General features: G+C 50.5%; 97 protein-coding genes, 6 tRNA genes, 1 other RNA gene and 5 pseudogenes (2 of these 109 running past the window's edge). 55 read left to right on the top strand and 54 right to left on the bottom strand.

All coding sequences use genetic code 11. From position 1 onward, the window contains the following. The 3 genes from der to EB241_RS01980 form a co-directional block, all read left to right on the top strand. A protein-coding gene (gene der, locus EB241_RS01990) for a ribosome biogenesis GTPase Der (RefSeq protein ID WP_124231538.1) crosses the window boundary here: on the top strand, positions 1 to 342 show its end. It extends 1149 nt beyond the left edge of the window; only the last 342 of its 1491 coding nucleotides appear in the window; its start codon lies off the left edge, out of view; it ends in the stop codon at positions 340 to 342. A gap of 62 nt (positions 343 to 404) precedes the next feature. Continuing rightward, the gene (locus EB241_RS01985; RefSeq protein ID WP_124231537.1) at positions 405 to 623 is read left to right on the top strand and encodes a zinc ribbon domain-containing protein; all 219 of its coding nucleotides are present in this window, start codon (positions 405 to 407) and stop codon (positions 621 to 623) included. Positions 624 to 1004: 381 nt separating this feature from the next. Continuing rightward, positions 1005 to 3437, top strand: a complete 2433-nt coding sequence (locus EB241_RS01980) for a glucose/quinate/shikimate family membrane-bound PQQ-dependent dehydrogenase (RefSeq protein WP_124231536.1) — start codon at positions 1005 to 1007, stop codon at positions 3435 to 3437. A gap of 681 nt (positions 3438 to 4118) precedes the next feature. Here the strand turns inward: EB241_RS01980 and EB241_RS01975 are convergent. The 3 genes and pseudogenes from EB241_RS01975 to xseA all read right to left on the bottom strand — a co-directional run bounded on the left by EB241_RS01975 (position 4119) and on the right by xseA (position 6969). Continuing rightward, positions 4119 to 4451 (bottom strand): protealysin inhibitor emfourin, encoded by a 333-nt coding sequence (locus tag EB241_RS01975; protein WP_124231535.1) that lies wholly within the window; start codon positions 4449 to 4451, stop codon positions 4119 to 4121. Next, positions 4448 to 5461: pseudogene (locus tag EB241_RS01970) on the bottom strand (M4 family metallopeptidase). Before EB241_RS01970 ends, EB241_RS01975 begins: the two are co-directional and overlap by 4 nt. 149 nt (positions 5462 to 5610) lie before the next feature. Then, positions 5611 to 6969 (bottom strand): exodeoxyribonuclease VII large subunit, encoded by a 1359-nt coding sequence (gene xseA / locus EB241_RS01965; RefSeq protein ID WP_124231534.1) that lies wholly within the window; start codon positions 6967 to 6969, stop codon positions 5611 to 5613. Between the two features lie 169 nt (positions 6970 to 7138). Between xseA and guaB the strand changes: the two genes are divergently transcribed. Beyond that, positions 7139 to 8605, top strand: coding sequence for an IMP dehydrogenase (guaB, locus tag EB241_RS01955; protein WP_124231533.1), 1467 nt, complete (start codon positions 7139 to 7141; stop codon positions 8603 to 8605). A 79-nt stretch (positions 8606 to 8684) separates the two neighbouring features. Then, positions 8685 to 10265, top strand: a complete 1581-nt coding sequence (guaA, locus tag EB241_RS01950; RefSeq protein WP_124231532.1) for a glutamine-hydrolyzing GMP synthase — start codon at positions 8685 to 8687, stop codon at positions 10263 to 10265. A gap of 220 nt (positions 10266 to 10485) precedes the next feature. Here the strand turns inward: guaA and EB241_RS01945 are convergent, their stop codons facing one another. Next, positions 10486 to 11211: a hypothetical protein gene (locus EB241_RS01945; protein ID WP_124231531.1), complete on the bottom strand. Its 726-nt coding sequence runs from the start codon at positions 11209 to 11211 to the stop codon at positions 10486 to 10488. A 529-nt stretch (positions 11212 to 11740) separates the two neighbouring features. On the opposite strand from EB241_RS01945, the pseudogene EB241_RS01940 reads away from it, so the two are divergent. Both EB241_RS01940 and EB241_RS01935 read left to right on the top strand, forming a co-directional pair. Beyond that, positions 11741 to 12583, top strand: a pseudogene (locus EB241_RS01940) (DUF3289 family protein). After that, positions 12583 to 12975: a DUF943 family protein gene (locus tag EB241_RS01935; protein WP_124231530.1), complete on the top strand. Its 393-nt coding sequence runs from the start codon at positions 12583 to 12585 to the stop codon at positions 12973 to 12975. Before EB241_RS01940 ends, EB241_RS01935 begins: the two are co-directional and overlap by 1 nt. A 388-nt stretch (positions 12976 to 13363) precedes the next feature. On the opposite strand, the gene EB241_RS01930 is transcribed toward EB241_RS01935, so the two are convergent. The 3 genes from EB241_RS01930 to EB241_RS01920 all read right to left on the bottom strand — a co-directional run bounded on the left by EB241_RS01930 (position 13364) and on the right by EB241_RS01920 (position 21681). Continuing rightward, the gene (locus EB241_RS01930) at positions 13364 to 14992 is read right to left on the bottom strand and encodes an HNH endonuclease signature motif containing protein (RefSeq protein ID WP_158612365.1); all 1629 of its coding nucleotides are present in this window, start codon (positions 14990 to 14992) and stop codon (positions 13364 to 13366) included. A gap of 78 nt (positions 14993 to 15070) precedes the next feature. Further along, entirely contained in the window at positions 15071 to 18049 is a 2979-nt protein-coding gene (locus EB241_RS01925) for an MAC/perforin domain-containing protein (RefSeq protein WP_124231528.1), read from the bottom strand. Positions 18050 to 18204: 155 nt separating this feature from the next. After that, complete coding sequence (locus tag EB241_RS01920) at positions 18205 to 21681, bottom strand: autotransporter domain-containing protein (protein WP_124231527.1); 3477 nt, start codon at positions 21679 to 21681, stop codon at positions 18205 to 18207. 653 nt (positions 21682 to 22334) lie between these two features. Here EB241_RS01920 and EB241_RS01915 point away from each other — a divergent pair. Next, on the top strand, positions 22335 to 23324 hold the full coding sequence (locus EB241_RS01915) for a hypothetical protein (protein ID WP_124231526.1): 990 nt from the start codon (positions 22335 to 22337) through the stop codon (positions 23322 to 23324). Positions 23325 to 23769: 445 nt separating this feature from the next. Here the strand turns inward: EB241_RS01915 and EB241_RS01910 are convergent, their stop codons facing one another. The 9 genes from EB241_RS01910 to purM form a co-directional block, all read right to left on the bottom strand. Then, on the bottom strand, positions 23770 to 24846 hold the full coding sequence (locus tag EB241_RS01910) for a hypothetical protein (protein WP_124231525.1): 1077 nt from the start codon (positions 24844 to 24846) through the stop codon (positions 23770 to 23772). Between the two features lie 215 nt (positions 24847 to 25061). Then, positions 25062 to 26498, bottom strand: coding sequence for a magnesium transporter (gene mgtE, locus EB241_RS01905; protein ID WP_124231524.1), 1437 nt, complete (start codon positions 26496 to 26498; stop codon positions 25062 to 25064). 112 nt (positions 26499 to 26610) lie between these two features. Continuing rightward, positions 26611 to 26778, bottom strand: coding sequence for a YfgG family protein (locus EB241_RS21250; protein ID WP_124231523.1), 168 nt, complete (start codon positions 26776 to 26778; stop codon positions 26611 to 26613). 113 nt (positions 26779 to 26891) lie between these two features. Then, positions 26892 to 27023 carry a hypothetical protein gene (locus tag EB241_RS21725; RefSeq protein WP_267431835.1) on the bottom strand — a complete coding sequence of 44 codons (132 nt, stop codon included), beginning with the start codon at positions 27021 to 27023 and terminating at the stop codon, positions 26892 to 26894. Positions 27024 to 27074: 51 nt separating this feature from the next. Beyond that, positions 27075 to 27680: a tellurite resistance methyltransferase TehB gene (gene tehB, locus EB241_RS01895; RefSeq protein WP_124231522.1), complete on the bottom strand. Its 606-nt coding sequence runs from the start codon at positions 27678 to 27680 to the stop codon at positions 27075 to 27077. Then, positions 27677 to 29209: an exopolyphosphatase gene (gene ppx / locus EB241_RS01890; RefSeq protein WP_124231521.1), complete on the bottom strand. Its 1533-nt coding sequence runs from the start codon at positions 29207 to 29209 to the stop codon at positions 27677 to 27679. The genes tehB and ppx overlap by 4 nt, the downstream gene beginning before the upstream one ends. 6 nt (positions 29210 to 29215) lie before the next feature. Then, positions 29216 to 31276: a polyphosphate kinase 1 gene (ppk1, locus tag EB241_RS01885; protein ID WP_124231520.1), complete on the bottom strand. Its 2061-nt coding sequence runs from the start codon at positions 31274 to 31276 to the stop codon at positions 29216 to 29218. Positions 31277 to 31660: 384 nt separating this feature from the next. Beyond that, positions 31661 to 32299 (bottom strand): phosphoribosylglycinamide formyltransferase, encoded by a 639-nt coding sequence (purN, locus tag EB241_RS01880; RefSeq protein ID WP_124231519.1) that lies wholly within the window; start codon positions 32297 to 32299, stop codon positions 31661 to 31663. Continuing rightward, entirely contained in the window at positions 32296 to 33336 is a 1041-nt protein-coding gene (purM, locus tag EB241_RS01875; RefSeq protein ID WP_124231671.1) for a phosphoribosylformylglycinamidine cyclo-ligase, read from the bottom strand. Before purM ends, purN begins: the two co-directional genes overlap by 4 nt. 243 nt (positions 33337 to 33579) lie before the next feature. On the opposite strand from purM, the gene upp reads away from it, so the two are divergent. Both upp and uraA read left to right on the top strand, forming a co-directional pair. Further along, positions 33580 to 34206: a uracil phosphoribosyltransferase gene (upp, locus tag EB241_RS01870; protein WP_124231518.1), complete on the top strand. Its 627-nt coding sequence runs from the start codon at positions 33580 to 33582 to the stop codon at positions 34204 to 34206. A gap of 229 nt (positions 34207 to 34435) precedes the next feature. After that, complete coding sequence (uraA, locus tag EB241_RS01865) at positions 34436 to 35719, top strand: uracil permease (RefSeq protein ID WP_124231517.1); 1284 nt, start codon at positions 34436 to 34438, stop codon at positions 35717 to 35719. Positions 35720 to 35899: 180 nt separating this feature from the next. On the opposite strand, the gene EB241_RS01860 is transcribed toward uraA, so the two are convergent. Next, complete coding sequence (locus EB241_RS01860) at positions 35900 to 36928, bottom strand: DUF4062 domain-containing protein (RefSeq protein WP_124231516.1); 1029 nt, start codon at positions 36926 to 36928, stop codon at positions 35900 to 35902. Between the two features lie 200 nt (positions 36929 to 37128). On the opposite strand from EB241_RS01860, the gene hda reads away from it, so the two are divergent. Continuing rightward, positions 37129 to 37836, top strand: a complete 708-nt coding sequence (gene hda, locus EB241_RS01855; protein ID WP_124231670.1) for a DnaA inactivator Hda — start codon at positions 37129 to 37131, stop codon at positions 37834 to 37836. Between the two features lie 22 nt (positions 37837 to 37858). Here the strand turns inward: hda and arsC are convergent, their stop codons facing one another. Both arsC and bepA read right to left on the bottom strand, forming a co-directional pair. Beyond that, a complete protein-coding gene (gene arsC, locus EB241_RS01850) occupies positions 37859 to 38212 on the bottom strand; it encodes an arsenate reductase (glutaredoxin) (RefSeq protein ID WP_124231515.1) in 354 nt (117 codons plus the stop codon). Between the two features lie 14 nt (positions 38213 to 38226). Further along, positions 38227 to 39696, bottom strand: a complete 1470-nt coding sequence (bepA, locus tag EB241_RS01845) for a beta-barrel assembly-enhancing protease (RefSeq protein WP_124231514.1) — start codon at positions 39694 to 39696, stop codon at positions 38227 to 38229. 530 nt (positions 39697 to 40226) lie between these two features. On the opposite strand from bepA, the gene EB241_RS01840 reads away from it, so the two are divergent. After that, positions 40227 to 41828 carry a sensor domain-containing diguanylate cyclase gene (locus EB241_RS01840; protein ID WP_124231513.1) on the top strand — a complete coding sequence of 534 codons (1602 nt, stop codon included), beginning with the start codon at positions 40227 to 40229 and terminating at the stop codon, positions 41826 to 41828. A gap of 68 nt (positions 41829 to 41896) precedes the next feature. On the opposite strand, the gene bcp is transcribed toward EB241_RS01840, so the two are convergent. After that, positions 41897 to 42364, bottom strand: a complete 468-nt coding sequence (bcp, locus tag EB241_RS01835) for a thioredoxin-dependent thiol peroxidase (RefSeq protein WP_124231512.1) — start codon at positions 42362 to 42364, stop codon at positions 41897 to 41899. After that, positions 42342 to 42935 (bottom strand): glycine cleavage system transcriptional repressor, encoded by a 594-nt coding sequence (locus tag EB241_RS01830; protein WP_124231511.1) that lies wholly within the window; start codon positions 42933 to 42935, stop codon positions 42342 to 42344. Before EB241_RS01830 ends, bcp begins: the two co-directional genes overlap by 23 nt. Positions 42936 to 43092: 157 nt before the next feature. Here EB241_RS01830 and dapA point away from each other — a divergent pair, with 157 nt between their 5' ends. The 5 genes from dapA (at position 43093) to EB241_RS01805 (ending at position 48955) form a co-directional block, all read left to right on the top strand. After that, positions 43093 to 43971: a 4-hydroxy-tetrahydrodipicolinate synthase gene (gene dapA / locus EB241_RS01825; protein WP_124231510.1), complete on the top strand. Its 879-nt coding sequence runs from the start codon at positions 43093 to 43095 to the stop codon at positions 43969 to 43971. Positions 43972 to 43986: 15 nt separating this feature from the next. Then, positions 43987 to 45021 (top strand): outer membrane protein assembly factor BamC, encoded by a 1035-nt coding sequence (gene bamC, locus EB241_RS01820; RefSeq protein WP_124231509.1) that lies wholly within the window; start codon positions 43987 to 43989, stop codon positions 45019 to 45021. A gap of 122 nt (positions 45022 to 45143) precedes the next feature. Beyond that, positions 45144 to 45857: a phosphoribosylaminoimidazolesuccinocarboxamide synthase gene (purC, locus tag EB241_RS01815; RefSeq protein ID WP_124231508.1), complete on the top strand. Its 714-nt coding sequence runs from the start codon at positions 45144 to 45146 to the stop codon at positions 45855 to 45857. Between the two features lie 219 nt (positions 45858 to 46076). Beyond that, on the top strand, positions 46077 to 46943 hold the full coding sequence (gene ypfJ / locus EB241_RS01810) for a KPN_02809 family neutral zinc metallopeptidase (RefSeq protein WP_124231507.1): 867 nt from the start codon (positions 46077 to 46079) through the stop codon (positions 46941 to 46943). Then, positions 46943 to 48955, top strand: a complete 2013-nt coding sequence (locus tag EB241_RS01805) for a tRNA(Met) cytidine acetyltransferase TmcA (protein ID WP_124231506.1) — start codon at positions 46943 to 46945, stop codon at positions 48953 to 48955. Before ypfJ ends, EB241_RS01805 begins: the two co-directional genes overlap by 1 nt. A 245-nt stretch (positions 48956 to 49200) precedes the next feature. On the opposite strand, the gene EB241_RS01800 is transcribed toward EB241_RS01805, so the two are convergent. Genes EB241_RS01800 through EB241_RS01790 form a run of 3 tightly spaced genes read right to left on the bottom strand, consistent with a single transcriptional unit; the run spans position 49201 to position 50908 of the window. Next, a complete protein-coding gene (locus tag EB241_RS01800) occupies positions 49201 to 49386 on the bottom strand; it encodes a YpfN family protein (RefSeq protein ID WP_124231505.1) in 186 nt (61 codons plus the stop codon). Between the two features lie 8 nt (positions 49387 to 49394). Continuing rightward, complete coding sequence (gene dapE, locus EB241_RS01795; protein WP_124231504.1) at positions 49395 to 50522, bottom strand: succinyl-diaminopimelate desuccinylase; 1128 nt, start codon at positions 50520 to 50522, stop codon at positions 49395 to 49397. Between the two features lie 2 nt (positions 50523 to 50524). Then, positions 50525 to 50908, bottom strand: a complete 384-nt coding sequence (locus tag EB241_RS01790) for an ArsC family reductase (protein ID WP_124231503.1) — start codon at positions 50906 to 50908, stop codon at positions 50525 to 50527. 1486 nt (positions 50909 to 52394) lie between these two features. Between EB241_RS01790 and EB241_RS01785 the strand changes: the two genes are divergently transcribed. Together EB241_RS01785 and EB241_RS01780 are read left to right on the top strand one after the other, a co-directional pair. Beyond that, the gene (locus tag EB241_RS01785) at positions 52395 to 52724 is read left to right on the top strand and encodes a hypothetical protein (protein WP_124231502.1); all 330 of its coding nucleotides are present in this window, start codon (positions 52395 to 52397) and stop codon (positions 52722 to 52724) included. A 978-nt stretch (positions 52725 to 53702) separates the two neighbouring features. After that, positions 53703 to 53846 carry a hypothetical protein gene (locus tag EB241_RS01780; RefSeq protein ID WP_233592511.1) on the top strand — a complete coding sequence of 48 codons (144 nt, stop codon included), beginning with the start codon at positions 53703 to 53705 and terminating at the stop codon, positions 53844 to 53846. A 409-nt stretch (positions 53847 to 54255) separates the two neighbouring features. On the opposite strand, the gene acrD is transcribed toward EB241_RS01780, so the two are convergent. Next, positions 54256 to 57372 carry a multidrug efflux RND transporter permease AcrD gene (gene acrD, locus EB241_RS01775; RefSeq protein WP_124231501.1) on the bottom strand — a complete coding sequence of 1039 codons (3117 nt, stop codon included), beginning with the start codon at positions 57370 to 57372 and terminating at the stop codon, positions 54256 to 54258. A 504-nt stretch (positions 57373 to 57876) separates the two neighbouring features. Here acrD and EB241_RS01770 point away from each other — a divergent pair. The 5 genes from EB241_RS01770 (at position 57877) to EB241_RS01750 (ending at position 62918) form a co-directional block, all read left to right on the top strand. Then, positions 57877 to 58152 (top strand): YdgH/BhsA/McbA-like domain containing protein, encoded by a 276-nt coding sequence (locus EB241_RS01770; RefSeq protein WP_124231500.1) that lies wholly within the window; start codon positions 57877 to 57879, stop codon positions 58150 to 58152. Between the two features lie 303 nt (positions 58153 to 58455). Further along, positions 58456 to 59925 (top strand): L-asparagine permease, encoded by a 1470-nt coding sequence (ansP, locus tag EB241_RS01765; protein ID WP_124231499.1) that lies wholly within the window; start codon positions 58456 to 58458, stop codon positions 59923 to 59925. 202 nt (positions 59926 to 60127) lie between these two features. Continuing rightward, on the top strand, positions 60128 to 60709 hold the full coding sequence (gene nudK / locus EB241_RS01760) for a GDP-mannose pyrophosphatase NudK (RefSeq protein ID WP_124231498.1): 582 nt from the start codon (positions 60128 to 60130) through the stop codon (positions 60707 to 60709). Positions 60710 to 61408: 699 nt separating this feature from the next. Next, the gene (locus tag EB241_RS01755) at positions 61409 to 61645 is read left to right on the top strand and encodes a hypothetical protein (RefSeq protein ID WP_124231497.1); all 237 of its coding nucleotides are present in this window, start codon (positions 61409 to 61411) and stop codon (positions 61643 to 61645) included. A 184-nt stretch (positions 61646 to 61829) separates the two neighbouring features. After that, entirely contained in the window at positions 61830 to 62918 is a 1089-nt protein-coding gene (locus tag EB241_RS01750; protein WP_124231496.1) for a DUF1176 domain-containing protein, read from the top strand. A 234-nt stretch (positions 62919 to 63152) separates the two neighbouring features. On the opposite strand, the gene tkt is transcribed toward EB241_RS01750, so the two are convergent. The 4 genes from tkt to amiA all read right to left on the bottom strand — a co-directional run bounded on the left by tkt (position 63153) and on the right by amiA (position 69021). Continuing rightward, complete coding sequence (gene tkt / locus EB241_RS01745) at positions 63153 to 65153, bottom strand: transketolase (protein WP_124231495.1); 2001 nt, start codon at positions 65151 to 65153, stop codon at positions 63153 to 63155. A gap of 58 nt (positions 65154 to 65211) precedes the next feature. Next, entirely contained in the window at positions 65212 to 66162 is a 951-nt protein-coding gene (gene tal, locus EB241_RS01740) for a transaldolase (protein WP_124231494.1), read from the bottom strand. Between the two features lie 1033 nt (positions 66163 to 67195). After that, on the bottom strand, positions 67196 to 68104 hold the full coding sequence (gene hemF / locus EB241_RS01735; RefSeq protein WP_124231493.1) for an oxygen-dependent coproporphyrinogen oxidase: 909 nt from the start codon (positions 68102 to 68104) through the stop codon (positions 67196 to 67198). 50 nt (positions 68105 to 68154) lie between these two features. Beyond that, on the bottom strand, positions 68155 to 69021 hold the full coding sequence (gene amiA, locus EB241_RS01730; protein WP_124231492.1) for an N-acetylmuramoyl-L-alanine amidase AmiA: 867 nt from the start codon (positions 69019 to 69021) through the stop codon (positions 68155 to 68157). Positions 69022 to 69226: 205 nt separating this feature from the next. Here amiA and EB241_RS01725 point away from each other — a divergent pair, with 205 nt between their 5' ends. The 11 genes and pseudogenes from EB241_RS01725 (at position 69227) to EB241_RS01675 (ending at position 78794) form a co-directional block, all read left to right on the top strand. After that, a complete protein-coding gene (locus EB241_RS01725) occupies positions 69227 to 69652 on the top strand; it encodes a GNAT family acetyltransferase (RefSeq protein WP_124231491.1) in 426 nt (141 codons plus the stop codon). 47 nt (positions 69653 to 69699) lie between these two features. Beyond that, entirely contained in the window at positions 69700 to 70155 is a 456-nt protein-coding gene (locus EB241_RS01720; protein WP_124231490.1) for a DUF2919 domain-containing protein, read from the top strand. A 65-nt stretch (positions 70156 to 70220) separates the two neighbouring features. Continuing rightward, positions 70221 to 70820 (top strand): RpoE-regulated lipoprotein, encoded by a 600-nt coding sequence (locus EB241_RS01715; RefSeq protein ID WP_124231489.1) that lies wholly within the window; start codon positions 70221 to 70223, stop codon positions 70818 to 70820. A 200-nt stretch (positions 70821 to 71020) separates the two neighbouring features. After that, a complete protein-coding gene (locus tag EB241_RS01710; protein ID WP_124231488.1) occupies positions 71021 to 72037 on the top strand; it encodes a sulfate ABC transporter substrate-binding protein in 1017 nt (338 codons plus the stop codon). Then, on the top strand, positions 72037 to 72870 hold the full coding sequence (gene cysT / locus EB241_RS01705; protein ID WP_124231487.1) for a sulfate/thiosulfate ABC transporter permease CysT: 834 nt from the start codon (positions 72037 to 72039) through the stop codon (positions 72868 to 72870). Before EB241_RS01710 ends, cysT begins: the two co-directional genes overlap by 1 nt. Beyond that, positions 72870 to 73746: pseudogene (gene cysW, locus EB241_RS01700) on the top strand (sulfate/thiosulfate ABC transporter permease CysW). Before cysT ends, cysW begins: the two are co-directional and overlap by 1 nt. Continuing rightward, positions 73736 to 74824 (top strand): sulfate/thiosulfate ABC transporter ATP-binding protein CysA, encoded by a 1089-nt coding sequence (gene cysA, locus EB241_RS01695; RefSeq protein WP_124231485.1) that lies wholly within the window; start codon positions 73736 to 73738, stop codon positions 74822 to 74824. Before cysW ends, cysA begins: the two are co-directional and overlap by 11 nt. 66 nt (positions 74825 to 74890) lie before the next feature. Then, positions 74891 to 75769, top strand: a complete 879-nt coding sequence (cysM, locus tag EB241_RS01690) for a cysteine synthase CysM (protein ID WP_124231484.1) — start codon at positions 74891 to 74893, stop codon at positions 75767 to 75769. A 233-nt stretch (positions 75770 to 76002) separates the two neighbouring features. Then, on the top strand, positions 76003 to 76683 hold the full coding sequence (locus tag EB241_RS01685) for a response regulator transcription factor (RefSeq protein WP_124231483.1): 681 nt from the start codon (positions 76003 to 76005) through the stop codon (positions 76681 to 76683). Next, on the top strand, positions 76680 to 78029 hold the full coding sequence (locus tag EB241_RS01680) for an ATP-binding protein (RefSeq protein ID WP_124231482.1): 1350 nt from the start codon (positions 76680 to 76682) through the stop codon (positions 78027 to 78029). The genes EB241_RS01685 and EB241_RS01680 overlap by 4 nt, the downstream gene beginning before the upstream one ends. Before the next feature lie 63 nt (positions 78030 to 78092). Next, positions 78093 to 78794 carry a GntR family transcriptional regulator gene (locus EB241_RS01675; RefSeq protein ID WP_124231481.1) on the top strand — a complete coding sequence of 234 codons (702 nt, stop codon included), beginning with the start codon at positions 78093 to 78095 and terminating at the stop codon, positions 78792 to 78794. Positions 78795 to 78845: 51 nt separating this feature from the next. On the opposite strand, the gene crr is transcribed toward EB241_RS01675, so the two are convergent. From crr to cysZ, 5 genes are all read right to left on the bottom strand, one after another. After that, on the bottom strand, positions 78846 to 79349 hold the full coding sequence (gene crr / locus EB241_RS01670; protein WP_124231480.1) for a PTS glucose transporter subunit IIA: 504 nt from the start codon (positions 79347 to 79349) through the stop codon (positions 78846 to 78848). Positions 79350 to 79392: 43 nt separating this feature from the next. Beyond that, on the bottom strand, positions 79393 to 81120 hold the full coding sequence (gene ptsI / locus EB241_RS01665; protein WP_124231479.1) for a phosphoenolpyruvate-protein phosphotransferase PtsI: 1728 nt from the start codon (positions 81118 to 81120) through the stop codon (positions 79393 to 79395). Between the two features lie 215 nt (positions 81121 to 81335). Beyond that, positions 81336 to 81593: a phosphocarrier protein Hpr gene (gene ptsH, locus EB241_RS01660; RefSeq protein ID WP_034916267.1), complete on the bottom strand. Its 258-nt coding sequence runs from the start codon at positions 81591 to 81593 to the stop codon at positions 81336 to 81338. Positions 81594 to 81987: 394 nt separating this feature from the next. Further along, positions 81988 to 82959 carry a cysteine synthase A gene (cysK, locus tag EB241_RS01655; RefSeq protein ID WP_124231478.1) on the bottom strand — a complete coding sequence of 324 codons (972 nt, stop codon included), beginning with the start codon at positions 82957 to 82959 and terminating at the stop codon, positions 81988 to 81990. 128 nt (positions 82960 to 83087) lie between these two features. Next, positions 83088 to 83849, bottom strand: coding sequence for a sulfate transporter CysZ (gene cysZ, locus EB241_RS01650; protein WP_124231477.1), 762 nt, complete (start codon positions 83847 to 83849; stop codon positions 83088 to 83090). A gap of 217 nt (positions 83850 to 84066) precedes the next feature. Here cysZ and zipA point away from each other — a divergent pair, with 217 nt between their 5' ends. The 3 genes from zipA to EB241_RS01635 all read left to right on the top strand — a co-directional run bounded on the left by zipA (position 84067) and on the right by EB241_RS01635 (position 87350). Next, positions 84067 to 85023, top strand: coding sequence for a cell division protein ZipA (gene zipA / locus EB241_RS01645; RefSeq protein ID WP_124231476.1), 957 nt, complete (start codon positions 84067 to 84069; stop codon positions 85021 to 85023). 79 nt (positions 85024 to 85102) lie between these two features. Further along, complete coding sequence (ligA, locus tag EB241_RS01640) at positions 85103 to 87121, top strand: NAD-dependent DNA ligase LigA (RefSeq protein WP_124231475.1); 2019 nt, start codon at positions 85103 to 85105, stop codon at positions 87119 to 87121. A gap of 1 nt (position 87122) precedes the next feature. After that, on the top strand, positions 87123 to 87350 hold the full coding sequence (locus tag EB241_RS01635) for a DUF3820 family protein (RefSeq protein WP_124231474.1): 228 nt from the start codon (positions 87123 to 87125) through the stop codon (positions 87348 to 87350). 96 nt (positions 87351 to 87446) lie between these two features. On the opposite strand, the gene EB241_RS01630 is transcribed toward EB241_RS01635, so the two are convergent. Continuing rightward, positions 87447 to 88460, bottom strand: a complete 1014-nt coding sequence (locus EB241_RS01630) for a bile acid:sodium symporter family protein (RefSeq protein WP_124231473.1) — start codon at positions 88458 to 88460, stop codon at positions 87447 to 87449. A gap of 95 nt (positions 88461 to 88555) precedes the next feature. On the opposite strand from EB241_RS01630, the gene EB241_RS01625 reads away from it, so the two are divergent. Further along, a complete protein-coding gene (locus EB241_RS01625; RefSeq protein ID WP_124231472.1) occupies positions 88556 to 89476 on the top strand; it encodes a LysR family transcriptional regulator in 921 nt (306 codons plus the stop codon). Here the strand turns inward: EB241_RS01625 and EB241_RS01620 are convergent. From EB241_RS01620 to EB241_RS01595, 6 genes are all read right to left on the bottom strand, one after another. Next, positions 89473 to 89823: a FlxA-like family protein gene (locus tag EB241_RS01620; RefSeq protein WP_124231471.1), complete on the bottom strand. Its 351-nt coding sequence runs from the start codon at positions 89821 to 89823 to the stop codon at positions 89473 to 89475. The genes EB241_RS01625 and EB241_RS01620 overlap by 4 nt on opposite strands. Before the next feature lie 352 nt (positions 89824 to 90175). Further along, a non-coding RNA gene (locus tag EB241_RS01615) (RtT sRNA) lies at positions 90176 to 90299 on the bottom strand. A gap of 13 nt (positions 90300 to 90312) precedes the next feature. Beyond that, positions 90313 to 90388: transfer RNA gene (locus tag EB241_RS01610), tRNA-Lys, on the bottom strand. A 4-nt stretch (positions 90389 to 90392) separates the two neighbouring features. After that, positions 90393 to 90468, bottom strand: a tRNA-Val gene (locus EB241_RS01605). 32 nt (positions 90469 to 90500) lie between these two features. Further along, positions 90501 to 90576: transfer RNA gene (locus EB241_RS01600), tRNA-Val, on the bottom strand. 50 nt (positions 90577 to 90626) lie between these two features. Beyond that, positions 90627 to 90702: transfer RNA gene (locus EB241_RS01595), tRNA-Val, on the bottom strand. A 263-nt stretch (positions 90703 to 90965) separates the two neighbouring features. On the opposite strand from EB241_RS01595, the gene gltX reads away from it, so the two are divergent. Beyond that, positions 90966 to 92381, top strand: a complete 1416-nt coding sequence (gene gltX / locus EB241_RS01590) for a glutamate--tRNA ligase (protein ID WP_124231470.1) — start codon at positions 90966 to 90968, stop codon at positions 92379 to 92381. 165 nt (positions 92382 to 92546) lie between these two features. Here the strand turns inward: gltX and EB241_RS01585 are convergent, their stop codons facing one another. Then, positions 92547 to 92906: a YfeC-like transcriptional regulator gene (locus EB241_RS01585; RefSeq protein WP_124231469.1), complete on the bottom strand. Its 360-nt coding sequence runs from the start codon at positions 92904 to 92906 to the stop codon at positions 92547 to 92549. 784 nt (positions 92907 to 93690) lie between these two features. On the opposite strand from EB241_RS01585, the gene EB241_RS01580 reads away from it, so the two are divergent. Continuing rightward, positions 93691 to 93766 (top strand) — tRNA-Ala (locus EB241_RS01580). Positions 93767 to 93811: 45 nt separating this feature from the next. Further along, positions 93812 to 93887: transfer RNA gene (locus EB241_RS01575), tRNA-Ala, on the top strand. A 155-nt stretch (positions 93888 to 94042) separates the two neighbouring features. Here EB241_RS01575 and EB241_RS01570 read toward each other — a convergent pair. Continuing rightward, complete coding sequence (locus EB241_RS01570) at positions 94043 to 95227, bottom strand: NupC/NupG family nucleoside CNT transporter (RefSeq protein ID WP_124231468.1); 1185 nt, start codon at positions 95225 to 95227, stop codon at positions 94043 to 94045. 360 nt (positions 95228 to 95587) lie between these two features. Here EB241_RS01570 and EB241_RS01565 point away from each other — a divergent pair, with 360 nt between their 5' ends. Further along, entirely contained in the window at positions 95588 to 96820 is a 1233-nt protein-coding gene (locus EB241_RS01565; RefSeq protein ID WP_124231467.1) for an Nramp family divalent metal transporter, read from the top strand. A gap of 73 nt (positions 96821 to 96893) precedes the next feature. On the opposite strand, the gene EB241_RS01560 is transcribed toward EB241_RS01565, so the two are convergent. After that, complete coding sequence (locus EB241_RS01560) at positions 96894 to 97265, bottom strand: DUF2502 domain-containing protein (protein ID WP_124231466.1); 372 nt, start codon at positions 97263 to 97265, stop codon at positions 96894 to 96896. A 153-nt stretch (positions 97266 to 97418) separates the two neighbouring features. Continuing rightward, positions 97419 to 98408, bottom strand: coding sequence for an L-glyceraldehyde 3-phosphate reductase (gene mgrA, locus EB241_RS01555; RefSeq protein WP_124231465.1), 990 nt, complete (start codon positions 98406 to 98408; stop codon positions 97419 to 97421). A 107-nt stretch (positions 98409 to 98515) separates the two neighbouring features. Here mgrA and EB241_RS21720 point away from each other — a divergent pair, with 107 nt between their 5' ends. Further along, a complete protein-coding gene (locus tag EB241_RS21720) occupies positions 98516 to 98644 on the top strand; it encodes a hypothetical protein (RefSeq protein ID WP_267431826.1) in 129 nt (42 codons plus the stop codon). 371 nt (positions 98645 to 99015) lie between these two features. Here the strand turns inward: EB241_RS21720 and EB241_RS21245 are convergent. After that, positions 99016 to 99162: pseudogene (locus tag EB241_RS21245) on the bottom strand (IS110 family transposase); the annotation flags it as partial. A gap of 883 nt (positions 99163 to 100045) precedes the next feature. On the opposite strand from EB241_RS21245, the gene EB241_RS01545 reads away from it, so the two are divergent. From EB241_RS01545 to alaC, 3 genes are all read left to right on the top strand, one after another. Further along, positions 100046 to 100516 (top strand): VirK family protein, encoded by a 471-nt coding sequence (locus tag EB241_RS01545; RefSeq protein ID WP_124231464.1) that lies wholly within the window; start codon positions 100046 to 100048, stop codon positions 100514 to 100516. Between the two features lie 614 nt (positions 100517 to 101130). Then, the gene (gene glk, locus EB241_RS01540) at positions 101131 to 102096 is read left to right on the top strand and encodes a glucokinase (RefSeq protein WP_124231463.1); all 966 of its coding nucleotides are present in this window, start codon (positions 101131 to 101133) and stop codon (positions 102094 to 102096) included. Between the two features lie 779 nt (positions 102097 to 102875). Then, positions 102876 to 104111: an alanine transaminase gene (gene alaC / locus EB241_RS01535; RefSeq protein WP_124231462.1), complete on the top strand. Its 1236-nt coding sequence runs from the start codon at positions 102876 to 102878 to the stop codon at positions 104109 to 104111. A gap of 43 nt (positions 104112 to 104154) precedes the next feature. On the opposite strand, the gene ypdK is transcribed toward alaC, so the two are convergent. From ypdK to EB241_RS01520, 3 genes are all read right to left on the bottom strand, one after another. Then, positions 104155 to 104226 carry a membrane protein YpdK gene (gene ypdK / locus EB241_RS01530; RefSeq protein WP_124231669.1) on the bottom strand — a complete coding sequence of 24 codons (72 nt, stop codon included), beginning with the start codon at positions 104224 to 104226 and terminating at the stop codon, positions 104155 to 104157. Positions 104227 to 104390: 164 nt separating this feature from the next. Continuing rightward, positions 104391 to 105422, bottom strand: coding sequence for an HlyD family secretion protein (locus EB241_RS01525; RefSeq protein WP_124231461.1), 1032 nt, complete (start codon positions 105420 to 105422; stop codon positions 104391 to 104393). A 5-nt stretch (positions 105423 to 105427) separates the two neighbouring features. Next, the gene (locus tag EB241_RS01520) at positions 105428 to 107020 is read right to left on the bottom strand and encodes an MFS transporter (RefSeq protein WP_124231460.1); all 1593 of its coding nucleotides are present in this window, start codon (positions 107018 to 107020) and stop codon (positions 105428 to 105430) included. Positions 107021 to 107186: 166 nt separating this feature from the next. Between EB241_RS01520 and EB241_RS01515 the strand changes: the two genes are divergently transcribed. The 4 genes from EB241_RS01515 to EB241_RS01500 all read left to right on the top strand — a co-directional run bounded on the left by EB241_RS01515 (position 107187) and on the right by EB241_RS01500 (position 109831). Then, complete coding sequence (locus tag EB241_RS01515) at positions 107187 to 107969, top strand: IclR family transcriptional regulator (RefSeq protein ID WP_124231459.1); 783 nt, start codon at positions 107187 to 107189, stop codon at positions 107967 to 107969. Positions 107970 to 107982: 13 nt separating this feature from the next. After that, the gene (locus EB241_RS01510) at positions 107983 to 108435 is read left to right on the top strand and encodes a universal stress protein (RefSeq protein WP_124231458.1); all 453 of its coding nucleotides are present in this window, start codon (positions 107983 to 107985) and stop codon (positions 108433 to 108435) included. Positions 108436 to 108530: 95 nt separating this feature from the next. Next, positions 108531 to 109292, top strand: a complete 762-nt coding sequence (locus EB241_RS01505; RefSeq protein WP_233592510.1) for a hypothetical protein — start codon at positions 108531 to 108533, stop codon at positions 109290 to 109292. A 251-nt stretch (positions 109293 to 109543) separates the two neighbouring features. Next, positions 109544 to 109831, top strand: coding sequence for a hypothetical protein (locus tag EB241_RS01500; RefSeq protein ID WP_124231456.1), 288 nt, complete (start codon positions 109544 to 109546; stop codon positions 109829 to 109831). A gap of 104 nt (positions 109832 to 109935) precedes the next feature. Here EB241_RS01500 and EB241_RS21020 read toward each other — a convergent pair whose 3' ends face one another. Next, complete coding sequence (locus EB241_RS21020; RefSeq protein ID WP_199737286.1) at positions 109936 to 110109, bottom strand: hypothetical protein; 174 nt, start codon at positions 110107 to 110109, stop codon at positions 109936 to 109938. Positions 110110 to 110408: 299 nt separating this feature from the next. Between EB241_RS21020 and EB241_RS01495 the strand changes: the two genes are divergently transcribed. Beyond that, positions 110409 to 111302: an SMP-30/gluconolactonase/LRE family protein gene (locus EB241_RS01495; protein WP_124231455.1), complete on the top strand. Its 894-nt coding sequence runs from the start codon at positions 110409 to 110411 to the stop codon at positions 111300 to 111302. A gap of 33 nt (positions 111303 to 111335) precedes the next feature. Here EB241_RS01495 and EB241_RS01490 read toward each other — a convergent pair whose 3' ends face one another. The 3 genes from EB241_RS01490 to EB241_RS01480 all read right to left on the bottom strand — a co-directional run bounded on the left by EB241_RS01490 (position 111336) and on the right by EB241_RS01480 (position 113553). After that, positions 111336 to 112586: a mechanosensitive ion channel family protein gene (locus EB241_RS01490; RefSeq protein ID WP_124231454.1), complete on the bottom strand. Its 1251-nt coding sequence runs from the start codon at positions 112584 to 112586 to the stop codon at positions 111336 to 111338. A gap of 325 nt (positions 112587 to 112911) precedes the next feature. After that, positions 112912 to 113121: a hypothetical protein gene (locus EB241_RS01485; RefSeq protein ID WP_016190100.1), complete on the bottom strand. Its 210-nt coding sequence runs from the start codon at positions 113119 to 113121 to the stop codon at positions 112912 to 112914. 111 nt (positions 113122 to 113232) lie between these two features. Beyond that, entirely contained in the window at positions 113233 to 113553 is a 321-nt protein-coding gene (locus tag EB241_RS01480; RefSeq protein WP_124231453.1) for a hypothetical protein, read from the bottom strand. A gap of 140 nt (positions 113554 to 113693) precedes the next feature. Here EB241_RS01480 and EB241_RS01475 point away from each other — a divergent pair, with 140 nt between their 5' ends. Beyond that, positions 113694 to 113930, top strand: coding sequence for a putative hemolysin (locus EB241_RS01475; RefSeq protein ID WP_124231452.1), 237 nt, complete (start codon positions 113694 to 113696; stop codon positions 113928 to 113930). A 104-nt stretch (positions 113931 to 114034) separates the two neighbouring features. Here the strand turns inward: EB241_RS01475 and EB241_RS01470 are convergent, their stop codons facing one another. Then, complete coding sequence (locus tag EB241_RS01470) at positions 114035 to 114331, bottom strand: hypothetical protein (RefSeq protein ID WP_124231451.1); 297 nt, start codon at positions 114329 to 114331, stop codon at positions 114035 to 114037. Positions 114332 to 114720: 389 nt separating this feature from the next. On the opposite strand from EB241_RS01470, the gene EB241_RS01465 reads away from it, so the two are divergent. Both EB241_RS01465 and EB241_RS01460 read left to right on the top strand, forming a co-directional pair. Then, positions 114721 to 114990, top strand: a complete 270-nt coding sequence (locus EB241_RS01465; protein WP_124231450.1) for a cupin domain-containing protein — start codon at positions 114721 to 114723, stop codon at positions 114988 to 114990. Between the two features lie 238 nt (positions 114991 to 115228). Beyond that, positions 115229 to 115343, top strand: a pseudogene (locus EB241_RS01460) (antiterminator Q family protein) (its annotated part continues 128 nt past the right edge of the window); the annotation flags it as partial.

Genomic DNA, 115343 nt, shown 5'->3' with positions numbered 1-115343 from the left:
GTAAATACGTCAATGCTGACCCGAATCATGAATATGGCAGCCGATGACCACCAGCCACCGATGGTGCGCGGACGCCGTGTTAAACTGAAATATGCGCATGCCGGTGGCTATAACCCACCAATTGTGGTTATTCACGGCAATCAGGTAAAAGATTTGCCGGACTCTTACAAACGCTACCTGATGAACTATTTCCGCCGCTCTCTTAATGTGATGGGTACGCCTATCCGCATTCAGTTTAAGGAAGGCGAAAATCCGTTTGCCGGTAAACGTAACCTGCTGACACCAAACCAGCTGCGCAAGCGTAAACGTCTGATAAGCCATCTGAAAAAAAATAAACGCTGATCTGAAGGGGCCTTGTCTGGCCCCTTTGTTTTATCCGGCGTCCGCATAAAAAGGAAATGCCCGTGAGCGAATTATGTCCCTTTTGCCAGCACCTTCTCAGCACAAAGGATGGGCATTTTCATTGTGCAGACTGCGATCGTGCCTTCGGTGTTCAGCCTGTTTGTCCTGATTGTGCAACGCCGTTACAGGTACTGAAAGCCTGCGGTGCCGTGGATTATTTTTGTACCAGCGGGCACGGACTGATATCAAAAAAGCGGGTGAAATATATCCTGTTGCCGTGATTTATTGATTGTCAGCAAATGACAATGCGATGATTTTTTCTCCCGGTATTTAATCGCACGATGAATCATCAGGGACCTGCTAATAACTTTTTATTATTATTGGTACTCTGCATCTTTGCTTGTGCAAAACATATCTATAATTAGGCAGGCTGTCTTTGCGTATTGGCCTGATAGCCATTTTTTACTGCAAAAAAATTGGATATTTTTCTTCCTGAAATGTTCAGTGACGGTGTAATTTGCCCTGTTTGTTTCAGCAAATAATGCCATGAAGTAGATGGTTTGTTAATTTTGTGTTTATTGGATTTCGAACCGCGTGGCGCAATTTTTACCGTTATTGAAACATTTTGCTAAGCCTTATTCTTCTTAAGGAGTAATTTCGCTATGTCTCAAATAAATGCCCGGTCGTCGAAGTGGCTTGGCTTATGGTGCGTTGTGCTGGGCTTACTTTTCCTGACAACCGGCCTGTTTTTTGTCATTGGTGGTGGAAAACTGCTTTCACTGGGTGGTAGCGCCTATTTCGTTATTGCCGGTATTTTTACCATTATTTCCGCTATTCAGTTTTTCCGCCGCAAATCGTCGGCCGTGCTGATTTTCACGCTGGTATTTGTTGGTTCAGCCATTTGGGCTGTGCAGGACGCCGGATTTGATTTCTGGCCGCTGGTTTCCCGTCTGATGACCCTGGCCGGTTTCCTGCTGGTGGCGTGGCTAACGCTGCCAGCACTTCGCAGGCATGAAGGTAAATCTTCTGCTGCCGTTCCTGCTTATGTGGTTTCATTTCTGGTGCTGGTGGGCATGGCGGCAACCCTGGTACTGACCTTCCAGCCACATCCGACCGTGCAGAATGGCCAGGCGTTGCCATTAGTGCCGGTGGCGAAAGATAAGCAGCAGAAAAACTGGGACAATTACGGCAACACGACAGGCGGTAGCCGTTTTGTCGCGTTGGATCAGGTAAACCGCGACAATGTGAAAGACCTTAAAGTCGCATGGACCTTCCATACCGGAGATACCCCACTCAGCCCCGATGGTAACGGTGCGGAAGATCAGCAAACGCCGTTGCAGGTGGGGAATACCATTTTTCTCTGTACGCCACATAACAACGTGATTGCCGTGGCGGCCGACACCGGTAAGCAGATCTGGAAAGCGGAGATCAACGCAAAATCCTCCGTCTGGATGCGCTGTCGTGGCCTGGCATACTTTGATGCAACCAGGCCACTGACCCAGCCGACGGCACCGGATTCCATCCCGCCTGCACCTGTCAGCCTGACGGCGGACGCTGCCTGCCAGCGTCGTATTCTGATGAACACCATTGATGCGCGCCTGATGGCTATTGATGCAGATACCGGCAAGCTGTGTGCTGATTTTGGCAATAACGGCACGGTCAATCTGCGTGAAGGTATGGGCGATGCCAAAGACCCAAGCTACGTGCTGACTTCCGCGCCTACGCTGGCCGGAAGTACGGTAGTGGTGGGTGGACGCGTGGCAGATAACGTCAGCACCGATATGCCGGGCGGCGTGATGCGTGGTTTTGATGTGATCACTGGTAAAATGCGCTGGGCATTCGATCCGGGCAAAGACGATCCCAATGTGCAGTTGCCAGCGGGTGAGCACTACACCCGCAGTACGCCTAACTCATGGGCTCCGATGTCCTATGATGCGGATATGAACACCGTGTTCATTCCGATGGGAAGCCCATCGGTTGATCTGTGGGGGGTAAACCGCACCAGGCTGGACCATAAATATGGCGCTGCCGTGCTGGCGCTTGATGCCACAACCGGTAAAGAGAAGTGGGTTTATCAGACCGTGCATAACGATCTGTGGGACTTTGATCTGCCGATGCAGCCGAGCCTGGTCAGTTTTCCGATGAAGGATGGCAGCAGCAAACCTGCCGTGGTAATTGGTACGAAATCTGGTCAGATCTATGTGCTGGATCGCCAGACCGGACAGCCGCTGACCACCGTGGAAGAACAGCCGGTTCCTCTGGCGAATATTCCAGATGAACCGTATTCCCATACCCAGCCGCGTTCTGTCGGAATGCCGCAGATTGGTAATGAAACGCTGAAAGAATCGGATATGTGGGGTGCCACACCATTCGATCAACTGGCTTGCCGTATCAGCTTTAAATCGTTGCGTTACACCGGTTTGTATACGCCACCGGGCACCGACAAGTCGCTCAGTTTTCCTGGCTCTCTGGGCGGCATGAACTGGGGCAGCATGTCCACCGATCCAAACCATAACTATCTGTTTGTCAACGACATGCGTCTGGGGCTTTGGCAGCAAATGGTGCCAGCAGCACCGGCGAAAAATGGTGCGGTCAGTCGCGGTGGCGAAGCAGTTAATACCGGCATGGGCGTGGTTCCGATGAAAGGCACTCCTTATGCGGTAAACAAAAACCGTTTTATGTCTCCGCTGGGCATTCCCTGCCAGAAACCGCCGTTTGGCACCATGTCTGCGATTGATCTGAAAACGCAGAAAGTTGTCTGGCAGGTGCCACTGGGAACGGTGCAGGACACCGGACCATTTGGCATTAAAATGCGCGTCAGGATGCCGATTGGTATGCCATCTCTGGGCGGTTCGCTGGCAACGCAGGGTGGGCTGGTATTCATTGCCGGTACGCAGGATTACTATCTGCGCGCTTTTGATACTGCCACCGGCAAAGAAGTATGGCAAGCCCGTCTGCCTGTGGGTAGTCAGGGAGGTCCAATCAGCTATATTTCACCGCAAAACGGTAAACAGTATATTCTGATTTCCGCTGGTGGTGCCCGTCAGTCTCCCGATCGCGGCGACTACGTGATAGCCTTTGCGCTGGATAAATAAGTTCACGTTGACATCAGCGTGAGATGAAAAAGGCCACGGTTTACCGGGGCCTTTTTACTTATCCCTGAACCATCAGCCGGGAAGGTGTGAGGCGGATTTTCACTTTCATCCCTGAACCATCAGCCGGGAAGGTATGAGGCGGATTTTCACTTTCATCCCTGAACCATCAGCCGGGAAGGTGTGAGGCGGATTTTCACTTTCATCCCGGAACCATCAGCCGGGAAGGTGTGAGGCGGATTTTCACTTTCATCCCTGAACCATCAGCCGGGAAGGCGTGAGGCGGATTTTCACTTTCATTCCTGAACCATCAGCCGGGAAGGCGTGAGGCGGATTTTCACTTTCATCCCTGAACCATCAGCCGGGAAGGCGTGGGGCGGATTTTCACTTTCATTCCTGAACCATCAGCCGGGAAGGCGTGGGGCGGATTTTCACTTTCATCCCTGAACCATCAGCCGGGAAGGTGTGAGGCGGATTTTCACTTTCATCCCTGAACCATCAGCCGGGAAGGTGTGAGGCGGATTTTCACTTTCATTCCTGAACCATCAGCCGGGAAGGCGTGAGGCGGATTTTCACTTTCATTCCTGAACCATCAGCCGGGAAGGCGTGGGGCGGATTTTCACTTTCATTCCTGAACCATCAGCCGGGAAGGCGTGGGGCGGATTTTCACTGTTGTCACAGGAGCTACTGGCCATCCTGCCAGAGTCTGACCAGCTCATCCGGGGCCAACTCCTCCGGGATCACTATCACAATGCGGTTAACCTGTTGCCGGGAATAGCTTATCTCCACACGGAAATAACGTCTGTCGCCGCTTCCAGGGCCATTCTGCTCGTCCTCTGGTTTTCCCAGTGCCAACGCCTGACGGAGCACGCTGCACACATGCTCACGTTGTGGGATGCTGAGTTGCGCCAACGCAAAGCGTCGTGGTCCTGCCAGTTTTGGTATATAAGCAAAACCGCCTTCGCGTACAACGTCGATAATTGCGTCGTTGTTCAGCTCAGGAAGCGGACTGTTCATAATACGCCAACCTGTTTCCAGGCACTTTCAATCGCCTGCCCGACAGACTGATTGAATCGCGTCTGACCGTGCTTAATGGTAAACCCGGCAAAGGTTTTAAAGTCCGCATCCTGCGGCAACGTTTTATCACATACCGTATCGTACCAGGCATAGCCAGCCTGCTCCCATGCATAGCCGCCCAGCGCTTTTGCGGCCAGATAAAACGCGCGGTTAGGGATACCGGAATTAAGATGTACGCCACCATTGTCATCGCGGGTTTGCACATAGCCTTTCATGTCTGCGGGTTGCGGATCTTTGCCGAGTAGGGGATCGTCATAAGCCGAACCCGGTTCAGACATGGAGCGCAGCCCTTTACCATTGATCCCTTTAGCCAGTAACCCTTCACCGATGATCCAGTCTGCCTGGTCAGCGGTCTGTTGATGGTGGAACTGCTTTACCAGGGAACCAAATACATCAGACAACGACTCATTCAACGCTCCGGCCTGACCGAAATAGATAAGCCCAGCTTCGGATTCAGTCACGCCGTGCCCCAGTTCATGGCCGATAACGTCCAGCGCGATGGTAAAGCGGTTAAATATTTCGCCATCGCCGTCACCAAACACCATCTGCTCACCGTTCCAGAAAGCGTTCTGATAATCTTTACCGTAGTGGACGGTGCCTTTCAGTTTCAGCCCCTAGTTATCCAGCGACTTCCGCTGCCATGCGCGCCAGAAAAAATTATAAGTAACACCAAGATAATCATAGGCTTCGCGGCTGGCCACATCATCATTGTCCGGCTGACCTTCGCGGCGAACCAGCGTGCCGGGCAGGGTCTGGGTGTTTTTCGCGTCATAGATTTCGCGTTGCACCTGGCCTGTCTGGGCTTTACTGGCACCGGCGGGTTTTAGCTGGTTTTCTGCCATCAGGGTCTGTACATGGGCTAAGGTGCTGCGGGCACAGCTTTGCTGTTGTGCAGAGCCGTTATCGATAATTTTGCGCAGGATCCAGGGAGGAATAACACTCTGTTTCATACCATGACTCTCTGACGTGAGGAAATGTGGCTAAAGTATAGTCAGAGTAACTCACTTATACACTGGATCTGAAATTTCATCCGGTACAGCGGCTGCCGGAAGGATAGGCACTGCGTTGAGCGTATGTACGGATGATCAGCTCGCGGGTTTTACTTTTGCTTTTTCGCTGGCGTAACCCTTATCACTTCACTTTCCACCCAGCCATCATCGAGTCTGGTTTTCAGCGTATCACCGGGGTGGATCTGTTCGGTTTTTTTGACAACCTTACCATCTGAAGCAGTGGTGACACTGAAACCACGTGCCAGTGTGGCCAGCGGGCTGACGCCTTCCAGCTGGGCGGCCAGCGCGGAAAAACGCTGTTTATCGGTATTCAGATGTTGCTGAAGTGCCTGCTGTAGCTGATACCGCAACTGTTGCATCTGCCGGTGTGCGCGGTGAATTTTGTTTTGCGGCTGAAAAGCCATCAAACGTTGTCCGGCACGTTCCTGCTGACGGCCCGCCTTACGCAACTGCAGCTGCATTGCATCCTGGAGACCACGCTGGAGTTTCATCATGGCCGTTTGCTGGCGAGCCAGTCGCAGTTGGGGATGTTGCTGCTGTAAGCGATGGTAAAGCCGGGTAAATGCACGGTTCTGTCCGGCAAGGTAATAATCTGCCGCCATTTCCAGCCGGGTTTGTTGCGAGAGCAGCTGACGCAGCAGCTCTGTCTGGTTACGACTGACCAGTTCCGCCGCGGCAGAGGGCGTTGGCGCCCGCAGATCGGCCACAAAATCACTGATGGTCACATCGGTCTCATGACCAACAGCACTGACAATGGGAATACGGCTGGCGAAAATAGCCCTCGCCACCCGTTCATCGTTGAAACACCACAGATCTTCCAGTGAACCGCCGCCGCGTCCAAGGATCAGTACATCACATTCATCACGCAGGTTAGCCAGTTTAATCGCACGCACAACGGCGTCGGGGGCATCCACCCCCTGTACCGGCGTCGGATAAATCACCACCGGCAGGGACGGATCCCGGCGCTGTAATACGCGTAATACATCATGCAACGCGGCACCGGTGGCGGAGGTAATCACCCCTACCTGGTGAGCTGGCTCAGGGAGAATCTGTTTGTGCGCCTGATCAAAGAGTCCCTCCACCAGCAGTTTCTGTTTCAGTTGTTCAAACTGCTGTTGCAGCGCACCTTCTCCGGCAGGCTGCATACTTTCGGCAATCAGCTGGTAGTCGCCGCGCGGTTCATAAAGGGTGATGGTGGCTCTGACCAGTATCTGCTGACCATTTTGTGGGCGAAATGTTACCCGGCGGTTACTGTTTCGAAACATCGCACAGCGAACCTGTGCGCCATCGTCCTTTAGCGTAAAGTACCAGTGGCCGGAAGAGGGCTGGGAAAAATTTGAGATTTCCGCGCTTAACCAGATTTGCCCCATTTCCATTTCCAGCAGCTTACGTACCGTGGCATTGAGACGGCTGACGGTGAAAATATTTGCGGACGGCAATGGCGACATGTGATTAAGATCAAATTTTAAATCAGAGGGTTAATTGGTCGATACTACATGGCTGGCAACAGGGATCAAGCATTTTCAGAAATAAAGCTGGAGGCAATCGGTTACGGCCTGTATAATGCCGCGGCAATATTTTATACGTTCTCATTCACCCTGAGGTTGAGATATTGCTATGCTAAGAATTGCTAAAGAAGCCCTGACATTTGACGACGTTTTGCTCGTTCCCGCTCATTCGACCGTTCTTCCGAATACTGCCGACCTCAGTACCCAGCTAACCAAAACCATCCGTTTGAATATTCCAATGCTCTCCGCCGCGATGGACACCGTTACCGAAGCGGGACTGGCTATTGCGCTGGCACAGGAAGGTGGCCTGGGCTTTATTCATAAAAATATGTCCATCGAACGTCAGGCTGAAGAAGTTCGCAAGGTGAAGAAACATGAAAGTGGTGTGGTGACCGATCCACAAACGGTACTCCCCACCACCTCGCTGAGCGAAGTTAAGCGGCTGACCGAACTCAACGGTTTCGCCGGTTATCCGGTGGTGAATGATGACAATGAGCTGGTCGGTATTATTACCGGTCGTGACGTGCGTTTTGTTACCGATATGAGCCTGCCCGTTTCCGCCGTGATGACGCCGAAAGAGCGTCTGGTCACCGTACAGGAAGGGGAAGCGCGTGAAGTGGTGCTGCATAAAATGCACGAAAAACGCGTTGAAAAAGCGCTGGTGGTGGATGGCAGCTTCCACCTTCTGGGCATGATCACCGTTAAAGACTTTCAGAAAGCCGAACGTAAGCCTAATGCCTGTAAAGACGAGCATGGTCGTCTGCGTGTTGGGGCGGCGGTTGGTGCCGGTGCGGGCAACGAAGAACGCGTTGATGCGCTGGTGGCAGCAGGCATTGACGTGTTGCTGATTGATTCCTCTCATGGTCACTCTGAAGGGGTGCTGCAACGTATCCGTGAAACCAGAGCAAAATATCCCGATCTGCAAATCGTTGGCGGAAACGTGGCCACGGCATCCGGTGCGCTGGCGCTGGCTGAAGCCGGCGTAAGCGCGGTGAAAGTGGGCATTGGCCCTGGTTCAATCTGTACGACCCGTATCGTGACAGGTGTTGGCGTGCCACAGATTACCGCAGTGGCTGATGCGGTCGAAGCACTGAAAGGCACCGGCATTCCGGTCATTGCTGACGGCGGTATCCGTTTTTCCGGTGATATCGCCAAAGCTATCGCCGCTGGTGCGTCTGCGGTGATGGTCGGTTCCATGCTGGCCGGTACGGAAGAGTCTCCCGGGGAAATCGAACTCTACCAGGGCCGCTCCTTCAAATCGTATCGTGGCATGGGTTCACTCGGCGCGATGTCAAAAGGGTCTTCAGACCGTTATTTTCAGACCGACAACGCAGCGGACAAACTGGTCCCGGAAGGAATTGAGGGCCGCGTTGCCTACAAAGGCCGCCTGAAAGAGATTGTCCATCAGCAGATGGGCGGCCTGCGCTCCTGTATGGGGCTGACGGGCTGTGCTACTATCGACGACCTGCGTACCAGAGCGGAGTTTGTCCGCATCAGCGGTGCCGGTATTTCGGAAAGCCATGTTCACGACGTGACCATCACCAAAGAGTCCCCGAATTACCGAATGGGCTCCTGATAATCCCTGTTTATGCGCCCGGCACCGCCGGGCGTTTTAATACTGAATCCTGAATTTGTTATTGCCCTGGAACAATCCAATGACGACGGAAAACATTCATAAACATCGCATACTTATCCTTGATTTCGGTTCGCAGTATACGCAACTGGTTGCGCGCCGCGTGCGCGAACTGGGCGTTTACTGTGAGCTGTGGGCCTGGGACGTGACTGAGGAGCAGATCCGCCAGTTCAATCCTAGCGGCATCATTTTGTCCGGTGGCCCGGAAAGCACCACCCAACACGACAGTCCCCGCGCGCCTGCCTGGGTATTTGAAGCCGGTGTGCCGGTGCTGGGCGTGTGCTACGGTATGCAAACAATGGCGCTACAGCTGGGCGGAAAAGTATCGGGTTCCAGCGAGCGTGAGTTTGGCTATGCTCAGGTTGAAGTTGGCGTCGAAAGCGCGCTGACCCGTGACATCGAAGATTCCCTCAGTGCCGCCGGTAAACCGCTGCTGGATGTGTGGATGAGCCACGGTGACAAAGTGACGGCTATCCCTGCTGGCTTTGTCACCGTGGCCAGCACGGAAACCTGCCCGTTCGCCATTATAGCAAACGAAGAAAAACGTCTGTATGGCGTGCAGTTCCACCCGGAAGTGACCCACACCCGCCAGGGACTGCGCCTGCTTGAACGTTTCGTGCGCGATATCTGCCAGTGTGAAGCGCTGTGGACGCCAGCAAAAATTATCGAAGATGCGGTTGAGCGCCTGCGTGAACAGGTGGGCAACGATAAAGTGATCCTCGGCCTGTCTGGTGGTGTGGATTCTTCCGTCACCGCGATGCTGCTGCACCGCGCTATTGGTGACCGTCTGACCTGCGTTTTTGTTGATAACGGCCTACTGCGTCTGAACGAAGCAGAGCAGGTGATGGATATGTTTGGCGATCACTTTGGACTGAACATTGTCCATGTCCCTGCGGAGGCACGGTTTCTTGATGCTCTGGCAGGTATTGACGACCCGGAAGCCAAACGTAAAACCATCGGTCGCGTGTTTGTTGAGGTCTTTGATGAGCAGGCAACCCGCCTCACCGATGTTTCATGGCTGGCGCAAGGCACAATTTATCCTGATGTCATAGAATCCGCGGCGTCCGCTACTGGTAAAGCACATGTGATCAAATCGCATCACAACGTAGGCGGCTTGCCGAAAGAGATGAAACTGGGCCTGGTAGAGCCATTGAAAGAACTCTTCAAAGACGAAGTGCGTAAAATCGGTCTGGAACTCGGACTGCCTTATGACATGTTGTTCCGTCACCCCTTCCCTGGTCCGGGACTTGGTGTGCGCGTGCTTGGCGAGGTGAAAAAAGAGTATTGTGACCTGTTGCGCCGGGCTGATGCCATCTTTATTGAGGAACTGCGTAAAGCGGAGCTGTATGACAAAGTCAGCCAGGCTTTCACCGTATTCCTTCCGGTGCGTTCGGTTGGGGTAATGGGCGATGGTCGTAAATACGACTGGGTGGTGTCACTGCGTGCGGTGGAAACCATCGACTTTATGACCGCGCACTGGGCGCATTTGCCTTATGAATTCCTGGGCCGCGTCTCTAACCGTATTATCAATGAAATCAACGGTATCTCTCGCGTGGTGTACGATATCAGCGGGAAGCCGCCAGCCACGATCGAGTGGGAATAGGTTGTTCCTGATCGTTTGTTTTGATTAAATAAAATAATGCCATTAATGATGTGTTTGCGTTATTAATGGCATTTTTCATGGTGGATGAAAGCATTATCTGGCAAGGTATTCTCATGCCATGATGAAAGTTCTTTTTCACATGGTATTGAGTCAAAGCCACATATCCCTTAGGCATAGCCATTTTCTGAATATGCCATGATGAGCACGCGTTGGTAGAGCATCACCTTGAGTCCCATTGGCGTTTCAGAGAAATTAGTCTGTCATCACAATTCAGTTTGCCATCGGCGTCCGCAATTTGTTGTAATATTTTTTCCATCCCATAAGGCCAGGCCAACGTGTTATCAGGCAGAACCGTATAGAGTAGCGCCAGCGCCTTTTCAGGATACCGGTCTATGATATTGTCTTCGGACGTATGGGGTGATGGTAACATTAGATGGTCTCGCTCGATTCTGCTTAGGAGTGGTAAAACCAATGCTGCGATGGTGGGAAATTGCTCTCCGCTGGAGAAAGCCAACTCGCAAAGACGAGCTGATGTGTTGGGCGATCTGGCTGATAGTTGGCGAGGCCAAATTCTAAGCAGATCGGAAAGCTGTTTTTTCCATCGGCTATGTGAATTTTCGTCTTTCTCTCCAGACCATCGTTGAGCTTGCCATAGGATCCGTGATCGAAATTCATCATCGACTTTTAAAAGCAAGCTGCGCATCTCGTCATTGGAAATGCAACGTTCACCTGTGACATCGTTTACAGTTCCCCACCCAGCCAGGATCATACTCGCAATGATTTCACTATATGAGCGACTCGGTAGAAGAGGGGTCACGGCAAACTCCAGCATGTCGTTCTTGAGCTGCATGTAGAGTTTTTTATTTGGAATTTTTGCCCCCCACAAGAATCCAGACCATGCGGAATCGCGATCATCTACATCGTTGCCCTGAAGAACCGGCAACAAGTGTCGAACTGTCCAGTTTGGATCAATAGTAAAGAACCAATTGAGATTATAAAACAATATTACAAGTGTGTGTCTCCGCAGGTCGTTTGGGAGTGCCAACAGAGCTTCAACATTAGCAAGCCATTCTGACCTGCCCCCAGTATTAGATACAGCCGTCAGTTAGTAATGTCGGTTTGCTTACCTTCTAATTTTCCATTTCTCCAGCTTGCTGCAAATTCAGACGGCGTGTGGTACTGAAAACGAGGAAATGAACCGCGCTACTGCGATGGTGAAAGTCTGAGACGTCCGCATGAACTGGTTAGCAAAAAATCACAGGGAGAACTGCCGCTTATCCGCTGGAAGGCGGACAGGTACCGCAGGAAATAAACGCCTTGCCGACCTGTGCCAGCGTCTCAAATTTGCGTGCCTGTGTTGTAGGTAATCATTAAGATTGCTACTCTTTTTCAAAGCCAACAATCGGGCTATTAAGGGCAGTGGCTGAAGTACATGTTCACTGTCTGCAATTCAAAAAAGTAATGGAGTACTTTTTGTGACGAACGCAGTTTTTCCTCAGACAATATTTAGCACACAGCCACGGTTCAACGATTACGACGCAAATGACATGCGATATGGCGATATCTCTGAGACCAGGCTGAAAGGGGAATTCGGTCTGACAAATATTTCAAATGTGGTTGACCCCTAAACCCTGACCCAGCTGACTCCTTTTGATAATCCGCAATCCCGTTTTGCGGAAGTTTATGGCGGCACTCATCGCGGCGGGAAAATCAGTATTCAGAAATGTGCACAGTTATTATTTGAGGAAATGCAGGTAACCTCTTTGCCTTACGCCTTTATCGGACCGCACAAAAATTTAATTAATCAGATGCTGAGACATTTTCAATCGGCAGGAGGTGTGCCTTTCGAGGATGCACAGCTAAATGCAGCCTATCGTCAAAAAATAAATTCTAATTACGCATTTGAAAAAACCATATCCATTATGCAGAAAACTATTAGCAAATTTATTGATTTTGAAAGCAAAGGGTTTCCTCAAGGGAAACTTATTGATTTAAAATCAGCAATAAGTTTTTCTGTTCTGCCAAAATTCGACTCTCTGATTCTGGATAAAATAAACGGAATGGGCATCACTGTTCATGATGTTGATGCGACTAAAATCGATATATTGAAGCTGGATGTTGATGACATAGGGTGGAAGGCCAGTATCAGATTTACAGGACAGGATCACTTTGGCCTGGATGCAGAGGATATACGAAAACAGAAATTTAATCAGTTTCAGTTTTTTAGAATTTGGTTCGTCCTGCAACGTTATAATAAATTTGTTTTTAGGCCATTCCTTACCAATATGGATGCTGTTATTGATATAGAAGGTGTTTGATGAAACGAGTGACCTCAATTGCAGTTTTTATTTTAGTGGTGACTGGCTTTTATTTTTTCATCAATGACAAGCGAACAGTCAAAGTTATTGATGCACATTATGATGGAAGTACTGCACAGGTCATAGTTGACAGATTACCGTTTACTGAATCTGACAAAATTAACTGGTGGCAGAGTAACCAGGGTGAAATACGCAAGAAGTATCATATCCCTACCGGGGGCTCAGGCCCATTCCTGATATTTATATATGGTTTTGGTAAAGGTTATCAGGAGGAAGGCAAGAAAGACAGAGCATGTTTTGAAGACATTCCTTCACCAAAAAATTGTATCGATAAAGATATCCTTATGACGATTTGGCGTACTCGAGACGGCGGCGTTAAGTATGACTTTTAATTAAGGCTGGGGCAAAAAATCCTTGCCTGCGTGCGCACTTCAACTTTCAGACAGTTGAGATTCCTCGCTCCTGTTAATTCACCCTCGTTATAAATTCACAGCGAGGGCCACACCATGGGCGCATAAGTACTGTTTCTTGTCGGTTAACAACCTCACTATGTGAACTGATACATCCTGGCATACCGCTGTCCGGTAGACGATGCTGCCATTCCGTGGCCATCGTCGGCCGCTTTGGATATCAGCGTGGTCGACACGTCGGCATCGTACATTTTAAGCTGTGTGCACCGTATACCCAGGCCAGTCCGCCGTTAATCAAATTTTTATCACATCGCTCATGCTATGTAGAAAAACCAATAATCTTGCCCGTTAAAGAACAATAGCAGGTAATTTAAAACGGTGGCTTCAGTATTATATTTCTTATTTCATTAAGTTCTTCCAGCGTATAGGTCTTACCTGTATCAGGATTTTCCACGTGAGTCATGCGAAAAGTATAATTGGAATTCATTACTTTTTTCTGTCGCTGAAGATAAAGAGTGTCATTTTCTGTTAAGTTGAGATTGCCTTTAGTGGTGTTACATGTTTTACATACCGCGATGAGATTTTTTAAATCATTATTTCTTTTTATCCGTTCTTTATCAATGAATTGACCTTTATGTATTTTCTTTGAAGGCTTAATGTGATCGATGTCAAAACTTGACGCCTCATAAACACCATAGCAATAAATACAAGGTTTACCCTTAAATATCTGTGTGCTTCTGACCGTCATCTGACATTCCAGTAGCAGCATTTTGATCGGATCTTCATCAGAATTATCAGCACCCGTATCAATGCCTGTGGGTTTTTTATAGCTCACCAAATCCGTTTTCTCACGGCTATAGAACTCAGACTCCAGTTGTCTGAAATGATAATAATATTTAAGTAAGGGCGCGTCACTGAAATTTATTCTGTTGTTATTGATTATATATTTTTCGAATCCCAGCAGTTCCTGATGTAAGAGAAGTGAATTTATACTTTTGTTATTCTGAGGCTTATCAGTTACAACATTTTCTGGTTTGGCGTTTTCCTCAGGAGCTATATCTGACTTTATCTTTTTATACTCAGTATCGTAAGCGGTATTTTGTATTAAGTCTTCATCCCTTGCCCTTTTAGTAACCACTTCTTCTTTTTCTGGGAAGTGTTCCAGAATAAGCGAATTAATATCAAACCCATCCAGTGTGGGATTTAAATTATAACGGGGTTTAAAAGGTTTTCTCTTCTCCGGGTCGGTTTTTTTTATATAATCTATAAAATTAACGCTTACTCCTTCAAGCTGCCTGTCTGTAAGAATATAAGATTTAATTTTGGTATTGCAGCTGAATATCTCTTCTAACATGCTAAGGATGTTTCTTATTTTGAAATACAGACTTTTCTGCCTGAGATGATTAGCATAATTCATTGATACCTGCAACGCCCCTGTGATATTCATGGTGTTGCTTTTAGTGCTATTACACTGCTGACAACAAAGAAGCAAATTGGCAAAATCATTATAGGATTTTTTTTCTATTTCACTGAATGGTTTTTTTTTGTTTTTTTTGGATTCACTTATTGCTGTAAGGTTTACAGAATGAGACACCAAATTATTTTTAATAATATCTGTCATGGATGAATCATTGACATTTTTTTCCACGTTGTTCATGGCTTGTCTGTAGGCCTGATATCGCAGATATACTTTGTAAGGGATTACATGATCGGCACGACAGGATTCCAGTGTGACGTGATTAAGGCAATATGGGCAAATAACCATGCTGACCTCTGCTTTAACTGTCATATCTGGCAATTTTTTTAGCTGATAAGCACGCATGCTTGATGAAAAACCATAAGGTCTGAACGTTTTTTTTAAATCTTCAAGTTCTTCTATGTTTTCTGAAAGAAAGCATGTGCTGCGGTAGTATTCAATACTGGGTGATGACATTGAGATCAGTTTTATGGTCAGATCTTTCTCAATTTCTTTTTTACTTGTGACGCCATTCTTGGGCATATAAATTACCATAGTAATTATATTGAACAGAAAACCGCCGGCGTAAACCAACGGTCCCGGTTTTCATTTAAAAATGAATCAGTCAAAACTTTTTGCGAGAATTTTTGGCGCGATACTGAGCATCCTGTTTGCATCGTATCTGGCATCAATTCCAACTGCAATGATAAATTCCCCTTGAGCCACGCTGGTTTCGTACTGCAGGGCAACCTTCATTTTCGATGTTTTCAATAATGAAGATTCTTTTAAAGTTCCCGGATTACTAAAGTATTGCCATGTCCCGCCCTGCTCAGACTGATATTCAAATCTCAGACTACGCATATCCCCCTGGCTGTTCGCCACATTCATCCTCAGACTGTAAATTGGATAATCAGGAGCGGGGAGGTGAAGATAATTGTTATCTATGAAGGTGTGACGTTCTTCTCTCAGTAGCGGTTCGAGGTTTTTATTATCACCTCTTTTATGACTCACTGCTTCTCTGCCAGATTCATTCTGGCAGAATACTGTCATTCGCAATGCACACTTTTTGTTATCACCACTTCCTTCAATCCCTTCAAGAAAGAAAACCAGACCGGTCATCTGCCCTTTAATAACCAGGGGGGTTTTGTCTACCCAAAATATCAGGCATTCTTCCTGCAGGTTATTATTTGAATATTTTTTCTCTTTTCTGGCGAATACAGGGAGTTTATTATAAGCCCTAATTTGCCACTTCTGGTCAGATTGAGCATTGCTTTCCCGTAAGAGCAGTGTGCAACCGATTGTCGATTTCCCTCCATCCGAGAAGCACCCAAGGGCTTTTCTGACCGATGCCGATGTCGCGGGCTGGAGCTCCCCTGTTGTGGTGGTGCTCCACTTCTGGATAAGATCCGATCTGGAAACGCTGGCTGTAATTCTGCCCGATATGTCGTCTGCCGAAAGCAAAAGGGGCTGTAACTGGTCATTGTTACGGACCTTCATGGCAGAAACTAACCGACCAGAGCTTTCATGTAACCAGAATTGGTGTCTGCCTCGCATATTAGGTTGGGCAATGACTTCAGTAATGTCTGTCGCATTTATCTCGTCCAGGGTCTCAACGTTTGCCACAGACAGTACCGCATTGCCTTTCTGAGTAAAAATCTGTACCCACTGATCGTGACAGACGTCATCAAGCGCTTTTTCTACGTCGAATGGCACTTCGGCAAGATACCAGAGGTGGCTTTCCCGGCCCGCCATCTTCCTCTTTTTCAGGCAGAGAGCGCTTGTCGACACCGCTTCCAGCACATAATCTTTCCCGAGAGCCTGGCAGGTCAGTTCCCCTGAGCCAGGATAATTCCAGATCTGAGATGCATCGTTACTCAACTGGCACAATTTTACCGGGTAGGTGTCCAGCAAAGCAGTTTTTTCTTCTGCCGGTAAATCAGCGGTGAGGGCAAAGCTGATGTGATTGATCTCTCCATGTGCCGACTTCCTGCCGGTTGCCCGAAGGACGATTTGTCCGCTTTCAGTCATTCGCCAGAGTTGTGAAGAAAGCGTATCAGGCTCCACCAGTACCGCCTCCACTTCCTCGCTGGGCGGGGTGGTTTTGGTTGCCACCGCGGCATTGTAGGCATGACTTTGTATACTGAAATACACGTCCCGCGCTGTGCGGCCTATCCGTTCCCCGTACTCACCGTAAAACAGAAAGAAGGCTTTATGAATATACAGGAGGTCGCGTTTTGTCCGGTCTTCCGCCATTTTACTCAGTACACGCCAGCATAATTGCCGTAGCGCCACAGGCAGGAAATTTATGCTGGGAACCAGGTTTTCGCGCTGCACACATGCCCAGCGCCGGTAATCATAAAGCGACTCGGCCCAGGCCGCAGCATCCTGCACGACGGTGCCTTCCCCACCTATCGCATTGAAGGTCATGGACTGCATTTCACTGGAGGACCTTGATTTGGTCGACGCCTGTTTACTGTTTTCATAACCGCCGCTGATTTCTGCCTCTGCGTATAATGTGCTGAGGCTGGCTTTCACACTTACCCCAAAGCGGTCAGTGAAGTCCGAACTTTTCTCACTACCCTCAAAAGTCTTTTTCTCGGTGGCGAACAGGCGGCCACCAATAAGCGTTTGTAGCGGGACAAAATGGCCAAAATCATCAAGAACATCTTTCAGCTTACGGAAACTGTCATCCCAGCGGGTACGGGACTGCTGTTCGGTCTCCGATTGATTACTGCTATTCAGATCCGTTTCCTTAAGCCCGGCAACCGCTTGTGAACAGGCCTTAAAAAATGCCTGACTCGCGCAGCTCTGCGTCTTATCAAACGATAACTCTATCTTAGGCAAATAAAAGTTAGCCGTGGTGAAAACGGTTTTTCCAATAAAGCCGCTGCTCTCTTCCTGTCGACCATATTTGGAAAACGACGCACCCAGCGAGACGCTGTTACGGAGTCCACCGGCTGCCAGGCCCAACGCGAAACTCAGATTTGTGACGCCATTCTTCTGAGTTTGGTACACCGACTCTGAGGATGTGTAATAGTTTTCGAAATAGCCGGAAAAGTTTGGTTTTCGGTAAAATAGCGTAGCGGGGTGCAGCGATTGTTGTGCAGCACCTGCATGATCACTACCGGCATCCGGCCGCATCAGTACATCCCGAAAACCAGCCTCAACAGGGTTACTCATCGTATTATCAATGACAACGCCCCGATAAAACCCAACCCGATCAAGCAGATCTTCACGCTGGGCAATACCGAGGTCAAAAAAGTCCGGTTCATCCTTGAATCTGGCTTTATGGGATTTTAGCAAGTCAACGACTTCACGCGGTGCAAAACCGTGATTTTCATCTGCCAGCGCGCTGAGTTTTTCGAAGAGTGGTACAGCCAGATCGGGAGCTTCAACTTTCACCGCTTTCAGGAGCTTCGTACGATGATCGGACAGCTCAGCCCGCTGCCGCTTTTTTTGCCGTTGTGTATCTGCTTCTGCTTGCTCAAGTGCCATCAGCTCCTGATCGTGCATTACCTTATCAACACGACTGCTTACGTCAGCGCTATTGGCCAGATTTTCAGGATAGTCATCCAACGGATCGGTATGGTTATCAGACACAAATACTCCTCAGAAATTATAAGACTCATCAAAATGTTCTGGGTTGAACCGGCTGCAATGCTTTTTCTTCCCCTGTGACTGAAGGTTCTGGCAAAAGCATTGCCGTTTTACCCGGACATAACAGTAATAGCCTGACCTGTCATGACGTTGCGTTATCAGAATCCGATATTCACCCGGATCATGACCATTTGTGCACGCGAGCGCTGTGCATCAAGGCCCAGTGTTCCCTGCCAGGTGATACCCGGAGTGATGTTGTATGGCAGCAGAAAATCAAAGCCGGTGCCGACCGTCATCGTCTGCCGACTCGTCTCCGTCAGCGGTACGCGCCAGGTATCGTTTGCAGTATCAGCATAACCGACACGTGCCGTACCGCTGGCGCTGAGTGTCTGTGCGTATTCAATACGTCCCTGCAAGCGTAGCACGCCCCAGCGGGCTGGTGCAGTGCGTTCGCCACGCAATCCGGCAGCCGTAACGACCTGTGCCACCGTCTGTGAGGCATAGGAAAGGCTGTAAGCACCCGCGCCCGACTCGCTGAAGCCGTCTAACCATGTGCGGGTGTACTGCAGACGGGCGTAGGGTGAAATCAGGCTATCCGGCGTTCGGAATTCATAACCCGAGGTAAGCGACGTAAAAGCCTGACGGCCTGAGCGGGAACCGCGCGCTACGGCCTCTGTTCCTGTAACTGCACGCCGACTGTCAAAGTCCAGTCTACCGTGGCCCAGCAGGCCATCCACGAAGTATGGCCCCGGGTGGTAGCTACCGTAAAAGGCAGCGCTGAACGCACGACCGTTCGTCCGTGTACCGCTGTCGCCAATATCGCTGACGTCCCTGCCAAAGCCTATCCCCATGCCCCCGGTAAACGTCCCGGTAAAGCGGTAATCGGCGCCCGTGGTCACGCCCACGGTGGTGTGGCTGAAGCGCACCCCATCTGCGTTGTCGCCGCCGAAGTCAACATAGCCTCCGGTCCAGTATGACAGGCGCTGTGCCTGCTTCTGGGCAGTGAAAGGCAATGAGGGAACGCCTGGCCGGGACTGTAGGTCGTTCAGAGCGGATGTCTGCTTCTGCCATGCCGTGGTCCACATTTTCTGGTCGGCATCGCGTTCCGGCCCGGAAGAGGGCATGGAAAAGTGGACACCGGCCAGCTCAGAAGGCAGGTCGACCCCGCGGTGCAGCTGCTCAAGGCGGTCACTGTAGTTACGCAACTGCGCACGGGCAAAATTTTGCGCGGCCTGGTACTGCGCGCTCACCATGCCAATGACGTCAGCATCTTTTGCAGGGTCGGGGCGCGCGGTGATGGTCAGGGTTACCCGCGCTGGCGACGTTGACCCGGCAGCGCTGGTCAGGACATAGCGGAGTGTGACGGTTCCGCTGGCCTGAGCGGCTGCGGTGAATAGCAGCTGATAGCCAGTGTCGGAAGCACTTACTGACGCCTTACCCAGGCTACTCTCCGGCTGGTCCTGCAGCTGGGCGCCAGTAAACGGACCGCCGGTCGCCCCGCTGGTCAGGTTCACCGTCACCGACAGGCCAGCAGAAACCGTGGCGGCGTGGTCAGTAGCGGACGGCGCCGCAGCGGCTATCACCAGCGTGTATCCCACCTGCAATGAACGGCCTGTTGCATCGGTCACCAGCACGCTGAACGCGCTGGTCCCGGTGACCACCGGGGTCCCCGAAAGCTGACCGTCAGTAAAACTCAGGCCGACTGGCAGGGCCCCACTCAGCTGCCAGCGATAAGGGGCGGTACCGCCCGTGACGCTGAGTGACTGAGTGTACACCTGTCCGATCTTACCCTGCGCAAGCGATCCGCCTGAGGGCTGGAGCTGCAGGACGGTCTGCGGAGCGGCACTGACGGCCAGTAAGTAGCTGGCCGTGCCGCTGTCGCCCAGGCTGTCGGAGGCGGTGACCTGGAAGCTGTAACTGCCCGCAGCGGATGGCGTGCCCGTCAGTACACCCGTTGCCGGGTTCAGCGTGATCCCGTCCGGCAGGGCGGTGGCACTGAAAGTATAGGGCGCGCTGCCGCCCGAAGCCGTCAGGGTCTGGCTCCAGCTGCTGCCCGCCGTCGCCGCGGGCAGGGCGCCACTGCCGGGTGACAGCGTAAGTAGCACCGGCGTCACGGTGAGCGACACGCGGGCGCTGGCGGAGGTCCCGTTGCCGTTACTGGCGGTATAGGTAAAGCTGTCGCTGCCTGAATAACCGGCTACCGGGGTGTAGGAAACAGCCACCCCCGAGGTAACCACGCTGCCGTGAGTGGGCGAAGTCACGATGGTGACCGACGTAGCTACTCCACCGGAAAGGCTGAGTGCGATGGTATTGCTGCTGCTGTTTTCGGCCACGGTAGCCACACTGTCGCTGGCCACCGGCGAGGCGGCAGTGACGTTAAGTGTATAGCTGACGCTGCCGGTGGCACCGTTCGCGTCGGTGACGGTGACCTGGAAACTGTAGCTGCCGGCATCTGAAGGGACGCCGGACAACGTGCCCGCTGACGCGTTGAGCGTAATGCCGGTGGGTAGCGAGGTACCGGACCAGGCGTAAGGCGAGGTGCCACCGGAGGCCGTCAGGTTTTGTGACCAGGCGCTCCCTACGGTGGCAGCCGGCAGTGCGCCTGCTGTCGGCGTAATTGCCAGGATGGGGGGACTCACGGTCAGTGACACAGTGGCATCGGCAGACGTGCCTCCGCTGTTAGACGCATGCCAGGTAAAGCTGTCGCTACCGGAGTAGCCGGCTACTGGCGTATAGGTCACCGTGGTCCCGCTTACCACGGCGCTGCCGTGGCCCGGTGAGGTGACGACGACTACTGCGGTCGGCGTTCCTCCGCTCAGGGAGAGTGAAATGACATTGTCCGTACTGTTGGCGGCTACGGTGTCAGCGCTGTCTGACGAAACCGGTGGGGCTTGCGCGCGGGTTACACTAAGCGCGTACGCGCGGGTGGTACCGTCCTGGGCAGTGACGACGACGGAAATGCTGGTCGTGCTGCCGGACGCCAGGCTGACAGACTGAGACGCCGAGCCGGATGCGACCGCGGTGCCGTCAACGGTGACGGTAGCATGGCTCTCGGTGACAACGGGCGTGACCGTTACCGATGATATGCTGCTGGCGACTGAGGCGCTGTAACTGCTGGTTGTCGCAGTGAAAGACGGTGAAAGCGTACCTGACGAAAGCGACAGGGCCGAAAGCGTGGCATCGGCGGAGGCAGAAGATGCGCTGGTGCAGCTGAACACCAGGTTGCTGATTTGACCGTTCGACGTCGAGGCTCGCAGTGCCACGCCGTTTGCCTCCAGACTGCCTGCCGGTACGGTGATGGTCACCGTCTGAGACGTATTACTGGTGGCATTGGCGGCGTTATAAGTCTGAAAACTGCTGAGGTTATAACGGGCAATACTGATGCTGTCGGCGCTGGTTACGTCTCCACCATATGCCGCACCGCTGTCGGTAAAACTCAGGGTCAGTGCGTCGCCGGTGGCAAAGTCGGATGCCGGATACCGGTTTGCGCTAAAGGAAAGGGTGGAAGAACCCGACAGGGCGTTTACTGCGGCACAGCCGCTGGACAGAGCAAATGCCGCCGGCACGCAGCAGAATATTGCAAAGACAGTTGTCAGACCGACAGTTATCCGCCCAAAAAAATTGGTACAGCCCATAGTTCACCCGGAAGCATTTTGTTAGATTATATTTTAGGATTAATCCCATTAGCGTAAATTATCATGACATCTTTTTGTTACAAATACAGGCTGATAAATTTAAGCGCTCCTGTCTCAGTTCAGCACGTAAAGAGTGGACCTGTCTGCGGGTACGGCTTTCTGACCTGATAAGTTCCGATAAAGGCATTCAGTAATGGTTTAAAACACTGCGGCAGTAGCTGAGTCTGCCAACGCATCAGAGATGCCAGTCCAAATATACGACAGGATCGTCTGGCGGGATGGGGGCAGTCCAAATAACGTCCGTGATGGTGATGTCGGGATACTGCTTATTGCTGCAAGAGTGTGTGTCAGGTTGCACTGTGTGGATATCGGAATGCTGAGCTACCGGAGCTGGTGTTATAGTCAGGTTTCCCGTCACGGATCATAAGAAGGGCCAGATTGTAATCAACAGCACTGCTCACTATTTGTTACGACGTGATTCACTGTAAGGAACTGCTGGTCAGATATGCTGAAAGGAACAGAAAAAGCATCTTAATATATTGTGATAAATTAATTCATCAAAATATGACTATTGTGTGATTTTACATCAGTCTTGAAATGATCTGATATATTGCTATGGTGGTTTATATTGTCTTTTTATTGAGGAAAGCATTTTGACTTACAGAGGGATATTTTCATCATTACTGTCTCATAAATTATATAGTTCCGATGAAAAGAAGTGGGTTGTTGAACTTGAAAAACACCACTGCTACTGGTACGACTTAGTGGTAAATCCAAAAGAAGTAGCGGATTACTTCGACACCAGAAAGCTGATAGTCGATAAATTAATGAAGATTAAAGAGGAAGTGGACAGCCATTTGGAAAAACGGTTTATCTACTTTATATGCTCCAGAGAGAAAGTAAGGTTTAATGTAAAAAGGAAGCCGTCATATAATTTTTTTACCGGGCAGGTAAAAATTCATATTCTGATTGGCGCTGCTAAAAAAAGGAAAAAAATAAAATGTACTTTCGTCGATATAAATACGGGGAAAGTATTCAGGCCTGGAATTTCGCTTACGGAAAAATTTATTACTTTAAAGGATGCAAATGGTTATTTAACAACATATCCAATACATGATTTTTTAGATAACACGGACATTAATCTTGGTATAGACAGCAGGGTTGAATATGTAGGTTATACTAAAAATCCGCACACAAGGCCTACCAATGGCGCTCATACCGGGCTAAGTGATGTTCTGCATGAAGTTGCTGAAGAAAACAGAGATTGCCTGATCTATTTTAATGTTTTTAAAGTAACGACGCACAGTAAGAACGCTGCTCACGGAATTAATTTTTACTTCGCTAACGCAATGAGTAATGAGGTAGATGTAGATCTTGAAGGTAAAATACTGGAGAAGTGTTTTATTTTTTATTTTGATTCAGTAAATCAATCCAGGAATAAAGAAATTGAATGGCAGGAGTTAGAGAAAAATCTGTTAAAATTAGCACAAAAAAATAAAATAAAAGCAATTAATATTCATTATGAATTTAAGGAGGTTAATGACTACGGAATTTTTTCATCATCGCGAGTTCCTGCCAGCGAGAGGCATTTTTTTACGGTAAGGAGAGGGGCGGCGGGCGTTGAAATTTTAAACGGTCAATAATATTTGACGAGGCAGGGAATTAATTTCTGCCACGTGATTTTTTATGGCGGTTGTTACTGTTGCCCTGATACCAATCACGAAAATCGGTTATCCTGACATAACTTCAGAAAATTTCACGTTTTCAACGCGGCGGCTGGTGTTAACGCCGAAATTATGGCTATCAGAACGATTTTAAAACGGTTTTCAATGATAAATTCATCATGTTACCTGAGAAATAAAAACTGACTTCGAAGGTTTCTCAGGCGGCAGTAGAGAGTGTTCTGCATCAATGAACGTTATTTCCTGTCAAATTGTCTGTAATGCACCATGACCAGCCAGCCAGCCAGCCAGCCAGCCAGCCAGGCTGGTAAGGTGACTGTTCAGATGGCCACCTTAGCCTGTTGCGGATGAATTACGTTATACACATTATTCTTTATTTAAAGTGCACAACGGAGCAAGGTGATGTTCAGACCTGTTTTACCTGAATGTCTGGGAATGCATTTTTCAGTATTGCTACAACACTGTCTGAAATCCCTGAGCCAATAAAAATAAATTTTTTCCCGGTCATCTCCAGCTGCTGCAACTGCCTTACCACACCAAAGGCAATGCTGGGAATAAAAGTGGTTCCTTGGGGAATGACAATATAGATGGTTTCACAACTGATGTAGATATCCGGTAGCTCATTGTCACGGGAAAAACCCCGGCTGAAATCATCAAAACTCACCGAACAGTGGTTACTTTTAAGTACCTGCTCCTGAGAAGTAATGAAGGTGATTTCCAGAACATTACTGCCATCCACCCGGCGGTATGAGGTAATCAACTGGTGGTCTACCTCTGCCAGGCCGGCTGCTGCCACCTGTCCCCCACGTCCCTGAGAGTGGCTGAGTAGCTGACTGAAACTGAAAGGACTGTCGTCACTTTTAATGCGGACACGATCCAGCCCGATATCAATTTCAAACTTCGTTGCGTTGCCATGCTCAAACGCATTTTTCAGCAGCTCACAAGCCAGGTCTCTGACCGCCATGCCCAACGCTTTACCCCATACATCGTAAATGCAGCTGTCCTCAACCGCAGACGAGATGGTTGCCAACGCACTGTGGCTGTTTTCAGTGGTGGAGCGAATGATCTTTGCGAGGGGGATTTCGTTTCCTTGTCGTAAATGGAGAGGCAGAGGATATTGGCTGTTGGTTGCCTGCTTTAAATGTGCGCGAAGTTCAGCCAGTTCCCGCCAGTGATTAAGCATTTCTACCGTATAGCGCACTTCATCCGTGTCAATCATCTTGGCGTGTAGCTGGCACATCCAGATGCCGTTGCGGTAGTCAGACAGTAAACGCCTGTCGAATTTTGAAATATCCAGACGCCTGCGTGCCCCTGGTCCCTGTGATGCCGAACAGATATGGGCGGCAACGCCGGTGTTGGCGGTCTGAATTGCGGACTCCAGAGAAGGGCCGGACGTCGGAATATGGCAACCAGGAAAGGAACAGGCATTGCCCGCGCGATTTTTTAATCTTTCTTTCGTATCTTCGCTGAATTCTTCACGCATTCTGGCACCTGCAAATAGAAAAAGTTAAAGATTTATTAATGCATTGCCTGGCCGGAATTGCAAACAGTTGATGTGTGCCGGACAGTTTTTTTAATGTTTCACGGACTCAATTCTGTCTGGTTGCATTTGTAATGCCATTGGCATACTGATTTCGCCCGCGAATAACGTCGCCAGGGGCTGAACTGATTCAGCCGATAGCGCTCTTTTCCCCTTCTTCAGTGCAACAGAAAAAGCGTTGCCAGCCCAAGGAAAATAAAGAAACCGCCCGTATCGGTGATGGCGGTGATCAGAACGCTTGAGCCAAGTGCAGGATCGCGTTTAAGTTTTATCATAATTAACGGGATCAGCACGCCCATCAGAGCGGCTAACAGCAGGTTGAGGATCATCGCCAGCATCATTACCCCTCCCATTAACGGATTACCGTACATCGCCCAGGTGACGCCGCCCATCATTCCCCCCCAGCAAAGGCCGTTGATCAGCGCCACGCCAATTTCACGCATGATCAGGAAGGTAAAGTTGCTGGATTCAACCTGATGCAGCGCCAACGCCCGCACAATCATGGTAATGGTCTGATTTCCGGTATTGCCGCCGATACCGGCGACAATCGGCATCAGGGTGGCCAGTGCCACCAGCTGTGAGATGGTGTCCTCGAACAAACCAATTACCCTCGACGCCGTAAAAGCAGTACACAGGTTAATTGCCAGCCACGCCCAGCGGTTTTTTACCGCTTTTGTGACCGGAGCAAACACATCTTCATCAGGATTCACTCCGCCCATTTTACGGATGTTGCTGTCGTTCTCCTGATTGACAAGATCGATAACATCTTCAATGGTGACGCGGCCCATCAGTTTGCCTTTTGCGTCAATAACCGCCGCAGAGATCAGGTTATAGCGCTCAAAAGCGCCAGCGGCATTCTCCGCCTTATCATCAATGCGGAATGTTGCTGGCATGTCGTTCATGACCTCTGCCACCATCATCTCCGGCTGGTTGAGCAGAATATCGGTCAGCGACAGCTCGCCGAGCAAGCTGTTATTTTCATCGGTAATGAACAGCTTATCGGTGCCGTCGGGAATCGCTTTTTTACGGCGCAGATAGCGTTGAACCGTGGCCAGCGAGATATCGGCAGGCATGGTGATGAGCTTGAAGTCCATAATGCGACCCACCCGATCGCGGTCAATATCCATGACTTCAAGCACGCGGGAACGTTGTCCCGGTTCCAGCGATGTCAGCAGGCGGCCGGTTAAATCGCGTGGCAGATATCTGGCAAGATAGACCTGATCATCAATATCAAGTGGTTCGATAGCGCGGAGCAAATCGCGGTCGCTCATCTCCTCAGTGAGGCTTTCCCAGACGCTCTCTGAGGCCTCAACCAGCACCATCCCACGCCGTCTGGTGCCGATCAGTTGCCACAGCGCCAGACGTTCATCACTGGGTAAGGCTTCCAACAGATCCGCAAGGTCAGCCGCATGAAGCAGGGAAATATAGCTTTTAATTTCCCCAATCTGTTCCTCATGTGCTTTGGCTTCTTCCTCGCTCTCTTGTCTGGGGTGCCTGAGCAGGATATCGACCAGATGATCGTCATTGAGCAGCAGATTAAGGATGCGATTACGAATTTCGGCGAGTTGCTGTACATGAGACTGAACGACGGACATAAAAATTCCCTTGTGCCTGCAAAGGCGGCCGCTGGAGTAAAAACTGAAATAAGATAAAAGCAAAAGAGTGGCATTACTCAGGCAACCCGATGGGAGATGCTGACGGTAAAGCTTACTTTTTGGGGGTGGTTACTGGCGCATTGACATCCTGTTTTTTCTGTTGGTGATGCCCAATAGCACCAGGAATAACATAAATCAGTCGCCCGACCAAAATGATAAAGCTCACCAGCAGTATAATCCGGGTCATTCGGCTGGTTTTTTTATGTTTTCTGAATGGCATGATTCACGCAGTTGATCCTGGAATTAGCCCTGAGGCGACCGTTTTATTTAGGCACAGCTTAATCGATCGGTCAATGTCAGGCCCTTTGTCGTTGCCACCGTGACAGGTACAGACTATGTTGCCGCCACCTGATAATGGCTAAACGGCAGGTATTGAGACCGAAAAAAACGTGCAGGCTTGATTTGTATCAAATCAGCATCCGGGATTACCCAACCGTGAATACCTTCGGTAAAAATTTTCTCCACAATGGTCACCTGACGTTGTTAAGCCGGGCGTACCGGTGAACGGGACAAAGGCTACGCCTTAATCAGCGTTTTCTGCGCCAGAAGGGTAGCAAAGCGAAGGGAAATACGTTTGCCGTGCTCATCCGTGCGGTGAAGCTGGCCGATATCTTCGTTATATTTCAGGATATGCCAGTTGCGGTAGTAGCCGCTCAGTTCGCCTGAGCTGAAGGTAAAGGGGAAGCCTGTATGACAGGGGCAGTCGGGTGTATCCATCGCGGCGACAATCAGATTGTAGCCCCCTCTTACCGTGCAGGCCTGCATGTCGGCAATCAGCTGGGGTAGGGTGGCCGGTTGCAGGAACATCATCACCACCGTGGAAAGAACCAGTTCATATGCGCCGTTAAAGCGAAAGGTATTCAGATCCTTTTCCGCAGTGATAATGCTATCAAGCTTTTCCTCTGCGATGATGTGATTAAGGCGCGCCAGGCTTGCCTGGTTGCAGTCCCAGGCGGTGACGTCAAACCCTTTCAGATTAAGATACAGGGAATTTCGGCCATTTCCGCATCCCAGATCCAGTGCCCGTCCGGGGACCATACGCGAAACGGCTTCCACGACCTCAGAATGCGTTGCGGTTAGCTGATATTTTTTTGTGTAGTAATCGTCTGCCTTTATACTCATTCGTTGGGTTCTTCCCGAATAATGAGCTGCCAGCCGGTCACCTCTTTCCAGTAACTTTGCTCACGCTCCAGATCGAGCTGTACCAGGTTATTCTGACTGAAATAATCATGGGGGAAGGTCAGTGTCCAGTGACCATCGTCGGTTTCCAGCTTTAATGAAGAGGGTGTGGAGGTTGCCTGCCGCTGGTTGTTAAGCAGCGATCCCAGACGCAGCAGAAACACCAGCGGCAGAAATTGTTTCTTTTTAAACAGTGTCAGGCGGGGCATATCGTCCACCTTCACCGCTTTACGATGAAAGCGCACCAGCGTTGCCAGCAGGGTTTGTTGCTCCTGATTGAAGCCCGGCAGATTGGTGTTTTGCAGGATATAGGATGAATGACGTTGCAGGCCACTGTGGTTAATCGTCAAGCCAACTTCATGCAGCATGGCTGCCCATTTCAACAACGCTGAGAGTTGAGGATTGGCCTGCTTTGGATTCTGCGAACGCCACTGTTCATAGAGTTGTTCAGTGGTTTCCAGCACGCGCCGCGCCTGATCGCTGTCGATAGCGTAATGATTGGCAAGGCTTTGCGCCGTCCTGCTGCGGATATCCTGATGGCGGAAGCGTCCTTCCATTTCATACAGCACGCCTTCACGCAGAGCGCCATCGGACAGACGCAGTTCACGAATTGCCAACGCATCAAACACGCCGCAGAGGATCGCCAGGCCGGGGACAAATACCGCTTTACGCTCATCGGACAATCCCGGCAGGCTCAGCGCATTAAAGGATTTGTAGCGGATGGTCTCATCGTAAAGCCTGTTCAGGCGTTCCGGGGTGATTAACTTTTCTTTTTCACCCATTGCCTGAAGCACTTCACAGGCGGCTTTAATGGTGCCGGAGGCACCCAGGGCATACTGCCAGCCCATCAGACGATACTGCCATGCCAGGGTTTCGAGCTTTTGTCTGGCAGCCAGGCGCGCACGTCGAAAATTTTCTTTGCTGATGGTGCCGTCGGGAAAATAAAGGTTAGCGAAGCTGACACAGCCCATCCGGCGGCTTTCCACCAGACAGGGCTCAAAATCTTCGCCAATCACCATTTCTGTGGATCCACCACCGATATCAATGACCAGCTTGCGGCCTTTTTCCGGCTGGGTATGTTCCACGCCCATAAAAATCAGTCGTGCTTCTTCATGACCTGAAATAACTTCAATCGGGTAGGGAATAACCTCTGACGCACGTTGCAGAAACTCCTCTGCATTCACCGCCTGACGTAGCGTGTGCGTGCCAACAATAGTGACATTAGCCGGGCTGAATCCCTGTAAACGTTCGGCAAACAGCGCCAGACAGCCAAGGCCGCGCTGGATGGCTGCCTCGCTCAGAATATTGTTGTGATCCAGCCCGTCAGCCAGATGTACACGCTGTTTTAACCTGCCGAGTACCTGCATGGCTCCATCGACCACGCGGGCAATCACCATGTGAAAACTGTTCGAGCCTAAATCGATCGCGGCAAATTCCTGCGGTTTAGGCATTTTTTTATGGGATATTGGCATAGTGAGTTAGTCAGGTTGTTCCAGAGATTTGATGTAGTCATAAATAGCCAGCTGTGCCCGCACCTTGCGGCGGTTGCCGCGGGGTACATAACGATTGCTAAGCTCTTTATCCACGAAGCGTGCTTTCAGGGTATCACTGAACAGAATGCCAATGATATCCAGTACGCGTTGTTTCAGAATGGGATCAAGGATCGACACCGCCACTTCTATCCGGTAATCAATATTGCGGGTCATCCAGTCGGCGGAGGAAAGGAACACTTTTTTATCGCCGCCGTTGTCGAAAATATAGACACGGTCATGTTCCAGATAACGGTCAACAATACTGATAACGCGAATATTGTCACTGATCCCTTCCAGGTCGGGGATTAGCGAGCACATGCCGCGGATCAACAGATTCACCTTCACACCGACGCTGGAAGCGGTATAGAGCCGGTCAATCAGCCCTTTATCCACCAGATTGTTCACTTTCAAAGTGATGCCCGCCGTAATGCCATTCTGTGCATTGGCGATTTCCGTATCAATAAGCTGATACAGCATCTGACGTGAATTCTGCGGCGAGACCATCAGATGCTCAAAGCTCACCGGACGGTAAGGATTTTCAATAAAGTTAAAGACGCGACGCACCTCATTGGTGATCCGCGCATCGGCGGTCAGCAGAGAATAGTCGGTATAGATCCGGGCGGTTTTTTCATTGAAATTACCGGTACCAATATGGGCATAGCGAACGATGTCATCATTTTCACGGCGTGAAACCAAAAACAGCTTGGCGTGAATTTTCAGGCCCGGTGCCGAAAAAATAACGTGCACCCCGGCTTCCGTGAGTCGTTTCGCCCAGTGGATATTGGCTTCTTCATCGAAGCGGGCCTGTAGCTCGACGACTACGGTCACTTTTTTGCCATTGTAGGCGGCATGGATCATCGCATCAATGATGCGGGAGTTTTTGGCCACGCGGTAGATGTTAATTTTGATCGCCAGCACTGCCGGGTCGAACGATGCCTGACGCAGCAGCTCCAGCACATGTTCAAAGGTGTAATACGGGTAGTAGAGCAGCACATCACGATTGCGGATGGCATCGAAGCCATTGCGAAAGCGATCAAACCAGATATGCCGCAGCTGTGGCAGTGGCCTGTTGACCAGATTGGCCTTGCCAACGTTAGGGAAGCTGATGAAGTCTTTAAAATTATGGTAACGTCCCCCCGGCACAATGGAGTCATAGTTGGAAATATTCAGCTTCTCACTGAGCATCGACACCATCGCATTTGGCATATCACGCTGATAGACAAAGCGCACCGGTTCTGCCGTCAGGCGCTGTTTCAGACTGGACGACATCAGTTCCAGCAGGCTGGATTCCATTTCTGTCACCAAATCGTACTCGGCGTCACGGGTCATTTTCATCGAATAGGCGTTCAGCGCATCGTAATCAAAGAAGCCACGGAAAATATCGCCCAGGCAATAACGCAGAATGTTATCAAGTAAAATCATTGGCTTGCGGCGGCGTGGTGTTTCCGGCGGCAGGTTCACAAAACGCGGAACTTTATCGGAGGGGATCTCCAGCAACGCATAGCGGATCGCTTCGCCACGGATGATCTCCACCGCCAGATAGGTGTAATCATCCTTCAGAAATTCAATCAGGTCGGTGTCATGATTGATAAGAATCGGGGTGATATGCTGACGCAGGTGATGCTTAAAATGATGACGCAGCCAGCTTTGCTGGTTGGATGACAGCTGACGCTCGTTGATCAGGAAGATCTGATTGCGCGCCATTTCCAGCAGCAGATCGTTATAAAGACCGTCAAATTCCTGATCCGCTTTCAGTACTCTGGCCTGGATCTTTTTGAGCAGATGGCGTGGCGTGTTAGGCGAACCCTGTTCTTCACCAATCAGGATGCGGCGTTTCAGATCCGCAAAACGGACTTTATAAAACTCTTCAAGATTATTGGAATAGATGCCCAGAAATCGCATACGCTCGATCAGCGGGTTGGCCTTGTCTGCCGCTTCCTGTAATACACGTTCGTTGAACGCTAACCAGCTCATCTCTTTTTCGATATACAGTTTTTCCTGACCCATTTTTACTCCGTTTAAGCAGAACCTGCCTGAAGCCGGCCATCGTTACGTAGCATTATGGCGAGAGTATGGCAGCCATGTCCACGGGCGTTATTGATGGCCTTATTAATAACTTACTGTCAACACTTTGCACCACAAGGTGGTGTTAATGACCTTCTCACCGGCCATTTCTGTCACCACGGGCCACGGAAAAGCATCGTGATGATGACGCGGGCAGATTTATGCCGCCAGGCTCGGCGGCAGATCGTGGATTTTTCCATCGTGCCGATCCTTATGATGGCACAGGTAAAGCAGAGAGGGCTGATGATGAGGGAAAACATTTTTTGACAGGCCGAATTCACCACTGCTTGCCTGAGGCGGGCGCGTCGGGTTGCGGGATGAATTGTATCAATCCAGCGCATGCCCTTCAGGCGGTAGTTGTCGGCCATCCAGCCAGGCGGTTTCATTCTGCATCGCCAGGCGACCGTTCATAAACCAGCTCACTACCAGTGGGTAAATGGCATGTTCCTGATGCTGCACGCGTGCCCTGATATCCTCTTCCGTGTCACCCTCAAAAACCGGTACTTTTGCCTGAAGGATTACCGGGCCGCCGTCCAGCTTTTCAGTGACAAAATGTACGGAGGTGCCGTGCTCCTTATCGCCATTAGCCAGCGCCTGACGGTGGGTATGCAGACCGGGATATTTCGGCAGCAGGGAAGGGTGGATATTCAGCATCCGGCCTGCATAATGTGCAACAAAAGCCGGGCCGAGAATGCGCATATAGCCTGCCAGCACCACCAGATCGGGTGAAAAGGCGTCAATCTCCAGCATCAGTTGGCGATCAAAGGCCTGACGGTCGGTGAATTCGGTCGCTGACAGTGACAGTGCGGGCACCCCTGCGGCCCGCGCGCGCTCCAGACCAAAAGCCGATGACTGATTACTGATCACGGCAGCGACGCTGCCGTGGATCCGCTGCTGCTGGCAGGCATCCAGAATTGCCTGAAGATTGCTTCCGTCACCGGATATCAGTACAACCAGGCGTTTCATGGATTGATGACCACACGTTCAGCGGAGTCAGAGGCGTTGATGACGCCGATTTTCCATGCTTTTTCACCGGCATCCTGCATCAGTTGTACGGCTTTGTCAGCATCGGAGGCACTCAGGGCAATCACCATCCCTACGCCGCAGTTAAAGGTACGGTACATTTCAAAACGGCTGACGTTGCCTGCTTCCTGCATCCAGCTGAACACCGCAGGCCACTGCCAGCTCGATTCGTCCAGCACCGCCTGAGTCTGCTCCGGCAATACCCGTGGAATATTTTCCCAGAAGCCACCCCCGGTCAGATGTGCAATCGCATGAACATCCACCTGTTCAATCAGGCTGAGGATATTTTTCACATAGATACGGGTCGGTGCCAGCAGATGGTCAGCAAGAGGTTTACCCTCCAGCATTACCGCTTCTGGATCGGTATTGCTAACCTCAAGGATTTTACGCACCAGCGAGTAGCCATTAGAGTGTGGACCGCTTGAACCCAGCGCGATCAGCACGTCGCCGTCCTGCACTTTACTGCCGTCAATAATGTCTGACTTTTCCACCACACCGACACAGAAACCCGCCACATCGTAATCTTCCCCGTGGTACATGCCCGGCATTTCAGCGGTTTCACCCCCTACCAACGCGCAACCTGACTGGGTGCAGCCTTCCGCGATGCCGGTGATCACGCTGGCCGCCGTGTCCACATCCAGTTTGCCGGTGGCATAGTAATCGAGGAAGAACAGCGGTTCGGCACCCTGAACCACCAGATCGTTCACGCACATCGCGACCAGATCGATACCGATGGTATCGTGGCGCTTCAGATCCATCGCCAGACGCAGCTTGGTACCGACGCCATCCGTACCGGAAACCAGAACCGGTTCACGGTATTTCTGTGGCAGGGCACAAAGGGCACCGAAGCCGCCCAGTCCGCCCATGACTTCGGGACGGCGGGTTTTTTTCACTACGCCTTTGATACGATCGACTAAAGCGTTACCTGCATCGATGTCAACGCCGGCGTCTTTATAGCTGAGAGAGGTTTTGTCGGTCACTGCGAAATCCCCACGCGATTTGCGGTTGTGGTGGTATGGAAAATTGAAGCGCGACAATTCTAACAGTGCAGGCAAACGTTTGCGAGTGGCTTCTTCAGCATCAATGCGCGTGGCGAAATTTAACGAATTCATATTACAGGATGAAAGATTGATCGAAAGCTGGATTATTTGGTAGGGCTGAGTAGCCAAAAAAGGCTATAATCGCGCGATTTTTTTGCAGCTTAACACTTCGGGAGAACAACAATGAAGATCGTGGAAGTTAAACACCCGCTGGTCAAACATAAACTTGGCCTGATGCGCGAGCATGATGTGAGCACCAAACGCTTTCGTGAACTTGCTTCAGAAGTGGGAAGTTTGCTGACCTATGAAGCCACTGCCGATCTGGCGACGGAAACTGTCACCATTGAGGGCTGGAACGGCCCGGTTGAAATTGAACAGATCAAAGGTAAAAAGATCACCGTAGTGCCCATCCTGCGCGCTGGTCTTGGCATGATGGAAGGGGTACTGGAAAATGTCCCCAGCGCACGGATAAGCGTGGTCGGTGTCTACCGTGATGAAGAGACGCTGGAACCGGTGCCCTACTTCCAGAAGCTGGTTTCCAATATAGAGGAACGTATGGCGCTGGTGGTTGATCCAATGCTGGCGACCGGTGGTTCGATGATTGCCACCATCGATCTTCTGAAAAAAGCGGGTTGCAGCAGTATTAAATTACTGGTGCTGGTCGCCGCGCCCGAAGGGATCGCTGCGCTGGAAAAAGCCCACCCTGACGTTGAGCTGTACACTGCCTCAGTGGATCGCGGACTGAATGATAAAGGTTACATTATCCCGGGGCTCGGTGATGCGGGCGATAAGATCTTTGGTACTAAGTAATGATGAGCCGACCCTGTGTCACTGCCCTGTTAAACGTCAGTTGGATGGGTTCTGCGACTCATCCTCATGGACATTGTGCAGGCGGTTTTTACAGTGCGGTGACGGCTATGTCAACCGCTGGCCTACAGCGAGGTATCCTCTGTCACGCAATACACGCGTTTTCATTTTTTGATATTGAAGCCGACCTGAGAGTCGGCTTTTTTTCGGCAAAAACCAAAGGATAAATACGATGACACGTCGCGCTATTGGCGTCAGTGAGCGGCCACCGCTGCTGCAAACCATTCCACTCAGCCTCCAGCATTTATTCGCCATGTTTGGTGCAACGGTGCTGGTTCCCATCCTGTTCCACATTAATCCGGCCACCGTGCTGCTGTTCAACGGCATCGGCACCTTGCTTTATCTGTTTATCTGTAAAGGAAAAATTCCGGCTTACCTGGGGTCGAGCTTTGCCTTTATTTCTCCGGTTCTGCTGCTATTGCCGCTGGGTTATGAAGTGGCGTTGGGCGGATTCATTCTCTGCGGCGTACTGTTTTGCCTGGTGGCGCTGATTGTCAAAAAAGCGGGAACCGGCTGGCTGGACGTGATGTTTCCACCGGCGGCGATGGGTGCCATCGTGGCGGTGATTGGTCTGGAGCTGGCGGGTGTGGCGGCAAATATGGCCGGATTGTTACCTGCTGCCGGTGCGGCTGCTGACGGTAAAACCATCCTGATCTCACTGGTGACACTGGCGGTAACGGTGTTTGGCTCAGTGCTGTTTCGCGGCTTCCTCGCCATCATTCCTGTGCTGATTGGTGTGCTGGTGGGGTACACACTGGCCTGGTTTATGGGCATGGTGAACTGGTCGGGGGTGGAAGCCGCGCCGTGGTTCGCCTTGCCGACGTTCTATACACCCCGTTTCGAATGGTATGCGATGCTGACTATCCTGCCAGCCGCGCTGGTGGTGATCGCGGAACATGTCGGCCACCTGGTGGTGACGGCAAATATTGTCAAAAAAGACCTGCTGAAAGATCCAGGGCTGCATCGCTCCATGTTTGCGAACGGTATTTCCACGGTGATCTCTGGTTTCTTCGGTTCCACGCCGAACACCACCTACGGTGAGAATATCGGGGTGATGGCCATCACCCGCGTGTACAGTAGCTGGGTGATCGGTGGTGCTGCCATTCTGGCGATCCTGCTTTCCTGCGTAGGTAAGTTGGCCGCAGCCATTCAGGCGGTTCCCGTGCCGGTGATGGGGGGCGTGTCGCTGTTGCTGTATGGTGTGATTGGTGCATCCGGTATTCGCGTGCTGATTGAATCCAAAGTGGACTACAACCGGGCACAGAACCTGATCCTCACGTCGGTGATCCTGATTATTGGTGTGAGTGGCGCGACGATACATATCGGTGCTGCCGAGGTGAAAGGCATGGCGCTGGCAACTATTGTGGGCGTGGTTCTTAGCCTGATTTTCCACCTTATTGGACGGATGCGCAGGGAAGAAGTGGTGCTGGAGCCTGAGCATCGTCATCAGTCCTGAACCGACGGGCAGCGGTTGCTGCCCTGTTGTCGCTGACTGACAACCCACGTGCTTTACCCGCGGTGCCCCTGGGAACCCAGGGCTGGCGCTGACTTTTTACCGGGTTTCACTGCCCTGGTGCCGTTTACTGAAAGCGGATTTTTACCGTATTGTGTTGTAAAGAAAGTTTATCAATACAAACTATGATGTTGACGCTTTGTCTGTTTCATTGTCGCGGATCATACCTTCTTCAAGGCGTATTCGGTGTGCCCGTTTTAAAACCTGTTTTCCCACTTCGGTCAATGTCCAGTATTCATTATCGTCATTGACAGAGTGCTTCTTTTTAGAGGGTTCAACAATATCTAACGCCACCCAGTCCGCAATTAATGCCGTAATGATATTGCTCGCTACCGGCCAGTTTTTATAATAACCTGTTCCGTAGTAGCTAAAGGCAATTTTTTTTGATATTTCACCTGACGCATTTTCATTGATTAGATTTGGCGCAATGCTCAGGAATATTATTAATAATGTCGTTTGGAAGATTTCACCGTCTTCCCATTTTGCAGTTGACCTGACTTTTATTTTTCTTTTGTTCGAATTCATTATTTTCACCACATCTGCAACAGCATCTGAATGTTCTGATGCGATTCTTCTCATCCCTTCCAGTTCGTTCCGAAGCAGGGCGTTCTCATTACTGAGACGGGAAAGCTCTTTGGTCACATCAGCACTGACCGCTTCTGATGAACGAACCCATCCCTGACGCGGCTTTAAATTGATGGTCTTTACCAGTGAAACGGAAACTTTGGCATAAAGGTCATCCTTGTTATGCCAGAATTGCACCAGTTTATCCATAGCTTTGGTTTTGAACTTGTCCAGTTTCTTTTTCTTTGCTGATTTATCAATACTGGTCGCAGGCCATAATGCATCTTCTTTTATAATAAAACTTAGTGTTGGGATGCCTGATTTTTTCGCAAAATCATACTCCTTTTCGGTGTAACTTATATTTTCCGGTGTTTCACTGCCATAGCGGTGGGCAATAATAAGTATGTAATAATCACTTTGTTCAATTTGCCTTTTTATCAGTTCCCACTGTTGTTCATCGCCAGCGCTGAACATCTCCATCCCAACCGGGATATGGCCGAGTTCAAGTATTGCCTTAATGACCTGGTCTCTTTCCGATTTAAGATCTTCATAGGTTGAACTGATAAATATCTGATATTTTTTATCCATTGCAGGTGCTTCCTTATTTCTCATAAAAATAATACAGACAATGTATCAGCAGAGGTGCTGATAAATTAAGTGAAATGACAATGCAATATTTAAAACATATAGCGTTTCTACCCTGTCTGCAAGCAGCAGCAGAAAGGTTGTTTTAAGCTCCTCATAAAGATGTGATAAACTGAGGCCGCATTTTGCCGACCAACACTGAGGTGCTTCTGAACACACCGGCACAGCTGTCATTGCCATTGTATCTGCCTGATGACGAAACCTTTGCCAGCTTCTGGCCGGGTGAAAATCCGTCGCTGATAGCGGCATTGCAAAGTGCCCTGCACCAGGAGCACGGCAGCTACCTTTATTTCTGGTCACGTGAGGGAGGCGGGCGCAGCCATCTCCTACATGCGGCCTGCGCCGAACTGTCTGCCCGTGGTGAAGCGGTCGGCTATGTACCACTCGACAAGCGCACCTGGTTTGTGCCGGAAGTGCTGGATGGCATGGAGCAACTGGCGCTGATTTGCATCGATAATATCGAATGCATCGCCGGCGATGAACGCTGGGAAATGGCGCTGTTCGATCTTTACAACCGTATTCTGGAAACCGGCAGAACACGTCTGCTGATCACCGGTGACCGTCCCCCGCGTCAACTGAATCTGAAATTGCCGGATCTTGCTTCCCGCCTGGATTGGGGGCAGATTTATCGCCTGCAGCCGTTGTCTGATGATGACAAATTGCAGGCGCTACAACTGCGGGCCAGATTAAGAGGTTTTGAGCTGCCTGAAGACGTCGGACGCTTTTTACTGAAACGCCTTGACCGGGAAATGCGCACGCTGTTTATCACGCTGGACAGGCTGGATCGTGCCTCGATCAGCGCCCAGCGCAAGCTGACCATTCCTTTTGTGAAAGAGACGTTGGAACTGTGACAGGGCGGCTTTCGTCGGCACGTTAAATGATGTCCAGCACATTCTCTGGTGGCCGTCCCAGACGCGCTTTACCGTTGGCGAGGACCAGCGGACGCTCGATAAGTTTTGGATGTGCTGCCATTGCCTGACACAATTGCGCTTCGCTCAGGGTTTCATCTGCCAGACCAAGCTGCTGATACAGTACTTCTTTGGTGCGCATTAGCTGTCGTGCTGAACTGAATCCCAGTCTGCTCAGCAACGAGTGCAGGGTGGCGGGATCGGGAGGCGTTTGCAGATAGAGCACGACCTGAGGACTGATACCGCGTGCCTGCAACAGTGCCAGCGTTTCACGACTTTTGGAACAGCGTGGGTTATGGTAAATCTGTACCTCTGACATACGCATCCTTTTCACTATTTCTGATAAGCGCGAAAGCGCTGCTGTAACTGGCGTAGCTGGTCAATACGTGCATCATAACGGGCCTGTTTGAGGCTACCCAGCGGCACCGCGGCGCTGGCGCTGCTCAGGCTACGGATGGCCTGATCAAGGCGGCCATTCAGCGCCAGACTCTCGGCGCGTGCCGCCTGCTCCTCATCGGTAAGCCCCTGATCGGCAGAGGCCTGCGCCAGCAGATCCCAGCCGTTGGGATCCTCCTTGTGCGCCCAGGTGTAGCGGTAAAGGATCTTACTGGCATGATCTGGCTGGGCCGCTTTAATCAGGGCATTCGCCAGATTAAGTTGTACCACCGGATTGTCGCTGACGCTCCTGGCCGCCAGCAGCATGGTAACTGCCCGCTGCGGCTGTTTCAAACCAATATAAATGTCGGTCATGATATCGAGATACCAGACGTTTGCGGGCTGTTTAGCCAGCAGCGGTGCAATAATCTTGCTGGCGTCGTCGTAACTTTTTGCCTGTAAAAACTGCACGGCCTTACCATAGTGTGCCGCCGACTGTTCGCGGGTATTTCCTTTGCTCAGACTGTCGAGTAAATCATCAGTTAACTGGTTCTGGCCGGTGGAATACATGCCGAGAATACGCACTTTTGCCATGTAGTAATCCTGCGAGGACTGTACCACTACCGGTTTCATTTGGTTGGCGCGGTTGCGGGCATCAGACAGGCGGCTGTCTGGCAATGGATGGGTCAGCAACATCTCCGGCGGCTTAGAGGCAAAACGTGACTTATCGGACAGCTTTTGCAGAAAATCTGGCATCGCCTGCGGATCGAATCCGGCACGTTGCAGCACCTGGATACCAATGCGGTCTGCCTCCTGCTCGTTTTGCTGGGTAAAACTGATGACGCCCTGCTGCGTCCCGGCCAGGGTGCCGCTTAATGCGGCCATCCCGGCCTGGGGACTGGCCATTGCCAGCAGGACAGAACCCAGTGCGCCTACCCATGTCAGTGGCGCATTGCGCTGCTGAGCTTCCATTGCCCTTGCCAGATGGCGTTGGGTTACGTGGGAAATTTCATGTGCCAGCACCGACGCCAGCTGGCTTTCGTTATCGGTGTAGCGGAACAGGACAGAGTGCAGAACTACATTGCCGCCAAAAAAAGCGAAGGCGTTAATTTCATCATTAGCGATCAGAAAAAAGTGAAAAGGGGTTTTCACTGACCAGGCATGGGCTACCAGACGCTCCCCTAACTGGTTGATGTAGGTATTCAACAGAGGATCGCTAATCAGCGGGGCACTGGCGCGCAGCTGGCGGACATAAAAGTCGCCCATCTGCATTTCCTGGCCGATGGAAAGCGTGTTGCCAGCGGTGGTGCCAATATCGGGAAGGTTATCGCTGACATCGGCAAAAGCAGGCACTGAGGCGGTTATCAGCGTGGCGATCAGTGAAGCCAGCGCATATCTTTTCACTCGGTTAACAGTGCTGAATCCCATTCTGATGATGTCCTCGTTTACTGCTCTACTGGCTGAAATGGTTGTCTGGCCATAAGGCGGACGCTAAATATTTTACCCACGTAGGTAGCATATGGAAACCGCCAGCGGCGGGATTAAATGTTGCAGTATGCGATTCAGGTCAATCCCTGAATTAAAAAAATTTATGGACTTTCCCCCCTCGCATCAGGCATGGCCGACCACATCCTTACATGTAACGTTACTGTGGGACATTGTTGCTATCACAAAGGCGTTGCCTGATGGTTACCTGCCAGGGATAGCATCGGTCTTTACAGCCCAGAGGGGGCGTGAACATCAGCTACTGTGAAAGAAAAGAGTTAAGGATCTTATCCTTTGAAAGAGCGATCTGCTGTTGTCAATTAATTCTGATAATTATTAGCTCTCGTGGCTTCCGATAACCTTGCAGAGGTGTACAATTGGCCTGTGCTTCACCAGGGCATAACACCTACTTAACACCGACGCGCACAGCAAAATAAGGCGCTACAAATGAAATATTCCACTATGGTAAGTCCATGCTGAGGCTTATTCGTCCAAAAACGGATTTGCGCACTCTGATCACATTACTGGCCGTTGCCAGCATTGTGATAACGCTGGCAAATTCGCTTTACGCCACCTGGCGGGTTCAGCGCGATGTATTAATCAATAACACACTTGAGTCCAACCGGGTTTATGCCACTAAACTGGCGTCAACAACGGAAATGTTTTTTGAGATGGCACAGTCACAGCTTGCCTGGAGTGCCCAGAACCTGGGTAAGAGTATGGACAGCGATGACGTGATGCAGAATGAAGTTGAACGGTTGCGGCAGCAAACCAACAGCTTTAACTCGGTGGTGATTGCAGACGCCAATGGCTGGGTAAAGGCTATTTCCCCGGAATCACTGATGCTGAAAGGGGTGCACCTGACCACCTCCACCTCCACGCAGGCACTGGCTGAACGAAAACCGTTGATCGGTAAACCGGGTATTTCCGCTGCCAACAACCTGATTGTTTTCATTTCCAGTCCGGTTTGGTCACCAGCGGGTACATATCTTGGTTTTGTTGGTGGCACCATCTATCTGAAAAAGAAAAGTATTCTTAATGAATTACTGGGAGAGCAGTTTTACCGTGATGGCTCTTCGCTGTTTGTCGTCGACAAGGATAACCGCGTGCTGTACCACCAGAATATCAACCTGGTTGGGCAGAAAATTCCGTTGATGATCGATGATGAACTGAAAAAGAATAGCCGTAACGGCTTTTTGCGGCTCCAGGGTAACAATGGTGAACCGATGCTGGCCGGCTATGCCGTGGTGCCCACCTCTGGCTGGACAATTGTCGCACTGAAGCCGATGCATACTACGCTGGCACCGCTGACCAGTTTGCTGATGAAGGTGTTGCAGCATTCCATACCTTTCGCGCTGTTGACCCTGATTATTGCGTGGATACTGGCAAGGTTAATTGCTCTGCCTCTGTGGCAACTGGCGCGAAAGGCGAGTCAGATGGACGCTCAGGGCGTCTCGAAGGAGATTAACGGTATCCGTTCATGGTATTACGAATCTTCGCAGATCAAACGCGCGATGCTGGCGGGAATAGGTCTGTTGCAGGATAAAATTGGCCGTCTCAAGTTTGAAGTACAAACCGATCCGCTGACCGGTTTGTTAAACCGTCGTGGGCTGAATGCGGTGCTGGAATACTTTCATGCCACTCGCCAGCCTTTTGCCGTGCTGGCGCTGGATATCGATCATTTTAAACGCGTCAATGATACCTGGGGACACAATGTCGGAGATCAGGTTATCCAGCGTGTGGCGTTGCAACTGGAAAACAGCTCCCGTCAAACGGATGTGGTCAGCCGTAATGGCGGTGAGGAATTCCTGATGATCCTGCCCGGCGCGGAACGTGAAATCGCGGTGGGCATCGCCGAACGTGTCCGTTTGACCGTGGAGCAGGAGGAGTTGCCCGCGGTTGGGCATATTTCCATCTCCATCGGAGTGGCGTTCTGGTCTGCGGATGAAACGCCCATGGAGCGGGTGTTCAAACTGGCTGATGATGCGCTCTATGAGGCGAAACATGCCGGGCGCAATCGTGTGATTACCAGTCCACGGTGTGCTGCCATCATGCTGGAGCTGGAAAGTCGTTAAGCCAGCGAAAGTCAGGCCTGACTTTCACCGGGGCATCCGCCTGCCCCGGTGAATGTTTTGCTGGCCTGTCAGGCAGATTTGAGATAATCCATCACAATATCGTGATGGTTACTGGTTTTGAAATCGTCGAACACTTTTTCGATTACGCCATCGGTGCCAACCAGGAAACTGATGCGGTGGATCCCGTCATAGGTTTTTCCCATAAAGGTTTTTTCGCCCCAGATGCCGAACTGCTCGCAAACCTGATGATCTTCATCTGAGAGCAGGGTGAAGTTGAGCAGCTCTTTTTCAACAAACCGTGAGAGCTTCTCTGGTTTATCGGTGCTGATCCCAAGGACTTCAACGCCCGCTGTTTTCAGCTCATCCATGCTGTCACGAAGCCCACAGGCCTGCACGGTACAGCCCGGCGTCATCGCTTTCGGGTAAAAATAGACCAGAACGCGCTGTCCCTGGAAGTCGGTTAAATTTATCTGTTCGCCGTCCTGATCGGGCAAACTAAATTTCGGTGCTAAATCACCGGCTTTCAGTGGATTCATCACTACTCTCCATTTTGTCATCATGCGGTGGATACTGAACGACGCTAATACTGCCCTGTGCTTTTAATTCTGTACAGAGGCGGTTAAATGCCAGCTCAATAATTGAGGATTCCTGGCTGGCAGGACTGTTTGCTCTGATCTGAATATAGAGCAATGGTGGCTGATTTTCTTGTGCCGGTTGCGTGCGTGAAACAAGTTCAGCAATATTCATCTGGTGCGAATCAAACAGATCGGTAAAACGCTCAATGATATGCACCGAGTCTGCCACTTCCACCTGAACCCACACGGTAGCAGGCAGTGGAGAACGTTCACGAAAAGCGGTGCGTTTCATGACGATCAGTAGCTCCAGCTCAGCCCCTTTCAGCGGTAGCGTGGACTCAATAAGCGTTATGGCGTTCCAGCTACCGGAAAGCAGCATAATAAAGGTGAACTCATCACCCAGAATGGCGAGACGACTGTCTTCGATATTGCAACCGCAGCTGCTGACATGGCGAGTGATGGTATTCACAATACCTGAGCGATCGACGCCAAGCGCGGTAATAACCAGATGATGTTGCTCTGATTGCAGCAAAATAATACGTCCTGTCCGTCGTAATGATTAGCAATTGTGATAACGCTAAGGTAAACATAAAAAATATCCGCTGCCAAGGGGCGGTGCGGCTTGTCCGCTTGCTTTTCAATAGCTGTAAACCTTACCATGAAGCTCTTGTTTGTGGAGGGTATGGCTAATGTTCACGGGAAGTATTGTTGCACTGATCACGCCGATGGATGACAAAGGGTATGTCTGCCGTGCGAGTTTAAAAAAACTGATTGATTATCATGTTGCCAGCGGAACATCGGCAATCGTCTCTGTGGGGACCACCGGAGAATCTGCCACCTTGAGCCATGATGAGCATGGTGACGTGGTAATGATGACGCTGGAGCTGGCCGATGGCCGTATTCCGGTCATCGCCGGCACCGGTGCCAACGCGACATCGGAAGGTATTTGCCTGACCCGGCGTTTTGAAAAAAGCGGCGTGGTAGGTTGCCTCACCGTCACCCCTTATTACAACCGTCCAACGCAGGAAGGACTTTATCAGCACTTCAAAGCGATTGCTGAAAGCACCGACCTGCCGCAAATGCTGTACAACGTTCCGTCCCGTACCGGTTGCGACATGCTGCCTGAGACGGTAGGCCGTTTGGCAAAAATCAAAAATATTATCGGAATCAAGGAAGCTACAGGGAACTTATCGCGGGTCAGCCAGATCCAAGAGCTGGTTGATGATGACTTCATTCTGGTCAGTGGCGATGATGCAACTGCACTGGACTTCATGCAATTGGGCGGCCGGGGCGTCATCTCCGTTACGGCAAACATTGCTGCACGAGAAATGGTGCAGGTTTGTGAGTTGGCGCAGCAGGGTAATTTTGCCGAAGCTCGCCGTCTTAATCAGCGCCTGATGCCTTTGCATCAAAAGCTGTTTATTGAACCTAATCCTGTGCCGGTAAAATGGGCGGCAAAGAAATTAGGATTAATTGCAACCGACACGCAGCGTCTGCCGATGACGCCGATGACTGATGCCGGTCGCCCGGTTGTTGAACAGGCTCTGCAAAGCGCAGGCCTGTTGTAAATTTAGGGAGAGTTAATGGCTTATTCAGTACAAAAGTCCACCGTTGCGAAAGTGGTTGGTTTATCGCTGGTGATGATGCTGGCCGCCTGTTCGAGCGATCAGCGTTACAAACGTCAGGTCAGCGGCGATGAATCCTATTTGCAGGCTGCTGATGTCAGCGAATTGCGTGCGCCGACAGGAATGGCGTTGCCATTGCAGAACGGGGATTTTGATATACCTTCTGTCAGCACGAAAGGTCAGGTTGGCAAGCAGCTCGATATTCGTCCACCGGCTCAGGCTCTGGCACTGATGAATGGTACCCGCACGCAGTTTGCTGGTAATAACGGGGTGCTGTTGCTGGAAAACGATCGTAACGGTGCTTTATGGCCACAGGTGGTGGATGTGATTCAGGCACGCAATTATCCGATAGCGAGCCGTACTGATGCCAGTAAGACGCTGACCACGGACTGGGTGCAGTGGAATCGTGCCGATGAAGATCATCAGTATCGTGGTCGCTATCAGGTCAGTGTCCAGCAGCAGGGCTATCAGCAGGCGCTGAATGTCAGACTGCTTGAACTGCAGCAGGAAGGAAAAGCGGTAAGCTCACCGGTACAGCTGCAGCGTTATACTGCCCAGATGCTGAATGAACTGAGTAGCGGTCTCGATAAGATGGAAATCACCCGTGAGAATGCGGCGGCTCATCGCAGCGCAGCGCAAATTGATGTGCAGAGCGGAGCGGATGACACCGGATTACCTAATCTGATTGTACGTGCGTCGTTTAACACCGTGTGGGAACGTCTGCCTGCGGCGCTGGAACGGGTTGGCATGAAAGTGAGCGATAAAAATCGTTCTCAGGGAAGTCTCAGCGTAACCTATAAAGCACCGGACAGCGACGGCTGGGACAAACTGGGCGCGAAAGATCCGCAGTTGGCTGAGGGTGATTACAAGATCCAGGTCGGCGATCTGGATAACCGCAGTAGTTTGCAGTTCCTCGATCCTAAAGGACATACCCTTACCCAGTCGCAGAATGACGCGCTGGTGGCAGTATTCGAGGCGGCATTCAGCAAATAACAACCCGGGCCGGAATCTTCCGGCCTTTTTGCCTTCTGCAACGTAAACGATTGCTTCGGTTTTTTCGTCGCAGAAAGTACAATAGCCTCGCTACTATTTTCAGTTCATGTGGAGTTAACAAGATGCAAAAGCAAGCTGAGTTGTATCGCGGCAAAGCGAAAACCGTTTACAGCACCGAAAACCCGGATCTGTTGGTACTCGAATTTCGCAACGATACATCAGCACTTGACGGTGAGCGTATCGAACAATTTGATCGTAAGGGAATGATTAACAATAAGTTCAATTATTTTATTATGAGCAAATTGCAGGAAGCCGGTATACCAACCCAGATGGAAGCGCTGCTCTCTGATAATGAAGCGCTGGTAAAAAAACTGGAGATGGTTCCGGTTGAGTGCGTGATACGTAACCGTGCGGCAGGATCGCTGGTGAAGCGTCTTGGAGTGGAAGAGGGCATGATCCTGACCCCCCCACTGTTTGACCTGTTCCTGAAGGACGATGCCAGGCACGATCCGATGGTTAATGAATCCTACTGCGAAACTTTTGGTTGGGTGAGCAAAGAGAATCTTGCCCGTATGCGCGAGCTGACATACCAGGCGAACGATGTGCTAGGCAAACTCTTCCTGGACGCAGGCCTGATCCTGGTAGATTTCAAGCTTGAGTTTGGTCTGTTTAAGGGCGAAGTGGTACTGGGCGATGAATTCTCACCGGATGGTGCGCGTCTCTGGGACACGGAAACCCTGAACAAAATGGACAAAGATCGCTATCGCCAGAGTCTGGGTGGCCTGATCGAAGCCTATGAAGAAGTGGCTAACCGCCTCGGCGTAAAGCTGGACTGATTTTTTTATCAAACGTTTTGCTGCCATCAGCGCAGCGGATATCAGCCAGCTCCTCTCACGCTGTGTGTGGTGTGAGAGGTGCTGGTCTGATGACCCGAGTGGTTTAACCTCATAGTCTCCGACAAATCATCCCATCTGGCCTGCGGGCTGGCGCTGGCGCATGCCGCCATTTAGAATGGCGACTTTAATCAGCAACGTCATTATAACCAGGGGCCATTTATGCGTTGGCAAGGACGGCGCGAGAGCGACAATGTGGACGATCGTCGGAATGCGCCGGGTGGTTTTTCAGGCAAAGGCCGTATGCGTATTCCGCGGGGCAAGGGCGGTATTATTCTGCTGATCATTGTGATGATCGCGGGGTACTATGGCTATGATTTAACGGCGCTCCTTGGCGGTGATGGCCGCTCGTTTTCCCACTCCACACAGACACAACAGGTCAGTGTTCCCCGTCAGGATGAGGCGGTTAAATTCACCAAAGTGATTCTGGCAACAACCGAGGACACCTGGTCGAAAATTTTCCAGAAAATGGGCAAAACATACCTTCCCCCAAGGCTGGTGATGTACCGTGGCGCAACGCCTACTGGTTGTGGTAACGGCCAGTCGGTGATGGGGCCGTTTTATTGTCCGGCAGACAGCACGGTATATATCGATCTGTCATTCTATGACGACATGAAAAACAAACTGGCGGCCGGTGGCGATTTTGCTCAGGGTTACGTGATTGCACATGAAGTGGGACATCACGTGCAGCGTCTGCTGGGCATTGAATCCAAAATACGTCAGTTACAGCGTGGGGTCAGCCAGACGCAGGCTAATCAGCTGTCGGTGAACATGGAATTACAGGCGGACTGCTTTGCGGGTGTCTGGGGTTACTATATGCAGCAGGAGAACGTACTGGAGGCCGGTGATTTACAGCAGGCGCTGAACGCGGCGCAAGCCATCGGTGACGATCGCCTGCAACAGCGAAACCAGGGCAGGGTGGTGCCGGACAGTTTCACCCACGGTACATCCCGGCAGCGCTACAGCTGGTTTAAACGCGGGTTCGACAGCGGTAATCCGGGCCAGTGTGATACGTTCAGTCACCGCTGATGTTTGATTCTGCCCACCTTATTACTCACACGGCCACGCTTCAACGCCAGGGGTTCCGGCAGCTTCTGATCGTCAGTGGCGATCCTGCGTGGTGCCTTGAGCAGACCGTGCGATGGCGGGCTTTACTACCAGGGGACTGGATGTGGCTTGGCGATATGCCGCAGGGCCAGGTTCACTGTACGTTCAGGGCGGCACGAACGTTACTGGGACGGGAGTTCCTGCACGCCGTGTTTGACGCCCGGGAAGGATTCAATGCTGATGCCCTTGCGATACTGGCGGGGACATTACAGGCGGGCAGCTGGCTACTGCTGCTGGTTCCTGAATGGCAGCAATGGCCTTCGCAAGCGGATGCGGATTCCCGGCGCTGGAGTGAAGTAAGCATTCCCATCAGTACGCCCAATTTTGTACGACGTTGGCAGCAACTGCTCCTTCAGGACCGTCAGGCTGCACTGCTTCTACAGCATCATCCCCTGCGTCTTCCTGTCCCTGAGGTCGCCCCGCAATGGCAGCCGGACGCGGTTTCACAGCAGCAGGCGCTGTTGGAGACATTGCTCACCAGCCGGCCGGGGATCTTTGTGCTGATTGCGCCACGCGGACGGGGGAAATCGGCGCTGGCAGGATCACTGGCTGCCCGCTGGCCCGGACGTAGCCTGATAACCGCACCGGCAAAAATATCCACCGGCGTGCTGGCGAAATTCGCGGGCGACAATGCGGAATTTATCGCGCCAGACAGACTACTGGCAATCTCTGCGGCGCAACGGCCAAAAAATATTGACTGGCTGATGATTGATGAGGCCGCCGCTATTCCCGCCCCTTTGTTGCATCAACTGGTTCGTCTTGCTCCCCGTGTTCTGCTGACGACCACTTCTCAGGGGTATGAGGGGACCGGGCGTGGCTTTTTGCTGAAGTTTTGCGCCAGCCTCCCCGAAGCGACCGTACTGACGCTGGAACAGCCATTGCGCTGGTCTGCAGATGATCCACTGGAGCGATTTCTTGACAGGGCGTTGCTGTTTGGCGAAGCGGAAACCGCCAGCCAGAAGGCCGGGATCCGTTACTGTTTTCCTTGTCAGGCCGACTGGCTGCATCGTCCGGCGCTGCCAGAAAGCATGTATCAGCTGCTTGCCAGCGCGCATTACCGTACCTCGCCGCTGGATCTGCGGCGGATGATGGATGCTCCTGGTATGCATTTCAGCGCCGCGTTACAGGGCGAGACTGTGCAGGGAGCGTTATGGCTGGTGGATGAAGGGGGACTGGAGGAAACCCTGGCTCAGGCCGTATGGGCAGGGTTGCGCCGCCCCGCCGGAAACCTGGTGGCGCAGTCTCTTGCTGCCCATAGCGGTTTCCCGGAGGCGGCACAAATGCGCTCACGACGTATCTGTCGGATAGCCATTGCTCCTTTATTACGCCGTGGCGGCATTGGGCGCGAAATGGTGCGTCAAAGTGTTAACAGGGCGATGGGGGTTGATTTTCTCTCCGTCAGCTTTGGTTACACGGCCTCTTTGTGGCGGTTCTGGCAGGCCTGTGGATTCAGCCTGGTGCGGTTTGGCAGTAAGGCCGAGGCCAGCAGCGGGTGTTATACCGCAATGGCAATACTGCCGCTGAGTGTGCAGGGACATGCGTTGGTCAACCGTGCTTCACAGCGTCTGGCAAGAGACTGGCCCTGGCTGCAACCGACGAGCGTCGACGTCAGTCTTGATTTGCCGGCACCGAGAGAACCTGACAGTGACGAGGACGAATGGCGTGAACTGGCCGGATTTGCCTGGGGACAGCGGCCTTTTGAAGCGAGTGTCGCGGCGTTGGGGCGGCTGGTCGGTCAGCCGCTGGATTTGCCATTGTTGCAGGGGGCATTACTGCAAAATCTCTCTGTCAGCGAGCTGTGTCAGCAGTTTGCCTTGCCTGGACGGAAAGCACTGCTGGCAAGATGGCGACAGGAGACGCAACGCGCCTTACAGACGATGGATGCCACCCGCAGTGCATACTGGCAGGATTTCATCCGTGCATTAAACGGATAGTGTCCAGCCTGATTACTCTCCCATCAGGCTGGCAGATGCTGTTAACAATGTGATCTTTTACGCCGATTTGCCTGCGGCTGCTTAGCGTTTCAACAAGGATAACCAACGGCCTGGCATTGATGTGCGGACAGACAAACACCGCCATGCTGACGGGATTGTGGCGCGGGAAAAATGACGTTTCACCGGTTCGCAGCACCTGGCTGGCCGTGTGATAACAGGGGCTTTTAAGCCCCTGTATAACCGCTTTATTTCTTCTTCGGCCAGTCGTCATCGTCCCATTTATCGTTGAAATCACGATGGGGTGGCAGGTCCGGCTTGTTGTCCATATATTTTTTATGGTCGATACGCTTGAGATCTTTATAGACGTTCATCAGGACGCCGACCATCAGCACGATCACCAGTAACCACCAGTACTCTTTTAACCATTCCATATTGTCCCCTAGGCTATCAGCTGTTCCATAATCCGCTGGTACATGCGACTCAACAGTTGCAGGTCAGCCGCCTTCACACACTCATTGATTTTGTGAATGGTTGCATTGACCGGACCCAGTTCCACTACCTGTGTTCCCATACGGGCAATAAAACGCCCGTCAGAGGTCCCGCCGGTAGTCTGCAACTGCGGTTTGATTTCATTATAGTGCTCAACGGCGTTAACCACCGCATCGACCAGTTTACCGCTGGGGGTCAGGAATGGCTGGCCGGACACCTGCCAGTCCAGGGTGTAACGTAGCTGATGACGATCCAGCAGTTCCCGCACACGCTGTTTGATCATCTCGTCGGTGAGCTCAGTGCTGAAGCGGAAATTGAACTGAACAAAGCATTCACCCGGGATAACGTTATTACTGCCAGTACCAGCCTGTATGTTGGCAATTTGCATACTGGTCGGAGGGAAAAATGCATTTCCCCGATCCCATTGTATTGCCACCAGCTCATTGAGGGCGGGCAGGGCGCGGTGCACCGGATTATCGGCCAGGTGTGGGTAGGCGACATGCCCCTGTACGCCATGCAGCGTGAGATTCGCGGTCATCGAGCCACGGCGACCATTTTTCACCACGTCACCAACGACTTCCGTGCTGGAAGGTTCACCCACCAGACAATAGTCCAGCCGTTCATTACGTGCCATCAGGGCCTCAACCACTTTTACCGTACCATTGGTGGCGCTGGCTTCCTCATCTGAGGTGATCAGAAACGCCAGACGTCCTTTATGATCGGGGTGGCTGGTCACAAAGCGTTCAGCGGCGACGATCATTGCCGCCAGCGAGCCTTTCATATCGGCTGCACCCCGGCCATAGAGCATGCCATCGCGGATGGTGGGTTCGAACGGTGGGTTAATCCAGAGACTGCTATTTCCGGCTGGCACCACGTCGGTATGACCGGCAAAGGCCAGTGTCTCACCGGTGCCTCGCCAGGCCCAAAAGTTGAGCGTGTCGCCAATATTGACCGGTTCCACGGTGAAACCCAGCGCTTGCAGGCGGTCAATAATAATAGCCTGGCAGCCGGCATCATCCGGGCTGAGGGAAGGTCGACGAATAAGCTGCTGCGTCAGTTCAATGACCGGACAGAACATGATCAGGATTTCTCCGCAATAAAGGACTGGTAGGTTGATTCATTAAAACCTGCCAGCATAGAGCCGTCGCTACTGCACAGTAAAGGGCGTTTGATGATTGCGGGGTACTCAAGCATCAGTTCAGCGGCGGTAGCCGCATTATTTACTCTGCCGCGCACCTCTTCATTCAGCTTGCGCCAGGTGGTACCACGGGTATTAAGCAGGGCTTCCCAGCCCAGTTGATCAATAAAGCCTTGCAGCAGAGACGCATCCAGACCATCGGTACGGTAGTCATGAAACCGGTAAGCCACATCGTGACTGTCCAGGTATTTGCGTGCTTTTTTGATGGTGTCGCAGTTTTTGATGCCGTATATTTCAAAATTATTCAATTTATTGTTTTCTTTCATAAAATCGTATCTGTACCTTGGGTTGATTCAGAATGACTGTGGGCTGAAAAGGTTGTGAGTCGACAGAAATAACTGCAAACAGTCAGAAATAATATAATACCTGATTATGTTGTTGCTATGGTAATTGCCTGATTCAGACAGTTCTGCTTCTTTTGTGGACAGTCCCGAACTGTTTTTCAGGCGATGTGGGCATCAGAAATTCTGCGGTATTTAAGTAAAAATGACCGCTGCTCCATCTTTCCGGCAAAGCATTATGCCCTCTTTTCTTACTTGTTCAGCTGTCCGTTACTTTTATAAATGATATGGCGGGTATTTTATCCACATGGTTGAAATTAATCTGATCCGCACTTAAATGTCACGGTTCCTTAAGTGTATTCTCTGGTGAGGAACCATCAAATCTGCAGCGGAAAAGTGTGAACAACACTGGGAGGATGAGTCTAATAATATTAAAACTATCCGTATAGGATGATTAACGTATCAGCATGAGAATTATTCATTATCATGCGATTTACAGGAATATCTCAGAGCTAATGTGCTGTGTTAAATTATTATTATCTACCTCCTTTTAGTCTGTCAGGCGGCATTATCATACGTGGTGTCTCGACAGTTTTTATTTTATATCGAAAACTTAAACTTAAATTTAAATTTTTATATCAATTCTGTTTTTTTTAATTCTTTTCATTTTTTTATCGTGATGTTTTTTTAAAATAGTTTTTTTGTAATGACATTTTATTGTAAAAATATTTCATTAAATAAATCAAATGATAGTCTGTTAATTAAGTGTTTTTTTATTGATTGGGTGTGTGATTTTACTTTATCGTAAGGCGATTTAAAGCTTTTTAATTCTATTAAAATGATTTTTATTATGGAGTCAGGTAAAATGCTGTCTGTTGTGTTATCATTCATTTTTTAATTTATTGCCTGTTAATGCTGCTGAAAATCTGTCCTTCTCTTCCTTAACTAATAAGGGGCTGGGTGAACTTTGCTGCTTAACTATTGGATAATAGCGGGATTAGTCTTTCTTTTTCATCTTGCGATAATTATGAAAAACAAAATTGGGCTCTGGAAAGGACAGGTTCGGAATATTTTTACCTCCGCAATAAATCTGATGTAAAAAATGTCTGAGAACGATGCCAAATGGTACAACAGTCAATTCAGGCACCTGTAGCGAAGATGATTACACTTCAATGAGATTGTGGACAGTTACTGAGACGAGTGACGGAAGTGTTGTATTTAAGACTGAATATAATAATGATGTAGGACACAAACAGACGCTCAATGCAACCAGGGAAAAAACCGTTGGTATGTCAACAGCCAGTGACAGTAAACAGACACGGTGGAACTATGGCCCTAGTGTTCCGTCACGCGTTCGTGCCGTTAGCGGAAAAAAATATTGCTAATGGCAACACATTTCAATGGTGTTACCCCGAACGATCCTGCAGCAATTCGCTAAGCGGTATTAGGAGACGGTGAGAATAATGCTTCATTGCGTAACTATCTGAAGCGAGCCTCTTTTGGTAAGTTAAATTTTGAAGGTGCTTTTCTTGAAAATGTAAATATTGGCGACCGCCCTTCAACCTGCGATACAAAAGGTATTATTGCAGCCGCGATCACGGCTGTATTTGCACTGGGCAAGGATACCGCCAATTATGATTATCTTTTTATTGATATCTCCCGAACCCCAGTATGTAAATGGGAAGGTCTGGCAGTAACCCCCGTTAACTGGATTATTTCTAACAATGTCGGGCACAAAGTCTGGATATGGTCACATGAATTCGGCCCTGATTTAGGTTTTATCATTCCAAAGTGTTATTAAATTGCCCGATTGTTGATGAAAAGCTCCAGCTTGGATCTGCATGTAAAGAAGGCGCTGCCGGGGAGCTGACCGACACCATGGGGGGGGGGGGGGGGGAAGTAAAACCTATTCGTCAAATTATCTGCACTTTACAACATGGTTAAGTGATCAAGAGATGCCTGTTATCTCTGCACCTGGTGTTTATAATTTAATGCCTCTTTATTCGGACAATAAAGTTGCGGGGGCTGATGGTGCGAAAGCTTAACGTGGCTTGCGTATTAAACGTTCGGATGGGTCGGGTCTGGTGCCGGAATACCGCCAGCCAGGAAAAGGGTTTGAAAGCTGGAAGGATGACAGCCCCTATATTAATGGGCTTATTGTCCGTGTCATGAAATACAACAGTTATGGCATAAAAAACTGACTGGTTAATATCCGTCCGTAGACTGCCGGAACGCAGAATGCGCCGTTGATGCCCGGAAAATCACTCTATGATGCGCTTTCGGGTAAATTAATCACTGTGGTTGTGGCGGATGCCAAAGGTGCGGTAATGCGGGTTGAAAACCGCTAATCAGCCAGATGATTGAAATGCTGCAGAAACAGGTTGTTCTTGTATGTTTTTTCTGCAGCGATTATTGCAATCTGTGTCAAAGCAAATATCCGCAGTGGATGACGAAGGTATTTTGTGAAGGCAGCAGGGTGCCTTTCTTTCAACTGATGCAACCTTTCCCTTCTTTTTGTCGATTTCATCTGTATTCAAATATTCACCTGTCCGGGCGGAATATGCCGTTCAGGCGGGTGCGCAACATTATGCAGGCAGATCCGTGTTATCTGATGAAACGCACAGAACTTCTCTCAACCTGAACATGACGGTCAGCATCTGCTTCGTGCTGCTCACACTGACAGCAGCTGGCACACATGACCGGCGCTTAACGATGAGGGAAGGAGAGAATGAATTATCTGAAAGCATCTGCCGTCCATACGGTTGAAGAGACCGAGTAAATGATTGTTATCTCCAGGAAGAAAAAGACGCGTTGTGCGGATTTTAACTCTATTGTCGGGGCGGTGATGGCTGACTATCCTGATGCCAGGACGCATATTGACAATGACAGCGGTGGTTACGATAAGGTTATTGTCATGAAATAGTATTTCAACGCTTTTGCCAGCATGATGCTCTATCAAATCATCTCCCGGCAGAGCGCATTCCTTTGGCCATCGGTGTTCGATTTCCCTCCATCCTTTTGTTACCCTTCATTTTTACGTCATGGCCTCCCGTTCCTTCATTATGACATGCGCATACTCTGATACGCCGTTAATTACAGTTTTGTTTGGTACTGCCGATAGCAGTAAGAGGGCACAATATGTTCACTCTGTGTTAGTATTATTTCCATAACAAACTGACAATAACGAGAGATGATTATGATGATTGACGTAGAACTGGGGACCTGGAAAGCGTTTATCGAAGCCATGCTGGCGCGAGCTTATCTTGCTGAAAAGTAAGTTTTTCCTGGGTAAGCAATTGTTAATAAGGCAGCCAATGGCTGCCTTTACTGTTTCAGTGGTGTGTCTGACGTTTTACCGGAAAACGCTGCCGGACCAGAACAAAGAACAGCGGAACAAAGAATATGGCCAGCACGGTTGCTGAAATCATTCCGCCCATTACGCCTGTACCTACCGCATGTTGACTGCCTGAACCCGCACCACTACTGATCGCCATGGGCAGTACACCAAAGATAAATGCCAGTGACGTCATCAGGATGGGGCGAAGGCGCTGGCGTGAGGCTTCCAGCGTTGCTTCCAGCAGGTCACGGCCCTTGCTGTTCATTTCATTGGCAAATTCGACAATCAGAATGGCGTTTTTGGCCGAAAGGCCAATCACCGTCAGCAATCCGACCTGGAAATAGACATCATTCTCCAGCCCTCTGGCCCAGGTTGCCAGCAGCGCTCCTGACACGCCCAGCGGCACTACCAGCATGACTGAGAAAGGAATCGACCAGCTTTCATAGAGTGCGGCGAGGCAGAGAAATACCACCAGAAGCGAGATGGCATAGAGTGCCGGAGCTTGCGAGCCGCTCAGGCGTTCCTGATATGATGCGCCAGTCCATTGCAGGCCGAAGCCCCCGGGGAGCCGACTAACCAGTTTTTCCATAATATCCATTGCGGTACCGGAACTGATACCCGTAGCGGATTCTCCGACGATCTCTACCGCTGAATAGCCATTGTAGCGCTCAAGACGTGGTGAACCGGTTTCCCAACGGGTGGTGGCAAAGGCGGAGAACGGTACCATGCCACCGTTACTGTTGCGAACAAACCATTTACTGATGTCATCCGGTAGCATACGGTACTGCGCCGCCGCCTGCACATACACTTTTTTTACCCGGCCCCGGTCAAGAAAATCATTGACATAAGTGGAACCCCAGCCAGTTTGCAACGTGCTGTTGATGTCATCAATTGATACCCCCAGCGCCTGCGCTTTACGCTGATCCACATCAATGCGTAACTGTGGCGTGTCATCAAGTCCATTATGACGGACTCGTGTCAGTGAGCGGTCATTTTCCACCATCGCCAACAGTTGATCACGAGCCTGCATCAGCGCGTTGTGACCTAATCCGGCATGGTCCTGCAACTCCATATCAAATCCTGCTGAGTTACCCATGCCGGTAATCGCCGGTGGGCTGCTGGCAATCACCCGTCCTTCACGAATTTTATGAAAGGCTTTGGTAGCGCGTTCGATAATCGCAAAGGAGGTGTTTTCAGCGCCAGACCGGTCTCCCCAGTCTTTCAGACGTACAAACATTCTCGCCACGTTCTGACCATTACCACCAGGCCCTGAACCAATGGTGGAAAAGACCGACAGTACGTTATTTTTCTCATGTGTCAGATAATACTGTTCCACTTTGTTCACCACCTTAGCGGTTTGCTGCAACGTTGATCCCGGAGGTAACTGAATCTGGGTGGTGAAAACACCGCGGTCTTCCAACGGCAGGAAAGAGGTGGGCAGGTGCAGAAACAGGAATGCCATACCGCCGATGATAAACGTATACAGGAAAAGCCATCGCCCGGCTTTGGCAAGGATCCTGCTGACACCTCGCTCATAGCGCAACGCATTAGTATTGAACGTGCGATTAAACCAGCCAAAGAAACCCCGGCGACCATGATGATGTCCCAGGGGGATCGGCCTGAGCAGGGTGGCGCACAGCGCCGGTGTCAGGATCATTGCCACAAGCACTGAAAGAACCATTGCGGAAACAATGGTGATGGAAAACTGGCGATAAATTGCGCCTGTCGTGCCGCCAAAGAATGCCATCGGGATAAAAACCGCCGACAGTACCAGTGCAATACCGACCAGTGCTCCCTGGATTTGCCCCATTGATTTTCTTGTGGCTTCTCTTGGTGACAGCCCCTCTTCACTCATGATCCTTTCGACGTTTTCCACCACCACAATAGCGTCATCCACCAACAGGCCGATAGCCAGAACCATGGCAAACATGGTCAGGGTATTGATGCTGAAACCGCAGACGGATAACGTGGCAAAGGTGCCCAGTAGCACCACCGGAACGGCAATGGTTGGGATCAGCGTCGCGCGGAAATTTTGCAAAAACAGATACATCACCACAAAAACCAGGAGCACGGCTTCAATAAGGGTTTTTACCACATCTTCAATTGAAGCAGTGACGAACGGGGTGGTTTCGTAGGCAATCTCCGCTTTCAACCCATGGGGAAAGTAGTGAGACAGTTCTTCGATACGGGCTCTTACCAGTTTGTCAGTTTTTAACTCGTTTGCGCCAGAGGCAAGTTTAACGCCCAAACCGGAGGCAGCCTGGCCATTGTACTGACTCAGGAAGTCATATTTCTCGGCGCCAAGAGCGACGTCAGCGACATCGCTCAGGCGGACTTCCGATCCGTCCTGATTAACCCGCAAGGTAATATTACGGAACTGTTCAGGCGTGGTGAGTAGTGACTGGGAATTGATGGTGGCATTCAGCGCCTGCCTGTCAACGGAAGGCAGACCGCCCAGCTGGCCAACGGCGACCTGGCTGTTCTGCGATTCAATAGCACTGACCACATCGCTGGTGGTCATCGCGTAGTTAATCATTTTATTTGGATCGAGCCAGATACGCATGGCGTACTGTGAGCCATAGGCGTCTACCTGGCCGACCCCATCAATACGGCTGAGTGGGTCCTGCACGTTACTGGCAACATAGTCCGCAATATCCTGCTTATCCATACTGCCGTCAGTGGAGACAAATGCCACCATCAAAATGTTGGTGTCACCGGTTTTGGTCACGGTAACGCCCTGTGACTGCACATCCTGCGGCAGTTTACGCAACGCGGTTTGCAACTGGTTTTGCACCTGCTGGCGGGCTTCGTCAGGATTGGTACCGGCAAGAAAAGTCAGGGTGATGGTTGCCTGCCCGGTATTGCTGCTCTGCGAGGACATGTACATCAGGTTGTCGATGCCGGTCATGTTCTGCTCAATAACCTGGGTTACGGTGTTTTCCAGCGTTTCCGCAGAGGCGCCAGGATAGTTAGCGGTGATACGAACATTGGGAGGGGCGAGGTCGGGATACTGTTCAATGGGAAGCGAAAAAATAGCCAGAACACCTGTCAGGCAGAGTAGGATTGCTATTACCCATGCAAAGATCGGGCGATCGATAAAAAAATTCGCCATTGAATGTTAACTCCAGACTATTTATCGGGGTATGAATGCGTGCCGTTTCCCGGCTGAGTATTTTGAGCGTATCGCCGGAGCAAATTTTTCAATTTATTCAATATGCTCTGACATTCATACACTCTACCTGCCGTCATCAGATTAATCGTGGAGAAATTGAGAAGAAAATGTAAATTACTGTACTGATTCACCCGGTTCAGGAGAGGTACTGCTTTGCTATGCAGCTTGCATGACAGTCCGCAGGGAAGTAAAACCTGAAACGTCATTTATGAACGCCAGAATTTCCGGTATCTTCCTGTTAGTTAACAGTAATACAGCCTGTTTTTGCTACGTGTTTACATTTGAAATAAAAATAAATCACCGCTGACGCTTCCTGATGATTCATTTCACATACATAACAACGCTCTAATGCATTTACCCAGTCTGCACGCTCATTTTCACTGGCCGGTTCATGATTATCTCCGTAACAGAAACACCCCCATGCAGAACTCACAGGACGATGTTATGAACGTTAAACTCCCGGTATTTTTTGCTGTTGTAATGGCAGCTGCAACCTCTTTTTCCGCGCTGTCAGCCACTTCGGTTGATCAAAGCCAGAGCCAGAATCTTCAGGAGATGGGCACCGTTTCCATTTCAGGCGTCCGTGGCTCCCTTGATGATGCCACCCACCGGCTAAGAGAAAAAGCGCAGGATGCAGGCGCATCATATTACCGTATCATTGGTGTTGATAACCCCGGCGACTCCAGCCTGTGGACTGGCACCGCGAAGATGTACCGTTAAGTCCAGCCTGCCTGCCGTTTTCTCTTCCCTGCTTTCTGGCCGCCCTGTGCGGCCATTTTTTTGTGCTATTCGGTAAAAATATACAAAACGTCACGATTTCTGTTATGGAATTTTTGCGTCAGCCAGACAGAACGGTTAGGATGCATCGCCACAATTTAGCTGTTTCCTTCAGGAAGATAACAACAGAAAGCAGTGAGTTGGCCAGACGTTTGTGCGGTGACGCAATCGTTTAGTTAGCATGTATGAATAAGAACACCCGGGATGGGCGGCGGTATTACTGTGGACATGACAATAGGATAGAAAATGAAAGCTGATAAAAAGGTGGTTGCAGACAAGCGCGCCGCAAGAAGACGTTGGTTAAATTCTCATGATTCCGGTTATAAAAAAGCGATGGATAATCGTCATGTTCAGATGATTGCGATCGGTGGAGCCATTGGTACGGGGCTGTTTCTTGGTGCGGGTGCCCGTTTACAGATTGCTGGTCCGGCATTGGCTATTGTTTACCTGGTTTGCGGTCTCTTCTCTTTTTTTATATTGCGTGCGTTGGGCGAACTGGTGTTACACCGTCCTTCCAGTGGCAGTTTTGTCTCTTATGCCCGAGAATTTCTTGGTGAAAAAGCCTCTTATGTTGCGGGTTGGATGTATTTTGTTAACTGGGCGATGACAGGTATTGTCGACATTACTGCCGTGGCGCTCTATATGCATTACTGGGGGGCGTTTGGCGACGTGCCACAGTGGGTATTCGCGCTTGGCGCACTGGCCATTGTGGGCACCATGAACATGATCGGCGTGAAGTGGTTCGCTGAAATGGAGTTCTGGTTCGCGCTGATTAAAGTGTTGGCTATCGTTGTTTTCCTTATCGTTGGCGTGGTGTTTCTTGGCAGTGGTAAGCCACTGGATGGTAACAGCACCGGCTTTCATCTGATCTCTGATAACGGTGGTTTCTTTCCTCATGGGCTGCTTGCAGCACTGGTGCTGGTTCAGGGTGTGGTATTTGCTTTTGCTTCCATTGAGCTGGTGGGCACTGCGGCGGGAGAATGCAAAGATCCTAAAACCATGCTACCGAAAGCCATCAACAGCGTTATCTGGCGCATCGGTCTGTTCTACGTGGGATCGGTCGTGCTGTTGGTATTGTTACTTCCCTGGAATGCCTATCAGGCTGGTCAGAGCCCGTTCGTTACCTTCTTCAGTAAGCTGGGCGTCCCTTATGTCGGGAGCATCATGAATATCGTGGTGCTAAGTGCGGCGCTCTCCAGTCTCAACTCTGGTCTGTATTCAACCGGGCGCATCCTTCGCTCGATGTCAATGGGTGGTTCTGCACCGCAGTTTATGTCAAAAATGAGTGGTCAGCAGGTGCCTTACATGGGCATCCTTGTCACCGTTGGTGTTTATGTTATCGGTGTCTGGCTGAACTATATTGTGCCATCGCGGGTATTTGAAATTGTCCTTAACGTCGCGTCGCTGGGTATTATCTCTTCATGGGGGTTTATCGTGGTCTGCCAGATGCGTCTGCGTAAAGCGATTAAAGAAGGTCGCGCCGAAGATGTCAGCTTCAAATTACCATGGGCCCCCTTTACATCGTGGCTGACGTTGCTGTTCCTTGCCAGTGTGCTGGTGTTGATGGCACTGGACTATCCAAACGGTACTTACACCATTGCCTCTGTTCCATTGATTGCGGTCATTCTGGTTCTTGGCTGGTTTGGTGTGCGTAAGCGTGTTCACCAGGTGGCGCAGACAGAACATGAACATCTGAAAGAAGAACAGAAAAAGTAACCCTGTCAGCGTCAAACTTATGGCATTGACAGTGTGGCAACAGCTGCCCGTTTTTAGCAACGATCCGCGCCAACTGGCGCGGATTTTTTGTCCGCGGGTTAGTAACCCCTGCCAGTCATCAGGTGCAGAAGTCAGCACAGGGTAGTTTTCCGTCTGGCGGCACTTTATGATAACAGACTGCTGAAAATGTTACGGAGTCTGTATGTCAGCCAAAATCGACGTGATCAAAAACAAAATTTTGTCAGAAAACTGGTTCGTCCTGCGTAACTTCACTTACGATCTCACTACCCATGATGGCTCCACCATCCGTCATAAGCGTGAAGTCTATGACCGTGGTAACGGCGCCACTATTCTTTTGTATAACCGTGAAAAAAACAGCGTAATCCTTACCCGCCAGTTTCGTATCGCAACCTGGCTAAACGGCAATGACAACGGCATGCTGATTGAAGCCTGTGCCGGGCTTCTGGATGATAATTCACCGGAGGACTGCATCCGTAAAGAAGCGATAGAAGAAACCGGTTATCAGGTTGGGGAAGTGCAAAAGATTTATGAGATGTATATGTCACCCGGTGGGGTTACGGAAATCGTTCATTTTTTCGCCGCGGAATATAATGAAGCTTTACGGGCAAACGCCGGCGGGGGCGTTGATGATGAAGATATCGACGTGTTGGAAATCACTTTCCCTCAGGCATGGTCGATGGTCAGGGACGGACGAATTAAAGATGGTAAAACGGTAATGCTGTTACAGCATGCGTTGATTGAGGGCTGGCTGACGCTGGTTTGAGTGAGCGGATAGTCATGCCAGGCGACGGTTTCCGTTCAGTCTGTGTTGGCTGACGTATTACGCAGTGTCGTCAGACCATTTCACAGACCAGGCGAACGACGCGATTTGACTGAATTGCACCTGATTTTGTTGCTCCCTGCCAGGCAGGTGTTGTGAAACTGCTGACATCATCAGGCGTTGCTCCCCCTGTTTAGCCCTGCTATTGCTTCAACGCCGCCCCGGCCTCCGTCTGTCGCAAAACAGCATGATTCTCGCGGCTGCTTGTCTTCTATAGCAGTGGCAAACTGCCATCGTCACAGGGAGGAGATGATTTTTGCAAATCCATCGGTAGCAATAGTGAACACTATCTGAGGCATTTTTATCAGCGCGGTCATATCTGTAACGGCATTATTTTATCGCACATGCGTAAACCGTGATTGTGGCTGGATAAAAAAATGACAAAATGGATGCGGCTGATGCTGCCGGGGTATGACGGCTTATTTTTTTTTGAGAAAATTCTGATAATGTTGACGCTTTTATCAGCCCTCATTTAAAAAAAAAGTTTTTTGCTAATCAGACTGTTTTGTCCCTGTTGAATTTAACCTGTTTGTCAGCCGCCCTGGTATTGCCAATTAATTGACTGATAATTCTCCACTGCCGTTTAGTGACGGCATGACGATTTACGCGTTAAACACCAGTCTCAATCTGAGTGTGATGTGAATGGCTGTCAATGGTATTTTAATGGGGTTTGTCCCGTTGGATGACAGCCATCCTGTTAATAATATGACGTTTTTTCTTTTAGTTTATTTAGTGATCATTGTCACCTTAGCAAGGCGGCGACGCAGCGGTTTATTTGTCAGAATTAATGGCGGGCTGAAAAAAATATCGCCAATTTTTATAACCAACGCCGTGGTGTCTGATGGTTTGACCGTCGCCAGGTTTGTGCGATTAATCTGATTGTATGTATTTCCCGCGCCTGAGATGATGCGAAAAATCCATAATCACACAATTACACTGCAGTTTGAGTCGACATTTAATATATTAATGTGCGGTTGTGCTGATTTTGATGATAACGTTCTGCTGATATTTGCCTGCTACGCTATATTTATTCCTCCATATCACTCAGGGAACCAGGTTATCAATGCGTTACTGGATAAGTTACTTTCTGACGTTATTGTTATTTGCCACTTCGTTACAGGCTCAGCCATTGCAAAAGGTGTTTTCTGACTGGCAAATCACCTGTAATAACCTTAACTATTGTGTGGCCCGTAATTTTCCCGGAGATAATGGCCTGGTAATGACGATCGGTCGTCATGCAGGCAGTGATGATCGTCCTCTGCTGCGCATTGATTATGGTAACGCCTATACCAGTGAACTGGGCGGTTTGGCACTGAAAGATAACCTGTTGCTCGACGGACGTCGCCTGAAACCCGATCTTAAACACTGGGAAGTGCAGCCTCATCATCTGGCCACAACGCACGCTATTTCAATTGACGAATTTCTTGCTCAGACCATGGAGGCGGATAATATTCAGCTGTTGTATAGCCCGACAGCGACGATTTCCCTGCATGGGCTGAAAGCGGCATTGCTGCTGATGGATGAAGTGCAGGGCCGCCTGAATGGCATGAGCGCATGGGTGCGGCGCGGTAATCGGGCAGCCGGTGACGTACCGCCTGAACCGTTGACGCCAGTGATTGTTCCGCCGGTGCATCCGCCGCTGCCACTGACCCGCGTGGAAAGTAACGGACTAATTGATTTCGGTACCTGGCGAGTGAATACCGCTGAATGTTCGCTCGATCCACAACGGCGTGAAGTGAGCGTTTCGCCCCTGAATGATAAAAAAGCGTTGTTGCTGGTGAGCTGTGAGATGGGGGCTTATAACGTTATCGATCTGGCGTATGAAGTGACCCGCACGGAACCCTATCTGGTCAGACGAATCAGCCTGACGTTGCCGTTTATGCCTGCCGGCAAGAGTTTCAAACAGATGGAGTTAATTAATGCTCATTTTGATCCTGAGAGCAGCCAACTGGTGACGTTCAGTAAAAGCAGAGGGCTGGGAGATTGTGGCATTGCCTCTCGCTGGCAGTTTACCGCTGGTGAGTTTGTGCTGGTAGAGTATGCTCAGGAGCAGACCTGTGATGCGTGGCACGGTAGCGATGACTGGCCGACATTGTGGACCAGTACCACTCAGCCTCAGGCTTTAGTGGGAGACGTGGAGATAACTCCCTGAAATTAATACGTAATGGCGGCTGTTTTCTTTCAGCCTGAAGCATCCAGACAGTCAGCGGCAGAATTATTGATGAGTCCTCTTCTGATGGATGTGCCAGACGCTTTCAGAAAGGGAAATGATATCATCAGGTTAAGTTTATTGCTGATGCCAGCGGCACGGCATGTCGGCCACATAAAAAAACACCTGAAAGTGGGCTAACCACTCTCAGGTGCAACAGGTTTTAAACCCTGTTAATCAGCGTGGCCTCAGCAGCGCTTCAGCATGGCTGACGATATTTTCCACCGTAAAACCAAACTCGGTAAACAGCTTGTCCGCCGGAGCAGATTCGCCGAAGCCGGTCATACCGACGATAGCGCCGTTCAGCCCGACATACTTAAACCAGTAATCAGCAATGCCCGCTTCGACGGCCACACGGGCAGTAACCGTTGAGGGCAACACGGATTCGCGATAGGCAACCTCTTGCTTATCAAACAGGTCGGTTGACGGCATGGAAACCACCCGCACCTTGTGCCCACTGACGCTGAGTTTTTCTGCCGCCAGTAGCGTGATCTCCATTTCTGAGCCGGTAGCAATCAGTATCACATCTGGCGTCCCCTGCGAATCTTTCAGCACATAGCCGCCACGAGCGATGTTCTGTAACTGTTGATTGTCACGCGCTGGCTGAGCCAGGTTCTGACGCGAGAGAATCAACGCGGTTGGACCGTGGTGACGCTCAATCGCCTGGGTCCATGCCACGGCGGTTTCCACCTGATCACAGGGACGCCAAACGCTCATATTGGGCGTCACGCGCAGGCTGGCAAGCTGTTCAACTGGCTGGTGAGTGGGTCCATCTTCCCCCAGACCAATTGAATCATGGGTGTAAACCAGAATCTGACGCGCTTTCATCAGTGCAGCCATGCGCACAGCGTTGCGGGCATATTCCACAAACATCAGGAAGGTTGCGGTGTAGGGAATAAATCCACCATGCAGCGCAATACCGTTACCAATCGCCGTCATGCCAAATTCACGTACACCGTAATGAATATAATTTCCGGCCTGATCTTCATTAATGGGTTTTGAGCCGGACCACAGCGTCAGGTTGCTGGGGGCAAGATCGGCCGAACCGCCCAATAACTCTGGCAGGGTTTTGCCCAGTATCTCCAGCGTGTTCTGCGAGGCTTTGCGGCTGGCAATTTTTTGCGGGTTAGCCTGCAGGTTCGCGATAAATTTTTGTGTTTCCTGTTGCCAGACTTCCGGCATGCCGCCCTCCATCCGGCGGAGAAATTCTTTAGCCAGCTCAGGATATGCCGATGCGTAGGCTGCAAATTTGTCGTTCCACGATTTTTCGCATTTCGCGCCGGCTTCTTTTGCATCCCACTGGGCGTAAATCTCTTTTGGGATCTCAAAGGCCGGATAATTCCAGCCTAACTGTTTACGGGTCAGCGCAACTTCTTCCGCCCCCAGCGCCGCGCCGTGTGCTTCTTCTTTGCCCGCTTTGTTTGGCGACCCGAAACCAATCGTTGTTTTACAGATTAGCAGGGAAGGCTTGTCGGTCACACTTTGTGCTTCTTTAATGGCTTTGCTTATCGCATCCGGGTTGTGGCCGTCGATGTCGCGGATCACATGCCAGTGATACGCCTCAAAGCGTCTGGCGGTATCGTCGGTGAACCAGCCTTCAACTTCACCATCAATCGAGATCCCGTTATGATCGTAGAAACCAATCAGTTTCCCAAGGCCCAGCGTTCCGGCGAGCGAGCAGACTTCATGAGATATTCCTTCCATCAGGCAGCCATCACCCATAAATACCCAGGTATGATGATCGACAATCTCATGTCCTGAACGGTTAAACTGTGCCGCTAAGGTACGTTCAGCAATTGCCATACCGACGGCATTTGCCAGACCCTGCCCCAATGGACCGGTGGTCGTTTCCACGCCGGCGGTATAACCATATTCCGGGTGACCCGGCGTCCTGGAATGTAACTGGCGGAAGTTTTCCAGCTCGGACATGGGCAGGTCATAGCCTGTCAGATGGAGCAGGCTGTAAAGCAACATTGAGCCGTGGCCGTTGGAAAGCACAAAACGGTCACGGTCAGCCCATGCCGGATTAGCCGGGTTATGGTGCATAAAATCGCGCCACAGTACCTCTGCAATATCTGCCATGCCCATTGGTGCACCGGGATGACCGGAATTCGCTTTTTGCACGGCATCCATACTCAGTGCCCGGATTGCATTAGCCAGTTCTCTACGTGAAGACATGTTTTTCTCCCTGGTGGTGGGGCCGGGAGCAGGATGAACCTGCTCATTGGAAAGGGGGTTAAAGTTTAGCGGACAGCACATCTTCCAGTTTTTGCTGGTCAACGGCGAACTGACGGATACCTTCTGCCAGTTTTTCCACCCCCATCGCATCCTGATTATGTTCCCAGCGGAATTCCGCCTCCGAAAGCGGGGTGGGCTGGTGGAAAGCTTCGGTAGAGGGCGCCAGTTTACGTTCAACCGGAGCATTGCTTGCCTGTAATTCTTTCAGCAGGTCAGGAGAGATGGTCAGACGGTCACAACCCGCCAGGGCGAGGATCTGCTCTGCTTTACGGAAGCTGGCTCCCATAATGACCGTATTGTAGCGGTGCTGCTTGTAGTACTCATAGATTTTACGTACTGAGATAACGCCGGGATCTTCATCCACCACATAAGGTTGCAGAGGTTTGCGGCTGTTATACCAGTCATAAATACGACCAACAAATGGCGAAATTAAAAAGACACCTGCTTCTGCACAGGCCCGTGCCTGAGCAAAAGAAAACAGCAGTGTCAGGTTACAGTTAATGCCATTTCTTTCCAGCTCTTCGGCTGCACGGATGCCTTCCCAGGTGGATGCCAGTTTAATCAAAATACGTGAGCGATCGATGCCGTGTTCTTCATACATACGCACCAGTTTTTCCGCTTTGGTTACACACATACCACGATCAAAAGAGAGACGAGCATCCACTTCGGTAGAGACGCGTCCGGGAACACTTTTGAGGATCTCCAGCCCAAGATTAATGGCCACCTTGTCACTGGCATTGATGATTTGTGTCTCTTTGCTGCCGCCCTGCTTTTTGGCGTAGTCAACCGCATCGGTGATCAGATGTTTATAAGCGTCCAGCCCTGAAGCTTTCAGGATCAGCGACGGATTCGTGGTGGCATCTTCCGGGTGATAGTTACGGATGGATTCAATATCGCCACTGTCAGCCACCACGGTGGTGTATTGTTTCAGTGCGTCTAGCTGGTTCATCGTGTAGCTCCTTGATGGGCAATCATGCAAAATACACAGGATCGTGTGACGGAGGGAATATTCACCGGTGCTGCGTCGGAACTCCCCCGACACGATGTTTTTTTCAGCCCAGACATTGCAACAGACATGCTGTGATGAAAATGCGTTTTCTCTGATTATTGCAATGGGTGTGCTCAATGAGTGGGTTGTGTGCGTAAACAGTCCAACAGAAAGTGTAGCAGCTCATGGGGATGAGGACAGAGGGGAGCACTGGCTGCTACTTTTCAGGAAAAAATGCTCATGTTCTGGCAGGAAAAAAATGGGTGTTGCCTGAGGGTAATGAGGTTTTTTCCGCAAAGTCACCCGCGAAGATCGATGAGCAAATGCCGATATTGCATATCGGGAATATGTTATTAATGAAAGTTGCCCAGGGTCGGTCAACCGTCAGAATCAGCTTATAATGAGTGGTTCCCGATCACATCTGTTGCCAGATGGTACCCGGCAATTTTTTTCTTTTGATAATGTGACATTTACGCACATCAGTTAGTCAGCACGACATGCTGTCTGTGATGTATCAGGGAATAGTGGGCGCCTTACTATTCCCGGACCGTATTTCACACGTAAAATTATAGGAGGCACATTCATGGCTGATGCGAGGCTATTAATAACAAAAACATTGTGGTATTAACTCAGAACACGTCTGAAAATTACTTCAAGGCATATTGACTGTTATCGATGAAATTATTCTTTTAATAAAAAATAATACTGAAACAGAAAAAACATTAATTTTTCCTGAAAGGTGCTGAAATAAATTCGGTGGAAAATCAATCCGTTATTTTTTGGTAAATAAACGCAGAGCTTATCTCATCTGGTTATTTTTATCTGCCATATTTGCGCCAGGCCGTGCCCGCCATCCTCACGTACTGGCTGTACATTCCGCAGGCCGTGTCACGACTGGCCACCACAATGACGCCTTTCGGGACAGCAGGTTATAATACGCTGTCAGTGACGATAAAAAGCTGGCTTTGTTTTAAAGCCAGCGGCATGGGCTAAGTCAAATCCACTCTTTGACCGTCAGGAAATCACTGTATAACGAGGCCTCTGGTGTGCCAGGTTCAGGATGGTAATCGTATTCCCAGCGTACCAGGGGGGGTAATGACATCAGTATTGATTCAGTACGGCCGCCGGTCTGTAAACCGAACAGCGTACCGCGATCCCATACCAGATTAAACTCAACATAACGGCCGCGACGGTAAAGCTGGAACTGGCGTTCACGCTCGCCCCAGGGCAGGGCTTTGCGGCGGTTAACAATCGGCAGGTAAGCATTCAGAAACCCTTTTCCTACCGCCTGAATAAAGCGAAAGCCGTAGTCAAAGTCAGGGGTATTTAAATCATCAAAGAACAGCCCACCGATGCCGCGTTGCTCGTTACGATGTTTGAGAAAGAAGTAATCGTCACACCATTTTTTGTAACGGCGGTAGACGTCTTCACCAAATGGCTGGCACAGACTGGCGGCAGTTTGATGCCAGTGAACGGCATCTTCAGTAAAACCATAGTAGGGGGTCATATCAAAGCCGCCGCCAAACCACCATACTGGTTCTGCTCCGGGTTTTTCGGCAATAAAGAAACGCACGTTAGCATGGCTGGTTGGCACGTATGGGTTTTTCGGGTGGATCACCAGCGAGACGCCCACTGCTTCAAAGCTTCTGCCTGCCAGTTCAGGTCGGTGCGCGGTGGCAGAGGCGGGCATCCGATCGCCGTGAACGTGGGAAAAATTTACCCCGGCCTGTTCAAAAACGGCGCCGTTGCGCAGGACGCGACTGCGGCCACCGCCACCTCCCTCGCGAGTCCAGCTATCTTCAGCAAAGGTGCTGGCGCCATCTTCCTGAGCCAGTTTTTGGCAAATAAGATCCTGTAAATCAAGCAAAAACTGCTTAACCTGATCGATATTGGGAACGTTCATGGCATTCCTTGAGTTTAAAAAGTAACGCGCGCAGTATACGTCAAAAAAAGTTAACCAGGGCGACGGTTATTGGCATCAAACTCATCAAAGTAGCTGGTAATACCGTCAGCTATCGCGCTGGCGATCTTCTGGCGAAAAGCGCTACTGCCCAACAGACGTTCTTCCTCCGGGTTGGTAATAAATGATGTTTCCACCAGTACGGAAGGGATAGAGGGCGATTTGAGTACGGCAAAGGCCGCCTGCTCGGTATGCTGGCTGTGCAGATGATGCACTGGCCGAATCTGGTTAAGCACATGTTTGCCCAGGATCAGACTGTTTTTAATCGTATCGGTCTGTACCAGGTCGAACAGTACCTGTTGCAGATAGTGATCTTTCGGCGCGGCTTTCACCCCTCCTGCTTCATCTGCGGCATTTTCCCGTTCTGACAGATAGCGGGCCATGCTACTGCTGGCCCCGCGGTTAGAAAGGGCAAACACCGATGCGCCGTTGGCATCGGGACGGGTAAACCCATCCGCATGAATTGACATAAACAGGCTGGCTCCGTGCTGATGGGCGATTTCAACACGCTCATCCAGCGGTATAAAATGATCGGTTTCGCGGGTCAGTCGCGCTTCGATATGTGGATGCGTACTGAGCAAATGGCGAATGTGGCTGGCGATTTCCAGCACCACGTGTTTCTCTTCGGAGCCTTCTTCACCGACGGCACCAGAATCAATGCCGCCGTGGCCGGGATCAATCATCACAATTCTTTTTCTGGCGTCTGCCGGTGATGATGCAGCATGTGCGTTGCTGCGAACAGGTAAGAGGCTCTGTGTTTCCCTCGCGCTTACCGGTTTGTTCAGTAATACCATTGCAAGACCAGAGAGTAGCAGGCGGCGACGGGAAGTGAGTGGATTCAATGGACCTGATTTTTTCATTGCAACATCCTTAGCGCACAAGGTACTGCTGTTATAGCGTAACGATGGCGTTGTGGCGAGAAAGGAACTATTTCAACGTCTTACTTTTATTGCAGCGTGCTAACAAATCCTGTGCGCTTTTTGGTGATTAATCTCTCCTGAAGCTTGCACCGGCGAAAGAAAGCGTGATAATCAGCAAATTGTGATTATCATCCGGGGTAATGTCATGGAAATTCGCGTATTCAGACAGGACGATTTTGAAGAAGTAATTACGCTCTGGGAGCGTTGTGATTTGTTACGCCCATGGAACGACCCGGAAATGGATATTGAGCGAAAGCTTAATCATGACCCTGACCTGTTCCTGGTCGCGGTTGTTGGTGGTGAAATCGTGGGTACGCTAATGGGTGGCTACGATGGCCATCGCGGCTCGGCTTACTATCTCGGCGTGCACCCCGATTATCAGGGGCGGGGATTTGCTAACGCGTTAATTAACCGTCTGGAAAAGAAACTGATTGCCCGTGGTTGTCCAAAAATCAACGTCATGGTACGTGAAGAAAACGATGCGGTTCTGGGTTTTTATGAAAAGCTCGACTATGAACAGCAGGACAGCCTGTTATTGGGTAAACGCCTGATCGAAGACCGCGAATATTAACTGCCTGAGTGGCCCGTCGTCACTCAGTCTTTCTCCGTAGTAAGTTGATGAATCCGAAATACCATCCCGACGATTATGATATCCGGGGACAGCTGAAGCTGCCCGCCGCTTTCTGGCTTATTTTATTGCTTCAGGCACGTACCTGGATACTCTTTGTCATGGCCGGCGCGTCCAGGCAGCAAGGTGCAGCGCTGCTGGAGTTATTCTACCCGGATCAACAGGCATTCTGGATCGGCCTTGGGCTGGGAGTTCCGGCGGCATTGGGGTTGGTACTGACCGGTTATCGGCAGCGTTTTCCCCGGCTTTGGCAGCGGTGGCGGTGGATGCTTTGTCTGACGCTGCTGGCGACACTGGCCCAACAGGGGCTTATGCTGTGGCAGGGGAACGAGGCGCTGTCACCTCCTGGCGTTTTGTTTACCTTGATGGACCTGGCGGGACTGATTTACCTGACGTTTGGCCGCCGCATAGGTGATTGTTTTGATCCGGCCCTCTCCGCCGGATAAAACTTTTTAACTGAATCGCACTCCAACCCGTTTAATTCTCTTTATTTACTGTAACCGGAGTTGTAATGAAGACTGTTCGCCCGATAGTGATTGCCGCTGCGTTGATGATTGCTGGCTGTGCCAGCTCAGGCGCTTCTGAGGGAGCGAAAAGTGGGGTGAGCTGGTGGCGGTCTGCTATCGCACCGTGGAACTGGTTTGGATCTTCCTTGCAGGTTTCGGAGCAGGGGGTTGGTAAGTTGGACGGCAATACGCCGATGAATACAGAGGCAGTCAGTGCCGGGCTGGACGATAAATATAAGATACGTAAAGGGATGCGTGGCGAAAACGGTAAGGTGGTGAGCTTCTTTCAGGCCATTGACGGCCAAAAGATCAGGATCGTAGTCAACGGTATCGGGACGGTTAACCGGATTGATGTCACCGATCCTGATATCACTACGGCAGACGGTAAAAAAACAGGTACGCCTTTCAGCGAGCTGTACAGCAAGGCATTTGGTGCCTGTCAGAAAGGGACCGGCAACGATAGCGACGGGGTAGAGTGTCTGGCACCGGGCAGCAAGCACATCAGCTACCTGTTCAGCGGTAAATGGCATGGCCCGGAAGGATTGCTCCCTTCCGACGACACGCTGAAAACATGGACCATCAGTAAAATTATCTGGCGTAAATAATCACTGTCACGGGCCGTTATTCGCGGCCCTTGTCTTCGGTTTCTTTGCCACTTCCCGCATAAACAATTCCACCCGCTTATAGCTTTTTAAACTTCCAAATCACCAAACGGTATATAAAACCGTTACTGCTTTTATCTGGGTTATAAATAAACTGACTACTCTTTCAGAACATCTGCCGGGCTCTTATTCCAGGGTGCAAAATGACGTTACCAATATTGAAAAAGCTACTTAGTGGTGCGGCATTGACCCTGCTGCTGGCCGGTCATGCGCAGGCGACTGAGCTACTGAACAGCTCTTATGATGTGTCACGTGAGCTGTTTATCGCACTGAATACGCCTTTCGAACAACAGTGGGCGGTAGAAAATCATGGTGACCACCTGACCATCCGTCAGTCCCATGCTGGGTCGTCAAAACAGGCGCTGGCTATTTTGCAGGGATTGAAAGCGGACGTGGTGACTTATAATCAGGTGACCGATGTGCAGATCCTGCACGACCGCGGCAATCTGATCCCGGCAGACTGGCAAAAGCGACTGCCTAATAACAGCTCACCGTTCTATTCCACCATGGCTTTTCTGGTACGTAAGGGCAACCCCAAACATATTCATGACTGGCAGGATCTGGTCAGAAACGATGTGAAGCTGGTATTTCCTAATCCAAAGACTTCCGGTAATGGCCGTTACAGCTATCTGGCTGCGATGGGCGCGGCGAAACTGGCTGACGGTAACGACCCGGCCAAAACGACGCAGTTTATGACGCAGTTCTTGAAAAATGTTGAGGTTTTCGATACCGGAGGCCGGGGAGCGACCACAACCTTTGTGGAACGTGGTCAGGGAGATGTGCTGATTAGCTTTGAATCGGAAGTGAACAATATCCGCAATCAGTATGCCAAAGATGGCTATGAGGTTGTGGTGCCGCAAAACAATATTCTCGCTGAGTTCCCGGTGACGTGGATCGATAAAAATGTGGCTGCCCGTCACACTGAGAAGCCAGCAAAAGCCTATCTTAACTATCTTTACAGTTTGCCCGCGCAGCAGATTATTACCCGGTTCTATTATCGGGTTAATAACCATCAGCTGATGGCTGAGCAGAAAGATCGTTTCCCTGCCGTCACGCTGTTTCGCGTGGAAGATATGTTTGGCGGTTGGGAGCAGGTAATGAAAACGCAGTTTGCCAGCGGTGGCGAACTGGATAAGTTGTTAGCAGCGGGACGCCAGTAATGTTTATCACCAGGAATAAGCACGTGCTCCCGGGTTTTGGTATCAGTCTTGGCAGTAGCCTGTTTTTCACCTGTCTGGTACTGCTTTTGCCGATCAGCGCACTGTTGATGCAACTGTCGCACATGACGCTTGCGCAATACGTCAATGTGATCACCAATCCTCAAATGCTGGCCGCTTATAAAGTAACGCTGTTGTCAGCGGGGGTTGCGTCTGTTTTCAACGCTTTTTTTGGCATGCTGATGGCATGGATCCTCACCCGTTACCGTTTCCCTGGCCGCGCATTGCTGGATGGTCTGATGGATTTGCCCTTTGCGCTCCCCACGGCGGTGGCTGGGTTAACGCTGGCCGGGTTGTTTTCAGTCAATGGCTGGTACGGGCAGTGGCTTGCGCAGTTTGATATTAAAGTTTCCTACACCTGGCTGGGTATCGCCGTGGCAATGGCGTTCACCAGTATTCCGTTTGTGGTGCGCACCGTGCAGCCGGTGCTGGAGGAACTGGGACCGGAATATGAAGAGGCGGCAGAAACGCTGGGCGCCAGTCCGTTTCAAAGTTTTCGTCGCGTGGTGCTGCCAGAAGTTGCACCGGCGTTACTGGCTGGAACCGCATTGTCATTTACCCGCAGTATTGGTGAGTTTGGTGCGGTTATATTTATCGCCGGTAACATCGCCTGGAAAACCGAAGTCACATCGCTGATGATTTTTGTCCGCCTGCAGGAGTTCGACTATCCGGCGGCCAGCGCCATCGCTTCGGTGATCCTTGCGGCTTCGTTGCTGCTGCTGTTTGCGATAAATATTCTGCAAAGCCGTTTTGGTCGTCGTCTGGGAGGTCACTGATGGCTGATGTTACCGAGCTGAAAAGGGCGGTGCGCCAACGCCACCACGCCAGCAAATGGCTGCTGATTGGGCTGGGAACGGCGATATCTGTTGGCCTGCTGGTGGTACCGCTCATCGCTATTTTTGCCAGTGCCTTTGAGCAGGGCATCGTCGCCATGTTCAGCAATCTGAAAGACGGGGATATGCTGCATGCTATCTGGCTTACGGTGCTGATGGCGCTGATCACCGTGCCGGTAAATCTGGTGTTTGGAACCTTGCTGGCATGGCTGGTCACGCGATTTAATTTTCCGGGTCGTCAACTGCTACTGACGCTGTTTGATATTCCTTTCGCCGTGTCACCCGTCGTGGCCGGGCTGATGTATTTGCTGTTCTGGGGGATCAATGGTCCTGCCGGTGGCTGGCTTGATGCACACAATATTCAGCTGATGTTTTCATGGCCCGGTATGGTGATGGTCACTGTTTTTGTTACCTGTCCGTTTGTGGTTCGCGAACTGGTGCCGGTGATGCTTAGTCAGGGCTGTAGTGAGGATGAGGCGGCGGTACTGCTGGGCGCATCCGGCTGGAAAATGTTCTGGCGGGTGACTTTGCCCAATATTCGCTGGGCACTCCTGTATGGACTGGTACTGACCAATGCCCGTGCAATTGGTGAATTTGGCGCAGTGTCGGTGGTGTCTGGATCGATACGCGGCGAAACATACACGTTGCCATTACAGGTTGAATTACTGCATCAGGATTATAATACCGTTGGTGCTTTCACTGCTGCGGGCCTGTTGACCCTGATGGCTATTGTTACACTGATTCTGAAAAGCGCACTGCAATGGCGGCTGGAGCGTCAGAACGGGCGTTCGCAACAGGAGGCGCAATCATGAGTATTGAAATTACCAACATCAACAAGTCGTTTGGGTCTACCCGTGTGCTGAACGATATCTCACTGGATATTCCCTCCGGGCAGATGATGGCATTACTTGGGCCATCAGGCTCCGGCAAAACCACGCTGCTGCGAATCATCGCTGGCCTGGAAAGCCAGAACAGCGGACGTCTTAGTTTTCACGATAACGATGTCAGCCAGGTTCATGCCAGGGATCGTCGTGTCGGCTTTGTGTTTCAACATTATGCGCTGTTTCGTCATATGACCGTGTTTGACAACATCGCCTTTGGTCTGACGGTATTGCCCAGACGTGAGCGTCCTTCTGCTACGGCAATTAAGCAGAAAGTAATGCGCCTGCTGGAAATGGTGCAGCTCAGTGATTTTGCCGGTCGTTATCCGGCTCAGCTTTCAGGTGGTCAGAAACAACGGGTGGCCCTTGCCCGTGCGCTGGCGGTTGAGCCACAGATCTTACTGCTTGATGAGCCATTTGGTGCGTTGGATGCTCAGGTACGTAAGGAGTTGCGTCGTTGGCTGCGTCAGTTACATGAAGAATTAAAGTTCACCAGCGTTTTCGTCACCCATGATCAGGAAGAAGCAATGGAAGTGGCTGACCGTGTGGTGGTGATGAGTCAGGGAAATATTGAGCAGGTGGGGACGCCGGAAGAGGTCTGGCGCGATCCTGCCACCCGCTTCGTGCTGGAGTTCCTCGGTGAAGTTAATCGTTTCGATGGTGAGGTTCATGGTTCGCAGTTCCATGTGGGCGCACACCACTGGCCGTTGGGTTACACATCCGCACATCAGGGTGCGGTTGAGTTGTTCCTGCGTCCGTGGGAAATAGACCTCAACCGTCAGAGTAGCCTTGAGACACCGCTGCCGGTACAGGTGCTGGAAGTCAGTCCACGTGGGCATTACTGGCAGCTGGTAGTGCAGCCTCTTGACTGGAGCGAGCAGGCAGTGACAGTGGTGATGGAGGGTAACCAGACAGCACCATTGCGTGGCGAACGACTGTTTGCCGGCTTGCAGCAGGCGCGTCTGTATAAGGGTGATACACCTCTGCGGCAGGTTGCCTTTGCGCAGAGTGCCTGATATTTTCTGGCAGGACAGGGGCAGGCTTCCTGACCTTCTTTTGCCAGCGGCCGGGATATTTGCATCGTGATGACACTGGAACACACCATCGGCAATACGCCGCTCATTAAATTACAGCGCCTGATACCGGACAATGGTAGTGAGATCTGGCTGAAGCTGGAGGGCAATAATCCCGCCGGTTCGGTAAAAGATCGCGCGGCCTTATCGATGATCCAGATGGCTGAACAGCGCGGAGAAATTCGTGCAGGCGATGTGCTTATTGAGGCGACCAGCGGTAATACAGGGATTGCACTTGCAATGATTGCCGCGCTGAAAGGCTATCGGCTGAAATTGCTGATGCCGGAAAATATGAGCATTGAGCGGCAGGCGGCGATGCGTGCTTACGGGGCAGAGTTGGTGCTTGTCAGCCGTAAACTGGGAATGGAAGGAGCTCGGGATCTGGCCACTGCGATGCAGTCCAGAGGCGAAGGCAAGGTGTTAGATCAGTTCAATAATCCTGATAATCCGTCAGCACATTACCGTGGTACCGGACCAGAGATCTGGCAGCAGTCAGCCGGACGATTAACCCATTTTGTTTCCAGCATGGGAACCACCGGCACCATTACCGGTGTGGGGCGTTATCTGAAAGAGCAAAGCAACCGCGTCACAGTTATCGGCCTGCAACCGGCTGAAGGGAGCAGTATCCCAGGGATCCGTCGCTGGCCTGCGGCTTATTTGCCCGCAATTTATCGCCCCGAACTGGTCGACAGGGTGATTAATATGACACAGACTGAAGCAGAGGAAACCATGCGTTCATTGGCCCAGCGTGAAGGTATTTTTTGTGGCGTGAGTTCTGGCGGAGCGGTAGCAGGTGCCCTGCGTATTGCCAGGGAACAGCCAGGCAGTTTTATCGTCGCAATTATCTGTGACCGTGGGGACCGCTATATTTCCACCGGAATTTATTAATTTCGCAATAACTATGCCGGAAAAAGATAACCAGCTGTTCCGGTTGGTTTGGTCACAATTTCCCTTCTTTCATCCCCTTTATTTGCTGGCTGTTAAGCCTGTTCGCTATTTTATCCTGTGGTTCAGCTATCTGCCTTATAGCCTGACTGTTACACTGTAAGGATTGGGTAAAACATGCTGCGAAACTTGCCATAACAGGTGAAAATAGCGGCAACTTTATTGAGAGAATGCGCATGAAAATTTTACTGGTTGATGACGATCTGGAGTTGGGCACTATGCTCAGTCAGTATCTTATTGCCGAAGGATTTGATGCCTCGCTGGTACTGAATGGCAAAGCTGGCATTGAGGGCGCGATGTCGGGTCAATACAGCGCGATGATCCTGGATATTATGTTGCCGGACATGAGTGGTATTGACGTATTACGACAGGTGCGCCAGAACTGCCGTTTGCCCGTGATTATGCTCACCGCCAAGGGTGATAATATCGATCGGGTGATCGGTCTGGAAATGGGGGCGGATGACTATGTCCCTAAACCTTGCTATCCGCGTGAACTGGTTGCGCGTTTGCGTGCCGTATTGCGTCGGATTGAGGAGCAACCGGTAGAGACGCAAAGCAGTGAGCTGGTCAGTTGGGGAGAACTGACGTTGAATCCTGCAACGCGCATCAGTGAATGGAAAAAGCAACCTTTCGATCTGACCGCATCAGAGTTTAATTTGCTGGATCTGCTACTGCGGTCACCAGATCGTGTGGTTTCAAAGGATGAGCTTTCTGAAAAAGGCCTGGGGCGTCCGCGCGAGGCTTATGATCGCAGCGTCGATGTGCATATCAGTAATATCCGCCAGAAACTGACCGCCCTTACCGATGATACCGTCACTATTGAAACGGTGCGAAGCATAGGCTATCGCATCAGATGAAAGCAGGGTATCGTGGTTTTTTGTTCTGGAAGATCCTGCTTGGCTTCTGGATGACATTTCTGCTGATGAGCCAGCTGTTATGGTTGAGTTTTCAGCTGTACGGCAAACATCATGAACCGCCAGAGAACCTTGCGGCCCGTCGTATTGTTAATCTCCAAATGACCTCTGCCGTTTCGGTGCTGCAACGCGGCGGAATGGAGGCGCTGAATAACATGATGGCCGACTGGTCCACCAGCGATCGGCGTTTTTTTTCTGTGCAGGTAATGGCCAGGCCCCCGCAGGAAATGCCGCGCGGCACACTTGACCGTGATTTACGACCCGGTGAATTTCCGAAAGAGGTAATCGAGTGGGTAACGGGAGCGGATGGTCTGCAATATCAGTTGCGTTATGATGTGCAGGCTTTACGTGAGGACAGTAACATGGGCGGACCCCGCCGCCGTTTCCTCAACGTTCCTGAACCGTTTTTGTTGATCGGTGGTGGGGCAGGGCTGCTTTTCAGTCTTTTACTCGCATGGAATCTGACCAGACCGATGCGTCAATTGCGCGTTGGTTTTGATCGCGTTTCCAAAGGCGATTTGTCCGTCCGTTTATTTCCGCATATGCGACGCCGCTACGATGAACTTTCAGTTGTGGCACGGGATTTTGACGCGATGGTTGAGCGCCTTTCCGTGCTGGTCAGGGCCCGCGAGGAACTGTTGCATGATGTGTCCCATGAACTGCGTTCTCCGCTTGCCCGTTTACAGCTGGCCACCGGTCTGGCGCGTCAGACGCCTGAAACGGTAGCGCAATCGCTGGATCGTATTGATGAAGAAGCATCCCGACTGGATAAAATGATCGGTGAGCTACTGACGCTGTCGCGGGCTGAACACGAAACGCTGCCAGACGAGCAGTATTTTGATCTTCTGGGTTTACTGGAGGCGGTCGCCAATGATGCCCGATATGAGGCACAGGTTCCGGGAGTGGAGATCCTGCTGTCGGCGGATCGCAACACAGATTACACGGTAAAAGGAGATGCCAAACTTATTCGTTCTGCGGTGGAAAACGTGGTACGTAACGCGTTGCGTTTTTCCCTGCAAGGCCAGCAGGTCAAAATCACCTTGCGTCAGGAAAATGGTTGGCTGATTATCAACGTAAGCGATCAGGGGCCTGGCGTTGATGCTGATAAACTTTCCAGTATTTTTGATCCTTTTGTACGGGTGCACTCGCCTTTATCGGGCAAAGGTTACGGTCTGGGGCTGTCGATAGTACGCAAAGTCTTACTGGCACATCAGGGAGAAGTCACTGCGGTAAATGGTAAAGATGGCGGGTTGGAACTTACGCTACGTTTGCCACATTGGGTGGTTTAAGCCTGCCTCCTGATGGTATAGTTTTGCCTTAAAACACTTACAGTTATGTTGGTGAGGTAAGGAATGAGCAGAGCTGCTCCTACTAAGAACCAGGAAGTTCAACGTATTGTTGAGTCCTTATCGCGGGCGATTGCTCAGCATCGGCTGAAACCCGGCATGCGTCTGGTCGAGGCGCAGATTGCTGACGTACTGAAAGCTAACCGTAATCACGTTCAGACCGCACTACAGCGCATGGTATTGCAGCACATTGTCACCATTGAGCCAAATCGTGGTGCAATGGTTGCCAGACCTGAAGCCGGCGAGGCCCGTGAAATTTTTATTGCCCGCCGTGCCGTTGAGTGCGCCATTATTTCCTGTATCACCCCGGAGTCAATGACAGACTTTGCCGATGAGCTCATCACCCACCTGCATACCGAGCAGAGTGCTGTGGCGCGCGCTGACCGCCGGGAGGTATTGCGCGAACTGTGCCAGTTTCATCTGTTGTTGGCAAAAATCAGCGGTAATAGAGTACTGAGTGAAATCCTTGCAAACCTGATGGTGCGAAGTTCATTGATTGTGGCGCTTTATCAGCGTAAAGACCTGACTGTCTGCCAGTGTGATGAGCATGGAGAGATCGTGGCTGCTCTGAAAGCGGGGGATCAGGATCGTGCGCAAAAGGCGATGACTGAGCACCTTGAACGGCTGGAACAGCAGCTGGATTTGCGGGATATTGCCCCTGATAACCTGAGCCTGCGGGATGCTCTGGCGGGATACACCCTTCAGTAGAGTGAAAAGCTTCCTGATGTTGGTCAGGAAGCTTTGATAGTCTTTCTCTGATTACTTTTTGATGCGGATAACCGGAGTTTCTCCCACCACAACGCTGCCGGTAAGTTTTACCAGTTCTTTTATCTCATCCATATTAGAGATAACAACGGGCGTCAGGGTTGACTTTGCGGTTTCTTCCAACAAACTCAAATCGAATTCAATAACCACATCACCTTTTTTGACCACCTGATCTTCTTCGGCAATACGTTTGAATCCGGCGCCTTTCAGCTCAACCGTGTCGATACCAAAGTGGACGAACAGCTCAATGCCGTTATTTGATTCAATCGAAAAAGCATGATTGGTTTCGAAAATTTTTCCAATCTTGCCATCAACCGGCGCGACCATTTTATTGCCAGTCGGTTTTATAGCGATGCCGTCGCCTACGATTTTCTCCGCAAACACGACGTCCGGTACGTCTTCAATATTAACAATTTCACCGGACAGCGGCGCGACGATTTCAACGATACCAGAGGTGCTATCCGATTTATCGCCAAAAAGCTTTGAAAACAAACCCATGATCTTCTCCTAAGCAGTAATATTGGGCCAGTGTCATCAGGCATTAGCAGAGTGTTTTTTCTTCAATAAACTTGTTGACCAGGTTCATCAACTCTTCCGCTGTCGGTTGAGCCATGGCCTGCTCTGCTAACGCTTTTGCATCTTTGAAATTCGTGTTACGGATGATTTTCTTGATGCTTGGAATAGAAATGGCACTCATGCTGAATTCGTCCAGCCCCATTCCCAATAACAGTAGTGTAGCACGTTCATCACCGGCGAGCTCTCCGCACATACCGGTCCATTTTCCTTCAGCGTGAGATGCATCGATAACTTGTTTAATAAGCGTCAGCACTGAAGGTGTCATCGGATTGTACAGGTGTGAAATCAGATCGTTACCACGATCGACAGCCAGCGTGTATTGTGTCAGATCGTTAGTGCCAATGCTGAAGAAATCAACTTCTTTAGCCAGATGATGGGCAATAGCGGCAGAGGCAGGTGTTTCCACCATGATGCCGACTTCAATTGTCTCATCAAACGCTTTGCCTTCTTCACGTAGCTGAGATTTTAGCTTTTCCAGCTCGGCTTTCAGAGTCCGCACTTCTTCCACTGAGATAACCATCGGGAACATGATCCGCAGCTTACCAAAGGCGGAAGCGCGCAGGATTGCACGTAATTGCGCATGAAGAATTTCAGGGCGGTCCATAGCGATACGGATTGCACGCCAGCCAAGGAAAGGATTATCTTCTTTCGGCAGATCCATGTACGGCAGGTCTTTATCGCCACCGATGTCCATGGTACGCACAATCACCGCCTGCTGGCCCATGGCCTCGGCCACTGCTTTATAAGCCTGAAACTGTTCTTCTTCACTGGGCAGCGATTCGCGGTCCATAAAGAGGAACTCGGTGCGGTACAAACCAACGCCTTCCGCGCCATTACGTTCGGCACCGGCTACATCCCGCACCGTACCAATATTGGCACAAACTTCAACCTGATGGCCATCGAGTGTGATTGCCGGCAGGTCCTTCAGCTTGGCAAGTTCTTTTTTCTCGGTCACATACTGAGTATGGATGGCCTTCAGTTCATCAATTTTGTCTTGTGACGGGTTGACGTAAATATTGTTATTAACGCCGTCGAGGATCAAAAAATCGCCATTTTTGACCTGATTTGTAATATTACCGGTTCCGACGATAGCGGGCAGTTCAAGAGAGCGCGCCATGATCGACGTATGCGATGTCCTGCCGCCCAAATCGGTAATAAAACCAAGGACCTTGTCCAGATTCAACTGGGCAGTTTCTGAAGGAGTGAGATCTTTTGCCACCAACAGCACTTCTTCTGCAATTGCGCTGAGATCGACGATATGCAGACCAATAATATTCTGCAACAGACGTTTACCGATATCACGGACATCGGCTGCACGTTCTTTCAGATATTCGTCATCCAGTTCTTCCAGTGCTTTTGCCTGGCCTTCAATCACAGAGTGGACAGCTGCATCGGCAGAAGCAAGATCGTCTTTAATCAGGGCAATGATTTCCTGCTCAAGCTCTTCATCTTCCAGCAACATGATGTGGCCTTCGAAGATGGCTTCTTTCTCTTCACCGAAAGTTTCTCCAGCTTTGATTTTGATCGCTTCCAGTTGCGCAGCAGCCTTGTCACGACCATCAAGAAAACGTTGGACTTCCTGTTCGGTCTGGTCGGCAGCAATTTTTTTTCGGTTGATTACTATCTCATCTTCTTTAAGCAGAAGCGCTTTGCCAAAAGCTATACCCGGTGATGCTAAAATGCCTGAAATCATAATTATACCTTTTTAATAACGGACAACTGGCATGGCTGTCACTTCTGAAACTATTGACCACATTACTCAGCAGACAAGTATTAGCGTCGAACAGGCAGGCTGATTGCTGCTGTCTGCTACTGAGCGGAGCTGGACGAAAGCAACAGCGCGGACATGCGGTCCGCGACAGATGTGGTTGCAAAAATTCCGAAGGCCCGCTCAAGAGAACGTAATACTTATTCGAGTTCCGCCATCAGTTTGACCAGATGTTCAACGGCTTTCTGCTCGTCTTCGCCTTCGGCAGACAGTGTGACCACGGTGCCCTGAGTAAGACCCAGCGTTTGTAACTTGAACAGACTTTTCGCACTGGCGGATTTGCCGTTGGAGGTCACAGTGATTTCAGAAGCAAATGCTTTCGCTTCTTTCACAAACTGAGCAGCAGGGCGGGTGTGAAGGCCGTTAGGTGCGGTAATGGTGACTTCTTGCTGGAACATTATGTTTCCCCAACTTAATTTAGTTTTGTATTGTCGTTCTAAAGCCTGAACCGACGGCCAAACTTTAGGCTGAACGTGTTGCGCTGGCATGCGTACGATGACGCGCCACAAAATGCGCTAATAAAGGTTCAGGAGGTCGCAGGTCTGAAACTGGCGTCTTTTGACTTGCGCTCCTTATACCATTATGCCGCGATTTACGTTGCTCCGCCAAACCAGTAAATCAATTTAGCTTGATCCATTTCATGGAGCGATTAATTTTGTGGTTCGAAATAATTGGAAGCTTAGATACCAGACCGCAGAGGGTAAATGCAATCAGCATGGGGCTAAAAATTTGACCTGGCCCACAAAAAAGCACCCTTAAGGGTGCTTTTTTAGAAAATTCGCAGAACAGATATCACTGTTGCAGCTCTTTCTCAGTGAAAAGATCGGCAAACAGCGCTGTGCTAAGGTAACGTTCACCAGAAGAAGGGAGGATCACCACAATGTTTTTATCTGCAAAATCGGCATTTTCCTGGAGTTTCAGTGCCGCTGCCACCGCCGCACCAGAAGAGATGCCAGCCAGAATACCTTCTTCCTGCATCAGGCGACGTGCGGTGAATATCGCCTCTTCGTTGGTGATGGTCAGCACGCGGTCGACCAGGTTAAGATCAAGATTGGCCGGGATAAATCCTGCCCCAATTCCCTGAATTTTGTGTGGGCCAGGTTTGATCTCTTCGCCTGCCAGTGCCTGTGTTATCACCGGAGAGTCAGTTGGCTCAACGGCCACAGTCAGCAAATCTTTTTTTCCTTTAGTATTTTTAATATAGCGGCTGACACCTGTCAGCGTACCGCCTGTCCCCACGCCGGCGATAAAAACATCCACATCGCCGTCTGTGTCTTGCCAGATTTCCGGGCCAGTGGTTTTTTCGTGAATTTCCGGGTTCGCAGGGTTGCTGAATTGTTGCAACAGCACAAATTTGTCGGGGTCACTGGCAACAATCTCTTCTGCTTTACTGATGGCACCTTTCATGCCTTTTGCTCCTTCGGTCAACACAAGGTTTGCTCCGAGAGCTTTGAGCAGTTTCCGGCGTTCCACACTCATGGTTTGAGGCATTGTTAATGTGAGTTTGTAACCACGTGCGGCAGCAACATAAGCCAGAGCAATACCCGTATTACCACTGGTGGGTTCCACCAGCTCAACGCCAGGTTTCAGGATGCCCCGTTTTTCCGCGTCCCAAATCATATTGGAACCGATACGGCATTTAATACTGAAACTGGGATTACGGGATTCAACCTTTGCCAGAATGCGACCATTACCGATGCGGTTCAGACGAACCAGCGGCGTATGGCCTATTGTTAACGAGTTGTCTTCATAGATCTTACTCATGGCCCATCCTTAACTGTATGAAATATTGGCATCCCTGGGAGCATACCGCGTTCAGTTTTCCTGAGAAGTGAAGAAATCGTATATACATATGTGATGCAGCAATAACGACGAATTAAAAGGCATAAGGGTCAGTATTCCCGCCCCAATGACATTTTATAGCGATCGATCCACATTGCTGTTGCGCCACATACGGCTACCGGCATGATGACCAGGTTGAGTAACGGGATCATGGTGAAGCAACTGACCAGTGCCCCGAATTGCAAATTGTCCGTTTTATGTTTTCGCAAAGCATTACGCATATTTTTGAAACTAACCCTATGATTATCGAACGGATAATCACAGTATTGCACAGACAACATCCACGCACTGAACAGGAACCACATCACAGGAACGACAGTCTGACCGATCCCCGGAACAAAACAGAGCAGCAACAGCGCTATGGCGCGGGGCAGGTACCATAGCAACTTTTGTAACTCACGTTTCATAATACGCGGAATATCCTTCACGATATCCAGCCAACCGGTATCCGGGGCGAAATTCCCTGTCAGTTTAGCCTCAAGTTGTTCTGCCAGTAGCCCACAAAATGGTGCGGCTATCCAGTTAGCGATGGTTGAGAAAAAATAACTGAACACCAACAGAATGGTAATAATGGCTACAGGCCACAGCAGATAATTCAACCATTGTAACCAACCGGGCACATAGGACATCAGCGCTGGCAGCCAGTGGCCCAGCCGGCTGAATAGCCAAAAAAAGGCTATTCCCATCAGCAGGATATTCACTATTAAAGGAACAATTACGAAACGCCGGATTCCCGGCAGATTTATCAGCTTCCAACCCTTGAAAAAATAGTAAATTCCATTCGTTTGGGTCGTCGTTTGGTGGGGGGGCATCTGCTCTTTTCCTCATTTATTGACCTGACGATGCTAGCATATTGCGGTCATTCACACTTGTTGGTGGGGTATTGGACAAAAAAATAGCAAAAAACTGTGTCGACCCACGCTTATTTGTCAGAAAATACTGCACGGACTTGCACTTGTGAACCTGGGCAAATACATTTAAGGGATAAAGTTTGCCGTGGTGGCAAGGTATTGGAAGACAGAGAGTATAATGGTGCAGGATTTGCGTCTGATATTGATCGTAGTTGGCGCGATCGCAATAATAGCGCTTTTGCTTCATGGTCTGTGGACCAGCAGCAAAGAGCGTTCGTCGATTTTTCGTGATCGTCCGCACAAACGTTTGAAGCAGGACAGAGAAGAGTCGTTTGACGATGATGACAGTGCCGGACGTTCGCGCACCACAGGCTTGCGCACGCCGTCGGAAGATGAGAACGATCGCGCTGACCATGTTGACCTTGATGTACCGCCTGCCCCGGTCGAACCCCGAACGCAACGCCAACCGGAAGTCGTTCGCGCTCCAGCGCCCGTGGTCGATCAACAGCCTCAGATTGATCCCCTGTTCGGTGCTGAATTGCCGCCAGAACCGGTGCCAGTAACTGAACCTGACACGCTCCATCTGCGACCATCTCAACCCGTCCCACCGACATCCGTGGTGAAACCCCGTCAGCCAGAACCGCAACCTGAGCTCACCTCTCAGCAAGGAAAGCTGACAGCGACTGAGGGTAACAGGCCAAAAGCTGAACGGCCTAAAGAAGCCGTGCTGGTTCTGCATGTCGGCGCACATGTTGGCGGTGTTCTGAATGGTGAATCCTTGCTCCAGGGGATTTTACAGGCGGGATTTCAGTTTGGTGAAATGAATATCTTTCATCGCCACCTGAATCCTGCGGGCAGCGGACCCGTGCTGTTCAGTCTCGCCAATATGGTCAAGCCTGGTTCATTTAACCCTGACGACATGTCTGATTTTTCGACGCCAGGCGTATCAATTTTCATGATGGTGCCATCGTATGGCGATGCAAATCAGAATTTCAAACTGATGTTACAGTCTGCCCAGCGTATTGCTGACGATGTTGGCGGTGTCGTGTTGGATGATGAACGCCGAATGATGACCCCACAAAAGCTGGAAACCTACAAAAGCCGCATTCGGGAAGTGACAGAGGCCAATGGCTGAGCACTGACTAACGGGTATTTTAATTTTCTCTCTTTATAGCCCCCGCCTGACGGGGGTTTTTTATCGTTATGGTGCCGCTATGGAATCCGTGCAAGATAAAATTACCGCCCTGCGAACCACACTCCGCCATCATGAATATCAGTATCATGTGCTCGACGCGCCGGAAGTACCGGATGCTGAATATGACCGGCTGATGGCAGAACTGCGTCAGTGGGAAGAGGCGCATCCTGAATTGATCACGCCTGATTCACCGACCCAACGTGTTGGGGCTGCCCCGCTTAGCGCCTTTGGGCAGGTACGTCATGAAGTTCCGATGTTATCACTGGATAACGTTTTTGACGAAGAAAGCTACCTTGCATTCAACAAGCGGGTACAGGATCGATTAAAGCGTGCTGATGAAATTACCTTCTGTTGTGAGCTGAAGTTGGATGGTGTTGCGGTGAGCCTGCTGTATGAGGATGGCCTGTTGGTCCGTGCGGCAACGCGTGGAGACGGTACAACAGGCGAAAATATTACGGCGAATGTTCGCACCATCCGTGCCGTGCCTTTGCGACTGATGGGCGCCAATATTCCGGCCAGAATAGAAGTTCGTGGTGAAGTCTTTATGCCACAGGCGGGATTTGAAGCGCTCAATGAAGAAGCACGCAGAACCGGTAGTAAAGTTTTCGCCAATCCACGCAATGCTGCTGCCGGCTCGTTGCGGCAGCTCGATCCCCGTATTACTGCCCGACGCCCGTTGACCTTTTTTTGTTATGGTATTGGACTTGTCGGCGATGGTGATATGCCGCGTACCCATCTGTCCCGTCTGCAACAGCTTAAACGCTGGGGATTACCGGTCAGCGAACGTATTGAACTGTGTCATACCCCGGAACAGGTGCTGACTTTTTATCGTGAGGTTGAAGAAGAACGTGCCACGTTAGGATTTGATATTGATGGGGTTGTCATCAAAGTTGATTCGCAGGAATTGCAGGAGCAACTTGGTTTTGTATCCCGTGCGCCACGCTGGGCTGTTGCCTTCAAATTTCCGGCGCAGGAGCAGATAACCACCGTGCGCGATGTGGAGTTTCAGGTCGGGCGTACTGGCGCAATAACGCCGGTGGCGCGTCTGGAGCCGGTACAGGTTGCCGGGGTGATGGTCAGTAACGCCACGTTGCATAATGCTGATGAAATTGACCGGCTCGGTCTTCGTATTGGCGATCGGGTGATCATCCGGCGCGCTGGCGATGTTATCCCACAGGTGGTTGGCGTCATAGAGTCAGGGCGTTTACAGGATGCAGGAGAAGTGGTTTTTCCATCGCATTGCCCGGTTTGTGGCTCAGACGTTGAACGCGTCGAGGGTGAAGTGGTTGCCCGCTGTACCGGTGGTCTGATTTGCGGTGCGCAGCGAAAAGGGGCGCTAAAACATTTTGTTTCACGTCGTGCAATGGATGTGGATGGGTTGGGCGAAAAAATAATCGATCAGCTGGTTGAAAAAGAGTACGTTAAAACGCCAGCAGATTTGTTCAGACTAACGCCTGGTAAGTTGACGGGCCTTGACCGAATGGGCGTCAAATCGGCACAGAATCTGGTTAATGCGCTCGAAAAAGCGAAACAAACCACCCTGGCTCGCTTTCTGTATGCTTTAGGCATCGGAGAAGTTGGTGAAGCCACGGCGGCGAATCTGGCCTCACATTTCGGTTCGCTGGAAAAGATCATCAACGCGGATGTTGAGACGTTAATTGCTGTGCAGGATGTCGGTGTGGTGGTTGCAGCACATGTACGTAACTTCATGGGGGAAGAGAGTAACCGTGAAGCGATCCGTCAGTTGATTGAAGAGGTGGGTGTTACCTGGCCTCCTGTCACGGTGGTGAATGCTGACGAAATCGACAGTCCTTTTGCAGGCAAAACGGTCGTGTTGACGGGATCATTATCGATTTTATCGCGTGATGAGGCGAAAGATCGTCTTACCGCGCTGGGCGCAAAGGTCAGCGGTAGTGTGTCGAAGAAAACCAGTCTGGTTATTGCCGGCGAGGCTGCTGGTTCCAAACTGGCTAAAGCGCTGGAACTGGGCATTGAGGTGATTGATGAAGCTGAGATGATTCGATTACTGGATAAATAACATGGAAAAAGAGCACCTTGCTGAAATAGCCAATACCGCGATGCCCTTTGGTAAATATAAAGGTCGGATGTTAATCGACCTTCCCGAACCTTATTTATTATGGTTTGCGCGCAAGGGCGAGTTTCCTGCCGGACATCTAGGTGAGCTAATGCAACTTACATTGGCGATAAAAACCGAAGGTCTTGAAGGGTTGATCAAACCCCTCAGGTCAGGTCGCTTCCCACCCTGAGCAAAAAAACAGAATGTTTGTGCTCAGGGAGTCGGTGATCTTACGCCTGATTATCAGTAGTCTGTTTAAGAAGGCGGTTTTCTCCGCCAGACGCGTCTATTTCTGTGATTTAACCAGCCTGTCTTCCTGTTGCCCCTTTTCAGCGCGTTTTTCTTCCGACTTTTTATAGCGCTGTGCCAGCACAGAACAGATCATTAACTGTACCTGATGGAAAATCATCAATGGCAGAACGATAATCCCTACCGCAGCTGAAGGGAACAGGATGTTAGCCATCGGTACGCCGTTGGCCAGACTTTTCTTTGAGCCACAGAACAGAATCGTAATTTCATCGGGGCGATTAAACCCGAAAAGACGTGCTGCCATAAGATTGATCGCCAGTACCATCAGCAAAATTCCCAGACTGCCGACCAGGATACAGAGCAGCGTACTTGCCCCGACACGGTGCCAAATCCCGTTGACGACGGCCTCACTGAAGGCGGAATAAACAACCAGCAAAATCGACGCCTGATCTGTTTTGCCAATCAGCCCACGATGCCTTTCCACCCAGCCCGCTATCCAGCGACGGGAAATGTGCCCTAACACAAATGGCAGCAACAGTTGCAGCATAATTTTGCCGATCTGTTCCAGGTTGCCACCTGCCGCGTCGTTGTGCACATTCATTACCAGCCCAACCAGCAGAGGAGAGATAAATACGCCAAGCAGGCTGGAGGCAGAGGCGCTACATACTGCAGCAGCTACATTGCCACCGGCCAGTGAAGTCAGAGCGATAGCCGACTGTACAGTGGCTGGCAGGATGCACAGGTAGAGAAAGCCGGTATATATTTCTGTGCTGACCGGTAGCGGATGCCACCAGACAAACAGTAAGCCGAGAATGGGAAACAATACGAAAGTGCTGAACATAACCCACAGATGCAGCCGCCAGTGGCCCCCGCCGGCAATGATTTTTTCCCTGGACAGTTTGGCGCCGTGCATAAAAAACAACAATGCAATGGCTGCCGTGGTAAGCCATTCAAAAAAATCCACAAAAAGACCGCGAGCGGGTATGAAAGTGGCTAACAGTACAGTGATGATGAGTTTGATCATCAGAGGATCAAGACGGAAAAAGCGCATTGTTAGTATCCGTGGAGTGAAATCAGGACGCTATTGTGCGGCGAGCAGGTTTAGAAATAAAATTGATTTATTGAATTCATATATGAAAAAAAAAGATGAATTATTCCCTACGTCAACTTCGCGTGTTTGTGGCTGTGGCGCAACAAGGCAGCTTCAGTCGAGCCGGTCAGCTTATCGGCCTCAGCCAGTCTGCCGTCAGTCACAGTATCAAAGAGCTGGAAGGGGAGGTGGGCATTCGTTTACTGGACCGTACCACACGCGAAGTGCTGCTGACGGAGGCGGGCAAACAACTGGCCAGCCGTCTTGAGCGGCTACTTGAAGAACTGAACACCACCTTGCTGGATGTCCGCAGCTACGGTCAGCAACGAAGCGGCACGGTGCGGGTTGCTGCCAGCCAGACAATTTCCGCCCATCTGATGCCGCAATGCCTGTCGGCCAGTCAGATACATTTCCCTGAAATCACCGTAATGCTTCATGACAGGCCGCAACACTGGGTATTGCAAAGTATTCGCAATGCGGAGGTTGATTTCGGCATAGTTATTGGGCCGTTACCTGTGGAAGACTTTGAATGTGAAGCCATCCTTGATGAACCTTTTCTGCTGCTGTGTCGGCAGGACGATCCTTTGGCTGTGCATTCCTTTGTTCACTGGCAAATGCTCAATCATCGTCAGCTCGTTTTACAGGATTATGCTTCCGGTAGCCGGGTATTAATTGATGACGCGTTGCGTCTGCAAAATGTTGAGGCGGAGATAGTGCAGGAAATCGGGCATCCGGCGACGCTGTACCCGATGGTGGAAGCAGGGATTGGCATCAGTATTTTGCCAGCGCTCGCGCTGCCTTTACCTCAGGGAAGGCCGTTGTTGATCAGAAGAATGGTGCCGGAAATCAACCGGACTATCATGTTGATTCGCCGCAGGAACCGCTCTCTGACGCCAGCGGCGGACGCCATATGGCAAGAGGTGCGCCAGCAGGCTGCCCTGCTGACGCAACAACGCCATGATATGCCAGCGTTTTAAATATATACATTTACTGAATTGGTGGACGTTGGACGATTTACACCATCGGCTACCTGAGAAGCGGCAGTGGTTGCTGCCTCTTTCTTATTGTCTTGCTTTTGCTGGGCAGCCTCAGCCTGCTGCTGCTCTATCTGTGCTATCTGTGCCTGTATCATCTGAATCTGGCTATCGATCACCTGTTCCTGTTCCGACTTTTGCTCATCGGTCAGGGTTGTGTCATCACTCAGACTTTTTAACTGGTTCTGTAGCTGAACGATCTGTTTATTAAGGCTGGCAATTTGTGACGTTGATCCACTGCTGCCAGAGCTTGTGGAACCGACTGAGGTGGTGGAACTGATCGTACTCATCGTTTTCTCCTTTGTAATAGACCAAAACGGTTATCGGTATATACCACAAAAGACTTTATAACCTTAATTGTAAAAAAATAGATAAGAAATTGTAATTACTGAGTTGGCAAAGGGCGAATCAGGTCACTCAAAGGATCTCTCAGGTGATTAACCAGGCCGCTTACAAAAGAAAAAAGTTAAGGCGTTTTTCCGGGCTGAGGGGCGTGCAGGATGGACCGACTTTCGCTTCGCGCTGCGGAGCGCTGCCACTGGTAAGGCTTTCTCACTGCGCTCGACATGAACTGTTTGCTGGTCAGGATTCATGGCCAGTTTTACAAAAGCAAAAAGGCACCTTTAGGGTGCCTTTTTACGCTGGTGGGTCGTGCAGGATAACTCGGCTACGCCTCGGCCTTAGGCCCGTCGCCGCTGGCAACGTTGTTTCACGTTGCTCAAACCAAACCTGCTCAGGTTCAAATCCTTCACGATTTATATCTGTATCCACTTTTAAAGTGGTGGGTCGTGCAGGATTCGAACCTGCGACCAATTGATTAAAAGTCAACTGCTCTACCAACTGAGCTAACGACCCAAAGTGGTGGGTGATGACGGGCTCGAACCGCCGACCCCCTCCGTGTAAAGGAGATGCTCTACCAACTGAGCTAATCACCCACTTTGTACTTCACATTAAAATTCATTTGAGATGGTGGGTGATGACGGGCTCGAACCGCCGACCCCCTCCGTGTAAAGGAGATGCTCTACCAACTGAGCTAATCACCCATCCCGAAGAATTCTGGTCTTGCTTTACACTGCGGACCAGACACTTTGTCTGGTGGGTGATGACGGGCTCGAACCGCCGACCCCCTCCGTGTAAAGGAGATGCTCTACCAACTGAGCTAATCACCCCCGCTGTGTGGAGTCGCATTATAGGGATCGGATGAAATGAGTCAACGCTTTTTAAAACGAAAATGTGCGTTCGTCTTAAAATTAAACAGGCTATCAGACTTTTATGCAAAAACAGCGGCCTTTTCTAATAAAGACTGTTCAGAAGCCGGGGAATGCCGTTGAGGATTCGTCTTCAGGTGGTAGAATGTTGCCCACTTTCTGTTGTTTTCTCAGATTTCATTCGGCAATCGCCGATTCTCATAGCGTAATTAAGGCAGCTGTTAATGAAAATTAAAACCCGCTTCGCACCCAGTCCAACGGGCTATCTGCACGTTGGTGGTGCCCGGACCGCACTCTACTCCTGGCTGTTCGCCCGTAATCATGGCGGTGAGTTTGTACTGCGTATTGAAGACACGGATTTGGAGCGTTCAACCCAGCAGGCTATCGACGCTATTATGGATGGCATGAACTGGCTCAGCCTCGACTGGGATGAAGGTCCGTACTATCAGACTAAACGCTTTGATCGCTATAACGCCGTGATTGATGAAATGTTGCAGGCGGGGACAGCATACAAATGTTATTGCTCTAAAGAGCGCCTGGAAACGCTGCGTGAGTCGCAGATGGCGAATAACGAAAAACCCCGTTACGACGGTCGTTGCCGCGACGGTCATCATCATCATGCGGATGACCAGCCTTACGTGGTTCGTTTTCGTAACCCGCAGGAAGGTTCGGTTATTTTCGATGACCAGATCCGTGGCCCGATCGAATTTAGCAACCAGGAACTGGATGATCTGATCATTCGCCGCACCGATGGCGCACCGACCTACAACTTCTGTGTAGTCATTGATGACTGGGATATGCAGATTACTCATGTCATTCGCGGTGAAGACCACATCAATAACACGCCACGTCAAATTAACATCCTGAAAGCTATCGGTGCACAGGTGCCGGTTTACGCTCATGTTTCCATGATCCTTGGTGACGATGGCAAGAAACTGTCTAAACGACATGGTGCCGTTGGGGTAATGCAATACCGCGATGACGGCTATTTACCCGAAGCATTGCTCAATTATCTGGTACGTCTGGGATGGTCCCACGGCGATCAGGAAATCTTCAGCATTGCAGCGATGAAGAAATTGTTCGATCTTAATGCGGTCAGCAAGTCTGCCAGCGCGTTCAATACAGAAAAGTTACAGTGGTTAAATCATCATTACATCAACAGTCTGGCACCGGAATATGTTGCCACCCATTTGCAGTGGCATATCGAACAGGAACAGATAGATACCCGTACCGGCCCTGAACTGGCGCACCTGGTAAAACTGTTAGGTGAACGTTGCAAAACCCTGAAAGAAATGGCTGCTTCCTGCCGTTATTTCTATGAAGATTTCCGGGAGTTTGATGTTGATGCGGCTAAAAAACACCTGCGTCCGGTTGCGCGTCAGCCGCTGGAGCTGGTGCGCGATAAGCTGGCTGCGGTCACCGACTGGACGGCGGAAAACGTTCATCATGCCATTCAGGCAGCGGCTGATGAGCTGGGAATTGGCATGGGTAAAGTGGGGATGCCATTACGCGTGGCAGTGACCGGCGCAGGCCAGTCTCCGGCGCTGGATGTCACGGTGCAGGCCATAGGTCAGTCCCGTTCAGTTGCCCGTATCCAAAAAGCACTGGGCTACATTACGGAACGTGAAGCACAGGCATAACCGCCAATTGAGAGAAGATGCCAGTCAGCCAAATCTGACTGGCTTTTTTGCTCTGTCAGCGGCATTAGCCAGCACGGGCTGAAGTACATCAAGAACCCGGAAAATGATATTCCCGGATCCTTTCATTTCACGATGTATTAATTAATCAGACAGCATCAAACCATTTCATTTATCGTCCTGGCCGATATTCAGCCGGGAGAGCATGCCTTGTATGCCTTCACGTAACAATAATGAGTAGAGTTGTTCCTGCTCTTCGGTGTTCATTTGTTGAATTGAGGTCATCAACAGAGCGGGAAGCGAATTTTGTGTTACGCGGTAAGTCGCGGTGGGCTCGGCAACATGCCGGGTCGACTTCAAAAAATTTCTAACGTTTTCATCAATATGAATCATACGGGCTTTACCACCCTGAACACCGGGTTTGGGCACCGTTGTCCATTGCTCTTTTTTGACCCACTTATTGATCGTTTGCCGACTGAAACCCGTTTCCTGCGCCAATTCTTCAGGCGTCAACCATTCCTTTTTCACTATGCAATATCCTTTTTGCGTTGATTTGTAACGAGTACATATTACAGGAAATTGTTGTTTGAACAACTAACAGAAAGGACTAATCAGAATGACAGAGATCAAAACAGGTAGTAGCAAAGAGAGCCTTACATCAGCGTGCGAGAGGTGCAGAGATACTGTGTGAGCGGTAATAAGCCGGGCTAACGGAAATTACACCACCGACCGATTGCGCATAAACACGGCAATGCATTCAGGAAAATCATTAGCAGAGCCGGCTGTGACGCAAAAACAGATGGCGGAATAATCAGCAGTTACACCACCGGATAGTGAAAACTGAAGCAGCAAATGCCATTAGCGGGAGCCGCATCCGAAATTTTAGCTGGCATGTTGACAGCAGGTTAAATCTTTATGCTTTTAATCAAAGATATGTTCTGTGCGTTAATTATGCGCGCATCCGGTAGCGGAAGAGGAGGGGAAAAGTCTGCCATTATCCCTGCCGTTTCGCCTGAACGGTTTATAAAGAAGCAATGTCATAATGTACAAATAATGCATTATTCATCTGATTTATCCCGGTAACAGATCCGGTGGAAATCAGGCAGATGTCGTTGCCAGCCACACTCCCTTTTATTTCCAGATTTGCTCTGCGGTGGCGGTTCGCAGTGCACTTCTTGCTGTCCAGCGCGCTATTTATCGGGTGCTTTGACGGCTTTTTCAGCGATCGGCCACAGATTGATAATTTGCCGTTGACACCCCCTGCACCGTTTCATATTATGCCCGCCGTCAGGATGACGATGTTTTTCGGTTTGGGGGTATAGCTCAGCTGGGAGAGCGCTTGCATGGCATGCAAGAGGTCAGCGGTTCGATCCCGCTTATCTCCACCAAATTTTCACCAGCAAATTTGGTAACGAAAAACAGCATTATCAAGTGGGGGTATAGCTCAGCTGGGAGAGCGCTTGCATGGCATGCAAGAGGTCAGCGGTTCGATCCCGCTTATCTCCACCAAATTTAAAAGAAGACTCTGCCCTTGCAGAGCTTTTTTGTTTTTGCTGTTACTAAATAATGCTTATAAGCCATTTGCCGCAGACGATGTTCAGCAGGCTGGCAACAAAAAAGGCGGGTCTGTGCAACAGACCCGCCTTTAGTTTTTATGGTGTGGCTTACAGGACCAGGCCTGCTATGGATGCTGACAACACACTGACCAGCGTGGAGCCGTACAGCAGTTTCAGACCAAAGCGGGATACCACATTGCCTTGCTCTTCGTTCAGACCTTTTATCGCCCCGGCCACAATGCCGATGGAAGAAAAGTTGGCAAAGGAAACCAGAAATACTGACAGGATACCTTCACCGCGAGCGGAGAGATGACCAGCCAGCTTCTGTAAATCCATCATTGCCACAAACTCGTTTGATACCAGTTTGGTCGCCATGATACTGCCTACCTGCAATGATTCAGCGGCCGGTACACCCATCATCCAGGCAACCGGATAGAACGCATACCCCAGCACACCCTGGAAGCTGATACCAAAGATGGCATCGAACAGGGCATTAATGCCGGAAATCAACGCAATAAAGCCGATTAACATCGCTGCGACAATGACCGCTACTTTAAAACCGGCCAGGATATATTCGCCCAGCATCTCAAAAAAGCTCTGACCCTGATGTAAATTACTCAGTTTCAGATCTTCTTCATTTTCAACACGATAAGGGTTGATTAATGACAGCACGATAAACGTACTGAACATATTGAGGATCAGGGCAGCCACCACATATTTTGGTTGGATCATCGTCATATACGCGCCAACAATCGACATTGATACGGTGGACATGGCCGTTGCAGCCATGGTGTATATCCGACGTTGTGACATTTTTCCCAGAATATCTTTATAGGCGATAAAGTTTTCTGATTGTCCCAAAATCAGCGAGCTTACTGCGTTAAAAGATTCCAGTTTACCCATGCCATTGAGTTTAGACAACACAGTACCAATCGCGCGAATAATAACCGGCAGGATGCGGAAGTGTTGCAGAATACCGATGAGCGCGGAGATAAACACGATTGGACACAGTACATTGAGCCAGAAGAAAGCCAGCCCTTTATCGTTCATATTACCAAAAACAAAATTTGTACCCTGGGCGGCATAAGCCAACAGCTTGTCGAACAGACCCGCAAAACTTTTGACGAATCCGAGACCGACTTCTGAATTCAGGAAGAACCACGCGAGCAGAACCTCAATCACCAGAAGCTGTATGATAAAACGCACGCGAATGTTCTTGCGATCGCTGCTGACCACCAGGGCCAGCAGCGTCACAACAACCAACGCCAAAGCAAAATGTAGAAAGCGGGACATGATTGCTCCAAATTTGAAGACTGTTATATTTCGCTGCACATTCTAAGTAACGGCTTACAGAAAAACGAGATCTAAACTGCAATATAATAATTACCTATCATGCGGTGTCAGGAATTTTTGGAAATGCCATGCGGTTAAAGAATTCCCCGTCGAGTTGTGTGGACTTATTTTGTATCCTGGAGTGAAAATTGTTGCTGAAATGTCGGCAATGGCTTACTTTATTTTGAATGAATATAGCCAATGCTATACTTTTTAGCGCCAGCTATCATGATGGTTCAGGATAATCTGCTTAGATGCGTTTGATAATCATGACCATTAAAAGGGTAATCCCATATCAGGTATACATCCGGGGAAACGATTATGTGCGACGGCCGCACCGCGGAGCAAACAGTCCGTAGCTCACGTAAGATCAAGTTTGCGCTGATGGGGCCAGCCTTCATTGCGGCAATTGGGTATATCGATCCCGGGAATTTTGCCACCAACATCCAGGCGGGCGCATCCTATGGCTACCGGCTGTTATGGGTGGTGGTTTGGGCCAATATTATGGCGATGGTCATTCAGCTGATGTCGGCCAAGCTGGGCATTGCCACGGGTAAAAATCTGGCGGAGCATATTCGTGACCGTTTTCCAAAGCCTGCCGTATGGTTTTACTGGGTTCAGGCAGAAATCATTGCGATGGCGACCGATCTGGCAGAGTTTATCGGCGCGGCGATAGGCTTTAAGCTGATTTTTGGTGTCAGTCTGTTGCAGGGGGCGGTACTAACCGGTGTGGTCACCTTTCTGATCCTGATGCTGCAAAGGCGAGGCGAGAAGCCACTTGAAGTGGTCATCGGGGGTCTTTTGTTGTTTGTGGCGGCAGCCTATGTGATTGAGCTGGTCTTTTCCCAGCCGAAATTTGGCGCGTTGATGAAGGGGGTGGTTATTCCATCACTGCCAACGTCAGATGCGGTGCTGCTGGCCGCCGGTGTGTTAGGCGCTACCATTATGCCGCATGTTATCTATTTGCATTCCTCTCTGACGCAGGGCACTGCTGGTGGGAGCCGCGCTGAGCGTTATTCTTCCACCAAACTGGATGTCGCGATTGCAATGACTATCGCCGGATTTGTTAATCTGGCGATGATGGCCACCGCTGCGGCGGCGTTTCACTTTAGCGGTCATACCGGTATTACCGAACTCGATCAGGCTTATCTGACGCTGGATCCCTTGTTGGGAAGGGCTGCATCCCTGGTCTTTGGACTCAGTTTGCTGGCCGCAGGACTCTCCTCTACCGTGGTGGGAACCATGGCAGGGCAGGTAGTGATGCAGGGTTTTATCCATATGCGTATTCCATTACTGGTGCGCAGGGTAGTAACAATGCTTCCCTCTTTTATTGTGATCGTTGCTGGCTGGGAGCCGACGCGTATTCTGCTAATGAGCCAGATCCTGCTCAGTTTTGGCATTGCACTGGCGTTGGTTCCCCTGTTGGTTTTCACCGGTAATCGTCAACTGATGGGTGAGATGGTCAATTCTTCACTGATGCAGAACACAGGCAGGATCATCGTGCTACTGGTGATCTCGCTCAATCTTTATCTGCTGATCTCAATGGTACTGTGAACAGGTAAATGCAGAAAATGCCGCCTGCAACAGGCGGCAGACAATGACAGGATCCCTCTTTTTGCCATCAGCATTAAGGCCAGCGATTGTCATAACCTTCGTCATGAAAGCGTTCATGTTCGTGCCATCGGTGTTCCTGCTCCCATTGATGTCGACGTCGCCATTCTTCATGTTGCAACCACTCCTCATGGCGACGCCATTCCTCGTGACGACGCCATTCCTCGTCATGACGCCAGCGTTCTTCGTCGTCAGGGTAGTGATTATGCCAGTCGCGCTGATCACACCATCTTTCGCCATCCCAGTAGCGACCACGCGGATCGCGATCGCCGATATGCAGTTCTACGCCGGGGGCCAGCATAAGGTTGGCACTGTCAGCCTGTGCTCTGTGCAGAGCTAACGGAGATAAACTCGACAGCAAAGTAGCAATAAGAACAAAGCGTTTCATTTTCTCTCCTTATCAACGGCACTGTGGCTCCGCTGTGTGAGCAGCTTATATAAGAGATTGCTCTTGTTGCGCCTGGGAGAATCTTAATATGCGCGCCAAACGATAAATTGGGAATTATCCGTAGGCCCGCCGCGAGGAGCAGCGGGAGGAGGGCTATTTCAGGATCTGCTCAATCTGATCCAGTTCAGCCTTGCTGAAGTCGCGTTGAGACAACATATCGATAGCATCATCGATCTGGCTGGTCTTGCTTGCACCAATCAGTACGGAGGTAACACGATTGTCGCGCAGCACCCAGGCAAGAGCCATTTGCGCGAGTTTCTGGCCGCGTTGTTGGGCCAGCGTGTTTAGCTGGCGCACGCTGTTCATTTTTTCTGACGTTAACCGATCGCTACTGAGAAATGGACTGGCGCTGGCCGCCCTGGAATCCTGCGGAATGCCCTGCAAGTATCGATCGGTCAAAATACCTCCTGCCAGAGGGGAAAAGGCAATACTGCCTACTCCCCGGGTGCTTAACAGATCCAGCAGACCATTTTCCGGCGAGCGCTCGAACATTGAATATTTCGGCTGATGTATAAGGCAGGGCGTGCCAAGTTCATGCAGCATGGTGATCGCCCTGTCTGCAAGTTCAGCCGGATAATTTGACAGCCCGATATAGAGTGCTTTGCCCTGACGCACGATATGATCCAGTGCAGTCATGGTCTCTTCAAGCGGGGTTTCCGGGTCAGGACGATGGTGATAAAAAATATCAACATAATCCAGCCCCATGCGTTTCAGACTCTGATGAATGCTGGCAATCAGGTACTTACGGGACCCCCAGTCGCCATAGGGGCCATCCCACATGGTATAACCCGCTTTGGAAGAGATAATCAGCTCATCGCGCAGGGAATGAAAATCTTCACGCATAATGCGGCCAAAATTCTCTTCCGCCGATCCTGGCGGTGGGCCGTAGTTATTGGCGAGATCAAAATGAGTGATACCGTTATCAAAAGCATGACGTAGCAGTTCACGGCTGTTATCCATGCGGGTACTGTCGCCAAAGTTGTGCCACAACCCGAGTGAAATAGCTGGCAGCTTCAGCCCACTGTGGCCGCAGCGATGATAACGCATTGTCTGATAGCGTTTACTGGTTGGTTGATAAACCATGAGTACATCCTGTGAGTAGCGGTGGTGGTTGGTCGGTAAATCAGGCAGTGTATACGTTTACATCGAATCACAATGGGCTATGGATCGCAACATAGCAGAAACGCGCAATGGAAGGGCCGTCTTCCCGGTCAGATTCAACCGGAAAAGAGATGAAAGCCTTTATTCGTTATCCTGAAGGGAAATTTGAAGATGTCGCCACGCTTATAAAAAGCGGCATGAAATGTATTTCTCCCTGAGCGATATTTTCCCGGCCCAGGTGCGTTACGATCGGTTGCCGTAATACAATGCCTTAGCCACCACGAATAATACCAATCGCTGAAAAAATAATGCCTTACTTTCGCAACGGGAGTATTTCCGTCATCGCTTCTCTGAAATAACCCCGGCTCCTGAACGATAATAATAAATAAAAATACAGCTTATCTTAAAAGCTTATATGGACACCGACCCGATGCAAGTCGGGGCAGCTATTTTCCTGACAATGTGGTCACAAAACTATATCCGGCTTGGTGAGCCGTGATGAACATCCGCACTCTCTGGCCTCATTAGCACCATGGCTTGTTACAGCCCAGCTACTTGCCAGGTTCACAGAGAGTTGGTTCTACCTGTCAGCTTCAACGATAGCGATGGCATCATTTAAATCGTTTTTACTTCCCATTCTGAAGGGAGCCACATATTGCGGACTGATTTGTTTAACTTCATGTCCGAATTGACTGAACTGCCGTGACCAGTAATGGGCGCTGCCACAGGCTTCTGGACAATGGTTACTGAGCGATAAAAGCCATGTGTTTCTGACTTGTAAGCATTTTGTTGACCTCCTTTTCACCCTGTAGAGAAACGATATGAACCTGGAAAACTCGCTTTGCCAGATCAATTCCGATAATTTTTTCCACGGGACACCTCTTTATTTTGCGGTCGGTTTGCGCTTACAGCATGGTCCACTGAAGCCTGTATGGGGAGGTGACCATTTTATTAGCGCGGAATTTGCCAACCCTTACAGCACAAGGATTGGTGTTCCAGAGGTAAGAAATTCGGTCACCATGCGGTCTTGCGGGTCTTCACTTCTCACTGAACAGATATAATCTACAATGGGTCACTGTAGCGATATCAGACGCTACTGTTTAAAGCCAGCCTTTGGATGTCTGGCCCCCCTGACGGGCTGTGAAAAAAATGAAACAGGCTGGGTAAATGTTTTGCCAGACACTTTAAATAATTTTAATAAATTTGAAGGGTGTCGTCGGCTACCCCGGCATCGAATTAATTTTTTATTTGGTAAAAAACTGCCGCTGGCGGGATTTATTTATAAAACGCTGGCGTTGTGAGCAGGGGCGGCGGGCTTAAATCCGATAAAGATAATGGCAGTGGTAAACCTGCGTTTACAGCAACCGTGCCTGTTTGCATATGGATGGATGCCAAAAAAGTTAACCCGGCGTTGATAATCTTATATCTGATCTTCGGTGGATTTCACGATGCGTCCATGGCCTGCATCGGGGACGACAGGCCATAAGCTGAAGCCTGAAAACCGGCTGCCGTTCTGCCTGACGATGGCTGAATTTGTTGTAAATCATAACCTTTCCAGGTTAGTTTCATCACGGGGTTACTTTTATGTAAATTTTTCCTTACTGGAGGTAAGTACTTTTATGGTTAAGAAAATATTCTTCTGCGCTGTTCTGGCGGGTGTCAGCAGCTTCTCAATGGCTGCTTTAGCTGCATCATCCAATTCCCTTAATGACTATCAGGCGGTTAAGTCAGCGCTGAGCGGTGGCAAAGCCGTTACCCTGGTGACAACCTTTGACCACTGCCAGGGGCAACGCGATGGCAAACCGCGCAGTATCAAACTGGTGGGCGGTTTGCAGATCAACAGTTTTCTGATCCCTGATGATAAATACATCATTTTTTCTGATTATCATCAGCGGCTGAGTGATAAAGAAGGCGTGCCGGAAGTTGAGTTTACCCGTTATAAAATAATGCCCGATAATCATCTGGTTATTGAAACCCGGCGATACGTTCCTGCAACATCCTCCAGTAATGTCACCCACGAAGCGAACTTTTCACCTGTCAGCTGGAATTGCGAAATCGGTAGCGGTGCACAATTTTACACCGCACAGTAAAGTGGATGTGATAGCGGATAATCAGGCTGTCATCTAAATGCGCTTTTATCTTCGCGTAACCCCAGCGCTATTGCCTGGTTGTTTTTTTTTAGTAATCGCAACCAGGCAACACCTTTTTCTGGGCTGATGGTTTTTGTGCCCGAGATAGTTAATCTGGCGTATATCCGCTGAACAAAGGTGACGTGCTCAACATCGCTCAATGTGGCATTGAAATGACATTTCAGAGATGCTGACATTAAACGGCCTTGTACCGTTGCCACAGCAGCGAATGCGACGGTTTACACACATTATCAATATAAAAATTGATGCCAAAACGTTCCCCGCATCAGCGTCAATAAATTGCCGCTCAACACCGCTGCTGCAAAAATGACCAGTGGCTATCATGGTGCTTTTCACTTCTCCAGCGGTGCCGACAGACGGATGCTGAACCAACAGCACACAAGCGTATACAATAAAAACGGAATTCAGATTGATACACGTGGGCAATCGCTGACCGGGCAGGTAAGGTAAACTGTTATTGCGCGATTTACCGTTCATCACGCAAGGTGGGCGTTGTTGTTTGCGTGGGGGAAATTTATGATGTCTTTAAATGACATAAGCGGAGTAAAACTATAATGACTAAGTATGCTTTGGTGGGTGATGTTGGCGGAACCAATGCCCGCCTGGCGCTGTGTGATGTTAAGAACGGTGCCATTTCACAAGCCAAAACGTTCTCCACGGCAGATTATGACAACCTTGAAGCGGTAATCCGCTCCTATCTGGATGAGCAAAAGCAGGATATAACCGATGGTTGTATCGCTATTGCCTGTCCAATCACCGGAGACTGGGTTGAGATGACTAACCATGACTGGGCTTTCTCAACCAGCACAATGAAAGCCAGTCTCAATTTTGAACATCTGGAAATCATTAATGATTTTACCGCCGTTTCGATGGCAATCCCCATGTTGACCGCTAAGGATGTGATGCAGTTTGGCGGTAAGGAAGCGGTTAAGGATAAGCCGGTCGCGGTGTATGGTGCCGGAACCGGCCTGGGCGTCGCGCATCTGGTGCATGTTGACAAACGCTGGGTCACCCTGCCCGGCGAGGGCGGACATGTGGACTTTGCCGCTAACAGTGATGAAGAGGACCAGATCCTTGAAGTGCTGCGTGATGAGCTTGGCCATGTCTCTGTGGAACGTGTTCTGTCCGGGGCTGGTCTGGTTAATCTTTACCGGGCGATTGTGAAATCAGATGACCGGATACCGGAAAACCTTAAGCCAAAGGATGTTTCCCAGCGTGCGCTGGATGACAGCTGCACCGACTGTCGCCGTGCGCTGTCGATGTTTTGTGTCATTATGGGCCGGTTCGGGGGTAACCTTGCGCTTAATCTCGGTACCTTTGGCGGTGTCTATATCGCAGGCGGTATCGTGCCGCGTTTCCTCGAATTTTTCAAAGCGTCCGGTTTTCGTGCGGCCTTCGAAGATAAAGGGCGTTTCCGTGATTATGTCCGCGATATTCCGGTATATCTCATCACCCACGATCAGCCTGGCCTGCTGGGAGCTGGTGCTTACCTGCGCCAGACATTAGGCAGCGTGCTTTAATATTTGTCGGGTCGGCTTTTTGCGGCTGACCCTTTTTCCTGACCGCCCTTTCGCCGTTATCTGGTGGTCTTTTAAGCTGCCTGCCTCATTGTCGTTTAACCTGTCTGCCAGACCCTGATCCGATAAATCATCTTCCCCTGGAGCCTGTGCTGACGTCGGATGGCGTTGAGGTAATTAAGGAAAAACCTGGATATAAAAAGGGGATGTATTTTTCTGGCTGGGGATCCGGCCGAAATGCCCCATTCTGCCCTTGAGCCGTTATTGCCGTTATTGCCGTTATTGCCGTAGTGCGAAGCAGATGCCAACCGCCGCTGGCGGCAGCAGAGGTAGCGCCGTCATTCTGCCTGCGAGAAGGAATCACCCCGTTACAGGTGGCCAGAAGATGTTTCAGCCCGGATGAAGCCTGGAAAGAGGAAAAATTAAATATGAGGATCCCTGAATTTTCCTCTTTTCAGTCAATAAACGATTAACGCGACGGGACATCGATTACTGGCTTTCGGGCGATCGGTCAAGCGGTCAGCGGTAAATGCTGGCAGATCGCCTGTCTGCACAGTCTGCAAACGGTCGGATATTTTTCCTCTTGCCGCTATAATTGGAGTTATTATCTGTTAATTTTAATTTTTTTAAAAAATAATGCTATTTAATGACCGGTGGTGGGAAGGCAAAAAATTTTATCCTGACCTGTCGACAACACATCAGCCTGTGCGATATGTTCATAGTCGACCCGTTGGTGGTCAGCGTCGCTCGGACGGTCCGGGCGCTAACGTAAAGAGGTTTCCATGGCTGATTTCAGCGCTGCACGTCATTTTTCCCGTATTGAACGCCTTCCTCCGTATGTATTTAATATCACCGCTGAACTTAAAATGGCTGCCCGACGGCGCGGTGAAGATATTATTGATTTTAGTATGGGCAATCCAGACGGGCCCACGCCGCCGCATATTGTGGAAAAGCTCTGTGCTGTTGCGCAACGGGAAGATACCCATGGTTACTCGACGTCGCGCGGCATTCCGCGTCTGCGTCGTGCCATTTCCCGTTGGTATGCCGACCGTTATCAGGTTGATATCGACCCGGATTCTGAAGCCATTGTCACCATTGGTTCCAAAGAGGGGCTGGCACACCTGATGCTGGCGACACTGGATCATGGTGATATGGTGCTGGTACCCAACCCAAGTTATCCGATCCACATATATGGCGCGGTGATTGCCGGAGCACAGGTACGTTCTGTTCCGCTGGTCGCCGGCATTGATTTTTTTAACGAGCTGGAAAGGGCAATCCGTGAAAGCTACCCGAAGCCGAAGATGATGATCCTCGGTTTTCCTTCCAATCCGACGGCGCAATGTGTGGAGCTGGATTTCTTTGAACGGGTGATTGCGCTGGCCAAACAATATAATGTATTGGTTGTCCACGATTTGGCCTATGCCGATATTGTTTATGATGGCTGGAAGGCGCCGTCAATTATGGAAATTCCTGGTGCCCGCGATGTGGCGGTAGAATTTTTTACCCTGTCGAAAAGCTACAATATGGCGGGTTGGCGTATTGGCTTTATGGTGGGTAATAAAGCGCTGGTTGCCGCATTGGCCCGCATCAAAAGCTATCATGATTACGGTACTTTCACCCCCCTGCAGGTGGCGGCCATTGCCGCCCTTGAAGGTGACCAGCAGTGTGTACGCGACATCGCGGAGCAATATAAACGTCGCCGCGATGTACTGGTCAGGGGCCTGCACGAAGCTGGCTGGATGGTGGAGATCCCGAAAGCATCAATGTATGTCTGGGCAAAAATTCCGCATCATTATGCGGCGATGGGATCGCTGGATTTTGCCAGACATTTGTTGCAGGAAGCCAAAGTCTGCGTTTCACCGGGTATTGGCTTTGGCGACTATGGAGATACGCATGTGCGCTTTGCTCTGATTGAAAACAGCGATCGAATACGTCAGGCCGTCCGGGGAATAAAAGCGATGTTTCGTGCCGATGGTGTTCTGCCAGGTGCAGGCGGCACCCGCGAAGAACCGGTGTGATGGCAGGGGCAGGTTATCCAGCCTGCCCTGTCTCTTTTCTGTTCTACAACATCAGATAAAAAGTCCCCACCCACAGCAGCAAAATAAAAGATATTCCCATCAACGCGTACTTCACCGGATAACTCCCTGCGGCTTTTTCAGGCCTGCATTACGTAAACAGAGTGAATCAGAAGGTTTTTCCCCGCTGCTTCAGCTGGTCATGATTGGTTCATGGCATGACCGGACGTTAATCTACTGACTCCTTGCCATAAAATAAAGTCATCCCGGCCGGGAACTATCTTATTCAGGGGATTCAATTTCCGGCACCACCGACATTCCCACGCGTAAGCGGGTCAAATCTGGCTGATCGGGCTCCAGCAGGATTTTTACCGGCACACGTTGAACAATTTTGGTGTAATTTCCGGTGGCATTATCGGCGGTGATGGCGGCGAAGGTTGATCCTGTTGCCGGGGCAATGCTATCAACATGGCCACGTAGCGTAACCTCTGGCAGGGCGTCCACCTTAATGGAAACCGACTGTCCGGTATGAACATCGCCAAGCTGGGTTTCCAGGAAGTTTGCCACCACATAGCTTTGCTGTAGCGGTACGATGGACATCAGGCGCGTACCTGCCGACACCCATGCACCACGACGCGCTGAACGCTGTCCCACAAAGCCATCAGTTGGCGCGGTAATGTGGGTATAGGAGAGGTTAAGACGAGCCTGATCCACGCTGGCTTGTGACGCGGTAATATCTGCCTGAGCCTGTTTAATGCCCGCCTGTAAAACTGTTACAGCTTTTCGCGCTGCCAGTGCTGCTGCTTCACTCTGTTGCAGACCGGCAGCGGCCTCGCGCATCGCAGCGTTGGTTTTTTGCTGCTCGTCAGCGGTGGCGGTGCCGCTGACGAGCAGACGACGATAGCGCCCGGCATTCTGTTCGGCGTACTCCAGCGTGGCTTTGCTGGCAGTGACCGCAGCATCGTTTTGCGCAATGGTCGCCTGCTGTTGTTCAAACTGTGCCTGAACACTGGTCAGTTTTGCCTCACTTATCTTCAGACTGGCCTCGGCGCTTTCCAGCGCAACGCGATAATCCTGATCGTCCAGCGTTGCCACCAGCTGGCCTGCCTTTACATGCTGATTATCACTTACATTAACAAAATGAATATAGCCCGATACCTTTGGCGCGACGGAGGTGTAATCGGCTGTCACCACGGCATCTTCCGTGCGGGTCCGATCTCGTTTCATGGCTGACCAGACAAAAAGTATGGCTGCCAGCAGAAGCAATAGCAGCAAAGCCAGCGTTAATATTCTTTTTGCGGGAGTGAAACGCATGATGATTATCTCGTGGTGTATGTGCGGGGTTGAATAAGTGTCTGCGGTGGATAAACCCGCGTTGGTAACCAGAGGGTAAACAGCACCAGCAGCAGGATAAAACCAGCAATAATGAAATAAGCATCGCTGATGCTGAGGATCAGCGCCTGATGCTTAACCAGGGTGGCGAACTGGCTGAGGTTCCCGACGGAACTGACTGAACCATCCGGCAGCAGGGGCTTAAGGGAACCTGCACTGGTGGTGGTATCAGCTGTCATCAGCCAGGGCTGGTTGCCAAGTCGATCAAATATGCTGTAGGAATGAAATTTCTCCCGATGCGTCAGCATATTTTCAATCAGCGAGCCCGCCGCCACGCTGGCAAAACCCCGGACGGTATTAAACATCGCGGAGGCATACGGGCCTTCCGGTGGATGTACCACGCTGGTGGCACTCATCAGCACCGGAAGAATTAACATTGGCTGCCCCAGTGCTTGCAGTAGCTGGATACCCCAGAAGTTCTGCCGTGCCCAGTCACCGGTTATTTGCATACCGAACAGGCAGGAGAGGCACAGCAATGCCGCACCGCAGTAAAACATCCAGCGACTGTCAATCCATCGTCGGTTGAGCAAGGCGGCCATAAGCGGTGCGAGTAGCAACTGTGGCAAACCGACAGCCAGCGCCAGCGGCGCAAACTGTGCGGCACGGAAACCATCCACCTGAGCAAAATAGGCTGAAGGCAGAGCAGAACCAGACAGCGTTACCAGCAATATTCCAGCCAGTGCCAACAGCCCGTGTGACAGATTACGACGTGCCAGCAATTGCAGCCTGAACAGCGGCAGCGGGTGATACCACTCGTTGATAAAAAAGAGTATCAGCAGAATGGTTGAGGAGAGCAGCATAGCGACAATCAGCGGCGAGTTAAGCCAGTCGAGTCTTTCCCCCTGACTCAGGCTAAGGATCATCAGCGCTGTCCCGCTACAGCCTGTCAGCATACCGAACAGATCAATCTGCCTTAAGCGCTCCAGTCGTAGCGGGTCCTGCGGCAGTCCCCATGACATCAGCAGGCAGGCGACAAAAACCGGCGGTATGACCTGCCAGAATACAAACTGCCAGCCAACCGAATCGGTCCAGAAAGCGGCCAGTGAGGCGGCCATATTCGGGCCAAAGGTGGCGGTCAGCGCATAGGCTGCCAGGCCATAGAGTTTGATCCCCGGTGGCAAAAAACGCAGCGCCACGGTCATCAGTAGTGGGGGCAGGGCACCCCCAAACATACCCTGTATCACGCGAAGGGTAATAAATGACAGTGGCGTGGATGCAAAGGGTTGCAGTACAGCGGTGATGGCAAAACCAGAGGCAACCGCCAGCGCAAAACCGCGCAGTGAAAAGGTGACCGCAAACCAGGGGGCGATCACCATCGCTGCCACTTCTGCTGCCTGGCAGGCGGGGGTTATCCAGCTGGCGCTGTCGTAGTCTAACCCCACCGCCGCACGAATATCAGCCAAAGCCATGTCGGTAACCCTGTCGTTCAACCCGGAAGTCAGTGCTGCAATCAGGACGCCGATCAATCCTAACGCCAGGCGCAGGGTAAAGGGATGAGTGGCGGTGACAGGGGGATTCATAAAGTCAGTCCGGCAAGGAAAAGATGCATTTTTGATGCGATGTATTGCATGGTGGTACATGCGTCAATGATACTATCCTGCGAGCGGGTATATTGCAATGCGGTACACTGTGCCGCGAAAATGAAAAAGTGCTAACATAAGGCTCTGAAGTTAGTAAGGGAACCTTATGTCTGAATCCTCAGTCCCGCATGACTCTCAACGGAGTGGTGGAATCCAGGTCATTTCACGTGCTGCAAATATACTGAATGCGCTGGGAAAACGTCCCGATGGTATGAGCCTGGGTGAAATTGCTCAGGCCGTTGCTCTGCCGCGTTCCACCGTACAGCGTATTGTGGCCGCACTGGATTCCGTTGAGCTGGTGCGCAGCCACGGTGCGGGAGGGGTGCGTCTCGGACCGGCATTACTGCGACTGATTGCGACGGTTCACACCGATGTGGTGGCTATCGCCCAGCCCTGGTTACAGGCATTAAGTGACGCTACGGGAGAAACGGTGACGCTTGCCCGTGCCAGTGGGCTGCAACTGGCCATCGTACATTACGTGGTTGCTGAGCGTGAGTTACGGGTGGTGCCGCGTATTGGTCTTCACCTGCCGCTGTACAGCACATCCGGGGGGAAAGCATTACTGGCACTGGAAAGCGACCAACAGGCGAGGGCCATGGTGGGCGATGACTTTGAAGCGATCACCTGTTTCACGGTTAAAGACTTTCCTGAGCTGCTTATGCACTTGCAGGAGATCCGTCGCACCGGCGTCTCTTATGATCGCGGCGAAACGCTGGAGGGGATTTCCACTATCGCGGTCGCCATTGATACCATCCTGGGACGCTATTCTGTCAGTCTGCTGGTGCCTTCCGCGCGTTTTCAGCAGCATGAGGCGCTTTATCGTCAGGAGATCATAAAGTGCAAAGAGGCGTTGGTGGATGAAATAGGTAAAGTGTCTGGAGATCACTGACAGGAGGTGGAGGATGAAAAAAATTTTGCTGGCCGTGGATAATTCGGCCCTCGCCCGCAAGGTAACTTCGCTGGCGGTTGAACAGGCGAACGCGCTTGGGGCAGAGGTGATAGTAATATGCTGCATTGATGCCAGCTATGCTGCCACAACGGGAAATGCGGTTATAGAAGCTGGCGAAGATCCGGGTGATTTTGGCAGTGCGCTGGATGAACAGAACACGGCCGAGGCCGCGGTTCGTGAGGCGTTGGCGGTGCTTCAGCGGGCCGGAGTTGCTGCAACGGGCAGAGTGATGGCCGGTGAATCAGCAGAAACTATCGTTGCACTGGCCAATGAAACCGGTGCCGCAATGATCATCATGGGGCGCCGACATCTCTCTTCTTTTAATCGCCTGTTAAAAGGTTCGGTCAGTGCCGCGGTGATTGAACGTGCCAGCTGTCCGGTACTGGTGGATGTTCGGGCTGATTGACGTGATTTCCGGGCCGCTGAGGGTGGCCCTTTGTGCAGGATACCATTTTGACTTTCCTTCCAGCCCTTCTTTGTGTTCTTTTCTGCCTGTGCGCGATGTGCATTTTGACCCTGCTTCAGCAATATAAAAAAATAAGTAAGAGGTTGGCCGTACTGCTGGCCCTGATTCTCATCGCTGTTACCAGCGTTTATTACTTTGCGGTCAGGCTGCCACAGCAACAGCGGGAAGCACGTCTTGAGGCGGCACGACTGCATTTTGCGACGCTACCGGTTTACCGCACAATAAAAACGCAGCAGCCGGCGCTGTATCAGACGCTGCTTCATGAGTATCTGCCAGCGGTAGCCAGTGGAGAGAGTGATACGCTTGCGCAGGCGAATTTGCGCCCAATGTTGAGTGAACTGCTAAGCCAGCGTATCAGCTATGCCAGCAGTGAAGCGCTCAATCGTTACATGCAGGTGTCGCTGGAACAGATGAAAGTGTTACGAAAAGAAAATAACGAACTGTGCTTTAAGTTTTTGTTTCCGCAGGTCAGTGGTGGTATCGATAGCAGTAAAACCTTCCCTGCCGCACTGCGTGAAAGAGAAATGATGGCAATAGATTATTTTTTGCAACACAGTCATGGTGCTGAACAAACCGGCGATGCTGACCGCTATCGGGCGGATTTACAAAATATAGTACGCAAGCTGTACGGCAAATGGGGCAGCGATCTGCAAATAATGAACGCACCGGCAGAAGCGGGTGCTGATAAAATAAAACTCTGTGAAATGACTATCGATCTTTATCAATCGGTCCTTGCGCTTCCGGCGAATAATTCGGCAGGCGTATTACGTATTATTCTTGATGGAAATACCCGTTAAACATAAAAAAAGCCCGCTCGCCGCGGGCATAACTTATTGTTATAATTAAAAAACCTGGTGTTTTGCAGTAGTATCGCTGTGGATGTATTAAATAATACATTGTGCTGAAAAACATGCCAGATGGTTTTATTAATCGATTCAATTGGCAAAAATTTACATCCTCTTTGTAAAAAATGTGCAAATGAGGTTTTTTCCGATGGTGGAACGAAACTGGATTGTTATGATGCCGCCTGCGGAGAAAGGAGGAAAAAATGAATAAGATAATCACTGGTGCATTGTTGCTGAACATGGTGCTGTTGAGTGGTTGCACGTCCAGTAAACCGGGTGCATTTGAAAAAGTCGATGAGGATCGGGCAGTAAACACGGTACAATATCGTTTCAATCCAACGCTGGTAAATAAAACTGCAATGCAACAGGACGTCCAGCGTTATTGTACAGAGCGGGGATTTGATAAAGTCGAACCCATAAAGCCACAGGAAAGTCGTATACCCGGATTAATGAAAGCCTGGTACCAGTGTAATTACAGTATTAAAAGTTAAAAACAGAACGGGCGGGAAAATTCCCACCCAGTTGTTTTCTTATTATTGCTGTATGCAGACTTTGCCCGGTTAGGCGCGGATCCATTCACGCCAGAATTCTTTCATTACCAGCGGTCCGGCCCGTGCCGGTGACCATCGTCATAACCGCGATGTGGGCCGCCGTGGTAACCCCCACCGTGGTGCCATCCCGGACCACCGCGATAGCCATCGTGGATGATACAGCCACTCAGCATTATTATTACACTCAGAACAGTTGCTGCTTTGATTAATTTTTTCATCGTTGACGCTCCTGCACTTTTTCAATGACTACGACAATATAATTAAATAGTGGAGGAATAATGCCGCTTTTGTAGATTTATTTTGACAGATATTTCAAAATAATTCATGGAGAGTGATTTAATTTTTTTATTATAAAAATAAATAAGAAAATACTGAAATAAAAGTCAATGTGCATAGAATGTTCTTAATTTTCACTTTTGCGAAAGAATATAAATCCTGCCGTTAAACCAATTATCATCCCTGCAAGTCCTCATTTTTGCAGTAAACTCAGTTTGGTCATTTAACGTCGGGGGGATTTATGCGTTATCAGGTTAACAACGTGCTGGCGGCTCAGGCCGAGCTTGGAGAATGCCCGGTCTGGTCAGTTAAAGAGCAGGCACTCTATTTTATCGATATCCTCGCGCCGGCACTTCACCGGTTTGAGCCTCACAGTGGTGAACATCGCATCATGCCCGTGGCGGAACATATCGGCTGTTTTGGCCTGATGGAGCAGGGCGGTTTTGTTGCGGCGCTTCGCAGCGGTGTCTGCATGCTGGATAGCGACGGCAGGATTGTCCAGCGCATCGCCCCTAACCCCGGTGAAGCAGCGCGTAGCCGGTTCAACGATGGCCGTGTTGACCGGTTTGGTCGTTTCTGGTGCGGCAGCCTGTGGGAACCACAGGATTGTAATGGCGGCAAGTTGTGCCGTCTTGATCAGCATCTCAATCTGACCGTGCAGGCAGACGATATTATGATTTCCAACGGGCTGGCTTTTTCACCGGACAGTCGCTGGATGTATCACGCAGATACGCCTAACGGCGTTCTTTATCGTTATCCAATGGACGAACAGGGAGAGATCGGCCAACGTGAAGTGCTACAACGTTTTGTACAACCACAGGGAGGTGCTCCCGATGGTGCAGCGGTTGACAGTGAAGGCTTCTACTGGGCAGCCATGTTTGACGGCTCAAGGGTTATCCGACTCAATCCGGCGAACGGCGACATCGTGGATGAAATTCCTTTGCCGGTGCGCTGGCCAACGATGGTTGCCTTTGGCGGCGCGGATCTGAAGACGCTGTACATTACCAGTTCACGCGAAGGACGTACCCTGGCAGAGCTGGCAGCGTTTCCTCAGTCCGGGGATGTTTTTGCTGTGCGTGTGGCGGTTGCAGGCATTGCCGAACCGCTGTTTCACCATCGCCAGCCCATCGCATAGTACAGCGGACAACATCGTCCGCCGTAGGCGGTTTTACGCGCCCGGAGCAAGGCGCATGTTGCGTAAGTCGTTGCCGGTCGGTGTCTGATGAACTCTCAGGCCAAATTCCGGTAGCACGGCGAAAATATGGTCGAAAATATCAGACTGGATTTTTTCATATTCCAGCCAGACGGTGGTATTGGTAAAAACATAAATTTCAACGGGCAGACCTTCAGAACCGGGGGCGAGTTGGCGAACCATCAGCGTCATCCCTTTGTGTGTTTGCGGGTGTGCCCTTAGCCAGGCTTCCAGCCAGGCACGGAACGTACCGATATTGGTCATTCTGCGGCCGTTAAGCGGCGTGCTGAGATCGCAGTTCAGTCCGGCATTCCACGCGGAAACTTCTTCCTGTTTTCCTTGCAGATATGGCGTCAGCAGTTGCGCACGCTGTAGGGCGGCGATGTCCTGTTCGTTGAGGAAGCGAATGCTGGTGGCATCAATGTTGATACTGCGTTTAATACGGCGGCCACCCGATTCTGACATCGCCTGCCAGTTTTTAAACGAATCTGAAATCAGTACGTAGGTTGGTATGGTGGTAATGGTGTTATCCCAGTTACGCACTTTTACCGTGGTCAGGCCAATATCCACCACCGAGCCATCTGCGCCGTATTTCGGCATTTCAAGCCAGTCACCTAACCTGAGCATGCTGTTAGCCGAAAGCTGTATTCCGGCCACCAGACCAAGGATTGGGTCTTTGAACACCAGCATCAGTACAGCGGTCATGGCGCCCAGACCGGTCAGTAATACCAGCGGCGATTTGCCGATCAGCACAGAAATAATCATCAAGGCGATAAGCAGAGCGGCGATCAGTTTCAGGCTCTGGAAGATGCCACGTAGTGGCAGCTGCGTTGCGAACACGCTGCTTTCTGACAGCGTCAGGACAAGATCCAGCAATGAGAAAAACATCAGCAGGCTGAAAATCATCATCCATACCTGGCTTATCACCATCAGTATGCTGAAGACGGGTTCATGTCCCTGCAAAAATGCCTCCAGCTGAATCTGCAAAAGTATACCCTGCAACAGCAGTGCGAAGCGGCTAAACAGCTTGCTGTCAAAAATGACCTGTGGCCAGTGTCGCGAAGATTTTGCAGCAAACTGGCGAAGAAAAGGAAGCACGGCACGATGCAGTAAACCGTGGACAATAAGTGAGATAAATAAAATGATACCAAGAAGAGTAAGCAGCGCAATCAGCGATGCGTAAGGTAAATCGAAGGTGTTAAATCTGTCAAAAATATACTGATACATCTGTTTCTGTTCCCTGTGTTAATGCTGTTCCAGTCGATGACCGGCTCCTTTGCGAAGCCGGAGCGGCAAGGAAAGCGTGGCAGAAAGCATAAAATCAAACGGCCCAGCCGTTAACTTTTTGGCGGGTTACCTGGGCGAAGAGGCGGTTTCAGCATGGTCTCATGCTGCGCCGGTAACGGGAAAGGGTGCCTGCTGGTAAAAGACATTACCTGGGCTGAAGTAAGTCTGGCGTATTTTCATGGTTGCCTCCCGGAGGGGTAAAGACAACCTGAATCATTAAGCAGGGCGAACAGTATCGGATCTTTACTGCTTGTCCGCAGCTTGTCTACTGAATGTAGCTGCGGATGGCATCGGCAATCGCTTTATTGGCAGCTCGCCCGTCACGATGTTCTGCATCTTCTGCCACTTTTTGCAGATATTTATTCAGTTTACCGCCCGTCGGTACGTTACCGTAAGCAATCAACATCTGCACGATGTGCCTCAGCGCGAGGACTTCCACGGTCAGCCTTTCAACGACGGCCTCTTTATCTGGCATACGTTTGCTCCACTACCAATCTGATTTATATCTCTCAGTCTAGTGTAAAAGTGCAGATATCAATCAGAGGAATAGAACAAAAAAACAACCTTAAATTGGCAGGCATCCTGTTCAGGACAGGTACAGAACCGCACCTGGCCTACTCAGCAGATGAAACAGCTCATCTGCGCTGCATTGTGAAACGTCCTGATGTTCCGTTGCCGTACGGTATATCAGTATCCTGATTCGCTTGAGCTGAAGCCAGACAAGGATAGCGGACACAATCAGCGAGCAGCTATGATCGCTATGGATGCAAAGCAACGTGTAGTGCCATTCTTCATCCAGCTCATTGGAGAAAAACTGCACTGATTCAGCGGGTAGCAGCGCACGGATATCTGCCAGCAGATACTTGCCGACACCGAGGGTGAGTCTGAGGGTAAAGGTTTTCAGCATCCGTACAAATCCCTGTTGGAGTGAGTAAAAAGCTATTTTAATGCATCGGGGTTGATGTTCAATGCTTTATACTTACCGTAAATTTGGCTTTATACCAGAGAAAGTCGTTTTGGTGCCGGCGATAAAAATGGAGATAGCGGATGAAAAAAATCATTTTAATGCTGTTTGCAACAGCGATAGCGGGTTGTTCTGCTCAGATCGAAAAGCCAGCCGGGCGGCCCAAAATCGGTATGTCAAATCCGGCTTCTGAATGGTGTATTAAGCAGGGCGGCAGGCTGGATATAGTTAGCCAGGAGCGGGGGCAGTCAGGATACTGCACCCTGCCGGATGGTGAGCGGGTTGAGGAATGGATGTTATATCGCCGTGACCATGGATAATGTTTATCGTTGTGTAGCCGCTGGCATTCTTCACAGATAGCGATAAACGGTGTGCGCGGGGCATTCTGTCTTTTTTACGCATCCTGTGTGGTGGGCTGCGGCAGTCAGGTCTTGCTGAGGCTGTAACTCTTGACTTTGCCGTTATCCAGCTGCACCGTCAGCGTCTTGCCATCGGTGGTACTCATGGCATTAGCTTTACTGTAAGACCACATCATTAAGCTGTGGTTTTCAGGATAAGGTGTTTCAGAAGTGGGTTGTCCGAACAACGAAATCAGCTGCTGACGCGTTGTGGTGCCGTACTGAATTTTAGCGAGTTTTGCATCGTCAAAATTTACGCCGGATGAAGATGAACAGCCACCAAGCCCCAGGAGTACAATAAACGCGCAGAAATGTTTTTTCATTCTCACACCATCTCAAATTGAATCTGACTATAGTATCAGAAAGACGGTCTCTTACACGGTTAACCACGGGAAAGCCGCATCTTCTTTATCGACTTCAGTGAGAAACGTTAAAAAAAGAGCGATATTTCCCCGCCATAGATACCCTGAACCCGTGATGGCTGTTAAGACTCAAATGATCCTTATCAGGCTCCCGGCAGGCAGCCGAAATTCTCTTGGCACTGCAGTTATAAGGGCCAACCCGTTATGATAATGCCTGAGGTGCTGGTCCTTAAACGTGTTTTGCATAAACTGAATATCAGCGATGCTCTGGATTTCGTCGGATTGTATTACACGGCTGAACCAGGCATCTTCCTGAGGCTCGTAAGCGCGCAGAATAAACGGGATAAGATATGACAGAGAATGCGTCCCGGCTGTTATTGAAAGAGAAAGGTTTTGATACGCCGGTGTTGGTGTTGGTTGTGCGTGAGGTTGACACCGGGCTTCAACAGCACACACACCCTTTTAAAGCAATGGCACTGATCCTCGAAGGTGATATTACCATTGGTAAAAATAACGATAAAACCACCGATCTACCCGGCGATGTTTTCCACTTGCTTGCCAGGCAACCACATCATGAATCTTTTGGAAATAGGGAGATAAAATGTTTGTCTGGTCGCTAAGGATGATACAGAACGGGTGTCACAAATGGTGGTGCTGCCCGAGCGTAATCAAAAACTGATCAAATAGAAAATTTTCTGCAAGCGGACTGGATAAATTCTGCTAAACAGTTGACAGACTATGAAGCATTTTCGTCAGTTCCTCCGTGTTGCATAACGATTTTGTTATTAAGTTGATACCAGCGCAGTACTGTCATCAGCTCTTTGCAGGACATATGAACATCTGACAGACGGTGTAGATCTCTGCTGCACTGATAATGATGCATTAATCATTGACGGGTGCATGGCCCGACTGAAACAGAAGCGACCGAACGAGTATGACCTGTTATTTAGCCATTACGTTAAAGGCATTTCAA

Source organism: Erwinia psidii (genome assembly GCF_003846135.1).
Lineage (GTDB): Bacteria > Pseudomonadota > Gammaproteobacteria > Enterobacterales > Enterobacteriaceae > Erwinia > Erwinia psidii.
The sequence above is the reverse complement of the archived record's forward strand: the minus strand, read 5'-3'. Positions and strand labels throughout refer to the sequence as shown.

What these genes read in the sequence shown, in the direction of transcription:
- mgtE (WP_124231524.1), bottom strand. Translation starts at nt 26,498, where the DNA reads ATGTCCGTCGTTCAGTCTCATGTACAGCAACTCGCCGAAATTCGTAAT.
- EB241_RS01525 (WP_124231461.1), bottom strand. Translation starts at nt 105,422, where the DNA reads ATGCGTTTCACTCCCGCAAAAAGAATATTAACGCTGGCTTTGCTGCTA.
- EB241_RS01480 (WP_124231453.1), bottom strand. Translation starts at nt 113,553, where the DNA reads ATGCTGAAAACCTTTACCCTCAGACTCACCCTCGGTGTCGGCAAGTAT.
- EB241_RS01495 (WP_124231455.1), top strand. Translation starts at nt 110,409, where the DNA reads ATGCGTTATCAGGTTAACAACGTGCTGGCGGCTCAGGCCGAGCTTGGA.
- EB241_RS01860 (WP_124231516.1), bottom strand. Translation starts at nt 36,928, where the DNA reads ATGGATAAAAAATATCAGATATTTATCAGTTCAACCTATGAAGATCTT.
- EB241_RS01545 (WP_124231464.1), top strand. Translation starts at nt 100,046, where the DNA reads ATGGTTAAGAAAATATTCTTCTGCGCTGTTCTGGCGGGTGTCAGCAGC.
- EB241_RS01475 (WP_124231452.1), top strand. Translation starts at nt 113,694, where the DNA reads ATGAAAAAAATCATTTTAATGCTGTTTGCAACAGCGATAGCGGGTTGT.
- EB241_RS01930 (WP_158612365.1), bottom strand. Translation starts at nt 14,992, where the DNA reads ATGCCCAAGAATGGCGTCACAAGTAAAAAAGAAATTGAGAAAGATCTG.
- EB241_RS01910 (WP_124231525.1), bottom strand. Translation starts at nt 24,846, where the DNA reads ATGCGTGAAGAATTCAGCGAAGATACGAAAGAAAGATTAAAAAATCGC.
- EB241_RS21720 (WP_267431826.1), top strand. Translation starts at nt 98,516, where the DNA reads ATGGAAGGGCCGTCTTCCCGGTCAGATTCAACCGGAAAAGAGATGAAA.
- EB241_RS01715 (WP_124231489.1), top strand. Translation starts at nt 70,221, where the DNA reads ATGAAGACTGTTCGCCCGATAGTGATTGCCGCTGCGTTGATGATTGCT.
- EB241_RS01510 (WP_124231458.1), top strand. Translation starts at nt 107,983, where the DNA reads ATGAAAAAAATTTTGCTGGCCGTGGATAATTCGGCCCTCGCCCGCAAG.
- EB241_RS01920 (WP_124231527.1), bottom strand. Translation starts at nt 21,681, where the DNA reads ATGGGCTGTACCAATTTTTTTGGGCGGATAACTGTCGGTCTGACAACT.
- upp (WP_124231518.1), top strand. Translation starts at nt 33,580, where the DNA reads ATGAAGATCGTGGAAGTTAAACACCCGCTGGTCAAACATAAACTTGGC.
- xseA (WP_124231534.1), bottom strand. Translation starts at nt 6,969, where the DNA reads ATGTCGCCATTGCCGTCCGCAAATATTTTCACCGTCAGCCGTCTCAAT.
- tkt (WP_124231495.1), bottom strand. Translation starts at nt 65,153, where the DNA reads ATGTCTTCACGTAGAGAACTGGCTAATGCAATCCGGGCACTGAGTATG.
- EB241_RS01520 (WP_124231460.1), bottom strand. Translation starts at nt 107,020, where the DNA reads ATGAATCCCCCTGTCACCGCCACTCATCCCTTTACCCTGCGCCTGGCG.
- amiA (WP_124231492.1), bottom strand. Translation starts at nt 69,021, where the DNA reads ATGAAAAAATCAGGTCCATTGAATCCACTCACTTCCCGTCGCCGCCTG.
- purC (WP_124231508.1), top strand. Translation starts at nt 45,144, where the DNA reads ATGCAAAAGCAAGCTGAGTTGTATCGCGGCAAAGCGAAAACCGTTTAC.
- EB241_RS01635 (WP_124231474.1), top strand. Translation starts at nt 87,123, where the DNA reads ATGGAAAAAGAGCACCTTGCTGAAATAGCCAATACCGCGATGCCCTTT.
- cysK (WP_124231478.1), bottom strand. Translation starts at nt 82,959, where the DNA reads ATGAGTAAGATCTATGAAGACAACTCGTTAACAATAGGCCATACGCCG.
- dapA (WP_124231510.1), top strand. Translation starts at nt 43,093, where the DNA reads ATGTTCACGGGAAGTATTGTTGCACTGATCACGCCGATGGATGACAAA.
- EB241_RS01515 (WP_124231459.1), top strand. Translation starts at nt 107,187, where the DNA reads ATGTCTGAATCCTCAGTCCCGCATGACTCTCAACGGAGTGGTGGAATC.
- EB241_RS01770 (WP_124231500.1), top strand. Translation starts at nt 57,877, where the DNA reads ATGAACGTTAAACTCCCGGTATTTTTTGCTGTTGTAATGGCAGCTGCA.
- EB241_RS01840 (WP_124231513.1), top strand. Translation starts at nt 40,227, where the DNA reads ATGCTGAGGCTTATTCGTCCAAAAACGGATTTGCGCACTCTGATCACA.
- ppx (WP_124231521.1), bottom strand. Translation starts at nt 29,209, where the DNA reads ATGCCAATATCCCATAAAAAAATGCCTAAACCGCAGGAATTTGCCGCG.
- EB241_RS01470 (WP_124231451.1), bottom strand. Translation starts at nt 114,331, where the DNA reads ATGAAAAAACATTTCTGCGCGTTTATTGTACTCCTGGGGCTTGGTGGC.
- EB241_RS01505 (WP_233592510.1), top strand. Translation starts at nt 108,531, where the DNA reads ATGTGCATTTTGACCCTGCTTCAGCAATATAAAAAAATAAGTAAGAGG.
- EB241_RS01980 (WP_124231536.1), top strand. Translation starts at nt 1,005, where the DNA reads ATGTCTCAAATAAATGCCCGGTCGTCGAAGTGGCTTGGCTTATGGTGC.
- ansP (WP_124231499.1), top strand. Translation starts at nt 58,456, where the DNA reads ATGAAAGCTGATAAAAAGGTGGTTGCAGACAAGCGCGCCGCAAGAAGA.
- gltX (WP_124231470.1), top strand. Translation starts at nt 90,966, where the DNA reads ATGAAAATTAAAACCCGCTTCGCACCCAGTCCAACGGGCTATCTGCAC.
- cysZ (WP_124231477.1), bottom strand. Translation starts at nt 83,849, where the DNA reads ATGCCCCCCCACCAAACGACGACCCAAACGAATGGAATTTACTATTTT.
- EB241_RS01725 (WP_124231491.1), top strand. Translation starts at nt 69,227, where the DNA reads ATGGAAATTCGCGTATTCAGACAGGACGATTTTGAAGAAGTAATTACG.
- EB241_RS01675 (WP_124231481.1), top strand. Translation starts at nt 78,093, where the DNA reads ATGAGCAGAGCTGCTCCTACTAAGAACCAGGAAGTTCAACGTATTGTT.
- arsC (WP_124231515.1), bottom strand. Translation starts at nt 38,212, where the DNA reads ATGTCAGAGGTACAGATTTACCATAACCCACGCTGTTCCAAAAGTCGT.
- ypfJ (WP_124231507.1), top strand. Translation starts at nt 46,077, where the DNA reads ATGCGTTGGCAAGGACGGCGCGAGAGCGACAATGTGGACGATCGTCGG.
- hemF (WP_124231493.1), bottom strand. Translation starts at nt 68,104, where the DNA reads ATGAACGTTCCCAATATCGATCAGGTTAAGCAGTTTTTGCTTGATTTA.
- acrD (WP_124231501.1), bottom strand. Translation starts at nt 57,372, where the DNA reads ATGGCGAATTTTTTTATCGATCGCCCGATCTTTGCATGGGTAATAGCA.
- EB241_RS01500 (WP_124231456.1), top strand. Translation starts at nt 109,544, where the DNA reads ATGAATAAGATAATCACTGGTGCATTGTTGCTGAACATGGTGCTGTTG.
- cysA (WP_124231485.1), top strand. Translation starts at nt 73,736, where the DNA reads ATGAGTATTGAAATTACCAACATCAACAAGTCGTTTGGGTCTACCCGT.
- tal (WP_124231494.1), bottom strand. Translation starts at nt 66,162, where the DNA reads ATGAACCAGCTAGACGCACTGAAACAATACACCACCGTGGTGGCTGAC.
- EB241_RS01625 (WP_124231472.1), top strand. Translation starts at nt 88,556, where the DNA reads ATGAATTATTCCCTACGTCAACTTCGCGTGTTTGTGGCTGTGGCGCAA.
- ptsI (WP_124231479.1), bottom strand. Translation starts at nt 81,120, where the DNA reads ATGATTTCAGGCATTTTAGCATCACCGGGTATAGCTTTTGGCAAAGCG.
- nudK (WP_124231498.1), top strand. Translation starts at nt 60,128, where the DNA reads ATGTCAGCCAAAATCGACGTGATCAAAAACAAAATTTTGTCAGAAAAC.
- EB241_RS01710 (WP_124231488.1), top strand. Translation starts at nt 71,021, where the DNA reads ATGACGTTACCAATATTGAAAAAGCTACTTAGTGGTGCGGCATTGACC.
- ptsH (WP_034916267.1), bottom strand. Translation starts at nt 81,593, where the DNA reads ATGTTCCAGCAAGAAGTCACCATTACCGCACCTAACGGCCTTCACACC.
- mgrA (WP_124231465.1), bottom strand. Translation starts at nt 98,408, where the DNA reads ATGGTTTATCAACCAACCAGTAAACGCTATCAGACAATGCGTTATCAT.
- EB241_RS01485 (WP_016190100.1), bottom strand. Translation starts at nt 113,121, where the DNA reads ATGCCAGATAAAGAGGCCGTCGTTGAAAGGCTGACCGTGGAAGTCCTC.
- guaA (WP_124231532.1), top strand. Translation starts at nt 8,685, where the DNA reads ATGACGACGGAAAACATTCATAAACATCGCATACTTATCCTTGATTTC.
- ligA (WP_124231475.1), top strand. Translation starts at nt 85,103, where the DNA reads ATGGAATCCGTGCAAGATAAAATTACCGCCCTGCGAACCACACTCCGC.
- EB241_RS01755 (WP_124231497.1), top strand. Translation starts at nt 61,409, where the DNA reads ATGGCTGTCAATGGTATTTTAATGGGGTTTGTCCCGTTGGATGACAGC.
- EB241_RS01750 (WP_124231496.1), top strand. Translation starts at nt 61,830, where the DNA reads ATGCGTTACTGGATAAGTTACTTTCTGACGTTATTGTTATTTGCCACT.
- EB241_RS01935 (WP_124231530.1), top strand. Translation starts at nt 12,583, where the DNA reads ATGAAACGAGTGACCTCAATTGCAGTTTTTATTTTAGTGGTGACTGGC.
- EB241_RS01680 (WP_124231482.1), top strand. Translation starts at nt 76,680, where the DNA reads ATGAAAGCAGGGTATCGTGGTTTTTTGTTCTGGAAGATCCTGCTTGGC.
- tehB (WP_124231522.1), bottom strand. Translation starts at nt 27,680, where the DNA reads ATGAGTATAAAGGCAGACGATTACTACACAAAAAAATATCAGCTAACC.
- glk (WP_124231463.1), top strand. Translation starts at nt 101,131, where the DNA reads ATGACTAAGTATGCTTTGGTGGGTGATGTTGGCGGAACCAATGCCCGC.
- EB241_RS21250 (WP_124231523.1), bottom strand. Translation starts at nt 26,778, where the DNA reads ATGCCATTCAGAAAACATAAAAAAACCAGCCGAATGACCCGGATTATA.
- purN (WP_124231519.1), bottom strand. Translation starts at nt 32,299, where the DNA reads ATGAAACGCCTGGTTGTACTGATATCCGGTGACGGAAGCAATCTTCAG.
- EB241_RS01565 (WP_124231467.1), top strand. Translation starts at nt 95,588, where the DNA reads ATGTGCGACGGCCGCACCGCGGAGCAAACAGTCCGTAGCTCACGTAAG.
- ppk1 (WP_124231520.1), bottom strand. Translation starts at nt 31,276, where the DNA reads ATGGGTCAGGAAAAACTGTATATCGAAAAAGAGATGAGCTGGTTAGCG.
- uraA (WP_124231517.1), top strand. Translation starts at nt 34,436, where the DNA reads ATGACACGTCGCGCTATTGGCGTCAGTGAGCGGCCACCGCTGCTGCAA.
- bcp (WP_124231512.1), bottom strand. Translation starts at nt 42,364, where the DNA reads ATGAATCCACTGAAAGCCGGTGATTTAGCACCGAAATTTAGTTTGCCC.
- EB241_RS01720 (WP_124231490.1), top strand. Translation starts at nt 69,700, where the DNA reads ATGAATCCGAAATACCATCCCGACGATTATGATATCCGGGGACAGCTG.
- EB241_RS01630 (WP_124231473.1), bottom strand. Translation starts at nt 88,460, where the DNA reads ATGCGCTTTTTCCGTCTTGATCCTCTGATGATCAAACTCATCATCACT.
- alaC (WP_124231462.1), top strand. Translation starts at nt 102,876, where the DNA reads ATGGCTGATTTCAGCGCTGCACGTCATTTTTCCCGTATTGAACGCCTT.
- dapE (WP_124231504.1), bottom strand. Translation starts at nt 50,522, where the DNA reads ATGTTCTGTCCGGTCATTGAACTGACGCAGCAGCTTATTCGTCGACCT.
- bamC (WP_124231509.1), top strand. Translation starts at nt 43,987, where the DNA reads ATGGCTTATTCAGTACAAAAGTCCACCGTTGCGAAAGTGGTTGGTTTA.
- bepA (WP_124231514.1), bottom strand. Translation starts at nt 39,696, where the DNA reads ATGGGATTCAGCACTGTTAACCGAGTGAAAAGATATGCGCTGGCTTCA.
- EB241_RS01465 (WP_124231450.1), top strand. Translation starts at nt 114,721, where the DNA reads ATGACAGAGAATGCGTCCCGGCTGTTATTGAAAGAGAAAGGTTTTGAT.
- EB241_RS01790 (WP_124231503.1), bottom strand. Translation starts at nt 50,908, where the DNA reads ATGAAAGAAAACAATAAATTGAATAATTTTGAAATATACGGCATCAAA.
- EB241_RS01560 (WP_124231466.1), bottom strand. Translation starts at nt 97,265, where the DNA reads ATGAAACGCTTTGTTCTTATTGCTACTTTGCTGTCGAGTTTATCTCCG.
- EB241_RS01975 (WP_124231535.1), bottom strand. Translation starts at nt 4,451, where the DNA reads ATGAACAGTCCGCTTCCTGAGCTGAACAACGACGCAATTATCGACGTT.
- EB241_RS01570 (WP_124231468.1), bottom strand. Translation starts at nt 95,227, where the DNA reads ATGTCCCGCTTTCTACATTTTGCTTTGGCGTTGGTTGTTGTGACGCTG.
- cysT (WP_124231487.1), top strand. Translation starts at nt 72,037, where the DNA reads ATGTTTATCACCAGGAATAAGCACGTGCTCCCGGGTTTTGGTATCAGT.
- zipA (WP_124231476.1), top strand. Translation starts at nt 84,067, where the DNA reads ATGGTGCAGGATTTGCGTCTGATATTGATCGTAGTTGGCGCGATCGCA.
- guaB (WP_124231533.1), top strand. Translation starts at nt 7,139, where the DNA reads ATGCTAAGAATTGCTAAAGAAGCCCTGACATTTGACGACGTTTTGCTC.
- EB241_RS01620 (WP_124231471.1), bottom strand. Translation starts at nt 89,823, where the DNA reads ATGAGTACGATCAGTTCCACCACCTCAGTCGGTTCCACAAGCTCTGGC.
- EB241_RS01490 (WP_124231454.1), bottom strand. Translation starts at nt 112,586, where the DNA reads ATGTATCAGTATATTTTTGACAGATTTAACACCTTCGATTTACCTTAC.
- crr (WP_124231480.1), bottom strand. Translation starts at nt 79,349, where the DNA reads ATGGGTTTGTTTTCAAAGCTTTTTGGCGATAAATCGGATAGCACCTCT.
- EB241_RS01780 (WP_233592511.1), top strand. Translation starts at nt 53,703, where the DNA reads ATGATTGTTATCTCCAGGAAGAAAAAGACGCGTTGTGCGGATTTTAAC.
- EB241_RS01685 (WP_124231483.1), top strand. Translation starts at nt 76,003, where the DNA reads ATGAAAATTTTACTGGTTGATGACGATCTGGAGTTGGGCACTATGCTC.
- EB241_RS21020 (WP_199737286.1), bottom strand. Translation starts at nt 110,109, where the DNA reads ATGAAAAAATTAATCAAAGCAGCAACTGTTCTGAGTGTAATAATAATG.
- EB241_RS01805 (WP_124231506.1), top strand. Translation starts at nt 46,943, where the DNA reads ATGTTTGATTCTGCCCACCTTATTACTCACACGGCCACGCTTCAACGC.
- EB241_RS01800 (WP_124231505.1), bottom strand. Translation starts at nt 49,386, where the DNA reads ATGGAATGGTTAAAAGAGTACTGGTGGTTACTGGTGATCGTGCTGATG.